This is a genomic window from Massilia sp. YIM B02769 (genome assembly GCF_030411995.1).
In the GTDB taxonomy this organism is placed as follows: Bacteria; Pseudomonadota; Gammaproteobacteria; order Burkholderiales; family Burkholderiaceae_D; genus Telluria.
In genome coordinates this window covers 1-115,343 of record NZ_JASNRC010000008.1, presented here as the reverse complement: position 1 = coordinate 115,343, position 115,343 = coordinate 1, and the positions used below count along the sequence as shown (strand labels likewise).

100 protein-coding genes, 1 tRNA gene and 1 riboswitch (1 of these 102 running past the window's edge) are annotated in these 115,343 nt (G+C 66.3%); of the genes, 81 read left to right on the top strand and 20 right to left on the bottom strand.

All coding sequences use genetic code 11. From position 1 onward, the window contains the following. The 11 genes from QPK31_RS14325 to cysM all read left to right on the top strand — a co-directional run. Nucleotides 1–152, top strand: the final stretch of a protein-coding gene (locus QPK31_RS14325) for a prephenate dehydrogenase/arogenate dehydrogenase family protein (RefSeq protein WP_290423604.1). Its footprint begins 763 nt before the window's first position; the window shows 152 of its 915 coding nt (coding positions 764–915); its start codon lies beyond the left edge, outside the window; its stop codon occupies nt 150–152. After that, on the top strand, nt 149–1,486 hold the full coding sequence (aroA, locus tag QPK31_RS14320; RefSeq protein ID WP_290423603.1) for a 3-phosphoshikimate 1-carboxyvinyltransferase: 1,338 nt from the start codon (nt 149–151) through the stop codon (nt 1,484–1,486). Before QPK31_RS14325 ends, aroA begins: the two co-directional genes overlap by 4 nt. An 18-nt stretch (nt 1,487–1,504) precedes the next feature. Continuing rightward, a complete protein-coding gene (gene cmk, locus QPK31_RS14315; protein WP_290423602.1) occupies nt 1,505–2,167 on the top strand; it encodes a (d)CMP kinase in 663 nt (220 codons plus the stop codon). Nucleotides 2,168–2,317: 150 nt separating this feature from the next. Then, the gene (gene rpsA / locus QPK31_RS14310; RefSeq protein WP_290423601.1) at nt 2,318–4,024 is read left to right on the top strand and encodes a 30S ribosomal protein S1; all 1,707 of its coding nucleotides are present in this window, start codon (nt 2,318–2,320) and stop codon (nt 4,022–4,024) included. 31 nt (nt 4,025–4,055) lie between these two features. Continuing rightward, nucleotides 4,056–4,361, top strand: a complete 306-nt coding sequence (locus tag QPK31_RS14305) for an integration host factor subunit beta (RefSeq protein ID WP_056344442.1) — start codon at nt 4,056–4,058, stop codon at nt 4,359–4,361. A 368-nt stretch (nt 4,362–4,729) separates the two neighbouring features. Further along, nucleotides 4,730–5,038, top strand: a complete 309-nt coding sequence (locus QPK31_RS14300; RefSeq protein WP_290423600.1) for a lipopolysaccharide assembly LapA domain-containing protein — start codon at nt 4,730–4,732, stop codon at nt 5,036–5,038. 81 nt (nt 5,039–5,119) lie between these two features. Next, nucleotides 5,120–6,295: a lipopolysaccharide assembly protein LapB gene (gene lapB, locus QPK31_RS14295; protein ID WP_290423599.1), complete on the top strand. Its 1,176-nt coding sequence runs from the start codon at nt 5,120–5,122 to the stop codon at nt 6,293–6,295. A gap of 2 nt (nt 6,296–6,297) precedes the next feature. Further along, nucleotides 6,298–7,275, top strand: a complete 978-nt coding sequence (gene rfaE1 / locus QPK31_RS14290; protein ID WP_290423598.1) for a D-glycero-beta-D-manno-heptose-7-phosphate kinase — start codon at nt 6,298–6,300, stop codon at nt 7,273–7,275. 223 nt (nt 7,276–7,498) lie between these two features. After that, complete coding sequence (locus QPK31_RS14285; protein ID WP_290423597.1) at nt 7,499–7,849, top strand: helix-hairpin-helix domain-containing protein; 351 nt, start codon at nt 7,499–7,501, stop codon at nt 7,847–7,849. A 151-nt stretch (nt 7,850–8,000) separates the two neighbouring features. Beyond that, nucleotides 8,001–9,374, top strand: a complete 1,374-nt coding sequence (locus QPK31_RS14280) for a M20/M25/M40 family metallo-hydrolase (RefSeq protein ID WP_290423596.1) — start codon at nt 8,001–8,003, stop codon at nt 9,372–9,374. A 249-nt stretch (nt 9,375–9,623) separates the two neighbouring features. After that, nucleotides 9,624–10,526 (top strand): cysteine synthase CysM, encoded by a 903-nt coding sequence (cysM, locus tag QPK31_RS14275; RefSeq protein ID WP_290423595.1) that lies wholly within the window; start codon nt 9,624–9,626, stop codon nt 10,524–10,526. 146 nt (nt 10,527–10,672) lie between these two features. On the opposite strand, the gene QPK31_RS14270 is transcribed toward cysM, so the two are convergent. The 5 genes from QPK31_RS14270 to QPK31_RS14250 all read right to left on the bottom strand — a co-directional run bounded on the left by QPK31_RS14270 (nt 10,673) and on the right by QPK31_RS14250 (nt 16,598). Further along, nucleotides 10,673–11,017 (bottom strand): hypothetical protein, encoded by a 345-nt coding sequence (locus tag QPK31_RS14270; RefSeq protein ID WP_290423594.1) that lies wholly within the window; start codon nt 11,015–11,017, stop codon nt 10,673–10,675. A gap of 439 nt (nt 11,018–11,456) precedes the next feature. After that, the gene (mltB, locus tag QPK31_RS14265; RefSeq protein ID WP_290423593.1) at nt 11,457–12,641 is read right to left on the bottom strand and encodes a lytic murein transglycosylase B; all 1,185 of its coding nucleotides are present in this window, start codon (nt 12,639–12,641) and stop codon (nt 11,457–11,459) included. Then, complete coding sequence (locus tag QPK31_RS14260; protein ID WP_290423592.1) at nt 12,638–14,659, bottom strand: DUF3488 and transglutaminase-like domain-containing protein; 2,022 nt, start codon at nt 14,657–14,659, stop codon at nt 12,638–12,640. Before QPK31_RS14260 ends, mltB begins: the two co-directional genes overlap by 4 nt. Further along, complete coding sequence (locus tag QPK31_RS14255; protein ID WP_290423591.1) at nt 14,656–15,672, bottom strand: DUF58 domain-containing protein; 1,017 nt, start codon at nt 15,670–15,672, stop codon at nt 14,656–14,658. The genes QPK31_RS14260 and QPK31_RS14255 overlap by 4 nt, the downstream gene beginning before the upstream one ends. Nucleotides 15,673–15,677: 5 nt before the next feature. Then, nucleotides 15,678–16,598: a MoxR family ATPase gene (locus QPK31_RS14250; protein ID WP_290423590.1), complete on the bottom strand. Its 921-nt coding sequence runs from the start codon at nt 16,596–16,598 to the stop codon at nt 15,678–15,680. Between the two features lie 170 nt (nt 16,599–16,768). Here QPK31_RS14250 and QPK31_RS14245 point away from each other — a divergent pair, with 170 nt between their 5' ends. The 5 genes from QPK31_RS14245 to QPK31_RS14225 all read left to right on the top strand — a co-directional run bounded on the left by QPK31_RS14245 (nt 16,769) and on the right by QPK31_RS14225 (nt 21,374). Continuing rightward, nucleotides 16,769–17,698 (top strand): histone deacetylase family protein, encoded by a 930-nt coding sequence (locus tag QPK31_RS14245; protein WP_290423589.1) that lies wholly within the window; start codon nt 16,769–16,771, stop codon nt 17,696–17,698. Between the two features lie 25 nt (nt 17,699–17,723). Further along, nucleotides 17,724–17,927, top strand: a complete 204-nt coding sequence (locus QPK31_RS14240; protein WP_290423588.1) for a hypothetical protein — start codon at nt 17,724–17,726, stop codon at nt 17,925–17,927. A gap of 270 nt (nt 17,928–18,197) precedes the next feature. Then, nucleotides 18,198–19,076, top strand: coding sequence for a hypothetical protein (locus QPK31_RS14235; protein ID WP_290423587.1), 879 nt, complete (start codon nt 18,198–18,200; stop codon nt 19,074–19,076). Further along, nucleotides 19,066–20,343 (top strand): hypothetical protein, encoded by a 1,278-nt coding sequence (locus QPK31_RS14230; RefSeq protein WP_290423586.1) that lies wholly within the window; start codon nt 19,066–19,068, stop codon nt 20,341–20,343. Before QPK31_RS14235 ends, QPK31_RS14230 begins: the two co-directional genes overlap by 11 nt. Before the next feature lie 137 nt (nt 20,344–20,480). Continuing rightward, nucleotides 20,481–21,374 carry a hypothetical protein gene (locus tag QPK31_RS14225; protein WP_290423585.1) on the top strand — a complete coding sequence of 298 codons (894 nt, stop codon included), beginning with the start codon at nt 20,481–20,483 and terminating at the stop codon, nt 21,372–21,374. A 244-nt stretch (nt 21,375–21,618) separates the two neighbouring features. Here QPK31_RS14225 and QPK31_RS14220 read toward each other — a convergent pair whose 3' ends face one another. Next, complete coding sequence (locus QPK31_RS14220) at nt 21,619–21,858, bottom strand: hypothetical protein (RefSeq protein ID WP_290423584.1); 240 nt, start codon at nt 21,856–21,858, stop codon at nt 21,619–21,621. Nucleotides 21,859–22,054: 196 nt separating this feature from the next. Between QPK31_RS14220 and ylqF the strand changes: the two genes are divergently transcribed. Then, nucleotides 22,055–23,002, top strand: coding sequence for a ribosome biogenesis GTPase YlqF (gene ylqF, locus QPK31_RS14215; protein WP_290423583.1), 948 nt, complete (start codon nt 22,055–22,057; stop codon nt 23,000–23,002). Between the two features lie 153 nt (nt 23,003–23,155). On the opposite strand, the gene QPK31_RS14210 is transcribed toward ylqF, so the two are convergent. Beyond that, the gene (locus QPK31_RS14210) at nt 23,156–23,965 is read right to left on the bottom strand and encodes a class III extradiol ring-cleavage dioxygenase (RefSeq protein WP_290423582.1); all 810 of its coding nucleotides are present in this window, start codon (nt 23,963–23,965) and stop codon (nt 23,156–23,158) included. 182 nt (nt 23,966–24,147) lie between these two features. After that, a riboswitch (cobalamin riboswitch) is annotated at nt 24,148–24,379 on the top strand. Nucleotides 24,380–24,550: 171 nt separating this feature from the next. On the opposite strand from QPK31_RS14210, the gene QPK31_RS14205 reads away from it, so the two are divergent. The 6 genes from QPK31_RS14205 (at nt 24,551) to QPK31_RS14180 (ending at nt 30,545) form a co-directional block, all read left to right on the top strand. Continuing rightward, a complete protein-coding gene (locus QPK31_RS14205) occupies nt 24,551–26,494 on the top strand; it encodes a TonB-dependent receptor (protein WP_290423581.1) in 1,944 nt (647 codons plus the stop codon). Nucleotides 26,495–26,506: 12 nt separating this feature from the next. Then, entirely contained in the window at nt 26,507–27,565 is a 1,059-nt protein-coding gene (locus tag QPK31_RS14200) for an iron ABC transporter permease (RefSeq protein WP_290423580.1), read from the top strand. A 20-nt stretch (nt 27,566–27,585) separates the two neighbouring features. Beyond that, entirely contained in the window at nt 27,586–28,389 is an 804-nt protein-coding gene (locus QPK31_RS14195; protein ID WP_290423579.1) for an ABC transporter ATP-binding protein, read from the top strand. Continuing rightward, the gene (locus QPK31_RS14190) at nt 28,386–29,261 is read left to right on the top strand and encodes a cobalamin-binding protein (protein ID WP_290423578.1); all 876 of its coding nucleotides are present in this window, start codon (nt 28,386–28,388) and stop codon (nt 29,259–29,261) included. The genes QPK31_RS14195 and QPK31_RS14190 overlap by 4 nt, the downstream gene beginning before the upstream one ends. A gap of 307 nt (nt 29,262–29,568) precedes the next feature. Continuing rightward, nucleotides 29,569–30,234, top strand: coding sequence for a thiol:disulfide interchange protein DsbA/DsbL (locus QPK31_RS14185; protein ID WP_290423577.1), 666 nt, complete (start codon nt 29,569–29,571; stop codon nt 30,232–30,234). Continuing rightward, a complete protein-coding gene (locus tag QPK31_RS14180) occupies nt 30,231–30,545 on the top strand; it encodes a hypothetical protein (RefSeq protein ID WP_229438744.1) in 315 nt (104 codons plus the stop codon). The genes QPK31_RS14185 and QPK31_RS14180 overlap by 4 nt, the downstream gene beginning before the upstream one ends. 39 nt (nt 30,546–30,584) lie before the next feature. Here QPK31_RS14180 and QPK31_RS14175 read toward each other — a convergent pair whose 3' ends face one another. Continuing rightward, nucleotides 30,585–31,886 carry an ATP-binding protein gene (locus QPK31_RS14175; RefSeq protein ID WP_290423576.1) on the bottom strand — a complete coding sequence of 434 codons (1,302 nt, stop codon included), beginning with the start codon at nt 31,884–31,886 and terminating at the stop codon, nt 30,585–30,587. 419 nt (nt 31,887–32,305) lie between these two features. Between QPK31_RS14175 and QPK31_RS14170 the strand changes: the two genes are divergently transcribed. Both QPK31_RS14170 and QPK31_RS14165 read left to right on the top strand, forming a co-directional pair. Further along, nucleotides 32,306–33,148 (top strand): MipA/OmpV family protein, encoded by an 843-nt coding sequence (locus tag QPK31_RS14170; protein ID WP_290423575.1) that lies wholly within the window; start codon nt 32,306–32,308, stop codon nt 33,146–33,148. 2 nt (nt 33,149–33,150) lie between these two features. Further along, nucleotides 33,151–33,840, top strand: a complete 690-nt coding sequence (locus QPK31_RS14165; RefSeq protein ID WP_290423574.1) for a hypothetical protein — start codon at nt 33,151–33,153, stop codon at nt 33,838–33,840. Between the two features lie 27 nt (nt 33,841–33,867). Here QPK31_RS14165 and QPK31_RS14160 read toward each other — a convergent pair whose 3' ends face one another. The 5 genes from QPK31_RS14160 to xseA all read right to left on the bottom strand — a co-directional run bounded on the left by QPK31_RS14160 (nt 33,868) and on the right by xseA (nt 38,693). Beyond that, the gene (locus QPK31_RS14160) at nt 33,868–34,554 is read right to left on the bottom strand and encodes a response regulator (RefSeq protein ID WP_290423573.1); all 687 of its coding nucleotides are present in this window, start codon (nt 34,552–34,554) and stop codon (nt 33,868–33,870) included. A 167-nt stretch (nt 34,555–34,721) separates the two neighbouring features. Then, entirely contained in the window at nt 34,722–34,877 is a 156-nt protein-coding gene (locus QPK31_RS14155) for a hypothetical protein (RefSeq protein ID WP_290423572.1), read from the bottom strand. A 25-nt stretch (nt 34,878–34,902) separates the two neighbouring features. Continuing rightward, the gene (locus QPK31_RS14150) at nt 34,903–36,489 is read right to left on the bottom strand and encodes a hypothetical protein (RefSeq protein WP_290423571.1); all 1,587 of its coding nucleotides are present in this window, start codon (nt 36,487–36,489) and stop codon (nt 34,903–34,905) included. 170 nt (nt 36,490–36,659) lie between these two features. After that, the gene (locus QPK31_RS14145; protein WP_290423570.1) at nt 36,660–37,238 is read right to left on the bottom strand and encodes a superoxide dismutase; all 579 of its coding nucleotides are present in this window, start codon (nt 37,236–37,238) and stop codon (nt 36,660–36,662) included. 93 nt (nt 37,239–37,331) lie between these two features. Then, nucleotides 37,332–38,693, bottom strand: coding sequence for an exodeoxyribonuclease VII large subunit (gene xseA, locus QPK31_RS14140; RefSeq protein WP_290423569.1), 1,362 nt, complete (start codon nt 38,691–38,693; stop codon nt 37,332–37,334). A gap of 1,290 nt (nt 38,694–39,983) precedes the next feature. Here xseA and QPK31_RS14135 point away from each other — a divergent pair. From QPK31_RS14135 to QPK31_RS14105, 7 genes are all read left to right on the top strand, one after another. Continuing rightward, nucleotides 39,984–40,589, top strand: a complete 606-nt coding sequence (locus QPK31_RS14135; protein WP_229438753.1) for a MotA/TolQ/ExbB proton channel family protein — start codon at nt 39,984–39,986, stop codon at nt 40,587–40,589. Next, nucleotides 40,589–41,029: a biopolymer transporter ExbD gene (locus tag QPK31_RS14130; protein WP_290423780.1), complete on the top strand. Its 441-nt coding sequence runs from the start codon at nt 40,589–40,591 to the stop codon at nt 41,027–41,029. The genes QPK31_RS14135 and QPK31_RS14130 overlap by 1 nt, the downstream gene beginning before the upstream one ends. Nucleotides 41,030–41,089: 60 nt before the next feature. Further along, nucleotides 41,090–42,124 carry a tetraacyldisaccharide 4'-kinase gene (gene lpxK / locus QPK31_RS14125; protein ID WP_290423568.1) on the top strand — a complete coding sequence of 345 codons (1,035 nt, stop codon included), beginning with the start codon at nt 41,090–41,092 and terminating at the stop codon, nt 42,122–42,124. After that, the gene (locus QPK31_RS14120) at nt 42,105–42,275 is read left to right on the top strand and encodes a Trm112 family protein (protein WP_290423567.1); all 171 of its coding nucleotides are present in this window, start codon (nt 42,105–42,107) and stop codon (nt 42,273–42,275) included. Before lpxK ends, QPK31_RS14120 begins: the two co-directional genes overlap by 20 nt. A 2-nt stretch (nt 42,276–42,277) precedes the next feature. Continuing rightward, on the top strand, nt 42,278–43,030 hold the full coding sequence (gene kdsB, locus QPK31_RS14115) for a 3-deoxy-manno-octulosonate cytidylyltransferase (protein WP_290423566.1): 753 nt from the start codon (nt 42,278–42,280) through the stop codon (nt 43,028–43,030). Between the two features lie 214 nt (nt 43,031–43,244). Next, complete coding sequence (adk, locus tag QPK31_RS14110; protein WP_290423565.1) at nt 43,245–43,901, top strand: adenylate kinase; 657 nt, start codon at nt 43,245–43,247, stop codon at nt 43,899–43,901. A gap of 286 nt (nt 43,902–44,187) precedes the next feature. Next, nucleotides 44,188–46,335, top strand: coding sequence for a sodium-translocating pyrophosphatase (locus QPK31_RS14105; RefSeq protein WP_290423564.1), 2,148 nt, complete (start codon nt 44,188–44,190; stop codon nt 46,333–46,335). Nucleotides 46,336–46,613: 278 nt separating this feature from the next. Here the strand turns inward: QPK31_RS14105 and QPK31_RS14100 are convergent, their stop codons facing one another. Both QPK31_RS14100 and QPK31_RS14095 read right to left on the bottom strand, forming a co-directional pair. Continuing rightward, nucleotides 46,614–47,141 carry a thioredoxin domain-containing protein gene (locus tag QPK31_RS14100; RefSeq protein ID WP_290423563.1) on the bottom strand — a complete coding sequence of 176 codons (528 nt, stop codon included), beginning with the start codon at nt 47,139–47,141 and terminating at the stop codon, nt 46,614–46,616. Nucleotides 47,142–47,235: 94 nt separating this feature from the next. Beyond that, the gene (locus tag QPK31_RS14095) at nt 47,236–48,534 is read right to left on the bottom strand and encodes an acetyl-CoA hydrolase/transferase family protein (RefSeq protein ID WP_290423562.1); all 1,299 of its coding nucleotides are present in this window, start codon (nt 48,532–48,534) and stop codon (nt 47,236–47,238) included. A 192-nt stretch (nt 48,535–48,726) separates the two neighbouring features. On the opposite strand from QPK31_RS14095, the gene QPK31_RS14090 reads away from it, so the two are divergent. From QPK31_RS14090 to QPK31_RS14070, 5 genes are all read left to right on the top strand, one after another. Then, entirely contained in the window at nt 48,727–49,368 is a 642-nt protein-coding gene (locus QPK31_RS14090) for a hypothetical protein (protein WP_290423561.1), read from the top strand. A gap of 103 nt (nt 49,369–49,471) precedes the next feature. After that, nucleotides 49,472–50,230: a 3-hydroxyacyl-CoA dehydrogenase gene (locus QPK31_RS14085; protein WP_290423560.1), complete on the top strand. Its 759-nt coding sequence runs from the start codon at nt 49,472–49,474 to the stop codon at nt 50,228–50,230. A gap of 126 nt (nt 50,231–50,356) precedes the next feature. Beyond that, complete coding sequence (gene ggt / locus QPK31_RS14080; RefSeq protein ID WP_290423559.1) at nt 50,357–52,186, top strand: gamma-glutamyltransferase; 1,830 nt, start codon at nt 50,357–50,359, stop codon at nt 52,184–52,186. A 199-nt stretch (nt 52,187–52,385) separates the two neighbouring features. Continuing rightward, a complete protein-coding gene (locus QPK31_RS14075) occupies nt 52,386–56,648 on the top strand; it encodes a hybrid sensor histidine kinase/response regulator (protein WP_290423558.1) in 4,263 nt (1,420 codons plus the stop codon). Nucleotides 56,649–56,665: 17 nt separating this feature from the next. Continuing rightward, nucleotides 56,666–57,397 carry a response regulator gene (locus QPK31_RS14070; protein WP_290423557.1) on the top strand — a complete coding sequence of 244 codons (732 nt, stop codon included), beginning with the start codon at nt 56,666–56,668 and terminating at the stop codon, nt 57,395–57,397. Nucleotides 57,398–57,466: 69 nt separating this feature from the next. Here QPK31_RS14070 and QPK31_RS14065 read toward each other — a convergent pair whose 3' ends face one another. Next, on the bottom strand, nt 57,467–58,105 hold the full coding sequence (locus tag QPK31_RS14065; RefSeq protein ID WP_290423556.1) for a DedA family protein: 639 nt from the start codon (nt 58,103–58,105) through the stop codon (nt 57,467–57,469). A 316-nt stretch (nt 58,106–58,421) separates the two neighbouring features. Between QPK31_RS14065 and QPK31_RS14060 the strand changes: the two genes are divergently transcribed. After that, a complete protein-coding gene (locus QPK31_RS14060; protein ID WP_290423555.1) occupies nt 58,422–59,555 on the top strand; it encodes a ScyD/ScyE family protein in 1,134 nt (377 codons plus the stop codon). Nucleotides 59,556–59,721: 166 nt separating this feature from the next. Here QPK31_RS14060 and QPK31_RS14055 read toward each other — a convergent pair. Then, a tRNA-Arg gene (locus QPK31_RS14055) sits at nt 59,722–59,796 on the bottom strand. 223 nt (nt 59,797–60,019) lie between these two features. Between QPK31_RS14055 and QPK31_RS14050 the strand changes: the two genes are divergently transcribed. From QPK31_RS14050 to QPK31_RS13915, 28 genes are all read left to right on the top strand, one after another. Continuing rightward, nucleotides 60,020–61,945 carry an ATP-binding cassette domain-containing protein gene (locus QPK31_RS14050; protein WP_290423554.1) on the top strand — a complete coding sequence of 642 codons (1,926 nt, stop codon included), beginning with the start codon at nt 60,020–60,022 and terminating at the stop codon, nt 61,943–61,945. Between the two features lie 227 nt (nt 61,946–62,172). Next, complete coding sequence (gene epsL, locus QPK31_RS14045) at nt 62,173–63,369, top strand: XrtB/PEP-CTERM-associated polysaccharide biosynthesis outer membrane protein EpsL (RefSeq protein ID WP_290423553.1); 1,197 nt, start codon at nt 62,173–62,175, stop codon at nt 63,367–63,369. Nucleotides 63,370–63,379: 10 nt separating this feature from the next. After that, on the top strand, nt 63,380–64,762 hold the full coding sequence (locus QPK31_RS14040; protein WP_290423552.1) for an undecaprenyl-phosphate glucose phosphotransferase: 1,383 nt from the start codon (nt 63,380–63,382) through the stop codon (nt 64,760–64,762). A 198-nt stretch (nt 64,763–64,960) separates the two neighbouring features. After that, on the top strand, nt 64,961–65,935 hold the full coding sequence (locus QPK31_RS14035; protein WP_290423551.1) for a GDP-L-fucose synthase: 975 nt from the start codon (nt 64,961–64,963) through the stop codon (nt 65,933–65,935). 59 nt (nt 65,936–65,994) lie between these two features. Further along, nucleotides 65,995–67,023, top strand: a complete 1,029-nt coding sequence (locus QPK31_RS14030; protein ID WP_290423550.1) for an EpsD family peptidyl-prolyl cis-trans isomerase — start codon at nt 65,995–65,997, stop codon at nt 67,021–67,023. A gap of 34 nt (nt 67,024–67,057) precedes the next feature. Next, nucleotides 67,058–67,846, top strand: a complete 789-nt coding sequence (gene epsE / locus QPK31_RS14025; protein WP_290423549.1) for a polysaccharide export protein EpsE — start codon at nt 67,058–67,060, stop codon at nt 67,844–67,846. Nucleotides 67,847–67,859: 13 nt separating this feature from the next. Beyond that, complete coding sequence (gene epsF, locus QPK31_RS14020; RefSeq protein WP_290423548.1) at nt 67,860–69,269, top strand: chain length determinant protein EpsF; 1,410 nt, start codon at nt 67,860–67,862, stop codon at nt 69,267–69,269. A 9-nt stretch (nt 69,270–69,278) separates the two neighbouring features. Next, nucleotides 69,279–70,157: a chain length determinant protein tyrosine kinase EpsG gene (gene epsG, locus QPK31_RS14015; RefSeq protein ID WP_290423547.1), complete on the top strand. Its 879-nt coding sequence runs from the start codon at nt 69,279–69,281 to the stop codon at nt 70,155–70,157. A gap of 63 nt (nt 70,158–70,220) precedes the next feature. Continuing rightward, a complete protein-coding gene (gene xrtB, locus QPK31_RS14010) occupies nt 70,221–71,075 on the top strand; it encodes an exosortase B (protein ID WP_290423779.1) in 855 nt (284 codons plus the stop codon). Beyond that, complete coding sequence (epsI, locus tag QPK31_RS14005; RefSeq protein ID WP_290423546.1) at nt 71,072–71,902, top strand: exosortase-associated protein EpsI, B-type; 831 nt, start codon at nt 71,072–71,074, stop codon at nt 71,900–71,902. The genes xrtB and epsI overlap by 4 nt, the downstream gene beginning before the upstream one ends. Beyond that, entirely contained in the window at nt 71,899–73,443 is a 1,545-nt protein-coding gene (locus QPK31_RS14000; RefSeq protein WP_290423545.1) for an O-antigen ligase, read from the top strand. Before epsI ends, QPK31_RS14000 begins: the two co-directional genes overlap by 4 nt. Before the next feature lies 1 nt (nt 73,444). Then, entirely contained in the window at nt 73,445–74,986 is a 1,542-nt protein-coding gene (locus QPK31_RS13995) for a lipopolysaccharide biosynthesis protein (RefSeq protein ID WP_290423544.1), read from the top strand. A 1-nt stretch (nt 74,987) separates the two neighbouring features. Next, nucleotides 74,988–76,232 (top strand): glycosyltransferase family 4 protein, encoded by a 1,245-nt coding sequence (locus tag QPK31_RS13990; protein WP_290423543.1) that lies wholly within the window; start codon nt 74,988–74,990, stop codon nt 76,230–76,232. Continuing rightward, nucleotides 76,222–76,989: a glycosyltransferase family 2 protein gene (locus tag QPK31_RS13985; RefSeq protein WP_290423542.1), complete on the top strand. Its 768-nt coding sequence runs from the start codon at nt 76,222–76,224 to the stop codon at nt 76,987–76,989. The genes QPK31_RS13990 and QPK31_RS13985 overlap by 11 nt, the downstream gene beginning before the upstream one ends. 288 nt (nt 76,990–77,277) lie before the next feature. After that, the gene (locus QPK31_RS13980; RefSeq protein ID WP_290423541.1) at nt 77,278–79,515 is read left to right on the top strand and encodes a heparinase II/III family protein; all 2,238 of its coding nucleotides are present in this window, start codon (nt 77,278–77,280) and stop codon (nt 79,513–79,515) included. 207 nt (nt 79,516–79,722) lie between these two features. Beyond that, the gene (locus tag QPK31_RS13975) at nt 79,723–80,952 is read left to right on the top strand and encodes a glycosyltransferase (protein WP_290423540.1); all 1,230 of its coding nucleotides are present in this window, start codon (nt 79,723–79,725) and stop codon (nt 80,950–80,952) included. Beyond that, entirely contained in the window at nt 80,934–82,217 is a 1,284-nt protein-coding gene (locus QPK31_RS13970; RefSeq protein ID WP_290423539.1) for a phenylacetate--CoA ligase family protein, read from the top strand. Before QPK31_RS13975 ends, QPK31_RS13970 begins: the two co-directional genes overlap by 19 nt. A 115-nt stretch (nt 82,218–82,332) precedes the next feature. Further along, a complete protein-coding gene (locus tag QPK31_RS13965; RefSeq protein ID WP_290423538.1) occupies nt 82,333–83,427 on the top strand; it encodes a glycosyltransferase family 4 protein in 1,095 nt (364 codons plus the stop codon). Continuing rightward, a complete protein-coding gene (locus QPK31_RS13960) occupies nt 83,424–85,385 on the top strand; it encodes an alginate lyase family protein (protein ID WP_290423537.1) in 1,962 nt (653 codons plus the stop codon). Before QPK31_RS13965 ends, QPK31_RS13960 begins: the two co-directional genes overlap by 4 nt. Before the next feature lie 86 nt (nt 85,386–85,471). Then, nucleotides 85,472–86,578 carry a non-hydrolyzing UDP-N-acetylglucosamine 2-epimerase gene (gene wecB / locus QPK31_RS13955; protein WP_290423536.1) on the top strand — a complete coding sequence of 369 codons (1,107 nt, stop codon included), beginning with the start codon at nt 85,472–85,474 and terminating at the stop codon, nt 86,576–86,578. 7 nt (nt 86,579–86,585) lie between these two features. Beyond that, nucleotides 86,586–87,332 (top strand): WecB/TagA/CpsF family glycosyltransferase, encoded by a 747-nt coding sequence (locus QPK31_RS13950; RefSeq protein ID WP_290423535.1) that lies wholly within the window; start codon nt 86,586–86,588, stop codon nt 87,330–87,332. Nucleotides 87,333–87,490: 158 nt separating this feature from the next. Then, nucleotides 87,491–88,495 (top strand): UDP-glucose 4-epimerase GalE, encoded by a 1,005-nt coding sequence (galE, locus tag QPK31_RS13945; protein WP_290423534.1) that lies wholly within the window; start codon nt 87,491–87,493, stop codon nt 88,493–88,495. A 111-nt stretch (nt 88,496–88,606) separates the two neighbouring features. Next, a complete protein-coding gene (locus QPK31_RS13940) occupies nt 88,607–89,776 on the top strand; it encodes an NDP-sugar synthase (protein WP_290423533.1) in 1,170 nt (389 codons plus the stop codon). Then, the gene (locus tag QPK31_RS13935) at nt 89,773–91,191 is read left to right on the top strand and encodes a mannose-1-phosphate guanylyltransferase/mannose-6-phosphate isomerase (protein WP_290423532.1); all 1,419 of its coding nucleotides are present in this window, start codon (nt 89,773–89,775) and stop codon (nt 91,189–91,191) included. The genes QPK31_RS13940 and QPK31_RS13935 overlap by 4 nt, the downstream gene beginning before the upstream one ends. Before the next feature lie 312 nt (nt 91,192–91,503). Continuing rightward, nucleotides 91,504–92,253: a PEP_CTERM-anchored TLD domain-containing protein gene (locus tag QPK31_RS13930; RefSeq protein WP_290423531.1), complete on the top strand. Its 750-nt coding sequence runs from the start codon at nt 91,504–91,506 to the stop codon at nt 92,251–92,253. 10 nt (nt 92,254–92,263) lie between these two features. Continuing rightward, complete coding sequence (locus QPK31_RS13925; RefSeq protein WP_290423530.1) at nt 92,264–93,289, top strand: TIGR03790 family protein; 1,026 nt, start codon at nt 92,264–92,266, stop codon at nt 93,287–93,289. A gap of 201 nt (nt 93,290–93,490) precedes the next feature. Further along, nucleotides 93,491–96,463 carry an ExeM/NucH family extracellular endonuclease gene (locus QPK31_RS13920; protein ID WP_290423529.1) on the top strand — a complete coding sequence of 991 codons (2,973 nt, stop codon included), beginning with the start codon at nt 93,491–93,493 and terminating at the stop codon, nt 96,461–96,463. A gap of 17 nt (nt 96,464–96,480) precedes the next feature. Next, entirely contained in the window at nt 96,481–97,065 is a 585-nt protein-coding gene (locus QPK31_RS13915; protein WP_290423528.1) for an NF038129 family PEP-CTERM protein, read from the top strand. 120 nt (nt 97,066–97,185) lie between these two features. On the opposite strand, the gene QPK31_RS13910 is transcribed toward QPK31_RS13915, so the two are convergent. Then, nucleotides 97,186–97,470 carry a hypothetical protein gene (locus QPK31_RS13910; RefSeq protein WP_290423527.1) on the bottom strand — a complete coding sequence of 95 codons (285 nt, stop codon included), beginning with the start codon at nt 97,468–97,470 and terminating at the stop codon, nt 97,186–97,188. A gap of 318 nt (nt 97,471–97,788) precedes the next feature. On the opposite strand from QPK31_RS13910, the gene QPK31_RS13905 reads away from it, so the two are divergent. The 13 genes from QPK31_RS13905 to QPK31_RS13845 all read left to right on the top strand — a co-directional run bounded on the left by QPK31_RS13905 (nt 97,789) and on the right by QPK31_RS13845 (nt 109,274). Beyond that, the gene (locus QPK31_RS13905) at nt 97,789–98,223 is read left to right on the top strand and encodes a hypothetical protein (protein WP_290423526.1); all 435 of its coding nucleotides are present in this window, start codon (nt 97,789–97,791) and stop codon (nt 98,221–98,223) included. 54 nt (nt 98,224–98,277) lie between these two features. Further along, the gene (locus QPK31_RS13900; RefSeq protein ID WP_290423525.1) at nt 98,278–99,297 is read left to right on the top strand and encodes a hypothetical protein; all 1,020 of its coding nucleotides are present in this window, start codon (nt 98,278–98,280) and stop codon (nt 99,295–99,297) included. Between the two features lie 436 nt (nt 99,298–99,733). Next, nucleotides 99,734–100,174 (top strand): type II secretion system major pseudopilin GspG, encoded by a 441-nt coding sequence (gene gspG / locus QPK31_RS13895; RefSeq protein ID WP_290423524.1) that lies wholly within the window; start codon nt 99,734–99,736, stop codon nt 100,172–100,174. 39 nt (nt 100,175–100,213) lie between these two features. Then, nucleotides 100,214–101,404 (top strand): type II secretion system F family protein, encoded by a 1,191-nt coding sequence (locus tag QPK31_RS13890; protein WP_290423523.1) that lies wholly within the window; start codon nt 100,214–100,216, stop codon nt 101,402–101,404. A 23-nt stretch (nt 101,405–101,427) separates the two neighbouring features. Beyond that, nucleotides 101,428–103,086, top strand: a complete 1,659-nt coding sequence (locus QPK31_RS13885; RefSeq protein ID WP_290423778.1) for a GspE/PulE family protein — start codon at nt 101,428–101,430, stop codon at nt 103,084–103,086. Beyond that, on the top strand, nt 103,079–103,891 hold the full coding sequence (locus QPK31_RS13880; protein WP_290423522.1) for a hypothetical protein: 813 nt from the start codon (nt 103,079–103,081) through the stop codon (nt 103,889–103,891). Before QPK31_RS13885 ends, QPK31_RS13880 begins: the two co-directional genes overlap by 8 nt. Beyond that, nucleotides 103,888–104,445, top strand: a complete 558-nt coding sequence (locus tag QPK31_RS13875; RefSeq protein WP_290423521.1) for a PilN domain-containing protein — start codon at nt 103,888–103,890, stop codon at nt 104,443–104,445. Before QPK31_RS13880 ends, QPK31_RS13875 begins: the two co-directional genes overlap by 4 nt. Next, nucleotides 104,442–105,011: a hypothetical protein gene (locus QPK31_RS13870; protein WP_290423520.1), complete on the top strand. Its 570-nt coding sequence runs from the start codon at nt 104,442–104,444 to the stop codon at nt 105,009–105,011. Before QPK31_RS13875 ends, QPK31_RS13870 begins: the two co-directional genes overlap by 4 nt. Then, entirely contained in the window at nt 105,008–105,532 is a 525-nt protein-coding gene (locus QPK31_RS13865) for a hypothetical protein (protein WP_290423519.1), read from the top strand. The genes QPK31_RS13870 and QPK31_RS13865 overlap by 4 nt, the downstream gene beginning before the upstream one ends. A 32-nt stretch (nt 105,533–105,564) precedes the next feature. After that, the gene (locus QPK31_RS13860) at nt 105,565–107,577 is read left to right on the top strand and encodes a secretin and TonB N-terminal domain-containing protein (protein ID WP_374045810.1); all 2,013 of its coding nucleotides are present in this window, start codon (nt 105,565–105,567) and stop codon (nt 107,575–107,577) included. Nucleotides 107,578–107,651: 74 nt separating this feature from the next. After that, entirely contained in the window at nt 107,652–108,143 is a 492-nt protein-coding gene (locus tag QPK31_RS13855; RefSeq protein ID WP_290423777.1) for a type II secretion system protein, read from the top strand. Between the two features lie 4 nt (nt 108,144–108,147). After that, complete coding sequence (locus tag QPK31_RS13850; protein ID WP_290423517.1) at nt 108,148–108,534, top strand: type II secretion system protein; 387 nt, start codon at nt 108,148–108,150, stop codon at nt 108,532–108,534. Then, nucleotides 108,528–109,274, top strand: coding sequence for a type II secretion system protein (locus QPK31_RS13845; protein ID WP_290423516.1), 747 nt, complete (start codon nt 108,528–108,530; stop codon nt 109,272–109,274). The genes QPK31_RS13850 and QPK31_RS13845 overlap by 7 nt, the downstream gene beginning before the upstream one ends. Here QPK31_RS13845 and murJ read toward each other — a convergent pair whose 3' ends face one another. Beyond that, nucleotides 109,275–110,825: a murein biosynthesis integral membrane protein MurJ gene (gene murJ / locus QPK31_RS13840; protein WP_290423515.1), complete on the bottom strand. Its 1,551-nt coding sequence runs from the start codon at nt 110,823–110,825 to the stop codon at nt 109,275–109,277. 209 nt (nt 110,826–111,034) lie between these two features. Here murJ and rpsT point away from each other — a divergent pair, with 209 nt between their 5' ends. Further along, nucleotides 111,035–111,301 carry a 30S ribosomal protein S20 gene (gene rpsT / locus QPK31_RS13835; protein ID WP_056339242.1) on the top strand — a complete coding sequence of 89 codons (267 nt, stop codon included), beginning with the start codon at nt 111,035–111,037 and terminating at the stop codon, nt 111,299–111,301. A 263-nt stretch (nt 111,302–111,564) separates the two neighbouring features. Here rpsT and QPK31_RS13830 read toward each other — a convergent pair whose 3' ends face one another. Continuing rightward, entirely contained in the window at nt 111,565–112,368 is an 804-nt protein-coding gene (locus QPK31_RS13830; RefSeq protein ID WP_290423514.1) for a DUF2243 domain-containing protein, read from the bottom strand. Nucleotides 112,369–112,734: 366 nt separating this feature from the next. Here QPK31_RS13830 and QPK31_RS13825 point away from each other — a divergent pair, with 366 nt between their 5' ends. Then, on the top strand, nt 112,735–114,966 hold the full coding sequence (locus tag QPK31_RS13825) for an NADP-dependent isocitrate dehydrogenase (protein WP_290423513.1): 2,232 nt from the start codon (nt 112,735–112,737) through the stop codon (nt 114,964–114,966). Nucleotides 114,967–115,343: the final 377 nt, after the last annotated feature.

The window sequence follows — 115,343 nt, the reverse complement described above, 5'->3', positions numbered from 1 at the left end:
CAGCATTGCGCGCACGCCTGGCCGCGAACGACGGTCCAGGGCTGGAAGCCATCTATACGAATGCGCAGCGCGCCCGCCGGGCCTGGAGCGAGGCCATCGAGACAGCCGAGCCTCCCGTCCCAGGATCAGCTTCAAATCAGGAACCTCAATGACGCAGCAAAAGCCGAAACACTACCCGCAGCACATCGACCTGGAACCCGTGATGCACGTGGAGGGCACGGTGCGCCTGCCGGGCTCGAAAAGCATCTCGAACCGCACGCTGCTCCTTAGCGCGCTGAGCGAAGGCACGACCACCATCCACGATCTGCTGGCCTCGGACGACACCCTGGTCATGCTGGGCGCGCTGCGCTCGCTCGGCATTCAGTGGGAAGAAGTCGACGAGCGCACGGTCATCGTGCATGGCAACGGCGGCGAACTGCCGAACCACGAGGCCGACCTCTTCATGGGCAATGCCGGCACCGCGATCCGCCCGCTCACCGCGGCCCTGGCCGTGATCGGCGGCAGCTACACCCTGCACGGCGTCTCGCGCATGCACGAGCGCCCGATCGGCGACCTGGTCGACGCGCTGAACGAAGTCGGCGCCCAGATCGAGTACACCGGCGAGCCGGGCTTCCCGCCGCTGCACATCAAGCGCGGCCATATCCACGCCAACCGCATGTCGGTGCGCGGCAACGTGTCGAGCCAGTTCCTGACCGCCTTGCTGATGGCCGCGCCCCTGATGACGCGCGGCCACGCGGTCACCATCGACGTGGTCGGCGAACTGATCTCGAAACCCTACATCGAGATCACCCTGAACCTGATGCGCCGCTTCGGCGTGGAAGTGAAGCAGGCCGGCTGGTCCTCGTTCACCGTGCAGCCGGGCCAGCGCTACCGCAGTCCCGGCAGCATCCACGTCGAGGGCGATGCGTCCTCGGCGTCCTACTTCCTGGCGGCCGGCGCCATCGGCGGCGGCCCGGTGCGGGTCGAGGGCGTGGGCGAGCAGAGTATCCAGGGCGACGTGCGCTTTGCCGACGCGCTCGAACGCATGGGCGCCACCATCACCCGTGGCGACAACTGGATCGAGGCGCGCTCGAACGGCGTGTTGAAAGCCATCGACGCCGACTTCAACCACATTCCCGACGCGGCGATGACGATTGCCGTGGCCGCGCTGTATGCCGACGGCACCAGCACCCTGCGCAACATCGCCAGCTGGCGCGTGAAGGAAACCGACCGCCTGGCGGCCATGGCGACCGAGCTGCGCAAGGTCGGCGCGATCGTAGAGGAGGGCGCCGACTACATCCGTGTGACGCCACCGCACGAACTGCTGCCGGCCACCATCGACACCTACGACGACCACCGCATGGCGATGTGCTTCTCGCTCGCCGCGCTGGACGGCAAGGCGCGCCGCGGCAACGCCATGCGCATCAACGACCCGAAGTGCGTCGCCAAGACTTTCCCCGACTATTTCGAAGCGTTTGCCGGCATCGCCCGCAACGAACTGTTTTAAGTAAAAAAGAAGAACACCATGCCCAACTCCCACATCCCCGTCATCACCATCGACGGCCCGACCGCCTCCGGCAAGGGCACCGTTGCCGCGCGCGTCGCCGACCGTCTCGGCTACCACCTTCTCGACTCGGGCGCGCTGTACCGCCTGACGGCCTTGTCCGCGATCCGTGCCGGCGTCGCCCTCGACGACGAACACGCGGTGGCGAAGCTGGGCGCCGAGCTGCCGGCCACCTTCGCCAACGGCGACATCTTCCTGGCCGGCGAGGAGGTGGGGGCGGCGATCCGCGCCGAGGAAGTGGGCAACAGCGCCTCGAAGATCGCGGCACTGCCGGCGGTGCGCCAGGCCCTGTACGGCCTGCAGCTGGGCTTCCGTAAAGCCCCCGGCCTGGTGGCCGACGGGCGCGACATGGGGACCGTCATCTTCCCCAACGCACGCCTCAAAGTGTTCCTGACGGCAAGTGTGGAAGCACGCGCGGAACGCCGATATAAGCAATTGATTGGCAAAGGAATTTCTGCTAATATGGAAGGTCTGCTGGCTGATTTGCAGGCGCGCGACGAACGCGATACCCATCGCAGCGTCGCCCCGCTGGTGCCGGCAGAGGGTGCGTATATCCTCGATACGTCGGACATGACGGTCGATGAAGCAGTGGAACAAGTGCTCCATTGGAACGCATTGTTGTAAATACCAGAAGTCTCCGGATGCTTTAATTCGGACCCGTTGTAAATGTTGTAAAGGCCGCCCGTGCAGGATTCCTGTCCGGGCTTTGTTTCAACCTGACCCAGTTCAGAACCACACCATCGCTGGTCCTGCTGGCTAACATGTAAATCACCTATGTCTACTGCAACCACCCAAGATACCGGTATGGAAAGCTTCGCAGCCCTCTTCGAGGAATCGCTGCAACGCCAGGATATGCGTTCGGGCGAAGTCATCTCGGCTGAAGTCGTCCGCCTGGATCACAACTTCGTCATCGTCAACGCTGGCCTGAAGTCGGAAGCCTTCATCCCGGTCGAAGAATTCAAGAACGACCAGGGCGAACTGGAAGTTCAAATCGGCGATTTCGTTTCCGTGGCTATCGAGTCGCTGGAAAACGGCTTCGGCGACACCATCCTGTCGCGCGACAAGGCCAAGCGCCTGGCGTCGTGGCTGGCACTGGAAAAAGCGATGGAATCGGGCGAAATCGTCACCGGTACCGTCAACGGTAAAGTCAAAGGCGGCCTGACCGTCCTGACCAACGGCATCCGTGCCTTCCTGCCGGGTTCGCTGGTCGACACCCGTCCAGTCAAGGACACCACCCCGTTCGAAGGCAAGACCCTGGAATTCAAGGTCATCAAGCTGGACCGCAAGCGTAACAACGTCGTCCTGTCGCGTCGCGCCGTCATCGAAGCATCGATGGGCGAAGAGCGCGCCAAGCTGATGGAAACCCTGAAAGAAGGCACCGTGGTCACCGGCGTCGTCAAGAACATCACCGACTACGGTGCGTTCGTCGACCTGGGCGGCATCGACGGCCTGCTGCACATCACCGACCTGGCATGGCGTCGCGTGCGTCACCCGTCGGAAGTCCTGTCGGTTGGCCAAGAGATCACCGCCAAGGTCCTCAAGTACGATCAGGAAAAGAACCGCGTCTCGCTGGGCGTCAAGCAGCTGGGCGACGATCCATGGACCGGTCTGTCGCGTCGTTACCCGCAAGGCACCCGCCTGTTCGGTAAAGTCACCAACCTGACCGACTACGGCGCGTTCGTCGAAGTGGAACAAGGCATCGAAGGCCTGGTTCACGTGTCGGAAATGGACTGGACCAACAAGAACGTGGCCCCGAACAAAGTCGTGCAGCTGGGCGACGAAGTCGAAGTCATGGTCCTGGAAATCGACGAAGAGCGTCGCCGTATCTCGCTGGGCATGAAGCAGTGCAAGGCGAATCCATGGGACGACTTCGGCATGACCCACAAGAAGGGCGACAAGGTCAAGGGTTCGATCAAGTCGATCACCGACTTCGGCGTCTTCATCGGCCTGCCAGGCAACATCGATGGTCTGGTGCACCTGTCCGACCTGTCGTGGACCGAAGCCGGCGAAGAAGCTGTCCGCCGCTTCAAGAAGGGCGACGAGCTGGAAGCCGTTGTTCTGGCCATCGACGTCGAGCGCGAGCGTGTCTCGCTGGGCGTCAAGCAGCTGGAAGGCGACCCGTTCAACAACTTCGCAGCCCTGAACGACAAGGGTTCGCTGGTCACCGGCACCGTGAAATCGGTTGAGCCAAAAGGCGCCGTGATCGCCCTGAACGAAGAAGTCGAAGGCTACCTGCGCGCTTCGGAAATCGCACGCGACCGCGTGGAAGATGCCGGCACCCACCTGAAAGTCGGCGACAAGGTCGAAGCACTGGTCATCAACATCGATCGCAAGGCTCGCAGCATCCAGCTGTCGATCAAGGCGAAAGACAGTGCCGACACCCAGGAAGCGATGAGCAAGCTGGCTTCGGACAGCAGCGCCGCATCGGGCACCACCAGCCTGGGCGCACTGCTGAAGGCCAAGTTCGATAATAAGAACTGAGCAAGAACTAATAGTTCTCTAAGGCGACCAGATGACCAAGTCCGAGCTGATTGCACGACTGGCTGAGCGTTACTCTCAGCTGGTCGCCAAGGATGCGGAGTACGCTGTCAAGACCATCCTCGATGCGATGACCAACGCCCTGGCGACCGGGCAGCGCATCGAGATCCGTGGTTTCGGCAGCTTCGCGTTGAACAGCCGTCCGCCCCGCATCGGACGCAACCCGAAGTCCGGCGACAAGGTGATGGTGCCCGAAAAACGGGTGCCCCACTTCAAGCCGGGCAAGCAGTTGCGCGAGCGGGTGGATGCGATGGTCGGGCAACCGATCATCGAAGACTGAATCGTCTGCCAGCCAACAAGAACGGCGTCCTTCGGGGCGCCGTTTTTTTATGTGTATCCGCCCGCCATATCGATGCCGTTTGATACGGCTCGCGGCTTGTACCGTAGGGTGGGCACCCCGGGCCCACGCGGAACGGTGAGCATTGTTGGCGTCGATTCGAGCGAACCCGTTGCGCCAAAATGGGGCCGCGGGCTGTGCGTTTGTGCGGCCAACACCATGCAGGCTTCCGCGTGGGCACGGGGTGCCTAGCGCGGCCCGGCCCACCCTACGGACCGTGGCTTCGGTCGAGTTCCGGCCACGCGACTTTGAAAGAATCCTGTAGATATGCGACACTGCGCCTTTGCAGACCGCCCCAGGCAAACCACCCGATGAAATTCGTCTCTACCATCGCAGGCTTCATCCTGTTCGTCCTGTTCTTCGGCTTCGCGCTGAAGAATACGCAGGCAGTCGACCTTCACTTTTTCCTCGGTTACGAACTGCGCGGCCCGCTGGTCCTGATGCTGCTCGCCTTCTTTGTGGCCGGCGCCGCCCTCGGCATCCTGGCCGTCACCCCCACCGTGTTCCGTCACCGCCGCGAAACCTCGCAGCACAAGAACACCATCCAGGCGCTGCAAAGCGCCGCCGGCACCGGCGCCGCCCAACCGGCTGCGGACGCCGTCACGCCGACCCCGCGCTGAGCGGCAAAAGCGGCAAGCGCGCAGCTTGCTGCCCTGCGTTACACTGCACCTGACTCGTCATACACACATAAAAAGAAACCCATGGAAGCTGAAATCTGGTGGCTGCTGGCCATTCCCGTTCTCTTTGGCCTCGGCTGGATCGCCGCCCGCGTCGATATCCGCCAACTCGTCTCCGAATCGCGCACCCTGCCGCGCGCCTATTTCAAGGGCCTGAACCACCTGCTGAACGACCAGCCCGACAAAGCCATCGACGCCTTCATCGAGATCGTCACGCTCGACCCGGAAACGGCCGACATGCACTTTGCCCTCGGCAACCTGTTCCGCCGCCGCGGCGAGATCGAGCGCGCCATCCGCGTCCACCAGAATTTGCTGGCGCGCCCGGACTTGCCGCTCGAGCAGCGCACCCACGCCCAGTACGAACTCGGCATGGACTACCTGAAAGCCGGCCTGCTGGACCGCGCCGAGGAAACCTTCAACGGCCTGGTCGAAGGCAGCTACAGCGTGCAGGCACGCAAAGCCTTGCTGGAAATCTACCAGCGCGAAAAGGAATGGAGCCGCGCCATCGACGCCGCCAGCGGCCTGCAATCCTCGGGCGCCGGCGCGCGCCAGAAGGAAATCGCCCAGTTCTATTGCGAGCTTGCCCAGGACGCCCTGGTGCGCAGCGATTTGCCGGATGCACTGTCGCTGCTGGACAAAGCCCTGCACGCCGACCGCAACAGCGTACGCGCCACCATGCTGCTGGGTGATGCCCTCCTGGCCCAGGGCGAGGTCGAAAGTGCGCTCACCGTGTGGAAGCGTGTGGAACAGCAAAGCGTGCCGCACGTGGCCCTGGTTGCCGGCCGCCTGATGGACGGCTATCGCCGCGTCGGCCGCCCGCAAGAGGGTGTGAACCTGCTGCGTTCCTACCTGGCCGAAGCGTCCTCGATCGATTTGCTGGACGTGGTGTTCAAGGCCGTCATCGAACTCGACGGCGTGGAGTCGGCCAAGGGGCTCGTCATCGATGAACTCCGACGTAACCCGACCCTGCTCGGCCTGGATAAACTGCTGGAGGCGCGACTCATGGATGCCCCGGCCCACATCTGGGAAGAGCTGTCGATGGTGAAGAACCTGATCCACGGCTATACCGCGAAGCTGGCGCGCTACCAGTGCAGCCACTGCGGCTTCAAGGCGCGCCAGTACTACTGGCAATGCCCGGGTTGCAGCAACTGGGAAACCTACCCGCCGCGCCGTACCGAAGAACTGAACGTGATGAACTGACCATGGACATCGTCATTCCATCCCGCCTGCTGGCGGCAGAAGACTATCTCGGCCCGGCGCCGGAAAAGCTCGACCAGGTGCGCATGCTGGTGGTCGGCGACGTCATGCTCGACCGCTACTGGTTCGGCGAGGTCTCGCGCATTTCGCCGGAAGCGCCGGTGCCGGTGGTGCGCATCGAACGGCGCGAGGAGCGCCTGGGCGGCGCCGCCAACGTGGCGCGCAATGCGGCCGCCCTGGGCGCCCACAGCGGCTTGCTGGGCGTGGTCGGCAAGGACGAAGCCGGGACGCAGGTGGAAACCCTGCTGCGCGACTCCAGCATCCACAGCTACCTGCAGCGCGATGAGGCGATCTCCACCATCATCAAGCTGCGCGTGATCGGCCGCCAGCAGCAGATGGTGCGCATCGACTTCGAGGACGCGCCGACCGAGACCGTGCTGCGCGACAAGCTCACCCAGTTCAAGGCGCTGCTGCCGAGCTACGACGTGCTGATCTTCTCGGACTACAACAAGGGCAGCCTGGTGAACGTGGCCGAGATGATCCGCGCCGCGCGCGAAGCGGGCAAGTTCGTGATGGTCGACCCGAAGGGCGACGATTTTTCGCCGTATGCCGGGGCCAGCATCTTGACGCCGAACAAGTCGGAACTGAAGCGGATTGTCGGCAGCTGGAAGAGCGAAGAGCAGCTGACGCACAAGGCCCAGGCGCTGCGCGAGGAGCTGGGGCTGGAAGCCTTGCTGCTGACGCGCTCGGAAGAGGGCATGAGCCTGTACACGGCGCGGGAAGTGCTGCACGTGCACGCCGATGCGCGCGAAGTGTTCGACGTCTCGGGCGCCGGGGATACCGTGATCGCAACCATGGCGGCGATGCTGGGTGCGGGCGTGCCGATGGATGTGGCGCTGGCGACAGCGAACCGGGCTGGCGGGATCGTGGTCGGCAAGCTCGGTACGGCCACCGTCACGCGCGAGGAATTGTTCGGCGCTTGAGGCGCCGGTCTTCACAGGTAGCAGCGGTGGGTTCGAGAACCCACCCTACCTCGCCACTGTAGGGTGGGTTCTCCAACCCACCATCTTCTCCGCTCGCCACTCGCAACGCCCCCATATCCCCTCGCTTGATCCCCCTCAACCGCAACAGGTCAACAGCGCCGCCGCTCGCCCGTTAAGCGCGCTGGACGGCAACCGCCGTTCCTGTCACGACTATGGAGACCACATGATCAAGAAATTAGTGCTCGCAATTGCCGCGCTGGCCGCCTCGACGGGCTTCGCCTTCGCCCAGGTAGACGTCAACAAGGCCGATGCCGCCGCCCTCGACGGCGTGAAGGGCGTCGGCCCGAGCATGTCGAAAGCCATCCTGGAAGAGCGCGGCAAGGGCGAGTTCAAGGACTGGGCCGATTTGCAGAAACGCGTCAAGGGCATGGGCGACAAGAAGGCCGCCAAGCTGTCCGAAGCCGGCCTGCAGGTGAATGGCAAGGCGAAAGAGGGCGCGGCAATGGCCGCGAAAACCGAGAAGCCGGCGAAAGGCGCGAAAGAAGCCAAGCCGGCCGAGACCAAGGCCATGTAATTGTCGAGATGACCGCCTGTACCAGAAACGGTATGGGCGGTTGGCATCTCACTCGACCAGGCAGGTTTTTTATCGTGTAAAGACTGCAGGCACGGGCATCCGCATGAGAAGATGTGTTGCTTGATTGAAGCGCAACGATAAGAAGGAAACCATGCCTCACGCCCGCATCATTGCCGGTCTCGTCGCCGGTCTGTTCGCCAGCGGCGCCGCCGTCGCCGCAACTGCCGCCATCTCCGGCCCCGACACCACCCGTCACCAGGCGCAGATCGACAAGATCGTCGCCGAGATCTCGCCGAAGCGCATCGAGACCTACATCAAGAAGCTGGCCAGCTTCGAAACGCGCCACACGATGTCCGATACCGTGTCGGACACGCGCGGCATCGGCGCGGCCCGCCGCTGGATCAAGAGCGAGCTCGAACGCTGCGGCGCGGGCAAGCTGCAGGTCGGCTTCGACAGCCACATCGCCCCGATCTCCGCACGCATTTCGCGCCCGACCGAGATCGTCAACGTGGTCGCCACCCTGCCGGGCACCCAGGACGCCTCGAAGGAGCGCCTGTACGTGGTCAGCGGCCACTACGACTCGCGCAATACCGACGTGATGGATGCCGAGGGCAAGGCGCCGGGCGCCAACGACGACGCCTCGGGCACCGCCGCCGTCATGGAAATGGCCTGCGTGATGGCCAAGTACAAGTTCGACGCGACCCTGGTCTTCATGGCCGTGGCCGCCGAAGAGCAAGGCCTGCTGGGCGCCGGCCACTGGGCCAAGCAAGCGCGCGCCAACAACCTGAACGTGGCCGGCATGTTCACCAACGACATCATCGGCAGCTCGCGCGCCGACGACGGCCGCGTCGACAACAAGCAGGTGCGCCTGTTCGCCCAGAGCATTCCGGCGACCAAGGAAATGAGCGACGCCGTGCGCCAGCTGGTGGCCACCGGCGGCGAGAACGATTCGATCTCGCGCCAGCTCGCGCGCCACGTGAAGGAGCAGGGCGAGCGCTATGTGAAGGGTTTCAAGGTCAGCGTGATCCAGCGCCACGACCGCTACCTGCGCGGCGGCGACCACATGCCATTCCTCGAGCAGGGGTATGCGGCGCTGCGCTTCACCGAACCGAACGAGGACTTCTCGCACCAGCACCAGAACCTGCGCACCGAAGACGGCAAGGTGTACGGCGACCTGGTCGAGTTCGTCGACTTCGACTACACGGCCAAGGTGGCCAAGGTGAACGCCGCGGCCCTGGCCTCGCTGGCCCTGGCACCAAGCGCGCCCAAGGACGTCAAGGTGCGCACCGACAAGCTGGTGAACGATTCGACCCTGGTCTGGGCCGCGAATCCGGAACCGGACGTCGCCGGCTACCGCATCGTGTGGCGCGATACCACGGCGGCGCAGTGGGAAGGGGCGCAGTATGTCGGTAACGTGACGGAAGCGACGGTCAAGCTGTCGAAGGACAACGTGTTCTTCGGCGTGCAGACGATCGACAAGGATGGCAACGTCAGCCCGGCGACCTACCCGGCACCGCTGCGCTGATTGTTTGACGTAGGGTGGGCTCTTGAGCCCACGCGGTATGGTACCGATGCGTTCCACAAAATTAAACATGATGCGAACGCTGGCGATCTTCGGTCTGTGTGCCGCTCGTCAAGCGATGAGACCGCGTGGGCTCGAGAGCCCACCCTACAACGTCCAACCCGTACGAGCCAAATCCACCCGGCCCATCAACGTACGTCCGTTCGCGTCCCGGTTTAAAATGGTGTTTTAAGGTACAGCAAGAGAGCAAACATGGCCTACAAGACCATCGAAGATACGATCGGACACACCCCATTGGTGCAGCTCGTGCGCCTGCCTGGCGCGGATGCCGCCGCCCGCAACAACATCATTCTCGGCAAGCTGGAGGGCAACAACCCGGCCGGTTCGGTGAAGGACCGCGCCGCGATGTCGATGCTCAAGCACGCCGAGGCGCGCGGCCAGATCAAGAAGGGCGACACCATCATTGAGGCCACCTCGGGCAACACCGGCATCGCGCTGGCGATGGCCGCGGCGATCAGCGGCTACAAGATGGTCTTGCTGATGCCCGACAATTTGTCGATCGAGCGCCGCCAGAGCATGGCGGCCTACGGCGCCCAGATCATCCTGACCCCGAAGACCGGCGGCATGGAATACGCGCGCGACATGGCCGAGCAGATGCAAAAGGACGGCAAGGGCATCATCCTCGACCAGTTCGGCAACCCCGACAATCCGCTGGCCCACTACGACACCACGGGTCCGGAAATCTGGCGCGATACCGAAGGCCGCATCACCCACTTCGTCAGCGCCATGGGCACCACCGGCACTATCATGGGCGTGTCGCGCTACCTGAAGGAACAGAACGAGAACGTGCGCATCGTCGGCGCCCAGCCGGAAGAAGGCTCGTCGATCCCCGGCATCCGCAAGTGGCCGCAAGCCTACCTGCCGAAGATCTTCGACAAGAACCGCGTCGACCAGGTGGAAAACGTGAGCCAGGCCGCGGCCGAGCAGATGGCGCGCCGGCTGGCGGCGGAAGAAGGCATCTTCTGCGGCATCTCGGCCGCCGGCGCCTGCGAAGTGGCGCTGCGCATCTCGCAGACCGTGGAGAACGCCACCATCGTGTTCATTGTCTGCGACCGCGGCGACCGCTACCTGTCAACCGGGGTATTTCCTGCCTGAACCGCTGATGGCGGCCTGCTTGTTTGAGACGGCAGTGCAGAAATAACAAAGGAGCCGCAAGGCTCCTTTTGTTTTTGGCACAAAATTCCGGTCACACGACCGCCGCGAATCCTGCGCAAGCTCCGGCACCCGGGCCGGAACCCCGATTACGACTGGTCGCCGCCGGCTGGCGATGCGCCTTCTTTCGGTTTGAATTGCTTGTCGCTGATGCGGAACTTGTTGCGGCGATCGCCCATCAGGTAGCGCAGGTCGCGGATCGACAGGTCGCTGACTTCGTGCATGCGGATCAGCAGCGAAGCCCCGACCGGCAGGCGGTGGTGACGGATTTTCGAGATCACCGGCGGCGCCACTTCCAGGGCGCGCGACAGGGCTGCGTCGTTCTTCAGGCGCAGGTTCTCGATCAGGGTGTCCAGCAGGCGGTTCGGGTTGTATTGCAGCAGTTCATCCGATTCCGCATCGCTGTTCATATCAATGCCGACTTGGTTTGTCATGATTTCAATAATTCCTATGTGGGTTACGGAAAGTCGCTAGCGGCGGTTCGATTCCGGAAGGTCTTTCGAAAAAATCTACTCAATTGTACAACTATTTTTGAGTCTAGTACTTATGAGCAATAGAATTCGGTAGTAAAGTCTCTGTTTGTTGTCTAGTCGCAACAATAGCCGCAATGCAATTCTCTCACAAACTCACCGAAAAAATAATTGTTTTTTCGTTAAACTTGAGTGTAAAGGAAACAGGTTTTGCCTGCCGCACGTTTCAAATTGATATGCTTGAATGACAAGAATATGGGGGGTATGCAACTCTACAGAAAGTTTCCATAGAGTATAGAAAAGAAAACACGAGGGTACCCCGGGGGAGTACCCGGAGTCAAAATGTGTTTATTAGAGCAAACTTAAGGGCAAGCCGTTACAGCCTGTTACAAACTTTCTTGCGTTACAAGACCGTATCCGCGCGTGCTTCGCGTACCGCACGCCCCAGGTCGAGCACCGACATCGCATAGAAATAGCTGCGGTTGTACTTGGTGATGGCAAAGAAGTTGCCGCTGGCGGCCCAGTATTCGGTCGGGTCGGCGCCATTCTGCAGGTCGACCAGGCCATACAGGCGGTCGGCTGGCAGCGGCACGTCGGGCGTGACGCCGGCGCCCAGCAATTCCTCGCCACGCAAGCTGGCGCTCAGGCCGCGCTCCAGCAGCGGCTCCCAGGCGCGGCTCGGCGCCACCGATACCTGGATCACGGCCGGACCCTTGTCGGCCGGGTTCCAGCCATGCTGGACCAGGAAGTTCGCCACGCTGCCGATCGCGTCGCTCGTGGAGCCGCGCAGATCGATGTGGCCATCGCCATCGAAATCGACGCCATACTTCAGGATATTCCCCGGCATGAACTGCGGCAGGCCGACCGCGCCGGCAAACGAGCCGAGCAGGGTAAAGGGATCGATCCTTTCGTGGCGCGCCAGCAGCAGGGCGTTTTCCAGCTCGCTGCGGAAGAAGGCGGCGCGGGCCGCCTGGTTCGGCGCTTCCGGGTAGGCAAAGGCGAGGGTGGTCAGGGTGTCGAGCACGCGGAAGCGGCCGGTATCGCGGCCGTACACGGTTTCCACGCCGATGATGCCGACCAGGATCTCGGCCGGCACGCCATAGGTGGCCTCGGCGCGCGCCAGGGCCTCGGCGTTTTCGTTCCAGAAGCGCACCCCGGCGTTGATGCGGATCGGCTCGATGAAGCGCTCGCTGTAGGCTTGCCAGTTCTTGGGTTTGCCCGGCGGCGCCGGTTTCACCAGCTGCACCGCCGATTCGACGAAGCGCACCTGGCGCAGCAGCGTATCCATTTCGCCCCGCTCGAAACCGTGCTTCGCTACCATCTCGTCGGCAAAGTCGCGCACCGCCTGCCACTCGGCGAAATTCACCTGCTCGCCGCTGTAGTCGATGGACTTGGCGACAGCGGCCGCGGCCACCGCCCTGGCTGCGGTCTTCCTGGCCTTGGTTTTAACGGGCTTGGCCTTGGCGGTCTTGGTTGCGCGCGCCTTGGCGGCCTGGCCGCCGTCGGCGGCGCCAGCCTGGTGGATCGGTGCTGCGGCAAGAAGGAGAGCGGCAAATACGGAGGCGAATGCGGGTGCGAACTGTTTCATCTGACCTGAGAAAGTAAACGCTTCAGTGTCGCGGCGAGCTGGGCATCGGCGCGGCGCGGTGCATAGCGCCAGGCGCTGTAGCGGCGCAGGAAGTCCTGCGCGGCGGCCTGTGCGCCCGGGGCCAGCTTGCCGGCCGCGCCTATGCGCTCGGCGTAGGCATGCGGACCTTCGTCTGGCGAGCGCGCCAGGCCCAGGCGGGACAGGCGCGTGCACAGGGCCGAGTATAGCGCATCGACCGGGTCGATCCCGCGCTGCTGGCGCCAGATGCGTACCAGCAGCAACACAATTGCCAGAGAGACTAGCCAAACCGGCAAGCGCCAGTCGAGCAGCGACGATTGCAGCTGCTCGACCATGCCGCGCTGGCGCTGCGGCGTGTAGTTCAGCACCCACTGGTTCCAGCCGTTGTTCATGGCGCCGACCGCATAACGCATCTGCACCAGCCAGGGATTGGCCTCGCCGTCGATATTGATGAAGCGCCCCAGGCCGTCGATGCCGAAGGGCGGACGCTGCGGCACGATGCCCTCCAGGCCGCGCTGTACGCGCTCGGGCGCCACCGCCGCCGTCGGGTCGATGCGCACCCAGCCGCGCCGCGCCAGCCAGACCTCGGCCCAGGCGTGGGCGTCGGACTGGCGCACGGTGAGATAACCGTCGAGGGGATTCAGCTCGCCGCCCTGGTAGCCGGTGACCACGCGCGCCGGAATGCCTGCGGCGCGCATCAGGAACACAAAGGCGCCGGAATAATGCTCGCAGAAGCCGGCGCGGCTGCCGTACAGGAAACCGTCGACGGCGTCGCGCCCCAGCAGCGGCGGGTTCAGGGTGTAGACGTAGTTCTCGCTGCGGAAACTGCGCAGCACCGACTCGATGCGCCGGCCCGGGTCGGGAATCGCCCGCAGCTGCAGCCCGGCCATCACGGCGCGCGGATTGCTGTCGGCGGGCAGCTGCAGCCACTGGTCGGCGTCCTGCGGCAAGGCGTCGGCCTGCAGGCGGTAGTGGATGAAGGAGGCCACCTGGTAGCGCAGGCGCGAGGCGATCGGCGCCAGGGTCGTCATTTCGACTTCGCCGCTGAGCTGGGCGGCGTTGCCGTACATCGCCGGCAGGCGCTCCGGCATCTCCAGCGCGAACAGCCAGCGGTTGTTGGCCGGCTCCAGCGTCACCTCGTAGCGCAGCGGTTCGCCCGCCACCGACAGCGGCAGGCGCCGGTTCGCGAGCGCCTCGCGCTCGGCCGGGCCGCGCTGTGCAGGACTGAGCCTGGTCCAGGTGCGGCCGTCGTAGTCGCCCAGCACCGGGCCGCGCCAGTACAGCTGCTCGCGTTCCGGCACCGGCCCGAAGAACTTCACGCGGAAGGCGGTTTCGGGCGACTGCGCCAGGTTCGCCAGCATGCCCGGCGCCATGGTCTCGGACAGGCCCGAGCGCGCGCCGTTGGCGTCGCCCGGCAAGCCCCACAGCGGGCCCTCGATGCGCGGAAACAGGAAGAACAGGACCAGCGCCACCGGCGCGGCCAGGCCCAGCATGCGCGCGCTCATCAGGAAGCGCTCGCGCAGCGGCGGCACCTTGCCGGTGAACTGGAAGCTCATCTGCGCCGTGAACAGCAGCAGCACCGAGAGCGACATCAACAGCGCCGTGACAATGCCCTGCTCGTAGAAGAAGTTGGTCAGCACCAGGAAGAAGCACAGGAACACCACCACGAAGAGGTCGCGCCGCGCGTGCATCTCCAGCATCTTGAAGGCCACCAGCAGCACCAGCATGGCAACGCCGGCATCGCGCCCGAGCAGGGTCTGGTAGGTGTGCATCACGCCCAGCATGGCGCCGGCGGCCAACGGAATCAGGATCAGGCTGGGCGGCATGCGCTTGCCGCGCAGGGTGATCGCGGCGCGCCAGGCCAGGGTGGCGCCGCACAGCAGCGAGACCCACAGCGGCAGGTGCAGGGTGTGCGGGGCCAGCACCAGCAGCGCGCTGGCGAGCAGCAGCAGGGTGTCGGCCTTGTCACGGGGCAGGTTGGCCAGGCGCGTCAGCTTCATGGCGCGCCTCCGTGTCCGTACAAGGCCAGCGCGCGCAGGCAGGCCGCCTGGTGGGCGGCGCCGTTGCCGGTGTTGTAGTGTTCGGCCCCGAGGCGGAAGGCATAGGGCAGGGCGCGGCTTTCCGCTTCCAGCACCCAGCGCGTCAGGCGCGACAGGCGCGCTTCCAGGTCGAGCTGCGTGGGCAGGCTGGCCAGGTCGAGCACCAGCTCGTCGCGTGCGCCGCCTTCGAAATGCTTGGTGGCGAGCTGGCCGCCGTCGTTCGGGTCGAGGCGCGCGATCTGGCGCCAGGCCAGGCGCCGCATCGAGTCGCCCGGCTGATAGGCGCGCACGCCGGCGAAATCGTCGCTGCCGGCCTGGCCGATGCCGTCGCTGCGGCCACCGGCTGCCTGCGGCAGCGGCGGCGCGCCTTCTTCGGGAAAGGGATACACCAGGCCGTTCACATCCGGATGCCAGTAGGCCCAGGCGCGGAACAGGCCGAGCGGGAAGCGCGTGCTGAGCGTCAGGCGCGGCGCCGCCAGCCAGCCGCGGGTGTCGGTCGGCACGGCGATGCGCACACTTGCACTGGAGCCGGCCGCCACGTCGGCCACATGGCGCGGTTCGGCCACGCCGGCGACGTCGACCCAGACCGCGTAGCGGTGGCGCGGCCCCGGGTTCGACAGCTGCAGTTCGAACAGCGCTTCCTGGCCGGAGAACACGTTCGTGGCGCGGCCCGGCGTGAGCGCCAGGTGCGCCAGGTTGCGCCAGGTGAGCACCATGTCGACCAGGGCGCAGGACAAGGCGACGAAGGTCAGGGCGTAGCCGAGGCCGAGGTTGTAGTTGATCGAGCCGATCAGCAGCACCAGGATCAGCGCGCCGAAGCCGAGGCCCGGACCGGTGGGCAGGATGTAGATGCGGCGCTGGCCGAGCAGCAGGGCGCCGCTGTCTCGCTGGCGTTCGCGCACCAGGCGGCTGCCCGCCTTGCGGCGCAGGCGGCCAAGGAAGGAACCCGCGGTTTCTGCCTGCGCCTGCGCCATGGCGTTTATACCGGCACCGATTTCTGCAGCTGCAGCACCAGGTCGCGGCTGGCCAGGGCCATGCCTTGCGCCGAGCGCAGCGGCCGCAGGCGGTGCGCGCAGACCGGCACCAGCACCGCCTGGATGTCTTCCGGCAGCACGTGGTCGCGGCCTTCGAGCGCGGCCCAGGCGCGTCCGGCCTGGAGCAGGGCCAGGGTGGCGCGCGGCGACAGGCCTTCGGCGAACAGCGTGCCCTGGCGCGAAGCCTGGGCCAGGGCCTGCACGTAGTCCACCAGCGAGGGCGAGGCGTGGATCCCGCGCAGCGCGGCCTGCGCATCCATCAGTTCAGCCGGGCTGGTGGCCGCCTGCAGGGTGCGCAGCATGGCGCGCCGGTCCTCGCCCAGCAGCAGGGCACGTTCGGCGGCCGGGTCGGGATAGCCGAGCGAGAGGCACATCAGGAAGCGGTCGAGCTGGGATTCGGGCAGCGGGAAGGTGCCGACCTGGTGCGCCGGGTTCTGGGTGGCGATGACGAAGAAGGGCTCCGGCAGGTCGCGCGTGACGCCGTCGAAGGTGACTTGCCGTTCTTCCATCGCCTCCAGCAGGCCGGATTGCGTTTTCGGGGTGGCGCGGTTGATCTCGTCGGCCAGCAGCACCTGGGTGAAGATCGGGCCGGGGTGGAACACGAAGCCGTTCTTTTCGCGCTCGTAGACCGAGATGCCGGCCACGTCGGCCGGCAGCAGGTCGCTGGTGAACTGGACGCGGTTGAACTTCAGGCCGAGCGAGAGGGCCAGCGCATGCGCCAGCGTGGTCTTGCCGACGCCGGGGACATCCTCGATCAGCAGGTGGCCGCCGGCCAGCAGGCAGGTAAAGGCCAGCCGCACCTGCTGGTCCTTGCCGACGACGATCTGGCCGACCTGGCGGGCGGCGGCGTGCAATTTGTTGAACATGCTTGGGTTCCCATGGTCGAATGGTGCGACGGCCCGGGCGGCATGGTAGATTAGCGATATTGGCAACTATTCTTCCACGCGGGGAGGGCCGTCCGGATGATTCTATGCGAGAACGGATATTTCCGGTGTATGGATGAGCAGGACTACCGGTTCCACGTGACGAGCGCATCATGAGTACAGCAATCTACAGCCACCCCGACTGCCTGCGTCACGACATGGGCGACTGGCACCCGGAGTCGCCCGACCGGCTCCAGGCTATCGAAGACCAGCTCATCCTGGCGCGGCTCGACGGCCTGGTCGAGCGCCGCCTGGCGCCGCTGGCCGAGGAAGCGTCCATCCTGCGCAACCACAGCGCCGGCGCGCTGGCGCTGGTGCGCGACCATGTGCCGCTTGAGGGCGAGTTCTATCCGCTCGATGCCGACACCATCCTGTGCCATGCCAGCTACCAGGCCGCCCTGCGCGCGGCCGGTGCGGCCGTTGCCGCCACCGACGAGGTGATCGCCGGCAGCATCGCGAATGCCTTCTGCTCGGTGCGCCCGCCTGGGCACCACGCGACCCCGAAGGAGCCGATGGGCTTTTGCCTGTTCAACAATGTGGCCATCGCGGCGCGCCATGCGCTCGAGGTGCATGGCCTGGAGCGGGTGGCGATCGTCGACTTCGACGTCCACCACGGCAACGGGACTGCCGACGCCTTCCGCAACGATCCGCGCGTGCTGATGGCGAGCTTCTTCCAGCATCCCTTCTATCCGTATTCCGAGCCGGAGCCGATCACGGCCACCAGCGTCAACGTGCCGGTGGCGGCGCGCAGCGGCGGCGACGTCGTGCGCGAGGTGGTTCGCGAACAGTGGCTGCCGGCGCTGCACGCGTTCCGGCCGCAGATGATCTTCATCTCGGCGGGCTTCGATGCCCACCGCGACGACGACATGGGCGGCATGAATCTGGTCGAGGCGGATTATGCGTGGATCACGCGCGAGGTGATGGCGGTAGCGAAGGAGCATGCGCAGGGGAGAATCGTGAGCTGCCTGGAGGGGGGGTATGAGTTGTCGTCGCTGGGGCGGAGTGTGGTGGCGCATTTGAAGGTGCTGGCCGAGCTGGACTAACGCCGATCCCAGTTGCTGGCGTCGCATGGACGACCGCCTCGACCGTACGGTGGGGTCATTGATGCCGGGGGCATCAATGACGTGCCCACGCGGTTACGTGCGTCACCTTGATGTGTTTGCCGTGATGACGCGCTCCGCGACAACGATCTTGGACGGCAACGTTGGCGATATGCTTTTTGATGCGTCGCGAGGCCGCATTCATTTTCGATATGGCGCATTCCAACAATGATCATCGTTCCGCGTGGGCACGTCATTGATGCCCCCGGCATCAATGACCCCACCGTACGGTCATGGCCAAAACCCACAATGACACAGCATCCATCTTGCACTGGCGTTAACACCACACATCCGCAAACCATTCTCGTCCTTTCGCGTGTGCAATTGACACTCATACATACGCGGAATACAGTCAGCCCAGCCGTAACAAGCGGCTGCGCCTGCGTCAGCCGGCAGCGATGGCGACCGGCACAGGCGTCCACCCAATAAGAAGGAGGAGATTGTGAAGAAAGCATTTCAAATGGCGCTGGCGCTGTGCCTGATGGCGGCGTCCGGCTTCGCGGCAGCGGCGAACTACACGCTGTGGATCAACGGGCGCACCGGCGGCGGGGCGATCGGCAACTACAACAGCTTCACCTACTGGGGACCCGGCACCACGGCCGCCGGCGTCAACAAGAAGTCGGTCAACTGGGACGGCCGCAGCAGCATCGCTTCGCAGAGCGGCAAGATCCGCGACGCGCTCGACTGCTTCTGCACCGGCGGCAACTGGTGCTACATCGCCACCCACAGCGCCGGCGACCTGATCCTCGGCTACACCCTGGCCAACTACGGCGGCTCGGCGCGCGTGAAGAAGAACGCCACGGCGAACGCGTCCGGCGTCTGCGGCAACACCGACGGCAGCTCGCAAACCGGCTGGAACATCAAGTGGGTGCGCGCGGCATCGGGCGCGGGCGGCGGCTCCGAGCTGTCCGACGTCGGCTCCTGGGCCGTGTCGGAAGACCTGGTCAAGGACCTGAAGACCACCACCGCGCGCGCCATGTACAACCACAACACCACGCGCAACATCTGGTTCTACATGTATGCCGGCGCCAAGGGCACGGCCTATTCCGGCATCCTGCCGGGCCAGGACGACGAAGCCGTGGCCTACCACAGTACCGGCGGCGTGGCCGGCGCCTCGGGCGGCTCCTACTGCAATCCGAGCGACTGGCTGTGCAACGACCTGACCCTGGGCACGGCGGCCAACGAGGGCGGCTCGGCCAAGTGGAGCTACCACTCGGTCAGCTTCCGCGACGACGCCGAGGCCTATAACCACTACGCGAACGGCAACTGGGGCGGCATCGTCGGTGTCGTGCGCAATGCCGTGGTGAACAGTGCCCTCTGATCGTCCAAGCGGTCGTCCAGCCGGCGGCGGGGAATCCTTCCTGCGCCGCTGGCTGCCGCTGGCGCTGCTGGCCGTGCTGGTGGCGGCGGTCGCCTGGCTTGCCCTGCGCGGATCGGGCGAGACGGCGGCGCCCGTCGCAGCTGCGCCGGCTTCTCCCTCACCGCAGGGGCCGCAGTTCTTCGGCCAGGTCGACGGCCAGCCGGCGGAACTGTCTCCAGCCGAACGCGCCGAGCGCCGCCAGCAATTGATCGAGCACGTACAGCTGACCGACCACACCTATTGCAGCTACCTCGAAGGCAGCAAGTATCCGGCCGGTTCGCGCCCGATGTCGCAGAATCCCGACCAGGCCTATCCGAACCAGCCGGTCACCGAAATGAACCCGATGCGCACCGGCGACCGTAGCAGCGACCCGAACATCCTGCTGCAAACCTCGCAGTCGCGCGTCTACATGGCGGCCAACGAATCGGTCGCCTTTTCGCTGCGCGCGGTGGCGCCCGACGGCAGCCTGGTGCCGCTGGTGGTCACGCGCGCGGTGGCGGCCGGCATCATGTCGACCGGCGCGCGCCCGACCACCCAGGTGGCGCTGGCCTTTGCCGACGATGGCGGCGGCGCCGATCCGGTGGCCGGCGACGGCGCCCATGCCGCCGTGCTCACGCCGGCCCAGACCGGGCTGGCGGGCTTCCACGGCACCATCCGCACCGAAGTGCGCTACACGGCGGGCGGCAAGAACGGGGCGCTGATCTTCGACGTCATTTATTCGCCGAAGCTGCCTGCGGTATGGGCCGGGCCGCCGCGCGAAACGGTGGACGACGGTTCGCTCGCCTTTGTGCTGCGCGCCGACGTGCGCACGCCGGGCCGGTATGTCGTGACCGGACGCGTCGACGACGCCAAGGGAAGGCCGTTCGCGCTGGCCACCTTCAACGAGGTGCTGGGGCCGGGGCCGAACGACATCAAGCTGGTCGTGTTCGGCAAGCTGATGCATGACGGCGCGCCGGCCTTGCCCTTGACCCTGCGCGACGTCGACGGCTACCTGCTGAAGGAAAACACCGACCCCGACCGTGAGCTGATGCCGCGCCTGGAAGGGCCGGTGATGAAGAGCCGCACGCAGTCGCTGAACGGCATTTCGGACGCGGAAGCGGGCGGCGAGGAGCGCGAGCGCTACCTGACCGAGTTTGCGAAAGACCGCAAGCTGGCGCGCGACAGCCTGGCGAAGTTCGATCCGGCCCAGCCCTTGCCGCCGAGCGAGTGCGGCACGCCAGGCCGGTGATCCACGGTGGCGGCGTTTCGATGCCGCCACCATTTTCTTCCTGCTGTTCGGTATCCTTCCCACGACGCCCACCCTGCGCGCGATTGACGCACCGCGCCGCATGTCCTTAGATGACCGTTACAACAACGGAGGAAGACATGGGACGTCCTGTACGCATTTCAGCACGACGCGCACTGGCGCTGTGCCTGCCCGGCATGCTTGCCGCCGGCGTGGCCAGCGCCACCAACTACACCCTGTGGATCCACGGCCGCACCGGCGGCGGGGTGATCGGCAACTACAATGATTTCGCCTATTTCGGGCCGAACGCCACGCCGGCCGGCGTCAACAAGAAGTCGGTCAACTGGGACGGCAGGAGCGGCATCGCCTCGCAAAGCGGCTACGTGCGCAATGCGCTGGACTGCTTCTGCACCGGCCAGAACTGGTGCACGGTCGCCGTGCACAGCGCCGGCGACATGCTGATCGGCTACACCCTGGCCAACTACGGCGGCTCGGCGCGGCCGGTGACGAATGCCCAGGCCAACGGGGCAGGGGTGTGCACCGGCAGCGGCGGGTCCCAGACCGGCTGGAACATCCGCTGGGTGCGGGCGGCGGCCGGTTCCGCCGGCGGCAGCGAGCTGGCCGACATCGGCGCCTGGGCCACGGGCGAACCGCTGGCCCAGCAGCACAAGGTGGCCACCGCACGCGCCCTCTACAACCACAACGACACGCGCAACATCTGGTTCTACATGTACGCGGGCGCGCGCGGCACCTTGTACTCGTTCGTGCTGCCGGGGCAGGACGACGAGGTGGTGGCCTACCACAGCTCGGGCGGGGCGGCGGGCAGTTCGGGGACCTCGCTGTGCAATCCGGGCGACTGGTTCTGCAACGACCTCACGCTAGGGGCGGGCAACAACCAGGGCGGGCGGGCGAAGTGGGCCTACCACTCGGTGGTGTTCCGTGACGATGGGGAGGATTACGGGCACTACACGGACCGCAACTGGGGTGGGATCACGTCGGTGCTGCGGCGGGATATGGAGAATTTGTCGCGCTGATCGCGGCGGGTAACACAGCCGGCGGTCTCGACCGTACGGTGGGCACGCCGTGCCCACGCGGAAGCTGGCGCTGTGTTTGCAAAGGAAGCAATCGAAACGCGCGAACGGTGCCGGCGTATCGGGAGCACATCGCTAGCTCTTCCATGCTGTACGCGTATCGAGCGATGCTCGTCCGCAGCCGACTGCGGACGAGCACGTAACCGCGTGGGCACGGAGTGCCCACCGTACGGGTTACTGCAGTAGTCTACCCGGCGCTGTCTTTGCTCATCCGCTGTTTCTCGGCGGCGCTGGGCCGCTTGCCCACCACATACACCGTGTACATCGGCTGGCGCGGATCGATCGGCAGCGCCATCTCGCCTTCGACCGCCGCATTCGCCAGCGGCGCGGGCGCCGCGCGTTCGGCCGGGCCGCCGAGGCAGGCCACCAGGCCCAGTACCAGGAATGCCCCGAAAATCCACACTTCCACGTTGCGACCGATCCCCATGATGTTCTCCTCGACCCGGCCACAGGCGGCCGGTCTCGTCATGGTGCCGGGGCGGCGGTGCGTCCCTATTGCAACAGATCAAGCCAATTTAATTCCTTGTGGAAACATTCCGACACCTGGCGACATGCGGGAGGCGACGCCACAGGGGTAAGCCGCGTAGAATACCGCCTCGTCAGAAAGAATTGGAAAGCACAGCATGTCGATACAATGGTTCCCGGGCCACATGAACTCCGCCAAGAAGCAGGCGGAGGAGCAGATGGAAAACATCGATCTCGTGATCGAGGTGCTCGACGCACGCCTGCCCGAAGCGAGCTGCAACCCGCTGGTCGACAAGATGCGCAAGTTCCGCCAGCGCCCCGTCCTGAAGATCCTGAACAAGATCGACCTGGCCGACCCGGTGGCAACCGCCGCCTGGAAAGCCTTCTACGACGCCCAGGATGGTGTGACCGCCTACCCGATGACGACCAAGAAGCCGCTCGACGTGGCGCGCATCCCGCAACTGGCGTTGTCCCTGGCGCCGCACCGCGGCGTGCCGACCAAGCCGCTGCGCATCATGATCATGGGGATTCCTAACGTTGGGAAATCGACGCTGATGAACGCGCTGCTGAAAAAGCGCGTGGCGAAGGTCGGCGACGAGCCGGCCGTGACCAAGACCCAGCAAAAGCTGTATCTCGACAAGCACACGGTGCTGGTCGATACGCCCGGCCTGATGTGGCCGAAGATCGAGATGGACAGCGACGGCATGATGCTGGCCGCCAGCCACGCGATCGGCACCAACGCCCTGATCGAGGAAGAAGTCGCCTTCTTCCTGGGCGACCTGCTGCTGGAACGCTACCCGCAGCTGCTGACTGCCCGCTACGGCTTCAAGACCGAGGGCATGGACGGCATCGCCGTGGTCGAGAACGTCGCGGCGCGCCGTGGCTTCCGCGTGCGCGGCGGCGAGTTCGACGTCGAAAAGGCGGCCCACGTGCTGCTGCACGACTACCGCAGCGGCGCCCTGGGCCGCATCAGCCTGGAAACCCCGGAAACCCGCGCCGCCCGCATTGCCGCCCACGACATCGCCATGGCCGAAAAAGCGCGCATCGCCGCCGAAAAAGCCGCCGCCAAGGCCGAAGAAGCCGCCCGCGGCAAGCGCGGCACGTAATGGCGGACGCCGGCTATCAGCCGGCATTACTGTTCATCGTTGGCTTCAACGTAGGGTGGGCACCCCGTGCCCACGCGGAACGATGATCCGCCTGCGGCCTGTCCGGCAGTCGCGCCACACGCCTACCGCCGCCGTCTCTAAGTGATCAGCCTATCACACCTCCCCAAACCTGAAACTCGACACCGCCAGACTCCCAAAGAACGCATCCTCGTGATACACGTTCTCGGCCCGTTCCTGCTGCGCCGCCCCCAGCGCCACCATCAGCGGCAGCAAATGCTCCTCCCTCGGATGCGCCGCCCTGGCTGACGGCGCCTCCTCCCAGCGCAGCAGCGCCGCCGTCCGCTCCCCCGGCGCCAATCCCAGCAAGACCCGGTTCAGCCACCCATCGAACCCGTGCGACGCCTCGCGCCCGCTGGCCCCGAACTGGCGCAAATTGTGAAACGACAGCCCGCTGCCGATGATCAGCACCCCCTCGCCGCGCAGTGGCGCCAGCGCCCGCCCCGCCTCGATGTGCGCCAGCGGATCGAGGTCGCGCCGCAGCGACAGCTGCACCACCGGCATGTCGGCCTCGGGATACACCGGATACAGCATCGAGAAGGTGCCGTGGTCGAAACCGCGTTCGGCGTCCAGCGCGGCAGGGTGGCCGGCCTCGTTCAGCAGGCCCGCAACGCGCGCCGCCAGTTGCGGGTCGCCCGGGGCGGGGTAGCGCACCTGGTAGGTGTGCGGCGGGAAGCCGCCGTAGTCGTAGATCATGCCGGGCGCCGGCGATGACGACACCATGAAGCGCGGCGCTTCCCAGTGGCTGGTCACGACCAGCACCGCCTTCGGGCGCAGCGTCAGCTGGCGCGGGATGGCGACCAGCGAGGCTTCGAGCTGGTCGTAGGCGCTGCCGAATTCCTTCTTCAGCCAGGGCCAGGGGCCGCCGCCGTGGGAGACGAAATAGGTGGGCAGGCGGGTGGTCATGGCGGGGCTCCTTCATGTGGCGACAGAGTTTGATGGTAGCCGATTCGGAAATGTCGCGTGGTGGCGGGTTCGAGACCCCGCCCTACAAGACCGCGCCGTTACAGGGTGGGTTCTCGAACCCACCGTGTTCCGATCATGCACCCCCGCGGCCCACGGCCATGAACGAAAGCCCTTGCCCGTTATATAATCCGCCCCGTTCTGGTGCCCGCGCGCGCAATCGGCGTGCGCAGTTAAACGGGAAACACGATGCCAGCTGCGCCTCCGGCGCACGGCCCAGGTGTGCTGCCCCCGCAACGGTCAACAAGCGTCGCCCCGGCGACAGGCCGCCTCGAATACCACTGTGCGACGACGCACAGGAAGGTGAGGCGGTTCGACTTGCCAGCCCGGATACCGGCCAGAACAGGTGGACGTCTGCGAGCGTCTAATAAAAGCCCCATGGCGGCGTTGCATCGTCTCGCCGTACGCGCGTACTGTCTTCGACGATGCGCTTTGCCCTGGGCCTTTTGTTAGGCGCTCTGCAATGTTCGTTGAATCCGGCCTGCGGGGACGCGGGCCGGGTGCACACTTATCGAATATAACAACATCATGACTTTTGCTGTTCCGACCAGCGCGCCGGCGATCAAGCCGCTCGTGCTTGCCTGTGCCTTTTCCCTGTTCGCCAATGCCGCCAGCGCCGAGCAGGCCGTTGCCACCGTCAACGTCACCGGCGCCCGCTTCGCCAGCGACGCGGCCTTGACGCCGATCGGCGCCACCGTGATCACCGCCGACGACATCCGCCGCGCCGGCGCCAATGACGTGAACGCCGCGATCCGCAAGATCGGCGGCGTGTTCGGCCGCCAGAGCCTGGACGGCTCGCCCGACTTCGGCCTCGATTTGCGCGGCTTCGGCTCGAACAGCAGCCAGAACATGGTGATCCTGGTCGACGGCGTGCGCCTGAACGAGAACGAACTGGCCGGTCCGATCCTGTCGTCGATCCCGGTCGACACCGTCGAGCGCATCGAGATCACGCGCGGCGGCAGCAGCGTGCTGTACGGCGAAGGCGCCACCGGCGGCGTCATCAACATCATCACCAGGCGCGGCGCCGACGCCGGCTACCACGGCTCGCTTAGCCTGGAAGGCGGCCGCTTCGACCAGTACGACGCGCGCGCCTCCGTGCGCCACGGCGAAGGCCCGCTGTCCTTCGACCTGGCCGCCGACAAGCAGGGCACCGACAACTACCGCGACAACAACGCCTTCCGCCAGAAGTCGATCAGCGGCGGCTTCCAGTGGGCCGTCGACGGTTCGCGCGTCGGCATGCGCGTGGAAAGCGCGCGCCAGCACGGGCGCCTCCCGGGCTCGCTGACCCAGGCGGAATTCGACGCCAACCCGCGCCAGACCAACACCCCGAACGACTTCGGCTCGCTCGACAGCGACCGCATCACCCTGTTCGGCGAACACCGCATCGGCAGCGTCGAACTGGCGGCCGAACTGTCGCACCGCGAACGCGAAGTGCAGTCGGCCTACGACTTCGGCAGCGGCCTGTCCGAGTCCACCTACCACAGCCGCCAGACCCAGTTCTCGCCGCGCCTGCGTCAGATTTCGCGCCGCGACGGCATGCTGAACGAGTTCGTGGCCGGCGTCGACCTGACGCGCTGGGAGCGCAGCACCAGCTTCGGTTCGGAGTCGAGCCAGGATGCGAAGGCGATCTACCTGCGCGACGAGATGCGCTTCGCCAGCGTCTACAACGCGCGCCTGGCCGTCGGCGCGCGCCACGAGCGCTTCGACAAGGAAGACGCCAGCGCCTTTGCCACCGAAAAGGGCGAGCAGTCGCAGAACGGCTGGAGCGTCGAGGGCAGCATCGATCCAATCGCCGGCATCACCGTGCATGCCAAGGCGGGCGAAAGCTACCGCATCCCGAACGCCGACGAAAACGGCTACCGTTCCTCGCTTGGCCTGCTCGACGTGCAAACCTCGCGCGACCTGGAACTGGGCGTGACCGCCGGCAGCGATGCGCGCCGCATCAGCGCGCGCGTGTTCCGCCACCGCCTGACGAACGAGATCTTCTTCGACCCGACCATCGACGGCTTCGGCGCGAATACCAACCTCGACCCGACCCGCCGCCAGGGCGCCGAAGTCGAAGGCCACCTGACGTTCGCTTCCGACTGGCGCATCACCGGCCAGCTGCAGCACGTGAAGGCCAAGTTCACCGACGGCCCGAACGCCGGCCGCGAAATGGTGCTGGTGCCGAAGAACGTCGTCACCGCGCGCCTGGCCTGGATGCCGAGCACCGGCCAGACCGCCGACATCGGCGCCCAGTACGTCTCGAGCCAGCGCTACGGCAACGACTTCGGCAACACCTGCAACGCGCGCATTCCGTCGTACACGACGATCGATGCCCGCTTTGCGCAAAAGGTCGGCAACTGGGAGTTCGCGGTGAATGGCCTGAACCTGGCCGACCGCCAGTACTACAGCAACGCCTTCAGCTGCCGCGGCGGCATCTACCCGAGCGACGGCCGCCAGCTGAAGCTCTCGGCGCGCTACGATTTTTAATAGCGTAAGCCGATGAGCGTCCTGCCGGCAGCGTCGAGGACCCAGCGTGTGCACAGCCAGCGTGGAACGCTGGCTGTGCTAAGCGCGCTCGCTTTCCTCGCGCTGCTGGTGTTCGCCGCTGCCGGCCTGGCCGGCTCGGTGCCGGTACCGCTCGCCGATGTGCCGCAGGCCTTATCGAGCCTGATCGTTGGAGACCCAAGCGGCATGTCCGCCACCTTGCTCGACCTGCGCCTGGGCCGCGCCAGCAGCGCCTTTGCCACCGGCGCCGCGCTGGCGCTGGCCGGCGTCATGATGCAGGCGCTGGTGCGCAATCCGCTGGCCGACCCTTACGTGCTGGGCGTCTCGGCCGGCGCCGCCGTCGGCGCCCTGGCCGCGCTGCTGTTCGGTGCGGCCTTGTGGATGGTCGATCTCGGCGCGCTCGCGGGCGCGGTCGGGATCTCGCTGCTGCTGTATCTGCTGGCGCGGCGTGATCTTGGCGGCGGACGCGGCGCGGTGCGCACCGGCGAGTCCGGCGTGCTGCTGCTCACCGGCGTGATGCTGGCCTCGGCCTGCATGGCGCTGGTGACCCTGATGCTGTCGGTGGCGCCCGAGTCGCGCCTGCGCGGCATGGTGTTCTGGATGATCGGCGACCTGGCCGGGTCGGGCTGGCGCCTGCTGCCCTGGATCGTGCTGCTTGCGGCCGTGCTGCTGGCGCTGCGCCGCGCGCGGGCGCTGAACGTGATGGCCCTGCATGCCGACGCCGCCGTGGCGCTCGGCGTCGACGTCGCCGCCCAGCGCCGTTTTCTTTTCCTGTGTTCGGGCCTGCTGACCGCCTGCGCCGTCACCAGCGGCGGCAGCATCGGCTTCGTCGGCCTGGTGGTGCCGCATGCCTGCCGTCATGCCTTCGGCCCCGACCACCGGATCCTGCTGCCCGCCGCCACCCTGGTTGGCGGCAGTTTCCTCCTTCTCGCCGACACGCTGGCGCGCACGGTACTGGCGCCGCAGCAGCTGCCGGTGGGCGTGCTGACCTCGCTGATCGGCGTGCCCGTGTTCCTGTTCCAGCTTCACCAACTTCACCTGCGCCGCCGCTGACTCTGCCGATGACCCAGCCGATGATCCTTATTCAAGACCTGACCCTGCGCGTCGATGGCCGCCTGCTCGTCGCGCACCTGGACTGGCGCGTCAACGCCGGCGAAAGCTGGTGCGTGATCGGCCCGAACGGCGCCGGCAAGAGCACGCTGTTGCGCACCGTGGCCGGCCTGCGCGCGCCCGACGGCGGACAGGTGGCCCTGGCCGGCAAGCCCATCGCCGACTGGCCGCTGCCGGCGCTGGCGCGCGAGCGCGCGTACCTGGCGCAAGCGCGCGGCGACGCCTTTGCCTATCGCGTCATCGAGACCGTGCTGATGGCGCGCCACCCCTACCACGCCGACCGCTACTGGGAAGGCAGCGACGACCACGCCGCCGCCGAAGCCGCGCTGCGCACGCTCGACGTGCTGCATCTGGCCGAGCGCGACGTGCGCACCCTGTCGGGCGGCGAGCGCCAGCGCGTGGCGATTGCCGCGCTGCTGGCGCAAGACACGCCGCTGCTGCTGCTCGACGAGCCGGCGAACGCCCTCGACCTGGCGCACCAGGTGGCCGTGACCGAGCTGATGGCGAAGCTGTGCCGCGAGGGCAGGGCGGTGGTCAGCGTCGGCCACGACCTGAACCTGGCCTGGAGCGGCGCCACCCACGCGCTGCTGCTGAACGGCGACGGCAGCTGGCATGCCGGCACCACGGCGCAGGTGATGCGCCCGGACCTGCTGAGCGCCTGCCTCGGCCACCCGATCGCGGCCATTGCCCACGGCGCGCGCACAGTGTTCCTGCCGGATGCGCCAGAATCGAACGCCGCCATCACGCCGATCCGGAACATCCCATGAAAGCGCTCTTTCTCGCCTTGTTCATGCTCGCCGCTTCGGCGCAGGCCGCCATCACCGTGGTCGACGACGCCGGCGCGCGCGTCACGCTGGCGCGCCCGGCCCAGCGCGTGATCTCGATGGCGCCGCACATCACCGAGTTGCTGTTCGCGGCCGGCGGCGGCGCGCGCATCGTCGGCGCCATGAACTACAGCGACTACCCGGCGGCGGCGCGCAGCATTCCCCCCATCGGCTCGAACAGCCAGATCGACATCGAGCGCGTGATCGCGACGAAACCGGACCTGCTGATCGTCTGGCAAAGCGGGAACACGGCGCGCCAGATCGCCCAGCTGCAGGGGCTCGGCATCCCGGTCTTCCACAGCGAGCCGCGCAAGCTCGACGAGGTGGCGACCAGCCTGCTGCGCTTCGGCCAGCTGCTCGGCACCGAGGCGACGGCACAGACGGCCGCCGGCGCCTATCGCGCCAAGCTCACGGCGCTGCGCACGCGCTACGCCAGCCGGCCGCCGGTGACCGTCTTTTATCAAGCCTGGGACAGCCCGCTGTACACCCTGAACGGCGAGCAGATCGCCAGCGACGCCATCCGCGCCTGCGGCGGGCGCAACATCTTCGGCGACCTGAAGACGGTGGCGCCGCAGGTGGGCGTGGAAGCCGTGGTGCAGCGGGACCCGGAGGCCATCGTCGGTGGCAAGCTGTACACCCCGCAGGATCGCGGCTTGTCGATCTGGCTGCCGTACAAGGGCATGACGGCCGTGCGCCGCAACAACCTGTTCACGCTGGACGAGGAATTGCTGACGCGGCCGGGGCCGCGCGTGGTGGATGGCGCCGCCGCCCTGTGCGCGCGCCTGGACGAGGCTCGTAGCCGTCGCGTTCGGTAGGGTGGGCACTCCGTGCCCACGCGGAAGCGTGCGTGGCGTTAGCTCGGGTCTCACCACGGAGGCAACATATTGTTAGCGCTGTCGAGTGATCATTCGAATATGTTTCGATGCATTTGCTGTACAGGATGAAACCCTGCCAACCCTGCTCATCGTTCCGCGTGGGCACGGGGTGCCCACCTTACATCCTCCGTATGCTCCTGTTACAGCCGTAACCAATTGCAAGAAATCGCGCCGCTCTTCTTGGCCGAGCCAAAAAAGTGGTAATCTCGCGATCGTTTTCTTCAACTTCCAAACAAGAAGGATATTTATGCGCCGCTCCCTGCGTTTCGCCATCGCCGCCGCCAGCCTGGTTGCCAGCACCGCTTTCGCTTCGCCCACCAATCCGCAGAACGGCGTCGAATACGTGACCCTGGCATCGCCGCAGCAAGTCCAGGCGACCGGCAAGAAAGTCGAAGTGGTCGAGTTCTTCGCTTACCACTGCCCGGCCTGCTACGCGCTGGAACCTGGCCTGAACGAATGGGTCAAAAAGCAGGGTGACAACATCGTGCTGCGCCGTATCCACCTTCCTTTCCAGGGCCCGACCGATCCGGAAGCACACCTGTTCCTGACGCTGGAAGCCATGGGCAAGCTGGCCGAATTCCATCCGAAGATCCTGCACGCCGTGCACGTCCAGCGCGTGCGCTTGATGAAGGACGAGCAGATCATCGACTGGGTATCGAAGAACGGCATCGACCGCGCCAAGTTCCTGGAAACCTGGAACTCGTTTAGTGTGACCACCAAGCTGCGCCGCCTGCCGCAAATCACGAATGCCTACCAGGTGAGCGGCACGCCAACCATCATCATCGACGGCAAGTACCAGACTTCGCCGGGCATGGTGTCGGAAAAGCTGAAGATCACCGACCGTAACCAACTGATGCAGGCGAGCTTCCAGGTGATGGATGCCCTTGTCGCGAAAGCTGCCAAGACGAAATGAGCGATACGGAAGGCAAGGTCCTGGCCATGTACGAGGGCGCCCGCCCTCGTGAAGAGGACCTGTTCGAGACCAGCAACGTCAACCACATCGCGTGGTCGCTGGTCGTGATCCTGCTCGGGCTGGTGATCTGGCTCTGCATCACGCTCGTGAATGCGGAAAACCAGCGCTACGCCCTGATCACCAACCAATGCCCGGACCCGGTGTTCAAGAGCGGCGTGGACAAAGCCTGCCTGTACACGGTGAAGTCGCGCGAACACTGGTGGGAACACCTGTGGTACGGCTTCACCCACGTCAAGCCCGAGCGCAAGTAAAGAGCAACGGAACCGGACTGTTTCTACTCCGGTTTCGGACTAGGCGGGGAGCGTTAGCGTGAAGCGGGCGCCGCCTAGCGCCGACTGTTCCACTGTCAAATTCCCCCCATGCAGCAGTACGGCTTTGCGCGCGATCGCCAGGCCGAGGCCGAAGCCGCCGGTGGCGCGGTCGCGGCTGCGGTCGAGCCGGTAGAAGGGCTCGAAGATGCGTTCGCGTTCTTCTTCCGGAATCCCCGGCCCATCGTCCTCGACGGCGATGATTAGCCTGCCCGCCTCGCGTGCGGCAGACAGGCGGATCGTGGCGGCGGCATACTTCTGTGCGTTCCTCAGCAGGTTCGACAAGGCCCGCGCCAGCAGGCGCGGATCGGCCTCGACCGTGCCGGCATCCGCGCCGGCGTCCACGCTCAGTGCCGGCGCACCCGGCGGCAGCGCAGCCGCGGTGCTGTCCAGCAAGGCCGCCACATCCACCGTGTCGCGCTGCAGCGCCTGTTCGCTGCCGAGGCGCGCCATGCTCAATAGTTCGTTGACCAGGTCGTTCAGCTCGCGCACGTCGCCCTCCATCGCGGCGATGCGCTTGCGCTGGGCCGGGTCCCCGGTTTTCGCATCCAGCAGTTCGAGCGCGAATTCGAGGCGGGCGATCGGCGTGCGCAGCTCGTGCGACACCGAATGCAGCAGGTTCTTCTGCGACACCAGCAATTCCTCGATGCGGTCGGCCATGTGGTCGATCCGCTCCGCCAGCGGATAGATGCTGGCCGAACGCGGCATGCGCGCCCGCGCCGACAGTTTGCCGGCGCCAAACTCGTCGGCCACACGCGACAGCTTCTGCAACCCCTGCCAGTGCGAGCGCGACCACAGCGCCACCGGCACCAGCAGGGCCAGGGCCACGATCACGTAGCGCACCGCTTCCATCTTGAGGGCCAGGTTGACGTCGATCGGCAAGTCCTGGGCGTGGATCACTTCGTCCTCGCTGCCGATATAGCGCTCGCCAGTCAGGTCGACGCGGCGGTAATAGGCCTTGTTGTCGATGTCGAGCACCACCTCGCCGCGCTCGAGGGCGCGCAGGCTGGCGGCGGGCAGGGCGGCGCGCGCGGCGGCCAGGGTGACCAGGTCGAAGCGCGTGTCCGACACTTCGCGCACCCGGTTCAGGCGCACCAGCCATTCATCAAGCGGGGCTTCGTCGACGTATTGCTCGATCAGGAAGATCTGGGCCGCGGCCTGGCGCCGGGCGATGTCGTCGAGCGGGTCGCCGAACAGGCGGCTCATCGCGAAATAAATCACGAAGGTCGCCGCCGTAATCGACAGCATCACCAGCAAGAAAAAGCGGAAGAAAATCCGGTTCACCCGTCTTTCCTCCAACATCGACCGATTTGTACGCCTACAAAGAACATTGTTTTTCTCCTAACGCCATTGTATAGGAGCAATGATGACAACGGTAAATTACAAATTAGCGACAAATAGGCGACATCTGCGGGGGGAATGCGGCATGCCAAACGGATAAGCTACGCAGGATTCAGGTTTTCCGTTTGCCCACTCGGTACGCGAGTGTCGGTGGGTTTTTTTATTCCGGTCGCCGCCCTTCGGCGCGTGGCCAGCCGAGGGAGGGCGGGATGGCTGGCTTGGCCCCGCGTTCTCCGGCACGCGCAGCATGCCACAGCGGCGCTTCCTGTGTACCTGACGTAGGCAGTGCAAATCATGCACTAAGGATATTTCGGACGGGCCTTGCTCAACGTAAAATACAGCACCCGTTACCTGAACCGACCATGAACAAGTTTTCCGCCCTGGCCCTGGCAGTCTTGACGAGCAGCGCAGCTGCCCAGACGCCGGCCACGAATCCGATGCCCGACGGCAGCCGCGACATGTATGTCGGGCTGGGCCTGGCCTCGGCCGCGCGCTACGAAGGGGCGGAGCACAGCGAGCGCAAGTTACTGCCGGTGTTGCAGGTGCAGTGGAGCAATGGCGTCTTCGTCTCGGGCATGAGCGCCGGCATGCACCTGTCGCACAATCCGCAATTCGAATACGGCCCCCTGGTCGAACTGCAGCCGCGCCGCGACGAGTCGGGCAAGGGCGGCGGCATCGACGGCATCGAGGCGCGCTATTCCCTGGTTGCCCTGACCGTTGCCGCCCTCGGGGAAAACCGCCTGTCCGGCATGACGCCGGTCTCGACCCGCCTGCTGGGCGGCGGCTTCCTCAACTATTACCTGACACCCGACTGGCGCCTCACCGGCAGCCTGCTGTACGGCGCCGGTAACGAGCGCGACGGCGCGCGCCTGGACCTGGGCCTGCAGCGCCTGGCGATCCAGGTCGGCGCCCACCACCGGATCTCGGCCGGGGCCGGCCTGAGCTTCGTCAACGCCAACTACAACACCGCCTTTTTCGGCGTCGACCGCATCGACTCCCTGCGCAGCGGCAACCCGATCTACCGCCCCGGCGGCGGCCTGAAGGATGGCCACGTCGGCCTGCGCTGGAACTGGGATGTGACGCCCTCGTGGATGCTGACCTCGAACCTGCAGGTCCAGCGCCTGGCGGGCGACGCGCGCCGCAGCCCGCTTGTCGAGCGGCCGACGAATGTGACGGTTTCCGCCGCCCTCGCTTACCGGTTCTGACGATGACGACGGCCCGCCACCTCATCGCCTCCTGCCTCGTGTCGCTGGGCGCCTGTACCAGTGCGCTCGCGGCCGACTGGGTCAGCTACCGCGACGCCTACCGGGCGATGGTCGTGTTCGAGAAGTACGGCGGCCCGAAGCACCAGCTGCAGAACCACCTGCAGGTGGTGCCGCTGGAAAAAGGCGCATCGCTCGATGGCCTGCAACTGACCCTGGCCGGCAAGGCCAACCAGGTCAACCTGGCGCTCGACCCGCTCGGCCGCACCGCCTTCCCGCTGCTGAAGGCCGCCTACGACGAAAACGCGGCGCTGCTGCTGGACCGCCGCATCGGCGCCTTCACGGTGCGCCCGCGCGTGTCGCTGACGCTGAAGGCCGACGGCATCTACGACGACGCCGAACTGCGCGCCGCCTGCGAACAGGCGCTCGGCTTCGCGCGCTATGCGGATGCCTCGCTGCGCGCGCGCGGCTGCGGCGGGGTGCGTTTCGTGTTTGCCCGGCGGGCAGGGGAAATCGGGGTGCGCCTGCACCGTGCCGAAGGGCAGGACCAGGCATTGCCGCTGGCCTCTGGCACGGCCTTCCAGGGCGAGCTCGGCGAGGGCTTCCCGAGCGTGGTCTACCGCTTCGCCGGCGCCGTGCGCGCCCAGGTGATCAGCGCGAATCCGCCGCTGGCGATCCTGCCGCTGTTCGAATAAGCGGGAATTGCCGCGCCGGCGGGACGCTCAGTTCCAGGCCGATGGCGAAAACAGGTAGCCTTCGCCCCACACCGTCTTGATCTTTTCCGAGCGCCCGTCGTCGAACTTGCGGCGCAGCTTGGAAATGCAGTTGTCGATGCTGCGGTCCAGCCCATCGAACTCGATCCCGCGCATTTTCTTGAGCAGCTCGTCGCGCGAGAGCACGCGCCCGGCCGCCTCGGCCAGCACCAGCAGCAGCTTGTATTCGGTATTGCTCAGCACGCAGAGCTTGTCGCGCCAGAACACGGTGCGGTCGGCGCCGACGATGCGCAGGGCGCCGAACACGAGTTCGCTGCTTTCCTGCGTGCCCTTCGGCTGGGTGCGGCGCAGCAGGGCGCGCAGGCGCGCCAGCAGCACGCGCGGCTGCACCGGCTTGTTGACGAAGTCGTCGGCGCCCTGTTCCAGGCCGGATACCTCGTCGTAGGAATCCTCGCGCGCCGTCAGGATCAGGATCGGCACATCGGACAGCTCGCGGATCTTGCGGCAGACCACCATCCCGTCCAGGCCGGGCAGCATCAGGTCGAGCACCACGATGTCGGGCGCAAACGCCCCGAAGCGCGCCAGCGCCTCGTCGCCGCGCGTGACCAGCTCGACGTGGAATTCATAAGCGGACAGGTATTCGGTGACGAGCTCGGCCAACCGGGCGTCGTCTTCCACCAGCAAAACTCGGTACATGCTTTTCTCCTTGTCCCGACATTGTATAGAAGCAATGGCATGTAATCACACTTACTACATTGTGGCGACAGTTGGAGACATTTTCGCGACAGTTCGGTCTCCTGGTCTGGCGTTTGCGGGCAACAAAAAAGCCGCACACGGCAGCTTTGCCTGTGCCACACGGAGCCTCAGCGCATCTTGCGGCCCGGGCTGTCGTCGCTCAGCATGCGCGTCACGAATTCGCCCGACTTGGCGCTGTTCATGGCGTCGGCCGGATTGGCGAACGGGCTTTTTACAGTAACTGTGAAATGAAAACGGCCCGCATCAGCGGGCCGTATCGTCAACACATCGGGTGCAGAGGCCTCGTGCTTACCTTGCCCAGTGGATGACGCCGCGCAAGGCTGCGGTGTCGCGGCCGCAATACTGCTCGAAACGCAGGTCGATGGCGGTAAGCTGGCCCATCGAATAGCTGACACGGTCGACCACGAACCAGCCCTCCAGGGTATTGCAGGCGCGTCCCGGGCTGTTCCAGGACAGACCGCCGCGCATGACGTTATGGAAGGGGTAGCCCTGCAGGTTGCCGTAGTAGCCAGGCTGCAGTTGAGATAGCGAACTCATCCCGACGAAATTACCTTCATGGCCGCCTACCCCGATGCGCAAGGCTGCCGTCAGGCTGCGATCGACCAGGAACGGTGTGGCATCCTGCGTCAGCAACTGGGTGAATCCGCCGCCGATGTAGTCGCCGGGTTCGCTGACGAGATACACGTAATTCCCGGCCGGCGGGACAAAGGACGCACCCGGCGACCAGAGTCCGGCTGGCACGGCTTGCGGGCCGGGCGCCGTCGTCGAATCGTCCGCGCGCCAGTGCAATTGACCGCGCAGGGGAGCCGCGTCGTTTTCGCAGAGTTGCTCGAAGCGCAGGTCGATGGCGGTGAGGGTGGAACCGCTGTAGCGCACACTGTCCACGGCAAACCAGCCGTCGAGCCGGTTGCAGCCGCGGCTTTCTCCGTCCCAGTCCATCCCGCCGAGCACAGGATTGTGGAAGGGGTAGCGCTTCAGGTCCGCGTAGTAGCCGACTGTCAGCTGAGGCATGCCGCCCATGCCCTGAAAATCGCCATTCCAGTTCTCGTTGCCGGCAATGCCGACGATCAGGTGGCTGCCGTCGGCGCGTATGCGGAAAGCTGCATTCGTCTGGTCATAGGAATAGGTGCGGCCGCCGGTAACAAAGTTGCCGAAACCGCCTTCCAAGTAAAAATAATTGCCCGCAGCCATGGCTGCGGACGGCATCACTTTCCACAAACCGGCAGGAATCGGCGCCGGTTGGGGCGGGGTCACGTTGTCGGCATTCGCACGGGTCCAGTGGACCTGGCCGCGCAGGGGCGGGCCGCCGCCTTCACAGTATTGTTCGAAGCGCATATCGAGTGCGCTCAGCATACCGCCGGTTTGCACAATGTTGTCGATGACCACCCAGCCCTTGATGGTGTTGCAGCCGCGTCCTTCGCCGCTCCAGTCGAGACCGCCCACCGCCGGATCGGAAAATGCCGCGCGGGTCAGCTCCTTGAAGTAGCCGGCCTGCAGCGCGCCCGCTGCCTTGGGCAAGCGGAACCTGCCGTTCCAGTTTTCATTGGCGGCAACCCTGGCTTCGACGCCGAGCGTGTCGATGTTGAAGGTCATGGCCGCATTGGCCTGGGTGTAGAGGTAGGTACGGCCCTGGCCGATGTAGTCGCCGCTGGTGCTTTGCAGGTAGATGTAATTCCCGCTGGTGGGCAGGTTGGCGACAGGCGCCGACCACAGGCTACCGGGGATAGGGTAAGCCAGGTTCGGCTGTGCCAGGTCTGGCTGGGCAGGGACGGTCGGGGCGACGACCGGTGGAACAGTCGCTACTGGCGGCGGGGCGGCACCGCCACCGCCTCCTCCGCAAGCCGCCAGCATAGCCGCCAGCAGGAATCCGGACACCCCTTTTGTTATCGAAATGAATTTCATCTTTGTTCATATAGTCATTGGCGGCTGGAATTTTAATTTCTTTTAATGCAATTGTCTGCGTGTTGACTTCACATTGTCTGCGTGCGGGCGAAAAAAAATCCGCCGAAGCGGATTTTTCATGCTGCCTGGGTAGTCGCCCTTGCTCAGCCCAGGTTCGCGTTCACGAATTCCCAGTTGACCAGGTTCCACCACGATTCCACGAACTTGGCGCGGGCGTTGCGGTAGTCGATGTAGTAGGCGTGTTCCCAGACGTCGCAGGTCAGCAGCGCCTTGTCGTCCGACGCCAGCGGGGTGTGGGCGTTCGAGGTGTTGACGATGTCGACGCCGCCGTCGGCCTTTTGCACCAGCCAGGTCCAGCCCGAACCGAAGTTGCCGACTGCCGACTTGGTGAACTCTTCCTTGAACTTGTCGAACGAGCCCCACTTTGCGTTGATGGCGTCAGCGACCTTGCCGGTCGGTGCGCCGCCGCCGCTCGGCGACATGCAGTTCCAGAAGAAGGTGTGGTTCCAGACTTGCGCCGCGTTGTTGAAGATGCCGCCCGAGGACTTCTTGACGATTTCTTCCAGCGACATGTTTTCGAACTCGGTGCCCTTGATCAGGTTGTTCAGGTTCGTCACATAGGTCGCGTGGTGCTTGCCGTAGTGGTATTCCAGGGTCTCGGCCGAGATATGCGGCTGCAGGGCGTCTTTGGCGTACGGCAGTGGCGGCAGGGTATGTTCCATGTCTTTGTCCTTGTTGGTTGGAAAGTTATTGTTCAGAAACGGCGCTTATTCTAAACCGGATGGACCGACGTTGCATGCTTGCCCAGATTGCCGTCATTCCAACTCGGTCTGCACGCTCGATACCCGCACTTGCGCGCTGCCTTCGGCCAGGCGCACCGTGAGCGCCGTGCGCGCCTTGATCGCATCCGGCGAACGCAGCGCCTCGCCCCTGGCATTGCTGACGATGGCATAGCCGCGCTCGAGCGTGCGCTGGGGATTCAGCAGTTCCAGCTGGGCCGCCAGCGCGCCCAGGCTGTCGCGCCGCTGTTTGACCAGCGTGCACACGCTGGCGTTCAGGTGACGCTGCTCGGACAGGATCTGGGCACGCAGGGTGCGCAGATCCGGCCGGTGGCGCGCCCAGCGCTGTTGCAGCTGGGCCAGGGTCACGCCGCCGCGTCCCAGCGGCGCGCGCACCGCATGGGTCAGCGATGCGGCCATGGCGCGCAGCTTCAGGCGCTGGTGGGCGATCTGGGCCGTCGGGCTGAGCAGGCGCCGGCTGAGGCTGTCGAGGCCCTGGCTGGCCTCGGACAGCTGGCGCGCCATGGCGCGGCGCAGGTCGAGGGCGTCGGCCGACAGCGAAGCCATCCAGTCGGCGCGCGGGGTGGCCGCCAGCTCGGCCGCGGCCGTCGGCGTGGCGGCGCGCACATCGGCGGCGAAGTCGGCGATCGTGACATCGGTCTCGTGGCCGACGCCGGCGATCACCGGAATACTGCAGGCGGCAATCGCGCGCGCCACGCATTCCTCGTTGAAGCTCCACAGGTCTTCGATCGAACCGCCGCCGCGGACCACCAGCAGCACGTCGACCTCGGCGCGCCGCGACGCCGTCATGATGGCTTCGGCAATCTTGTCGGCGGCAAACTGGCCCTGTACCGGGGCCGGGTAGAGCACGATATGCACGTGCGGGGCGCGGCGCCTGAGGGCGGTAAGCACGTCGCGCAGGGCCGCCGCCTGCGGGCTGGTGACGATGCCGATGCTCCGCGTGAACAGCGGCAGCGGACGCTTGCGCTCCGCGTCGAACAGGCCCTGGCTGCTCAACTTTTCCTTCAGGCGCAGGAACGCTTCGTAGAGCTGGCCGACGCCGGCGCGGCGGATCGTCTCGACATTGATCTGGTAGTCGCCGCGCGCACCGTACAGCGTGACCAGGGCGCGCACCTCGACCTTGTCGCCTTCGCGCGGATTGAACCCCGCGTACTGGGCGCGGCTGCGGAACATCACGGCGCGCACCTGGGCCGCGTCGTCCTTCAGCGTGAAATACCAGTGGCCGGAACTGGCGCGCGTGAAATTCGAGATCTCGCCGCCGATCCACACCAGCGGGAAGCTGCGTTCGAGCAGGCGTGCAACCTGCCCGTTCAGGGCGGTAACGGACAGGACCGGCGGAGCGGTATAGGCGGTGTCTGGATCGGTATCGTTGAGCATGGTGGCATCCTGGTGCATGAGCGGTGAAGCTTATGGCATATCCGGGGCGCCCAGACAAGGCTTATTTGAAGCGAACGCCTGCGCCTTTTTTGCGGGCATGGGAGGGTGACTCGTTTTAAATCAAGGACTTACTGGGCCGCGTATGCACTTGGGCACAATGTTATCCACAAAAATTGTGAGGAACTCAGCAGTAAGCCTGTGTCCCTGCCGAAAATGCAGGCATGCTCAACTATTCTTAATCGGATCAACCACTTAGCTTCAGAGCACCTGCCTTGCGCACATCTTTTTCCACAGTTTGTGTGCAAAGCTGTGGGCTCTTCGGTCTTGGCAGCGCCACCATCCCGTGCTTTATCCTGGCCTGTGTTGCCGGATTCGCCTGTCGGTTCGCTGTGCTAAAAATTGAAGCAGAAGAATTTTTTCCTTTGAAATCAAGGGGCTTGATCCGGCACAAGACGCTTCCTCACAATTTTGTCCACAGAAAATGTGAAGAAACGCACAGCGGTGTGGAAAGCGTCTGGCACGACGCAGACGGGCAAGTCGCTGGCAGACGATGTAGCACAGGGCAGGGCAGGCGGAAAACCGGCCGTTTGGCGGAAGCAGACTGGGCATTACACCATTTTCGGTTGATAACTTTTGAGCTTGCTCAAAAAGCAGGCGGTATCATTAATGCCTTATAAAACAAGGGCTTGGTATCTGAAGAGGCGCCTTGCTCACATTCTTTTCCACAGAAAGTGTGCATAGAGGTCAGCCTGCTTTCGGGCTGCTGTTCGCCTGCCCGGGATGCGGCCGGCGCCTGACGGGCGCATGGGGATCAGTCGGCCTGCCTACTTTCTTTGCAGCACAATTTTTCCCTTTGAAATCAACGGGCTTGCACCGCACTGGAAGCCTTGCTCACAATTTTGTCCACAAAAAATGTGGGGAAATACACGGGCAGTCGTGGCGCTTTCCGCAGACTGTCGCTGCCGTATTCTTCAGCACCAGAATATTGTTGAGCTAAATCAATGACTTGAGGTCATGCAAATGGTCTTGCGCACATTTTTATCCACAGAAAATGTTCAAAAGTCCCAGGATGGCAGGCCCAGTCGGACGGTCTCGACCCGGCACCGACGGCCCTCGCAAGCCTGCTTCTTTCTTGCGCACGAAGAAAATTCTCTTAAGAATCAAGGTACTTGGCATGCGAGCGTATCCTTGCGCACAATTTTATCCACAGAACTTGTGCAGAACTACTCTTGCTCAGGTGGCGGCAACTTGCTACATTGCCGGATCGTTTCCATTCTGTCAGGAGTTCACTTGCTCGCCATCTTACAAGCCGCAGGCTGGCCCATCTGGCCATTGCTGATTGCCTCGATCGTTGCCCTGGCATTGATCATCGAACGCCTGATTTACCTGCGCCGCGAAAAGATCCTCCCGAAAGCCCTGCTCGGTGAAGTCATCAACGTCTACCGCAACAACAAGGTCACCCCGGACATCATCAACACCCTGGAAACCAACTCGCCGCTCGGCACCGTTCTGGCCGCCGCCCTGCGCAATGTCGACGCCCCGCGCGACGTGATGAAGGAGTCGATCGAGGAAGCCGGCCGCGGCGTCGCCCACGTGCTCGAGCGTTTCCTGACCACGCTCGGCACCATCGCTTCGCTGGCCCCGCTGATGGGCCTGTTCGGTACGGTGGTCGGCATGATCGAGATCTTCGGTTCGCAGAATGCCTCGGGCGCGAATCCCGCGCAGCTGGCGCACGGTATTTCGATTGCGTTGTATAACACCGGTTTCGGCCTGGCGATTGCGATGCCGGCCCTGGTCTTCTACCGTCACTTCCGCGCCCTGGTCGACAGCTTCATCGTCGACATGGAACTGCAGGCGGTGAAATTTGTCGACGTCGTTCACGGTGCCCGCAAATGATGGACTTTCGCCGCGGCCGCAAGCGCGAGGATCCGGAAATCAACCTGATCCCGTTCATCGACGTGCTGCTGGTCGTGCTCATCTTCCTGATGGTGTCGACCACCTACAGCAAGTTCACCGAACTGCAGATCACACTGCCGACGGCCGACGCCGAGAAGGTGGTGGATAAACCTTTCGAGATCAATGTCACGATCGATGCCAAGGGTAATTACACGGTGAACAACACGCCGGTGTCCTTCCACGGCGTGAACGGCCTGGCCGACGACCTGAAGGCCGCCGCACGCTCGGGTCCGAACGGCCAGCCGGTGGCCGACCCGGTCATCATCGTCAATGCCGACCAGTTCGCGATGCACCAGATGGTCATCAACGTGCTGGAAGCGGCGCGCCTGGCCGGCTACGACAAGCTGACCTTTGCGGCCCAGACCGGCGGCAAGAAGTAAGGCCGGCGGTAACACCGTCCAGGCGGGCAGCGGTTGCCCACCTGGCGTTTCTTTCTTTTCATGTCCAAGAACCATTCCCTCGAAGCCACCCTGACCCGCGCCTGGCTGCGCCGCGGCCCGCTCGCCTGCGCGCTGTGGCCGGTCTCGCTGTTGTTTCGCGCGTTGGCCGCACTGCGTGCCGCGCTGTATCGTGCCGGCGTGCTGAAGTCCGGAAGGCTGCCGGTGCCGGTGGTCGTTGTCGGGAACATTTTTATTGGCGGCACCGGCAAGACCCCGCTGACCATCTGGCTGGCCGAAGCACTGGTGCAGGCCGGCATGCGTCCAGGCGTGATCTCGCGCGGCCACGGCAGCGAAGGCGCCGCGCCGCGCGCCGTGACCCTGGATGCCGATGCGGCCCTGGTCGGCGACGAGCCGCTGCTGATCGCGCGCCGCACCGGCGTCCCTGTCTTCGTCGGCCGCCAGCGCGTGGAAGCGGGCAGGGCGCTGCTGGCGGCGCATCCCGAGGTAAATGTCCTGCTCACCGACGACGGCCTGCAGCACTACGCCCTGGCGCGCGATGTCGAGGTGGTGCTGTTCGACGGGCGCGGCGTCGGCAATGGCTGGCTGTTGCCGGCCGGTCCCTTGCGCGATCCGCCCTCGCGCCGGCGCGATGTGACGGTGGTGAACGCGCCCGAGATGACGCCGGCGCTGGCGCGCGCCGTCGGCGGCCAGCCGTTTCGCATGGCGCTGGCCGGCGACACCGCCGAGCAATTGCTCGATGCGAAGCAACGGCTGCCGCTGGCCGCCTTCGCCGGCCGGCGCATCCTGGCCGCTGCCGGGATCGGCAACCCGGGGCGCTTCTTCGCCATGCTGCGCGGCGCCGGTTTGTCGTTCGAGGAACTGCCCTTGCCCGACCACCACGACTTCCGCGACAACCCGTTCGCGGGCGTGGATGCCGATGTCATCCTGATCACCGAGAAGGATGCAGTAAAATGTGGGCAACTTGAAAACCTGAAGCACGACCCGCGCCTGTGGGTGGTGCCGGTCAGCGCGCGCATCGATGCCGCGCTTGCCCAACAAATTGTGGAGAAATGTCGTGGACGCTCGACTGCTTGATATCCTGGTCTGCCCGCTGTGCAAGGGCCCGCTCGAATACGATAAAAAAGGCCAGGAACTGACCTGCCGCCCGGACCGCCTGGCCTACCCGATCCGCGACGGTATCCCGATCATGTGGGCCGACCAGGCGCGCAAGATCGAGCCGGTCTGACAATGGGCTTTACCGTCATCATCCCGGCACGCCTGGCCTCGACCCGGCTGCCGAACAAGCCGCTGGCCGACCTCGGCGGCAAGCCCATGGTCGTGCGCGTCGCCGAGCGCGCGCGCGCGTCCGGGGCGCAACGCATCATCGTCGCCACCGACCACGCGGACATTGCCGCCGCCTGCGCCGCGCATGGCGTGGAAGCCGTCATGACGCGCGCCGACCACCCGTCCGGCACCGACCGCATCGCCGAAGTGGCGCGCGCCCTGAACCTGCCGGACGATGAAGTCGTGGTCAACCTGCAGGGCGACGAGCCGCTGATCGACCCGGCCCTGCTGGCGGCCTGCGCCGCGCGCATCAGCCTTGAGGTGCCGATGGCCACCTGCGCCCATCCGCTGCACGACGTGGCCGACGTCTTCAACCCGAACGTGGTGAAAGTCGTGCTCGACAAGGCGGGCCGCGCCCTGTATTTCTCGCGCGCCAGCATTCCCTGGGCACGCGATGCCTTTGCCGCCAGCCGCGACGCCTTGCCGGCCGGGTATGTGCCGCTGCGCCACATCGGTCTCTATGCCTACAGCAACGCCTTCCTACAAGCCTATCCCGGCCTGGAAGCCTCGCCGCTCGAGCAAATCGAAGCCCTGGAACAATTGCGCGTCCTTTGGCACGGCGTGCCGATCGCTGTCCACGTGACCGACAGCGCACCTCCGGCCGGCGTCGACACCCCGGACGATTTAGCACGGGTGCAATTGCACTACGCTTCTTGAACTGCGTCTTGAGTTTGATTGCAATTGATTTGCGGTCAGCCTGCGGTACATCAAAAAGGCAAGAAATCGGGACCGAGGCCAGCCGCTGGAATTGGCGTTGACGCTGCCTTTTGTGGTAAGTTTCGTATCAAGCCAGCACGTAAGCATCATTTGCACTTCATTGGCAACACAATAACGATTATCAAGATTATCAACATCCGCTTAGGAATTTTTCATGCGTCTCATTCTGTTAGGAGCGCCTGGCGCCGGTAAGGGCACCCAGGCTAACTTCATCAAGGAAAAATATAATATTCCCCAGATCTCCACCGGCGACATGCTGCGTGCGGCGATCAAGGCCGGTACCGAACTTGGCCTGGCGGCGAAAAAAGTCATGGACGCAGGCGGCCTGGTTTCCGACGACATCATGATCGGCCTCGTGAAAAACCGCCTCCAGGAAGCCGATTGCGCCAACGGCTACCTGTTCGACGGCTTCCCGCGCACCATCGCCCAGGCCGACGCCATGAAGGACAACGGCATCAACGTCGACTACGTGCTGGAAATCGACGTGCCAGACGATTTGATCGTCGAGCGCATGAGCGGCCGCCGCACCCACCAGCCTTCGGGCCGCGTCTACCACACCAAGTTCAACCCGCCGAAGGTCGCCGACACCGACGACGTGACGGGCGAGCCGCTGGTCCAGCGCGACGATGACAAGGAAGATACCGTCAAGAAGCGCCTGTCGGTCTACCACAACCAGACCGAAGTGCTGCTTGGCTACTACAACAAGTGGGCCCAGTCGGGCCTGCCGGGTGCGCCGAAGTACCGCAAGATCACGGGCGTGGGTCCGGTCGAACAAGTACGCGACGCGGCGTTTGCCGCGCTGTCCGAGTAATCGGGAGCAAGATCGAAAGCGGACGGGAACGTCCGCTTTTTTTATACCCGGATGACGCGCTGTCATTTAGTGTTTGAAAATGGCTTCAGGTCAAGGCGCATCGTCGAAGACAGTACGCGAGTACGGCGAGACGGTGCAACGCCGCCATGGAGGCATTTTCGAACACGGTTAGTACCAATGGTTTGAATCAAATGTGTGCAGTACGCAGTGAGGCAGACTGCTTCGCCGAAGAGGTGGGCATCTTTCGTTGTGTGGTGTTGCTTGATTAAAAAACTAAGGGGACGACATGGCAGCAAACCTGATCACGTTTACCGTGGCCTGCGGCGTCATCGCGGTCATCTACGGACTGTGGGCCCGCGCCTGGATCTTGCGCCAGGACGCTGGCAACGCCCGCATGCAGGAAATCTCGCAGGCCATCCAGGAAGGCGCCGCCGCCTACCTCGGGCGCCAGTACCGCACCATCGGCATCGTCGGCCTGGTGCTCCTGGTTGCCATCTATTTCCTGCTCGGCGGCTGGACCGCGGGCGGCTTCCTGGCCGGCGCGGTGCTGTCCGGCGCCTGCGGCTTCATCGGCATGAACGTTTCGGTGCGCGCCAATGTGCGTACCGCCCAGGCCGCCAGCCGTGGCATGAACGAGGCGCTCGACGTCGCCTTCAAGGGCGGGGCGATCACCGGCATGCTGGTGGTCGGCCTGGGCCTGCTGGGCGTCACCTTGTTCTACTGGGCGCTCTCCGCCAACGGCGACAGTGCGCTGTCGCGTCATGACGTGATCAAGCCGCTGATCGGCCTGGCCTTTGGCGCCTCGCTCATCTCGATCTTCGCGCGTCTGGGCGGCGGCATCTTCACCAAGGGCGCGGACGTCGGCGCCGACCTGGTCGGCAAGGTCGAGGCCGGCATTCCGGAAGACGACCCGCGCAACCCGGCGGTGATCGCCGACAACGTGGGCGACAATGTCGGCGACTGTGCCGGCATGGCGGCCGACCTGTTCGAAACCTATGTCGTGACCCTGATCGCCACCATGCTGCTCGGCGCGCTGATGATCGTCGACGGCGCCGGCGAGGCGATCATCTATCCGCTGGCGCTGGGCGCGGTGTCGATCCTCGGCTCGATCGTCGGCTGCGCCATGGTGCGCCACAAACCGGGGCGCAAGATCATGTCGGCCCTGTACACCGGGCTGTGGTGGGCGGCCGGGCTGTCGCTGATCGGCTTCGCGGTCGTCACCTGGCTGGTCTGGGGCGACGAAGCCATGCGCGGCAGCATGCTCGGCTGCGCCGTCGTCGGCATCGTGCTGACCGGGCTGATGGTCTACATCACCGAATACTACACCGGCACCGACTTCAAGCCGGTGCGCCACATCGCCGAAGCCTCGACCACCGGCCACGGCACCAACATCATCGCCGGCCTGGGCGTGTCGATGAAGTCCACCGCCTATCCGGTGATCGTGGTCTGCATCGCGATCCTGGTCGCCTTCCAGCTGGGCGGCTTGTACGGCATCGCGATTGCCGCGACCTCGATGCTCTCGATGGCCGGCATCATCGTGGCGCTCGACGCCTATGGCCCGATCACCGACAACGCCGGCGGCATCGCCGAAATGAGCGGCATGCCCGATTCGGTACGCGCCATCACCGACCCGCTCGATGCGGTCGGCAACACCACCAAGGCCGTGACCAAGGGCTATGCCATCGGCTCGGCCGGCCTGGCGGCGCTGGTGCTGTTCGCCGACTACACCCATGCGCTCGATTCCGTGGGTAAATCGATCGTCTTCGAGCTGTCGAATCCGATGGTGATCGTCGGCCTGTTCATCGGCGGCCTGATTCCCTACCTGTTCGGGGCAATGGCGATGGAAGCGGTGGGGCGGGCAGCGGGCGCCGTGGTGGTCGAGGTGCGGCGCCAGTTCCGCGACATCGCCGGCATCATGGCCGGCACCGGCAAGCCGGAGTACGACAAGGCGGTCGACATGCTCACGGCGTCAGCGATCCGCGAGATGGTGATTCCCTCGCTGCTGCCGGTGATCGTGCCGATCGCGGTCGGCATGCTGCTGGGGCCGGCGGCGCTCGGCGGGCTGCTGATGGGCACCATCATCACCGGCCTGTTCGTGGCGATCTCGATGACCACCGGCGGCGGCGCCTGGGACAACGCCAAGAAATACATCGAGGACGGCAACTACGGCGGCAAGGGCTCCGACACGCACAAGGCGGCCGTGACCGGCGACACCGTGGGCGACCCCTACAAGGACACAGCCGGCCCGGCGGTGAACCCGCTGATCAAGATCATCAACATCGTGGCATTGCTGCTGGTGCCGCTGCTGCCGGCAGCGGGGTGGATCGCGGTCTCGGAGCCCTCGCTGGCGCAGATGCGCAAGCCTGCGCACGCGACCACGGCGCCGGCGCCGGCGACGCGGGTCGCCGCCGAGCAGCCGCACGGCCGGCCTTGAACCCGGTTTTGAAACCAGCCCGAAACCAGCCCGAAACCAGCCTTGAGACCAGCCTTGAAGCCCGCCTTGAACAGGGCTGCATGAAACCGCGGTAGGGTGGACGGCTTTGCCGTCCACGCGTCCAACCCGGGCTTGCAACCCTGGCAGCCTCGCCCAGCACTCAGCATCAGAAAAACGTAACTAACCAACAATTCTTCCGCTGGCACCTACCTTGGCCGCCAGGCTCGACCACACCTGCGTCAACGCAAAGCCCGTGTCAACGCAGATTCCGCCCTGCGTCAACGCCCCTTCAAGGCATCCGCAATCGCCGCCGCCAGCGAAGCGTGGTCCGAATCCCCATGGTAGCGCTCGCCATTGATGAAGAAGCTCGGCGTCCCACTGGCGCCAGCAGCGCGTCCCTGTTCCGCCTGCGCCAGTACCTTGTCGCGGTAGCGCCCGGCCTCGAACGCGTCTCGGAAGCGTCCCGCATCGATCTGCAGGCTGCTTGCCAGCGCCGGCAGGGCATCCTCATCCAGCATGCCCTGGTTCTCGAACAGCGCGTCGTGCATCTCCCAGAACTTGCCCTGGGCGCCGGCCGCTTCGGCCGCTTCCGCCAGCGGCTGGGCGTCGGGATGCAGCTCCGACAAAGGCAGGTGCCGGTACACCAGCCGCAGCCGGTCGCCATGCTCGCGCTGCAATTCGCCCAGCGCCGCATGCGCCCGCGCGCAATACGGGCACTGGAAGTCGCCATATTCGATCAGCGTCACCGCGGCATCGCTGCCGCCGCGCACATGATCGTCCTCTGTAATACGCAGTTCCTCGCTCATCCTGCCTCCATGATGGTGCCGGCCAATGCGGCGTCGAACCCATCATGGCACGGCCGGGCAGCCCGGCGGCGCAGGTTTCCGGGCAGCAGGCTCGTCAGAACACGCACATCTTGTTGGCTTCCTCGCGCAGCCAGCCGCGGAAGTCCGGGTGCGCGATCGCGATCAGTTCCTGTGCCCTTTGCTTGGCCGACTTGCCGCGCAACTGGGCCACGCCGTACTCGGTGACGACGTAGTTCACGTCGTTCTTGCTGGTGGTGGCGTGGGTGCCGGGCGTCAGCGTCGGCACGATGCGCGAAATGCTGCCTTCCTTGGCGGTCGAAGGCAGCACGATGAAGGACTTGCCGCCGCGCGAACGGTTCGCGGCGCGCACGAAGTCGACCTGGCCGCCGGTGCCGGAATAGGGCAGATGAGCGATGCTTTCGCTGCCGCACTGGCCGAGCAAATCGACCTGCAGGCTGGCGTTGATCGACACCAGCTTGTCGTTCTGCCCGGCGATGTACGGGTCGTTGGTGAAGTTCGACGGGTGCATTTCCAGCATCGGGTTCTGGTGCATGAAGTCGTAGAGTTTGCGCGAGCCGAGCGCGAAGGTCGCCACCATCTTGCCGGGAAGGAGGGTCTTGCGGCGATTGGTCACCGCACCGCACTCGACCAGCTTCAGGATGCCATCGCCGATCATCTCGGTATGGATGCCGAGGTCGCGCTTGTGCGTCAGCTGCATCACCACCGCGTCGGGAATGCCGCCGTAGCCGATCTGCAGGGTCGAGCCGTCGTCGATCATGTCGGCCACGTGCTTGCCGATGGCTTCCTGCACCGCGCCGATCGCGGGCAATCCCACCTCCAGGATCGGCGTCTCATCCTCGACCAGCGCCGTCACCTGCGAAATGTGCACGTGACACTGGCCGTGGGCAAAGGGCACATGCGGATTCACCTCCAGCACCACCACCCGCGCCTTGGCCACTGCCGCCATCGTGTAGTCCGTGCCCAGGCTGAGCGAAAAGAAACCCTGGGCATTCATGCTGGACGCCATGGCGAAGACCACGTCGGCCGGCATCAGGCCGCGCTCGATCAGGGTCGGAATCTCGGAGAAATAGTTCGGGATGAAGTCGCACCAGCCGCCCTGGCCGCCCCCGCGCGAGGCGCCGCCGAAGAACAGCGCGGCGTGGCGCACGTGGCGCGCCGTGTCCGGCTCGAAGTAGCCGTATTTGCGCATCGCCAGGATCTGGGCCACGCGGATGCCTTGCCAGCGCGTGCGCCCCTCCGACAGCGCGCCCAGCAGGGCAGGCGGCTCGCCGACGCCGGTCGGCACGATGATCATGTCCTTGTCTTGCAGGTGCGCCAGCGCGCTGGCGGCGTCGGTACGCTTCGCCGCGTAGAGTTCCTGAACTGTCTGCATTGCCGTCTCCATCGTTGTGTGTGCGTCGCGGCGCTTGTTGGTAAAAAGCTCGTCAAAACACGGCCGGATCGTCCCGCCAGCGTAACCTGTAAAACTGACACGGAGTTGACGACGCAAACCGCATGGCGCGCGCCGCCCCATGCAGGGGCGGCCGATAATTCCCTATCGGCCCAGCGCCGCATGGAGGACAGCATGAAACCCGTCAAGCACTCGAAGCCCTACCGGGCAACCTGGATCGCCCTGGCCCTGGTCGCTGCGCTGGCCGCCGCCGCTGCGGCGCAGCCGGGCCATGCCCAGGCGCAAGCCCAGACCGGGCAGGCATCCCAGGCCCCACGCCAGCCGGCGCCCGCCACCGGCCCCAGCTACGGTCCGGTGCTGCACCCGCAAACGACGAAATCCGAGCCCGGCGCCCAGCCCGAGCAAACCCCGCAGGCCCAGGAAGAAAAGGCCGGCGGCATGCCGCAAGCGCAGCCGCACAAGGAGCCCGATCCGTCGGCGCGTCCGGCGCCCCGACAGAACGATCCCGCCAGGACCAACGGCACGGGCGCGAAGAAGCAGACCAACGCCGCACCGCGCCGCCCGGTCCAGTCATCTATCGCGCGCATGCCCGCAGGGCAGCCGAACCCGACGCCGAATACGGTCGTGACGCCGCCCGTGCCGACAGTGGGTGCGCCGGCCGTGCCGCGTCCCGGCTCTTCTCAGCTTAACAGCTGCATCGGCAACACCTGCACCGACACTGCGGGCACGACTTACCAGACGAATGTCGGCAACGCCGGCGTCAGCAGCGAAGGACGCCTCTGCACGCGCAACGGCAACAACGTGCAATGCTTTTAAGCCAGGGCATGGTTTTTCCCATGAAAAGTTCGCTACAATCCTGCGGGTTGACGTTAACGTAAACGTCAAAACGAGAACGCGAACAGGGAGATAAGGAAAAACCATGCAAATTCAAGACAATGTGTTCATCGTCACCGGCGGCGCGTCGGGCCTGGGCGCGGCCACCGCGCGCATGATCACCGAGGCCGGCGGCAAGGTCGTCATCGCCGACGTGCAGGCCGAGGCCGGCGCGGCCCTGGCGGCCGAACTGAACGGCCAGTTCGTCAAGTGCGACGTGACGTCCGAAGCGGACGGCCAGGCGGTCGTGGCGGCGGCGGTCGCCCTCGGCACCCTGCGCGGCCTGGTCAACTGCGCCGGCGTGGCGCCGGCCGTCAAGACCGTCGGCAAGGACGGCCCGCACCCGCTGGATGTGTTCCAGCGCGCCGTGAACATCAACCTGGTCGGCACCTTCAACATGTCGCGCCTGGCGGCCGAAGCGATGGGCAATCTTGAGGCGGGCGAGTACGGCGAGCGCGGCATCATCATCAACACCGCCTCGGTGGCGGCCTTCGACGGCCAGATCGGCCAGGCGGCCTACGGTTCCTCGAAAGCGGCCGTGGCCGGCATGACGCTGCCGATGGCGCGCGACCTGGCGCGCAGCGGCATCCGCGTGATGACCATCGCCCCGGGCATCTTCGAGACCCCGATGTTGATGGGCATGCCGCAGGAAGTGCGCGATTCGCTGGGCAAGATGGTGCCGTTCCCGCCGCGCCTCGGCATGCCGAAGGAATACGCGCACCTGGCGAAAGCCATCATCGAGAACGTGATGCTGAACGGCGAAACCATCCGCCTGGACGGCGCGATCCGCATGCAGCCGAAGTAACAGCAAGGAAACGGTTCCTGCACAATTTACAGGTGCCATGAGCCGTTTGACAATTTGATGTAGGATGCCAGACGGTATCGGGCGTGCGGCCCTGGTCGCACGCCCGTTTTGCTTTTTGGAGAATCCATGATCACCTTGCAGATGCGCGCCAGCGCTGTCCTGCTGGCCGCCCTGGCTGGCCTCACCTTGCCGGCGACGCCGGCGTTTGCGCAAAAAACGGCCGAGGCCTCGGGGACCGCCACCCAGGACACCGCCCAGCGCGCCCCCGAAATCGCCACCGGCTACGAAGAAAAGGCCGGCTGGGCCGCGAAGAAATACATGGTCGCCGCCGCCAACCCGCTCGCGGTCGAGGCCGGCTACGAGATGCTGAAGAAGGGCGGCAGCGCCATCGACGCCGCCATCGCCACGCAAATGGTGCTGACCCTGGTCGAACCGCAGAGCTCGGGCATCGGCGGCGGGGCCTTCCTGGTCCACTACGACGGCAAGCATACGCAAGCCTTCGACGGCCGCGAAACCGCACCGATGGCCGCCGACGAACACCTGTTCGAAAAGCCCGACGGCACGCCGCTCTCGCGCACCGCCGGCGTGGTCGGCGGACGTTCGGTCGGCGCGCCGGGCGTGCTGCGCATGCTGGAACTGGCCCACAAGCAGCACGGCAAGCTGCCCTGGAAAACCCTGTTCGGCCCGGCGATCCGCCTGTCCGAGCGCGGCTTCCCGGTCAGCGCGCGCCTGAACGGCATGCTGATGTGGGACGCCCATATCCGCAAGGACCCGGCGGCGGCTGCCTACTTCTACGACAAGGAGGGCAACCCGCGCCCGGTCGGCTACCTGCTGAAGAACCCGGCGCTGGCCAAGACCTTCCACGAGATCGCCAGCGGCGGCGCCGACGCCTTCTACAAGGGCCACATCGCGCGCGACATCGCGAACAAGGTGAAGTCGCACCCGACCAACCCGGGCCTGCTCACCGCGAAGGACATCGCCGACTACCGCCCGAAAGTGCGCGAGCCGGTCTGCAGCGACTACCGCGTGTACACCGTCTGCGGCATGCCGCCGCCATCCTCGGGCGGCATCGCCGTGGCCCAGATGCTGGCCATGTTCGAGACGCGCGACATGCGCGCGCTGGCGCCGTCGAACGGCGTGCCGAGCGCCGACGCCGTGCACCTGTTCTCGGAAGTCGGCCGCCTGGCCTACGCCGACCGCAACCGCTACGCCGCCGACACCGACTTCGTGCCGCTGCCGGGCCGTGGCCTGCCCGGCCTGATCGACAAGGCCTACATGGCCAGGCGCGCCGCCCTGATCGGCGAAAAATCCATGGGCGAAGCCCCAGCCGGGAATCCGCCGGGTATGGAAACGGCCTGGCTCTGGGGCAAGGACAACGCCATCGAAACCCCGTCGACCTCGCACATGGTGGTGGTCGACAGCCATGGCGCCGGCCTCTCGATGACCACCACGGTGGAAGACGCCTTCGGCTCGCGCCAGATGGTCGACGGTTTTATCCTGAACAACCAGCTCACCGATTTCAGCTTCTCGGCGCGCGACAAGGATGGCCCGGTGGCGAACCGCGTCGAGCCGGGCAAGCGTCCGAGGAGCGCGATGTCGCCGACGATCGTCTTCGAGAAGGGCACCGGCAAGCTGGTGCTGGCGGTCGGCTCGCCCGGCGGCCCGGCGATCATCAACTACGTGGCCAAGACCCTGGTCGGCACCCTCGACTGGGGGCTGAACATGCAGCAGGCGATCGCGCTGCCGAACTTCGGCAGCCGCAACGGTCCGACCGAGATCGAAGCCGGGCGCTTCCCGCAAGCCACCGTCGACGCCCTCAAGGCGCGCGGCCACCAGGTGCGCCAGACCGAGCAGAACTCGGGCCTGCACGGCATCATGCGCATGTCCATCCACGGCGAGCCCTGGTGGTTCGGCGGCGCCGATCCACGCCGCGAAGGCGTTGCAAAAGGGGACTAAAGTGAAGAGAAAGGCTTGATTGAAGGGTAATTATTTCCCTCCAGCTTCACTTTGTTTGCTAATCTTGCGGGGTGGATAGGGAACAGACAAGCCAGACGTTACTGAACAGGACAGGTGTGCGGACCAAAGTGCCGGCCGCCTGCCTGGCTCGCCCCTGTCCGATCCGCGTGCGCCCCACGCTGACGGCGCCGCTGTCCGCATGAAGACGCTGCTGTTCGTCCTGCTGCTGGCGCTGGCCGGCGGGTTTGCCGCGCCGGCTTGCGCCGCACCGGACCCGACCTTGCGCTTCGAGCACCTGAGCGTCGAGGATGGCCTGGCCCAGGAATCGGTGCTGGCCATGGCCCAGGACAGCGACGGCTTCATGTGGTTCGGCACCCAGAACGGGCTGTCGCGCTTCGACGGCTACCGTTTCGTCAACTTCCGCAACGTCGTCGGCGACCCCAGCACCCTGGCCAGCAACTGGATCCGCGTGCTGCACGTCGACCCGCAAGGCCGCCTGTGGATCGGCACCGATGGCGGCCTGGCGCGCTACGACGCCGCCACCCAAAGCTTCCAGCAATTCCTGCCCGAGGAGCCGGCGCGGCGCGGCAACGGCAACCGCCACGTGCGCGCTGTCATCGACGACGGCAAGGGCGGCCTCTGGCTCGGCACCGGCGACGGCCTGCAGCACTTCGACATCGCCAGCGGCCGCTTCACCACCTGGCACCACGCGCCCGGGGACCCGGACGGCCTGGCCAGCGACGACATCAACGCGCTCGTGCTCGACCGCAGCGGCCTGCTGTGGATCGGCAGCAGCGCCGGCGTCGACAGCTTCGACCCCAGCTTGCGCCGTTTCACGCACCATGCCGGCGGCAAGTCGGCGCCGGACAACGTGGTCAACGCGCTGCTGGTCGATGCCGCGAATACCCTGTGGATCGGCTCCCTGGGCGGCGTCGACCGCATGGCGCTGGCCGGGCCGGAAGTCGGGCGGCGCCAGCGCCTGGGGCCGGAGCAGGGCATCCCACGCGCCTGGATCACGGCGCTGTACCAGGACGTGCAAGGCCAGGTCTGGGTCGGCGCCCACGACGAAGGCCTGTACCGCTGGGACGCGCAGCGTGCGCGCTTCGAGGTGCACCGCCAAGTGGTGGCCGACAGCCACAGCCTGGCCGACAACCACATCGCCGCGCTCTACCGCGACCGCGTCGGCACTTTCTGGGTCGGCACCTGGTATGCCGGCGTCTCGCGCGTGGACCTCGGCAGCGGCGGCTTCGCCCGCATCGTGCGCGAGCGCGACGGCGCCGGCACCGCCGACAACCGCGTGAAAGGCATCGAGAACGACGGCGGCGGCAAGCTGTGGCTGGCCTCTACCTCCAGCCTGCAGCTGTACGACCCGGCCGCGCCCGGCCAGGCCAACCGCATCTGGCGCCATGAGCCGCACAACCCGAACAGCCTGATCGACACCTCCGTGAACGCGGTGGTGCGCGACCGCCAGGGCCTGCTCTGGGTCGGCGGACGCACCGGCATCACCAGTTTCGATCCGAAGAGCGGGCGCTTCGTGCGCCAGGTGCTGGCGACCAGCGACAGCAACGCCTCGAACGCCAACAACGTGCGCGCCATGAGCCTGGGGCGCGACGGCATGGTGTGGATCGCCACCAAGGGCGGCCTGCACATGCTCGACCCGGCCACGCGCCAGGTGACCAGCTACCGCCACGATCCGGCGCGCCAGGCCAGCCTGGCCGACAACATGGTGCGCCCGGTGCTGGAAGACCGGCGCGGGCGGCTCTGGGTCGGCACCTTCAACGGCCTCGACCTGCTGGACCGCGCCAGCGGGCGCTTCCGCCACTTCCGCCACGACGGGTACGACCCCACCAGCCTGAGCCACGACGAGATCCACTACCTGATGGAAGACCGCGCCGGCAACATCTGGGTCGGCACCGCGGTCGGCCTGAACAAGATGGTGACGGCCGCCGACGGCTCGGTCAGTTTTGTCCGCTACACCATGCGCGACGGCCTGGTCGACGACGCCGTGGCCGCAATGCTGGAAGACGCCGACGGCGCGATCTGGATCAGCACCACCAACGGCCTGTCGCGCTTCGAGCCGGCCACCAACACCTGGCGCAGCTACACGGCTGCCGACGGCACGGTCGACGGCGCCTACTTCGACGCGGCGGCGGCGCGCGCGCCCGACGGCAGCCTGTATTTCGGCGGCTTCAACGGCATCACCGCCTTCGATCCGCGCGCGCTGCGCTACAACCGCATCGCGCCGCGCGCCGTGATCACCGGCTTCCAGATCTTCAACCGCCCGGTGCAGCAGTCCTGGCCGGAACTGCTCGACGGCCCGATCGAGAACGCGCGCACGATCACGCTGTCCGCGAAGCACTCGGTGTTCTCGCTCGAGTTCTCGGCCCTGCATTACGCGGCGCCGAAGCGCAACCGCTTCGCCTATAAGCTCGAGGGCTTCGACCAGGCCTGGGTGAATGCCGACGCCGGCAAGCGCTTCGCCACCTACACCAATCTCGACCCCGGCCGCTACGTCTTCCACGTGCGCGCGGCGAACAAGGACGGGGTCTGGAGCGAGACCCCGGCCACGCTGGAAATCGTCATCGAGCCGCCGGCCTGGGGTACCTGGTGGTTCCGCATCGCCAGCATCCTGATGCTGCTGAGCGCCTGCTATGCCGGCTACCGCCTGCGCACGCGCAGCCTGCGCCGCCAGCAGCTGCGCCTGGAGCGCCAGGTCGGCGCGCGCACCGAGGAAATCGGCTTGCAGAACCGCCTGCTCGAACGCCAGACCGCCGAGCTGCGCGAACGCGAGCAGCAGGTGCGCCAGAACACCATCGAACTCGGCGAAGCCAACTGCGCCCTGCACGAGAACGAACGGCGCCTGCAGCTGGCCGCGCGCCGCGCGGAGGATGCGGCGCGCCAGAAGTCCGAATTCCTGGCCAACATGAGCCACGAGATGCGCACCCCGCTGGCCGGCGTGATCGGCATGCTCGGCTTTGCCCTGCGCGACGGCCAATTGAAGGAGAGCACGCGCGAACAGATCGCGCGCGGCCAGGCGAATGCCGAGGCGCTGCTGGCGATCATCAACGACCTGCTCGACTTTTCCAAGATCGAGGCCGGCAAGCTGACGGTCGAGACCATCGACTTCGCGCTCGACGCGGCGATCGGCAACGTGGCCGCCCTGTTCGAGGAGCAGGCCGCCGCCCTCAGCATCGACTTCGCGATCGAGCTGGCGCCCGACCTGCCGCGCTTCGTGCAGGGCGACCCGACCCGCCTGCGCCAGGTGCTGGTCAACCTGGTCGGGAACGCCTTCAAGTTCACGCCGGCCGGGCAGGTGCTGCTGCGCGTCGAGCGCCGGCCCGAGGACCAGCCGGACGCGGCGCAGCAAGAGGCGCCGCATTTCATCCGCTTCTCGGTGCAGGACACCGGCATCGGCATCGCCGCCGAGGCCTTGCCGCGCCTGTTCCAGAAATTCGAGCAGGCCGACGCCACCACCACGCGCCGCTATGGCGGCACCGGCCTGGGCCTGGCCATCTGCCGCCAGCTGGTCGAACTCATGAACGGCAGCATCGAGGCCCACAGCGCGCCGGGGGAGGGCAGCACCTTCAGCTTCGTGCTGCCGATGCACGACGGCGCCGAACCCGTGCGCGTCGAAGCCGCGCCGCGCCTGCCCCACACCCACCGCCTGCGCGTGCTGTGCGCCGAGGACTTCGCCACCAACCAGATCATCGCGCGCATGATGGTCGAGGACATGGGCCACAGCATCGACGTGGTCGAGAACGGCGCGCTGGCGGTGGCGGCCTGCGCCCGCGCGGCCTACGACATCGTGCTGATGGACGGTCGCATGCCGGAAATCGACGGCGCCACCGCCACGCGCCTGATCCGCGCCGGCGGCACGCTCGATGCACCGGTGCTCGACCCGCGCATCATGATCGTGGCGCTTACCGCCAACGCCAGCGACGAAGACCGCGACCGCTACCTGGCCTGCGGCATGGATGCCTTCCTCGCCAAGCCGATCGACGAGGCGGCCCTGCACCGTCAGTTCGGGCTGGCGATCGAACGCCAGCTGGCGCGCGGCATCGCGCTGGCGCCGATGGATGCGCCGCCGCCATCATCCGTGGCTGCCGCCTCGCCCAGCACGGCCGAACTGGACGCCTTGTTCGGCATCGCGCCGGAAGAGGCGGCGCCAGCCCAGGAAGACCGCGCCGCCGAACTCCAGGCGCGCCTGCACGCCGCCTTTGCCGCCGACCTGCCGCGCCGCCGCCGCGAACTGCGCGCCGCCGTCGACAGCGGCGACGACGAAGGCTGCGCGCGCGTGCTGCATGGCCTGCGCGGCAGTGCCGGCCACCTCGGCGCGGGCGAACTGGCGGTGCTCTGCGCGCGCCTGGAAAAGGCGGCCGACAGCGGCCGCCGCGACGAGCTGCTGGCCGGCCTGGCGCGCCTGGACGCGCTGCTCGATGCCTTCGCTACCTCTCTCACCTGAACCTGCAATCCGATTCGATGTCTTCAACACCCTATAACACGCCGGCGGCGCCGGTCCAGGTACTGGTCGTCGACGACGACGTGGTCTCGCGCATGATGCTGATGCACCTGGTCGATACCTGCGGCCGCTTCGAGATCCTCGAGGCCGAGGACGGCGCCGACGCCTGGCGCCAGCTGGAAGGCGGCCTGCGCCCGTCCCTGGTGTTCTGCGACCTGCGCATGCCGCACCTGTCGGGCACCGACCTGCTGGTGCGCGTCAAGGCGCATCCGCAACTGGCCGGCATGCCCTTCGTGCTGGTCTCGGCCGCCAACGACGGCGCCACCATGAGCGAGGCCGCCGCCCTGGGCGCCGACGGCTACGTGGTCAAGCCCTTCCGCGTCGAGTCGCTGCGGCCCTGGCTGGCGGGCTTGGGCCCGGCCGAGGCGCCGCGCGACAGCGCGCGCCGGCTCGGCATCGACCTGGCGCGCCTGGCGCTGTATCTCGGCGGCCTGGCGCGCCAGCTGGACGAAGCGGTGGCCGGCCTGGACGCGCTGCTGCGCGACACGCCGTCGGCACGTGCGCGCCTGGCGCGTTTGCAGGAAGGCTGCGCCACGCTCGGCCTGTACACGGCGGCGGCGCGCCTGGCCCAGGCCGGGGAAGCGCTGGTGCAGGCGGATGCGGAGGTGGATATGACGGCGCAGGTGGCCGCGGCCCTGGCCGAGGCCCGTGGCGCCGTCAAGCGCCAGACCGCGTGGCTGGAAGCGGGCTGAAGGCAGGCGGATTGCGCCGCCGATCCGCATGCGCTCGTGCTTGCCATCATGTTCCGGCTGTGCGCCGGCTCAGGTCCGTTCGTGCTGCTTCTGCTGCTTGGACGTGTCCTTCGCCGCCGGCTTGTAGGTGACCACGCGATACAGGTACCAGGCCAGCATCGCGCCGAGGATGGTTTTCGATACCGGATCGACGTACTTCGCCACGTCCTTGTAATTGTCTTCGAGCAAGAACCCGGCGGCCGTCAGCAGGCCGGTCCAGGCCAGCGAACCGATGGTGGAATACAGCAGGAACTGGCCCAGGTTCATGTTGCCGAGGCCCGCCGGCACCGAGATCAGGGTGCGGACAGCCGGCACCAGGCGTCCGAACAGGACCGCCTTTTTCCCGTGCTTATGGAAGGCATCGAGTGCCTTGTCGATGTCGTCGGGCGTGATCGTGAGCCAGCGTGCGTGGCTCCTGGCCAGCTTCTTCAGGCGCTCGCAGCCATACACCTTGGCCGCGTAATACCAGGGCAGGGCGCCCACCACCGAGCCGGCGGTGCCGGCAAGCAGCACCCCCGCCACGTTCAGGTCGCCGCGCGCGGCAACGAAGCCGGCGAAAGGCATGATCATCTCGGACGGGATCGGCGGGAAGATATTTTCCAGCGCCATCAGCGCGAAGACGCCGAGGTAGCCGCTTTTTTCCAGGAAATTGGTGATGAAGTCGAACATGGGCGCCGTCCTGTGAGCCGGTGGAGTGACTGCATCCTAACCCGGGCGGTGGCATTTTTATGTTCGGCAGGGCACGCTTGGGCGCGTTGCGCGTACCGATAAACGGTTTATATCAGTGCGGGCCACGATGGTCCCCGCGTCGGGCATGCCGACTGGTTGCCGGGCTCCTGCTGGCTGGCATCGTCATGATCATCTGGTCGGTCGTCTAGCGCAGGAGAACAATCATTGATCGGTATCAAACACTACCCATCCGCCATGGTTTTCCGTGACATGAACAGTATGCTGGTCTCCGCACGCAACTCACCAAGAGCTTCTCATGGCACGCCTTTCCTTCATGCTTGCTGCCCTGCTGGCCACATCCGCCCTGCACGCGGCGCCGCAGGTCGAGGTCATCGCCACAGGACTGAATAACCCGCGTGGCCTGGCATTTGCACCGAATGGTCAACTGTATGTCACCGAGGCCGGCAGTGGCGGAAACGGACGCTGTCTCGTGCTGGCCGACCAGCGGACCGCATGTTATGGCGAAACGGGGGCCATCACCCGCGTCGATCCGCGAGGAAAGTTGCCGCCCAAGCGCATCGTCAGGGGGCTGCCGTCGCTGGCCGCGCAACCGGATGGCTTTGGCGGGACCGGGCCGCAACATATCGCGTTTTCCCGTGACGGACGCGCCAGCGTCGTGATGGGATTCGGCGCGGAAGCACCGGCACGGGAGGGTGTCGGCCGCAAAGCCTGGCTTCTCGGCAAAGTGCTGCAGGTAAGAATAGATGGCAGGCTCCTATCAGTGGCGGATATCGCCACCTACGAGTTCATCCACAATCCGGTGCCCGGCGGCGCGGATAGCAACCCGAACGGTGTCGCCATGGTCCCCGGCCGGACCGTCGTTGCCGATGCCGGCGCCAACGCGATTTTCAGCATCGCGGCCGATCGCACGATCACCACCCTGGCCGCTTTCCCCGCGCGGATGGTCCCGGCGCCGCCGCCCCTGTCGCTGCCGCCCGGCGCGACCATTCCCATGCAATCGGTGCCGACCACGGTCGTCGACGGCAAGGACGGCTGGCTCTACGTTGGCGAACTGACCGGCTTTCCCTTCCCGGCCGGCGGCGCCAACGTGTATCGGGTGGCGCCGGACGGCAGCCTGTTGGAAACGTATGCGCGCGGCTTTACCAACATTGTCGCGCTTGCTTTTGACGACTGGCACCGCTTGTATGTGCTGGAAATCGGCAACGGCCCGTCCTTCGGCTCTCCTCCGCTGAGGCCGCCTGGCCGCCTGGTGCGCTTGAATCCCGACGGGAGCCGGACGGTGCTCCATGACCAGCTGTTCTACCCCGGCGGCCTGGCGATAGGAAAGGACGGTGCGGCCTATGTGACGAACAACGGCGTGGTACCGGGACCCATCCCCGGCGGCCAGTTTGCAGCAGGGGGCACCGTGCTGCGTATCGGCCTGGACTAGCTGGGTGTACGCATCACGGCGCGCCGGTGTGGCGTCGATTCATTGCCAGAGCCGGCAATGGTCTGCATCGTCGCGCCCGTTTCTGCGCCTGTATCGCCTCGTACCACAGGAAGCAGGTCAGGCTTGGTCCAAGCCTTTGAATAGCAAGGGAATTTTTTTGGAGATTTGGTCCCCCCGACTGGAATCGAACCAGTATCCCACGCTTAGGAGGCATGTGCACTATCCATTGTGCTACGGGGAGGACGCGCGTGACGCCAGGTGCGCCACGAAAGCAGGACAGGCCTGCGGTTCGGCGAGCGGGCCCTGCAGGGCAGGCCGGTATCGTGAACCGAGTGCAATTATAGCCGAGGAAAGCGGATTGTTTGGAAGTGAGGGCACTGTAATCGGTACAATGTCCGCTTCTCTCAATTTATTCCGCTACATCGCGCTTCTTTGAGGCGCGTCAGGTGGCTTGCACACAGATTATGGCTGTTATTTCCCTCACGTCCGCGCAATTGGCATTCGGCCACGTCGCACTGCTCGACCACGCGGATTTTTCTCTCGAAACCGGCGAGCGCGTCGGCCTGATCGGCCGCAACGGCACCGGCAAGTCGTCGCTGCTGAAAACCATCGCTGGCCGCTTCAAGCTCGACGATGGCCTGCTGGTCATGCAGCAAGGCTTGAAAATCGCTTATGTTGAACAGGAACCTGTTTTCGATCCCGAATCCACCGTCTTCGACGCCGTGGCCGCCGGCATGGGCGAACTGCAGGGCATGCTGGCCGAATACGAAGCGCTGACCGGCCAGTTCGGCCAGGGCAACGACGAGGCGCTGATGGAGCGCATGCATGTGATCCAGGTGAAACTCGACGCCACCGACGGCTGGAACCTCGGCAACAAGGTCGACACCACCCTCGACCGCCTGGGCCTGGCGCGCGAAGCGAAGATGGGTACGCTCTCGGGCGGGATGCAAAAGCGCGTGGCGCTGGCCGTCGCCCTGGTCTCGGCGCCGGACGTGCTGCTTCTCGACGAACCGACCAACCACCTCGACTTCAAGTCCATCATGTGGCTGGAAGGCTTGCTGCGCGAATTCCGCGGTTCCGTCCTGTTCATTACCCACGACCGCAGCTTCCTCGACAACGTCGCCACGCGCATCATCGAGCTCGACCGCGGCCGTCTGCTTTCGTTCCCAGGCAATTTCTCCACTTACCAGGAACGCAAGCGCGAACTGCTGGCGAACGAGGAAGTGGAAAACGCCAAGTTCGATAAATTCCTGGCCCAGGAAGAAGTGTGGATCCGCAAGGGCGTGCAGGCACGCCGCACCCGCGACGAAGGCCGCGTACGCCGCCTGGAAGCCCTGCGCCTGCAGCGCTCGGCACGGCGCGAGCAACAAGGCCAGATCAAGCTCGACGTCGGCACCGGCGAACGTTCGGGCAAGATCGTGGCGGAACTGGAAAACATCTCCAAGTCCTACGGTGAGAAAGTCATCGTGTCGAACTTCACCGGCACCATCCTGCGCGGCGACAAGGTCGGCCTGATCGGCCCGAACGGCGCCGGCAAGACCACGCTGCTGAAGATGATCCTCGGTGAGGAAAGCGCCGACAGCGGCACCACGCGCCTGGGCACCAAGCTGAACGTGGCCTACTTCGACCAGATGCGCAGCCAGCTGAACGAGGAAGCCAGCCTGGCCGATACGATTTCGCCGGGCAGCGACTGGGTCGAAGTCAATGGCCAGCGCAAGCACGTCATGACTTACCTGAACGATTTCCTGTTCGCACCCGAGCGTTCGCGTTCGCCGGTGAAGTCGCTCTCCGGCGGCGAGCGCAACCGCCTGCTGCTGGCGCGCCTGTTCGCCAAGCCGGCCAATTGCCTGGTGCTGGACGAACCGACCAACGACCTCGACATCGAGACCCTGGAATTGCTGGAAGAATTGCTGGAAGAGTACACCGGCACCGTGTTCCTGGTCAGCCACGACCGCACCTTCCTCGACAACGTCGTGACCCAGGTGATCGTGGCCGAAGGGCAGGGCCAGTGGCGCGAATACGTCGGCGGCTACAGCGACTGGGAGCGCGTCAAGGCAATCGAACCGAAGGCGGCCACCCCGGCCCCGGCGGCGCCGAAAGCCGCGCCGGCGCCGGTGGCCGAGGCGCCCGCCGCCACGGCCTCGTCTGCCAAGAAAGTGAAGCTGAGCTACAAGGAGCAGCGCGAGCTGGAAGAGCTGCCCAAGCTGATCGCTTCGCTCGAAGACGAGCAGGCCCTCATCACGGCCCAGCTGAACGCGCCGGACTTCTATAAAACCAATCCGGCCGATGCACGCCGCATCAATGCCCGCTACAGCGAGATCGACGAACAGTTGATGGAAGCGCTGGAGCGCTGGGAACAGATCGAAGCGCGCGCCCGCGGCGACGCCTGATTCCTCCCTTCCACGCAACCGGGGCCGCTAGCGCGCAACCCCGGTCGCGTTGATCCAGCACAGATCGGATTCCGGGGTTTTCGTCAGTATCGGCTTTGGCGTTTCGGATCGCCGCTGCCCCGGTCCGCGCCGGAACCGTTGCGCCCGTCTGCCGGCTTCGTCTCTCGTGCCGCTGGAAGCCTACGCCGGTTCTCCGCCCGACGCAGCGCTTTCACCAGACGAACACCATGTCGCGATTTTGCCTGCGCCCGCCCATGCTACTGGCCGGGGCACTCGCTTGCGGTCCCGCGCTCGCCGTTCCCGGCACCGGGCTCGACCTGTACGGCCGCATCGGCTGGGCCTACGACGACAATTTGCTGCGCATTCCCGGCGACGCGCCGGCCTTCGATAACCAGCGCTCCGATTCCTGGCGCACGCTGGAAGCCGGCGCCGTCTACGACCGCACGATCAGCCGCCAGCGCCTGGTGGCCCACGCCAAGCTGTCGAAGGTCAAGTTCGACCACTTCCGCCAGCTCGACTACGACGGGCGCGATGTCCAGGGCACCTGGTACTGGCAACTCGGCAACCGTTTCGAAGGCGAGCTGGGCGTCGTCTACGCGCAAACGCTGGCGCCCTACACCGACTTCCGCAGCGACCAGCGCAACCTGCGCAAGCAGCGGCGCGGTTTTTTCGAGGGCGGCTGGAAATTGCACCCGCGCTGGGAAGCACATGCGGCCGTTTCGCGCGACAAGTACGACTACGAACTGGCGGCCCAGGCCTTCAACGACCGCACCGAAGACGTGGTCGAGGTGGAAGGGCGCTACCTGGCGCGCAGCGGCAGCGCGGTCGGCCTGGTGCTGCGCCGCATCGAGGGCAGCTACCCGAACCGGCGCCCGTTTTCCGCCAGCCTGCTCACCGACGACTTCACCCAGGACGAACTCAAGGCCCGCGTCGACTGGAAGGCCAGCGGCGCCACCACGCTGCAGGCGCTGGCCGGCTATGCGCGCCGCAAGCAGCCTTCGTTCGGCAGCGGACGCACGAGCGGCGTCAACGGCCGGGTCACGCTGCTGCACGACCGGAGCGGGAAGCTGCATTACCGCGCCTCGCTGTGGCGCGACTTCGCGCCGATCGAAAGCACAGTCGTCAGCTATACCCTGAACAAGGGCGCCAGCGCCGGCCTGACCTGGGATGCCAGGGCCAAGCTGCGCGTCGAGGCCGACCTCGCCTACGAGCAGCGCGACTACAGCCCGCGCGTGACGCTTCCCGTGCCTGGCGGACTCGAGGACTCGCTGCGGACCGCCAGCCTGAAGGCAACCTGGGCGCCGCGGCAGAGCATCTCGCTGTCGGCGGCATATTTCCACCAGGCCCGCAGCGGTTCGCAGTTGCTGGGCATCGGCAAATTCAAGTCGAACGGCTTCGCCATCAACGCCAGCGGACAGTTCTGAAGACCATGCAATGACGGTCAACGACATTCCGATCATTTCGTTTTTCCAGCGCGTGCTTGATCCCCTGATCATCATGGGGTCGCTGTACGTGTCGTCGATGGCCTTCCACGAACCCTTTTCCGGCTATCTGCTGGTGCTGATGATCCTGGCCTTTTTCATTTCCTCGGCCGTCTACCAGCATGTCGACCCCTACCGCACCTGGCGCAGCGGGCGCATGCTGGCGTATGCGCGCGACACCGTGTTCGGCTGGTGCCTGACCATCGGCGTGCTGTACTTCCTTGGCTCGGCCAGCGGCCTGAAATATTATTACGATCAGCGCGTGCTGCTGGCCTGGGCCATCGCCGCGCCCAGCACCCTGCTGGTCTGCCACATCGCGGTCCGGCTCGCGGCCGGCCGCCCCAGCCGCAGCCGCGAAGTGCGTTCGGTGGTGGTGGTCGGGGCCAACGAAGTCGGCCTGAAATTCGCCGCCATCTGCGACCGCCACCCGAATCTGTTCATGCAGGTGCACGGCTTCTTCGACGACCGTGCCGGCGAGCGCCATCCACCCACGCTGCGCCATCCGATGCTGGGCAAGATGTCCGAGCTGAGCCAGTACGTGCGCCTGCATAACATCAAGCTGATCTTCATCAGCCAGCCGGTCTCGGCCCAGCCGCGCATCCGGCGCCTGATCGACGAACTCCAGGACACCACGGCCTCGGTGTATTTTTTGCCCGACGTCTACGTGTTCGACCTGATGCAGGCCCGCTTCGACAACGTCGGTGGCATGCCGGTGATCGCCATCCGCGAAACTCCCTTCATGGGCCTGAACAGCCTGGTCAAGCGCATCAGCGACCTGGTGCTGGCCAGCCTGATCCTGGTCGGCCTGGCGCCGCTGATGCTGGTGGTGGCGATTGCCGTGAAGTGGACGTCGCCCGGGCCGGTGATTTTCAAGCAGCGCCGCTACGGATTGTATGGCGAGGAAATCTGGGTCTACAAGTTCCGCTCGATGACCACGCTCGACGACGGCAAGGACGTGGCCCAGGCGCGCCGCAACGACGGCCGGGTCACGCCGATCGGCCGCTTCCTGCGCCGTACCTCGCTCGACGAACTGCCGCAATTCGTCAACGTGCTGCAAGGTCGCATGAGCATCGTCGGGCCGCGGCCACATGCCGTCGCCCACAACGAGCAGTACAGGAAACTGATCAAGGGCTACATGCTGCGCCACAAGGTGAAACCGGGCATCACCGGCTGGGCCCAGGTGAACGGCCTGCGCGGCGAAACCGCCACGCTCGACAAGATGGAAGCGCGCATCCAGCACGATCTCGACTACCTGCGCAACTGGTCCCTGTGGCTGGACCTGTGGATCATTTTAAAGACAGTGAAGGTCGTTTTGACGCGTGAGAACGCGTACTAAGACGAAACGCAGCAGCGCGACACTCAGGAAGGGTTGGTAGTTCGCTCTACGGCCCCTGCGCGCTTCGATCCGTGTCAAGGATTGCGCTGCGTTCGACAGGTAGGCTTGCAACGGTATTGTGCCCAACCGTACACGTCTGCGGATGAGCTTGCTGCTTCGCATTTCTTGCACCCGTTTCCATTCCACCAGGAGGGCAGCTTGAATCACTTGGAACCCCGCATCTATGTTGCCGGCCACCGCGGCCTGGTCGGCTCGGCCATCGTGCGCGCCCTGCACGCGCGCGGCCACCGCAACCTCGTCACGCGCAGCCACGACGAACTCGAACTCACCGACCAGGCCCAGGTACGGGCTTTCTTCCGCAGCGAACGCATCGACCAGGTCTACCTGGCGGCGGCGAAAGTCGGCGGCATTCATGCCAACAATACCTATCCCGCCGAATTCATCTACGACAACCTGCTGGTGGAAACGAACGTCGTGCACGAAGCCTGGCGCGCCGGGGTGCAGAAGCTGCTGTTCCTCGGTTCCTCCTGCATCTACCCGCGCCTGGCGCAGCAGCCGATCCGCGAAGACTACCTGATGGGCGGTGCACTGGAGCCGACCAACGAGCCGTACGCGATTGCCAAGATCGCCGGCATCAAGCTGTGCGAAAGCTACAACCGCCAGTACGGCACCGACTACCGCAGCGTCATGCCCACCAATTTGTACGGACCGGGCGACAACTACCACCCGGAAAACAGCCACGTCATCCCAGCCATGATCCGGCGCTTCCACGAGGCCCGTGTGAGCGGCTTGCCCGAGGTCGTGATCTGGGGCAGCGGCAAGCCGATGCGCGAATTCCTGTACGTCGACGACATGGCCGCCGCCAGCGTCCATGTGATGAACCTCGCGCCTGAGGTGTACCGAAGCAGCACCGACGCCATGCACTCGCACCTGAACGTGGGTGCCGGCGTCGACGTCAGCATCGCCGAGCTGGCCCACCTGGTGGGCGAGGTGGTCGGTTACGCGGGGCGCATCGTATTCGACACCACGCGCCCCGACGGCACGCCGCGCAAGCTGCTCGACGTCGCCAGGCTGCACGCACTGGGCTGGCATGCCAGCACGTCCCTGCGCGAGGGCCTGGGTCGCGCGTATGCCGCCTTTCTCGAGACCGAGGTGGTGGAGGCGGCGGCCTGAATCCCGCCGTGCCGCTTCCTGTTCCGGATCGCTGCAAGCATCATTCACGAGGAGTCATCTTGAAGAATTGTCATCAGGCCCATGTTCATCCGCTCCCAGGTCGGACGCGTGTGGCGGCGCTGTCGAGCGTCATCCTGCTTGCGGCCACGCTGGCCGCCTGCGGCGACCGGGAAAAGGAATCCAGGCCGGGCCAGGCGCTCGCCAGCGTGAATGGCGAGGAAATCACCGTCCTCCAGCTGAACGAGGAAATCCAGCGCGCCGGCGTGCCGGCGGCGCGCCATCAGGAAGCCAGCAAACAATTGCTGCAAGCCTTGATCGACCGCCAGCTGCTCGCGAGCGCGGCCGCCCAGGAAAAGCTCGACCGCGATCCGAAGGTGGTGCAGGCGATCGAGCGGGCGCGCGCGCTCATCGTGGCCCAGGCCTACATGCAGAAGCGACTGGCGAACATCGCGCGGCCCACAGCGGCCGAGGTCGAGGAATACTTCAACAAGCATCCCGAATTCTTCAGCAAGCGCAAGCAACTGCAGATGGACCAGCTGGTGCTGGCCGCCAGGGACCTGACGCCCGAGACCCGCGCCGCCGCCGATGGCGCCAAGTCGCTGGAAGAGGTCGCCGTCTGGCTCGATGCGCACAAGGTGAAGTATGGCCGCGCCCAGGTCACGCGCAGCACTTCCGACCTGAATCCGCAACTGTCGCAGAAATTGCTCGGCATGCCGAAAAACCAGCTGTTCAGCGTGCGCGAAGGCGAGCGCGCCATGTTGCTGACCGTGGCCGAGGTGCGCGATGCGCCGGTGCCGCTGGAAGTGGCCGCGCCCCAGATCGAGAAATTCCTGATGACCAACAAGAACAAGGAACTCGCCGCCGCCGAAGTCGAACGCCTGCGCCAGCACGCGAAGATCGAATACCTGAACAAGGAATTGGCGGCCGGACCCAAGGCGGCGCCGGCCAGCATGGCGGCGCCGGGCGTACCCGCCGCCGCGCCGCCCGCTACGGAGTCGCCCGCCACGGAGTCGCCCGCCATCGAGTCGTCCGCTGCCGCCGGACCCGACCATGCCGCCGTCGACCGCGGCGTGGCCGGTCTGAAATGACACCGGCCGGCCTACGCAAACAGGAGGAAGAACCATGAAACCACTTGCACACTGGATGGCGGCAGCCGTGCTGGCGCTGGGCGCCGGCGTGGCCTGCGCCGCCGAAGTCCTGCTCGGCCCCGGCGACGTGGTGCGCCTGTCGGTCTACGGCAGCCCGGACCTGTCGATCGAAACGCGCGTCAGCGAAAGCGGGGCGATCACCTTCCCGCTGCTGGGGCAGGTCGGCATCGGCGGCCTGTCGGTGGCGGCAGCCGAACGCAAGATCGGCAATCTGCTGGAAAAGGGTGGCTACCTGAAGAAGGCCGAGGTGAACATGATCATCACCACCCTGGCCAGCCAGCAGGTATCGGTGCTGGGCCAGGTCAACCGGCCCGGGCGCTATCCGGTCGAGGGGCGGCGCAAGGTACTCGACCTGCTGGCCATGGCGGGCGGCGTCAGCGGCGATGGCGGCGACCTGATCAGCCTGGTGCGCACGCGCGACGGCAAGACCACGCGCGAAACCATCGACGTGGTCGACATGGTGCGCAAGGGCGAACTCGACAAGGACTACGAGGTAGCCGGCGGCGACATCATTTTCGTGGAGCGGGCGCCGCGCGCCTATGTCACCGGCGAGGTGCAGCGGCCCGGCGCCTTCCGCATCGAGCGCGGCATGACGGTGCAGCAGGCGATTTCCGCCGGCGGCGGCCTGACCCCGCGCGGCAGCGACAGCCGCCTGCGCATCACCCGGCGCGACGCGGCCGGCAACCCGGTGACCATCGAAGCGCGCGCGAGCGACCCGGTGCAGGTCGACGACGTGATCACGGTGCGCGAAAGCTGGTTTTGAGCGGAGGCACGCCATGCACTTCTACCAATTCCTCCTGCTGCTGCGCGCGCGCAGGAAGCTGATCCTGGCGACCTTGCTCGCCACCATCCTGCTGGCGCTGGGCTGGAGCCTGGTCCAGGGCAAGACCTATACCGCCACCACCTCGGTGCTGCTGAACTACAAGGGCGTCGACCCGCTCACTGGGCTGACCATGCCCGGCCAGCTGCTGCCCGGCTACATGGCGACCCAGATCGACATCATCAGCAGCAAGAACGTGGCGCTGCGCGTGGTCGACCGCCTGCGCATGGCGACCAATCCGGCCGTCATCGCCCAGTTCCAGGAAGCGACCGAGGGACGCGGCACGGTGCGCGACTGGCTGGCCGACCTGCTGCTGCGCAAGCTCGACATCAAGCCCTCACGCGAGTCGAGCGTGGTCGAGATCAGCTTCAAGGGCGCCGATCCCGGCTTTGCGGCGGCGGTGGCGAATGCCTTTGCCGAGGAATACCAGAACGTCAGCGTGCGCCTGAAAACCGAGCCGATGAAAATGGCCTCGAGTTATTTCAATGAGCAGACCAGGCAATTGCGCGACAACGTGGAAACCGCGCAGGCACGGCTGTCGAAATACCAGCAGGACAAGGGCATCGTCAGCCTCGACAACAACCGCGTCGACATCGAACTCTCGCGCCTGAGCGACTTGTCCTCGCAACTGGTGGCGGCCCAGACGCTGGCATTGGAAGCGACCTCGCGCGAACGCATGGCCGGCGCCGGTAACGCCCAGTCGCCGGACGTGGCCAACAATCCGCTGATCCAGAACCTGCGGGTGTCGCTGTCGGCGGCCGAGGCCAAGCTGGCCGAGAGCGCCTCGCGCTACGGGCGCAACCACCCGGCCTGGCAGGCCGCCAACGCGGAGGTGGAGAAGATGCGCGCCGACCTGAACGCGGCGCTGGCCACGGTGTCGCGCAGCGTCGGCGGCAACGCCCAGGTGCTGCGCCAGCGCGAGGAAGACCTGCGCAATGCACTGGCCGCGCAAAAGGCGCGCGTGCTGGAACTGAACCGCACGCGCGACGAACTCGGCGTCCTGCTGAAGGACCTCGACAGCGCCCAGCGCGCCTTCGACGCCGCGGCCGGACGCTTCTCGCAAACCCGCATCGAGGCCCAGTCCGAACAGTCCGACATCGCCGTGCTGAACCCTGCCGTGGCCCCGGCCGAACCGTCCGGTCCGCGCATCCTGCTCAACACCCTGGTGGCGGTGCTGCTCGGCACCGTGCTCGGGGTCGGCATGGCGCTGCTGCTCGAACTGCTGAACCGCCCGGTACGCTCGAACGGCGATGTCCAGGAACTGCTCGGCATCCCGGTGCTGGGCACCGTCACCTGGCAGCCGGCGCGCCCGCGCAGCGGACTGCGCGCCCTGATGGCGCCGCGCCGCCTGTTGCGCCTGAACTAGGAGGCCTCGATGAATTCCCCTATCCTGTCGCCGCTGCCGGTCGACCCGCTCGACTCCAGCATGGGCGCCTTGCTGGTCGACGCCGGCAAGCTCACGATCGAAGGCGCCGAGCGCGCCTTGCGCATGCAGAAAGACCTCGGCATCCGCTTCGGCGAGGCGGCCGTGCGCCTGGGCCTGGTGAGCGAAGACGACGTCCAGGAAGCACTGGCGCGCCAGTTCGCCTATCCCTACCTGCCGAAAGGGCAGGCGAATCTGTCGCCGCGCCTGGTTGCCGCCTACGAGCCGTTCTCGCCACAGGTCGAATCCCTGCGCGCGATCCGCAGCCAGTTGATGCTGCGCTGGTTCGCCCGAGGGCACCGCGCGCTGGCCGTGCTCGGCGCAGGCACAGAGAACGGCGCCGAGGACGGCGCGGCCCTGTTCGCGGCCAACCTGGCCGTGGTGTTTTCCCAGCTTGGCGAGCAGACCTTGCTGGTGGACGCCAACCTGCGTGCGCCGCGCCAGCACGATGTCTTCGGCCTGCGCCCGCGCCAGGGCCTGTCGGACCTGCTGGCAGGGCGCGCCGACCTCGACGTCGTGCTGCGCGTGGGCGGCTTCGTCGATTTGTCGGTGCTGCCGGCCGGTACCCTGCCGCCGAATCCGCAGGAACTGCTCAGCCGCGACGCCTTCCGCACCCTCGACACCTCGCTTGCCAGCCGCTACGACGTGGTGCTGTACGACCTCGCGCCTTTCGGCGCCGGCGCCGATGCGCTGGCGGTGGCGGCGCGCGCCGGTGGCGTGCTGCTGGCGGTACGCAAGGACCATACCCGCGTGGTCCAGCTGGCGCGCATGGCCGAGCAGCTGGCCGAGGCCGGCGCCGAGGTCGTGGGCGCGGTCGTGATGGAGTTCTGAATGACGACCCAGGTGCGCCCCGATCCGGCGGCACAGGCGGCGCCAGCGGTGGCGAACCCGCCGATGGGGGCGCAACTGAGCGCCGCGCTCCCCGAGTGGTGGCCGGTGCTGGCCGGACTGGCCGCGCTGTTCCTGCCGACGATGTTTTCATTGTTCACCGGGGCCTGGATCGGCGAAGAGCAAGCCCACGGGCCGATGATCTTCGCGCTGGCGCTGTGGCTGGCCTGGCGCAAGTGGCCGGGCGTCCTGGCGCAGCCGGCGGCGCCGTCCTGGCTCGGCTGGCCGCTGCTGACGGTCGGCCTGGCGCTGCACTTGCTGGGGCGCTCGCAGCACATCCTGATGTTCGAGATCGGGTCCATCATCCTGGTCCTGGCGGCCATCGTGCTGGCCAAGCTCGGTGCGCCTGCCTTGCGCGTGCTGTGGTTTCCCTTCTTCTTCATGCTGTTCATGGTGCCGCTGCCAAGCGAATTCGTGGCCGCCGTCACCATGCCCATGAAGATGGCGGTGTCCTGGGCTACCGAACACCTGCTGTTTGCCGCCGGCTACCCGATCGCGCGCTCCGGCGTGATCCTGCAGATCGGCCAGTACCAGCTGCTGGTGGCCGATGCCTGCGCCGGCCTGCAAACCCTGCTCACGCTCGAGGCGCTCGGCCTGTTCTACCTGAACCTGATGCGCCACCCTTCGGCCTTCCGTAACATCGGCCTGGCGATCCTGATCATCCCGATTTCGTTTTCCGCGAACGTGATCCGCGTGATCACCCTGACCCTGGTGACGTATTACCTGGGCGACGCCGCCGGCCAGGGCTTCCTGCATGGCTTTGCCGGCATGGTGCTGTTCCTTACCGCCCTGGTGCTGATCCTCGCGGTCGACTCGAGCCTGCAATGGTATGTCGCGCAGCGCAGGGGAGGGGACCGATGAAGCGCCGTTTCCTGGCCAGCCTGGTGCTCGGCCTGGCCATGGCCGGCACTTCCGCGCTCACCGGCGCGCTCACGCCCGGCCTCAAGCTGGCCCAGGGCCAGGCGCCGTTCCAGCTCGAGACCATGATCCCGCAGCGCTTCGGCGCCTGGCAGCTCGACCCCAGCGTGGTGCCGCTCACGCCCGACCCCGAGCAGCAGGGCATGCTGAAAAAGCTCTACGACCAGACCCTCTCGCGCACCTATATCGACGCGGCAGGGCGGCGCGTGATGCTGTCGATCGCCTACGGCGGCGACCAGAGCAAGGCGCTGCAATTGCACCTGCCCGAAGTCTGTTACGTGGCCCAGGGCTTCCAGCTGGTGCGCGACGGCGCCGGCAGCCTGGCCACCGCATACGGCGCGCTGCCCGTGAAACGCCTGGTGGCGCGCCAGCAGCGGCGCAACGAGCCGATCACCTATTGGATCACCATCGGCGACAAGGCCACGCGCTCGGGCATCGAGCAGAAACTGCGGCGCCTGGCCTATGGCTTGTCGGGCGAGATTCCGGACGGGATGCTGGTGCGGGTCTCCAGCATTGCCATTGACGAAGCCGGCGCCTACGCGCTGCAGGACCGCTTCGTGGCCGAGATGCTGGCCAGCCTGGACGCACCCAGCCGCGCACGCCTGATCGGTACCCAGGAGGCGGCACCGCAGGCCGGGCAGCGGACAAGGCCGCGGACAGGGCAGCAAACCGTGCACCAGGCAGGACAGCAAGCCGTGTATCAGGCAAGACAGCAAGCCGTGCAGCAGGCAAACCAGCAGGCGGCGCCAACGGAGCCAGGCGCGCGATGAGCGAAACCCTGCTCCAGTACCTGTTCACCTCGCTGCCCTTCATCGTGGTGGTACTGCTGGCCCTGCTCGCCGTGCTCGGCATCGGCCTCGGCCTGGTGTGGCCGCGCCTGCTGGTCTATCCCTACCTGTGCATCTTCTTCTGGATGAATTCGACGAGCTACGGCAACCTGTCCGTGTTCGCCTCCCCCGGCGTCTACAGCCGCGGCTCGGGCATGCTGCTGTACCCGGTGGTGCTGTGGTACGTGCTCGGCGCCTGGTGCTGCGCGCGCATCGCAGCCGGGTTCGGCCAGGGCCTGGCGCCGGGCGGCGGCCTTGCGGGAGTACAGGGTGGAAGCTACCGCGGAATGCAAGGCAGGGCGCATGCCGGCATCACGAACGCTGCGCCGTTTGGTGCAGCCTGCAACCTGCTCCCCTGGTTCTGGGGCTGGGCCGTGCTGCTGGCCTGCCACACCGGCGCCGCCTTCATCGCCGGCGTGCCCGTCAAGGATGCGCTGGCGCCGTCGGGCTTCTCGAACATCGTCTGGATGGGGCCGCTGGTTGCCTTGATGCTGCTGTCTTTCCGTACGCGCGCGCAGGCCCTGGAACTGGCCCGCTTCGTCATGCTCGCCGGACTCGGCCGCGCCCTGTTCGGCCTGGGGCGCTGGGCCGCCTTTGGTGGCGACCCGAACAATGTGTACGCGAACATGAACGCGATCCACATCCGCCTGACCTTCTTCGACATCAACGACAGCCTGCTGTGCATGCTCGCATTCGCCATCGCTGCCGTCGGCCTGTTCGGGGCCGCGCAGGTGCGCCGCGCCACGCCCTGGCGCCTGCTCGAATGGCTGACCCTGGGCGCCACCGCCGCCTGCATCGTGCTGTCCTACCGGCGCAGCGCCTGGATCGGCTTCATGCTCGGCTTCGCGGTCGTGATGCTGCGCTTTCCGCTGCGCCGGCGCGTGCAACTGGCCCTGGCGGCCTTGCCCCTGGTCGGCGCCGCGCTCGGCTATGCGGCCCTGCGCCGCCTTGGCCAGACCCGCGGCGGGGGCGGCCTGTTCTACGACATGCAGTCGCGCCGCTTCGGTCCTGAAAGCGAACGCGTGCTGGAACTCAAGCTGGTGCTGGGCGACATCCTGGCCAAGCCCTTTACCGGGATCGGTTCCTGGGGCCGCTACTCCGGCTATGAACAGATTTCCTGGCAAGCCAATCCGGACGGCGGCCTGTTCCTGCACAGCGGGGTGCTGCACGTGGCCCTGAAGAGCGGCTTGCCCGGCATCGCCCTGCTGGCGGGCACCGTGTGCGCCTTTGTCCTGGCCGCGCGCCGCGCCCTGCGCACGCTGCCGCCCGAGCTGCTGCCGCTGGGCGCGGCCGGCGTGGCGGCGCTGGCCTTCATGATTCCCGACGTGCTGGTCGGCACGCCTTTCCCCCAGGTGCGCACCACCCAGATGCTGGCCATTGCGCTGGCGCTGCCGTATGTGGCGCTGGCCGCCGCCGCGCCGGCCGTCCTGGCGCCGCACCGGGCGGCACAAGGGCGCAGGCGTGTGCATCCGCTGCCGGCCTGATATGGAACTGCGCCTGTTCCGCAACGCCTGGTCGAACCTGCTGGGCGCCGCCGTCCCTGCGCTGGCGGCGCTGGCCACCGTGCCCCTGGTGGTCGCCGGCCTGGGCGAGGCCAACTATGGGGTATATGCGCTGGTTACGGCCATCGTCGGCTATTTCGCCGTGATCGACATCAACGTCACCGCCGGTTCGGTCAAGTACATCGCCGCCCAGCATGCGCGTGCCGAACCCGAGCGCATTGCCGAGACCCTGTGCTTCGGCAGCGCCGTGTATGCGCTGATCGGCGCCGTCGGCGGACTCGGCCTGTTCTTCGGCGCCGGGCAACTGGTGACCGAGGTCTTCACCGTGCCGCCGCACCTCGGCACCGAGGCCATCGCCAGCCTGCAACTGGCGGGGCTCGGCTTTTTCCTCAGACAGCTGCAAAGCTACCTGCACAGCGTGCCCCAGGCGCTGATGCGCTTCGATGTGTCGGGCCGGCTGGAGATGGTGTTCGGCGTCCTGGTGCCGCTGTTCACGGTGGCGGTGCTGATGCTCGGGTACGGCCTGTTCGCGCTCATCGCGCTGCGGGTGGCCGCCAGCGCCATCCACTGCCTGCTGCTGTGGCGCGGCATCCATGGCCTGCTGCCCGGCCTGCGCTGGCGCTGGCCGGGCCGCGCGCTGCGCAGCGGCATCCTCGGCTTTTCCGCCTATTCCTTCCTGTCGCGCTTTGCCGCCTTGTCGTATGCGCATGCCGACAAATTGATCATCGGCGCTCTGGTCGGGGTCACGGGCCTGGCGTATTTCACGGTGGCGGCCACGCTGGCCAACCGGGTGCTGGGACTGACGTTTCGCCTGTCCGGCGTGTTCTTCCCGGCCGCGAGCATGCTGGCCGCCGGCGGCGAGCTGGCGCGCCTCGACCATGCCTACCTGAAGGCGACCCGCTACGTGGTCTACCTGAACGCGGCGATGCTGGTGCTGCTGGCGGTGTTCGCCGAGCCCTTGCTGCGCTACTGGATGAACCCGGATTTCGCCGCCAGCGGCGACACCGTCCTGGCCGTGATGGCGCTGGCGCAGTTCGTCGATTCGCTGACCAGCCTGCCTTCCCTGGTGAACGACGGCATGGGCCACCCGCGCGTGTCCGGCCTGTTCGCGGTGGCGCGGGCGCTGGCCGGACTCGTCATCGTCTACCTGGGCGTGGCGGGGTGGGGCATCCTCGGTGCCGCCTGGGGCCACCTGCTGGCCTCGCTGCTGTTCACGGGCGCCTTCCTGGTGCATGTGCACGGCCGCACGGTGCCGACCTCGCTCGCGCGCCTGTGCGCGCACGGCTTCCTGCCCGGCATGGCGGGCACGGCCGGCGTGGCGCTGGCGGCCGGCCTGGCCGAACGCTGGTTTCACCGCAATGCGCTCGACTTCGTGCTGGTCGCGCTGGCGACTTTGGTGCTGCTGGGGCTGGCCGGCATGCTGCTGGTGCTCGAAGGCGAGGACCGGCGCCGGTCCCGGGCATGGTTCCGGATGCAGGTCTGGCCCCACATCCGGGCGCGCATCCGCGCATGGGCGGGAGGCTAGGGTGCGCATCCTGCTGGTGTCCGAAGACTTGCCGGGCGAGCAGATCGGCGGCCTGGGCAAGCACGTGGTCACGCTGGGAAATGCCTTATTGGCGCACGGACATGCGGTGCGCATCCTCGGCCGCAGCGACCGCAGCGACCGAGGATGCGCGGGCGGCAAGGGCGGCGCCGGCACGGACCCAGCGCGCCAGATCGGCTTCCTCGGCAGCTTCGTGCCCGGCTTCGACTATGCCCATCCCGGCTGGAAGGAAAGCCAGCTCGGCATCTTCAATCCCCTGAAGCGTCCCTATTTCGCGCGCAAGATCGGTACCGCCATCAACCGCCATGCCGCCGATGCCGACGTCGTGCATTACCACGGCCACCTGCCGATGGTCGGGCTGCACGTGGCGCCCGGCATGAACTATGTACAGACCCGCCACGACCAGGGCAGCGAATGCCTGACCCACCTGCGCTTTCGCGACGACACGCCCTGCATCACGCTGGCGCCGCGCGACTGTTCGGCCTGCATCTGCGCGCATGCCGGTCCGCTGCGCAAGTCTGTCACGGCCATCGCCGTCAACCGTTACCGTGAAGACAATGCACGCGCCTTTGCCATGCACAAGACCGTGTTCGTGTCCCACTTCCTGCGCCGGCAATTCCTGCGCGTCGTACCGCATGCCGACCTGGCGCGCTGCCGCGTCATCCCGAATTTCGTCGATTACCCGCGCCTGGCCGCCATCCTGGACACCGCGCTGGCGCCGGTGGCGGGCAGGGTGGTGCTGGTCGGGCGTGTCGATGCCGGCAAGGGCTTCGGCGAATTCCTGGCCGCCGCCCACGCACGCTTGCCCGAGCTGGCCCAGGTGCTGGTGGCGGGCGACGGCCCCGAGCGCGCCGCCCTGGAAGTCCGCCATGCCGGTGCGCAGGTGCGCTTTCTCGGCTGGCAGGATTACCCGGCGGCCCTGTCCCTGGCCGCCAGCGCCCACGTCTGCGTCGTGCCCTCGGTGTGCGAGGAAGCCTGCAGCACCACCGTGCTGGAAGCGCTGGCGCTGGGCCGCCCCTGCATCGCACTGGCGCGCGGCGGCACGCCCGAGCTGAGCGGCTTCCAGCGCTACCCCGGCCAGTTGCAGCTGGCGCGCAGCATGCCGGAGCTGGTCGAGCGCCTGCGCAGCCAGCTGGCCGCCGCACCCACCCGGCTGCCGCCCGCGGCCAGCTTCGGCGCCGACGCCGCCCACATCCTTCCCCGCCTGCTGGAGCTGTATGCCGACTGAACCCGACCGCCCACGCTTCTCGATCGTCACCTGCACTTGGAACAGCGCCGCCACCCTGGCCGACACCCTGGCCTCGGTGCGCAGCCAGACCTGCCAGGACCTCGAACACCTCTTCGTCGACGCCGGCTCGACAGACACGACCCTCGACCTGGTCGATGCCCACCCGTTACCCAAGCGCGTCCTGCACAACGTGGGCGGCGGCATCAGCCGCGCCATGAATGCCGGCATCCTGGCCGCGCGCGGCGAATTCGTCGCCCACCTGCATTCCGACGATTACTACGCCGATCCCGGGGTGCTGGCGCAGGTCGCGCGCCGTTTCGACGACAGCGGCGCCGCCTGGGTGGTCGGCCAGATCCGCGTGCTGCGCGACGGCGTGCTCGCCGAACCCTACCCGATGCGCCCCTTCAGCTACCGCGCCTATGCCTCGGGGCACGCGGCGATCGCGCATCCGGCCGTGTTCGTACGCCGCAGCCTGTTCGAGCAGGCCGGCCTGTTCGACGAGGGCCTGCGCTATGCGATGGACATCGACCTGTGGCTGCGCCTGGCCGCGCGCACGCCGCCGGCGCTGATCGCGCAGCCGTTGACGGTGTTCCGCGAGCATGCCGGCAGCGTCTCGTCCGCCAACAAGCTGCGCGCGCGCCAGGAAGAGTTCATGGTGCGGCGCCGCTACCTGCACATGGCGCCGCTGGCCTTTGCGCTGTATTGCCTGCGCTACCTGAAACGGACCCGCGTCTTGCGCCTCGACAGCGAAGCTTGACTGTGCAAAAACGGAAGTTGTCGCGCCGTCTTTGTGAACACAACACAGCTATTACCAGAGTGAAAATGATGCTGAAACAAGCTTAATCTTCTTGCGTTGGATTTCTGCGATGCACGCAAAACAGAGTGATTTCGGGAAAAAGTTGCCGCTGTTCAATTTCTTACTGCGGTAATATCAGTTCGTATCGGTCGACAAATGTTCAGTAAAAGCGTCGATCACCCGAAATCCAGGCTATTCCCGCCGGATGGCCTTACCCGATTGTCATCGCATCGTCCGGAGCATCATTCAATGAAATTCACCCGACAAGGCCTGTTGCAGGCCCTTGCCCTGGCGTCCCTGTATGCACTGTCGCTGAACGCGCGTGCCGATTGGGCGCAGTCGACCGACCCGCTGATCGTCCAGCCGGGTCCGACCAACAATGCCGTACAGGCGCAAAACCCGCCAGGCTTCACCTGGGCGCGCCACCCGAACGGTCCGGCCGCCTACGAAATCGAGATCACCCCGGTCGGCGGCGCGCCGACCAAGGCCATCGTCGAGCGCAACTGGTACCTGCCATCCAAGGCACTGCCGCTGGGGAACTACACCTGGCGCGTGCGCCCGAACGGCAGCAACGACTGGTCGACCGCGCGCAGCTTCCAGCTGACCAGCCGCTCGACCGTGTTCGAGGTGCCGGATAACGCCACGCTGCGCAAGCGCATCGCCGCGAAAGCGCGTCCGCGCGCGCTGCCGCCGTCGTTCACCCTGTATGCGAGCTGGAACGCCGCCAGGAAGGCCGAGCTCGACCCTTACGTCAGCCGCATGACCAACGAGATCAAGCTGCAGATCAATGCGCTGCCGGCACTGAACGATGCGCGCTGGCCGATCGCCATCACCACCCCGCTGACGGCGGCGCTGGCCTCGCAGCAGACCGACATCCGCCAGCGCATCAACGAAGCCAGCCGCCAGCTGGAAGCGGCCGCCATCATGTGGCGCATGAAGCGCGATCCGCTGTTCCTGAACGAGGCGCTGCGCAAGGGCGATCAATTGGCCAGCCTGAATCCGGCCGGCCCGACCAGCTATGCCAACCAGGACCAGGCCACGCGCCAGATTTCCGTTTCCCTGATCAAGGCGGTCGACAGCCTGGCCGGCGACCTCGACGCCACGCGCAAGGCGCGCTGGCTGGAAACCGTGCGCGTGCGCACCGAGGAGATCTACGGCAACCTGGCCGGCGACAACGGCCGCCTCGACCAGTACCCCTTCGATTCGCACGGCAACACCAGCCTGGTATTCCTGGTGCTGATTTCCTCGCTGTCGCTGGGCGACATCCCGGAAGCGCAGAAGTGGTTCGACTTCTCGTTCCGCGCCTACGCGAATGCGCCGTCGCCCTGGGCCGGCCCGGAAGGCGGCTTCGCCAACGGCACCGCCTACGCCGAATACGCGGCCGGCTACCTGGTGCAGCTGTGGGACCCGATCACCCAGGCCACCGGCGTGAACTTCTACGCCAAGCCCTGGGCCCTCGGCTTCCTCGACTTCGCCACCCAGTTCACGCCGCCGGGCTCGAAGATCCACGCCTTCGGCGACGGCTCCGAGACCAAGCCCGACACCCGCGTGTTCCACGCCTTCGGTTCGCGCATGGTGTCGCCGCGCGCGGCCTGGTACGTCGACAAGCTGGGCGGCACCGAGGACACCTTGTCGCTGTTGCAGGCGCCGTACCCGATGCCGGTGGCCGACACCAAGACCCAGGCGCCGCCGTCGAGCAGCGCCTATTACCCGAGCATCGGCTGGGTGGCGATGCACAGCGACATCGGCTCGACCGCGCGCAGCTCGCTCTACTTCAAGTCCAGCCCGTATGGCTCGTTCAACCATAGCCACGGCGACCAGAACGGCCTCCTGCTGTCGGTGGCCGGCCAGCCGCTGCTCGTCAAAGCCGGCTGGTACGACTGGTACGGCTCGCCTTACTGGACCGACTGGTACCACCAGAGCCGCTCGCAGAACGCCATCACCTTCGACGGCGGCAAGGGGCAGCTGGTGAACGGCTACCGCGAACAACTGCAGCGCAACGGCAAGATCACGGCCTTCTCGGCCCAGCCGGGCTACGACTATGCCGAGGGCGACGCCACCGCGGCCTACGGCGGCCAGTTGACCATGGCCAAGCGCCAGGTCTGGCACCTGCGCGATGCCGGCAACGCCATCCTGGTGCGCGACAAGCTGGGCGCCAGCGTGCCGCACACCTACGAGTTCAACCTGCATGCCCCGGTGGCGATGACGGTCGAGAACACGAGCGCGGTGAAGATCGCGGCGAACGGCCAGTCGGTCTGCGTGCGCAGCCTGAACGGCAACGCCAGCTTCGCCAAGTGGGCCGGTCCGGCGCCGAAGGCCGGCGTCACCGAAGACCACGGCGCCTTCTACCTGCCGAACGACGGCAAGTCGGCCGCCGAATTCCTGGTGCTGCTCGACGTCGGCTGCAAGCGTCCGGCGGTGCAGGTGACCACGACCGGCGCGGTGCGCACGGTCACGGTGGCGGGGCAGACGGTCACGCTGAACTGATCGCACGGCAAGCCGTTCACACAGCAAGCAATCCCCACGGCTTCCATGCCGTGGGGATTTTTTTTCGCCTGGGATTCGTGGCTTTCGGTCTCCAATTCATTCCCGCGCTTGACCGGTCGCAAAGGCGCCGTGCGCGCGCTTGCCGCGGCCGGGTCTCAAGCATGGCGCTGCGCTAGTATCGACCGGTCTCCACCAGCCGGCCATCCCATGCGCTCCAGTCCGCTATCGATTGCCTACATCGTCCGCGACCCCTTGCCGCCGCGCCGCGCCGACGTGCTGACCCTGTTCGGCGCCGAACTGCCGCGCCATGGCGTGCATGCCGAGCTGGTGGGGCAGGCCGATGCCGATGGGGCGGGGCGGCACGACACCGGCAGCATGCACGTGGTCGGCAGCCTGGGCAGCCGCTTCGCCGCCTTGCTGTCGCCGCTCTGGGACCTGCTCGGCCTGCTGCGCGCCTGGCGCCGTACGCGTCCGGGCTGCATCCAGGTGCGCGACAAGATCGCCAGTGCTTGCCTGGCCTGGCTGGCCGCGCGCCTGCTGGGCCTGCCGTTCGTGTACTGGATGTCCTTTCCCATCGTCGAAGGCTTCGAGGTGCGCCGCGACGCCATCGGCAGGCGCGGCAGGGGCGCCTTGTGGCTGGCCCATGCGCTGCGCGCCGCCGCCTCGCGCCTGCTGCTGTACCGCCTGGTGCTGCCGCGCGCCGACCACGTCTTCGTGCAAAGCGAGGCGATGCGCGCCTGGCTGGCCGGGCGCGGCATCGACGCGGCGCGCATGACGGCCGTACCGATGGGCGTCGACAGCGCCCTGTTCGAGCGCAGCGCGATTCCCCCCAGCGCCGACCCGCGCCTGGACGGCAGGCGCGTGCTCGTCTACCTGGGCAGCGTGGCCCAGTCGCGCCAGTCCGGCTTCCTGCTCGACGTCGCCCTGCTGCTGCGCGCGCGCATGCCGGAGGTCTTGCTGGTGATCGCCGGCGACGCGCCTTCGCCCGACGAAATGGCCTGGATGCGGCGCGAGATCGCCAGCCTGCAGCTCGGCGAGCACGTGCTGCTGACCGGCTGGCTGCCGCAGCGCGAGGCGCTCGGCTATGCGCTGCGCGCCGAAGTCGGGCTGTCGCCGATCCCGCGCGGCACCCTGTTCGACGTGTCCTCGCCGACCAAGCTGGTCGAGTACCTGGCGCTGGGCATCCCCAGCGTCGCCAACGACATCCCCGACCAGGCCCTGGTGCTGGAGGAAAGCGGGGCCGGGCTGTGTGTCCCGATGCAGGCCGAGGCCTTTGCCGACGCCACCCTGCGCCTGCTGGGCGACCCGGCACTGGCGGCGCGGCTGGCCGCGCGCGGGCCGCCCTGGGTGCGCACCAACCGAAGCTACGACATCCTCGGCCGCAAGGTCGCGCAGGCCTACAGCGCCATCTGTCCGCCATGTGGACCTACTCATTGAAGTTCACGCTGCGCGCGATCGTGCGCGAACTGCTGCGCGGCTTCTGGGGACGCTACCTGGTCTACCCGCGCCTGGCGGCGGTGGAACGGTCGGCGGCGCTGCTGAACGCCGCCATCGCCCGCCGTGCGCGCCGCATCGGCGTGGCGGTGGCGCCGGACGGCACCCGCCTGCGGCGCATCGATCCGCGCACCCGGCTGCTGGCCAAGACCGAGGTCGGGCGCCATCCGGAGCGCTTCCTGCGTCCGCGCACCCTGGCCACGCTGCTGCGCAGTACGATCCGCACCAGCGGCACCTCGGGCTCGCCGCTGGCGCTGGTCCAGACCCTGGGCGCCGTGATCCGCGAAGAAGGCTTCATCCAGCGCCAGCTGGCCTGGATCGGCTTTCGCCATGGCCAGCGCCGCGCCTGGATCCGCGGCGAGATCGTTTGCCCGAAGCAGCCGCCGGACGGGCGCTACTGGTGCCACGACTGGTTCGGCAAGATCCTGATGCTGTCCTCCTACCACCTGTCGAACGCCACCATCGGCGCCTACATCGGCGCGCTCGAGCGCCACGACCCGGTGGTCATCCACGCCTATCCATCCTCGGTCGCCGCCCTGGCGGCCTGGCTGAACGCGGCCGGACAGCGCTACCGGGGCCGCGCGCTGCGCGGCGTGATGACTTCCTCGGAAACCCTGGAGCCCGGCGTGCGCAGCGCCGTCGAAAGCGCCTTCGGCGTGCCCGTCTACGACTGGTATGGCCAGGCCGAGCGGGTGGCGGCGATCGGCAGTTGCGAGCGCGGCAATTACCACGTGCTTACCGACTACGGTGGCGTCGAGCTGCTCGAGCTGGCCGATGGCAGCTGCGAGCTGGTCGGCACCACGCTGAACAACCCGGCCATGCCGCTGTCGCGCTACCGCACCGGCGACCGCGTGATTCCGGGAAATGGCACGCCCTGCGCCTGCGGCCGCGTCTTCCCCACGGTGAAAGCGGTAATCGGGCGCCAGGAAAAGACCGTCACCTTGCCCGACGGGCGCATCGTGGCGCGGCTCGACCGCGTGTTCCAGGGCCATGAGCGCGGCCTGCTCGAAGGCCAGGTGTTGTATCGGGGCGACGCCCGCTTCGTGTTGCGGGTGGTCACCACCGATGCCTTCGACGCCGCCGACGAAGCTGCGCTGCGCAGCAAGTTTCTCCTGCGCGTGCCCGGCGTCGAGGTAGGCGTGGAGCGGGTTGCGGCGATTCCACGTGGTCCGAACGGCAAGTATGAATTTATTGCATTTGAAATGTGAACCGTGCGCGGGAGGAGAAATACTTGATGTATGATCGAAATATTGTACCTTTATCAAGAAACGTGAACCCCTTCCTTTCCATCAGAGTTGCGCGAATGCTGTCCGGAGTCCGTGCATGAAAGCGCGCGCGCCGCGCATCCTGATGGTCGGCACGGCCCTCGACGGGCGGGGTGGGGTGGCTGCGGTCTTGTCGGTGCTGCGCGCGAGCGGCCTGTTCGAGCGCGAGGCGGTCCGCTACGTCAGCACCCACCGCGAAGGCGGAACGCTGGCCAAGCTGGTCCATGCCGGCGCCGGCCTCTGGGCCACGCTGCGTACCTGCCTGCTGCAGCGTCCCGCCATCGTCCATGCCCACGCCTCGACCGGCGCGAGTTTCGTGCGCAAGTCGCTGGTCCTGCTGCTGGCGCGCGCCATTGGCTGCAAAACCATTTTCCACCTGCATGGCGGCACCTTCCGCCAGTACGCGCTGGAGCGCTCCGGCGTCCTGATGCGGCGCTGGATCCGCCACACCCTGGAGCGCAGCTCGCTCGTCATCGCCCTGTCCGACAGCTGGGCCGCCTTCCTGCGCAACTTCGCGCCGAAGGCACGCGTGGCGGTGGTGCCGAACGCGGTGCCCCTGCCGGCCGTAACGGCGGGCGCGGCCGGCGAGGCAGGCGGGGCGGGCATCCCGGGCCGCGTCCTCTTCCTCGGCCGCCTGGAGCCGGCCAAGGGCACGGCCGAACTGCTGGACGCCGTGGCGCTGCTGGCGCCGCGCTTTCCGCAGCTGCGCCTGGTCATGGGCGGCAATGGCGACCTGGATGGCTTCCGGCGCGGCGCCGCCGCACGCGGCATCGCCGACCGCATCGCCTTGCCGGGCTGGCTGGACGGCGCCGCGCGCGACGCCGAGCTGGCGCGCGCCAGCGTGTTCTGCCTGCCTTCGCATGCCGAGGGCTTGCCGATGGCCGTACTGGAAGCGATGGCGGCCGGCAAGGCGGTGGCGGCCAGCAGCGTGGGCGGTATTCCGGAGCTGGTGCGGGATGGCGTGAACGGTGTGCTGGTGCCGCCGCACGATGCCGCCGCCCTGGCCGCGGCCCTGGCGCGCCTGCTCGGCGACGACGGCCTGCGCGCCCGGCTCGGGGCGCAGGCGCGGGCCACGGTGGAAGCGCAGTATTCGACGCAGGCAGTCTGCGGCCGCCTGGCCGCGATCTACAACGATTTGGCGGGGACGCGATGAACGCAACAGTACGCATGGTTTGGCTGGTCAACCGTTTGCGCTGCATGTCGGTGGCCGAGATCGGCTACCGTGTGCGCCAGGCAGCGCGCACGCGAATGAGCCGGGGCGCGGCCCACCGCGCCGCGCCAGCCCCCTTGCCGCGTGCCCGTACCTTCGACGTCCATGGCGCTCCCGCGCTCGACCCGATCCAGGTCGATGCCCTGCTGGCCGAAGCCGACCGCGTCTGCGCCGGCCACGTGGTGCTGTTCGCCGACCGCAGCTTCGACGTCGGCGTGCCCACCGTCTGGAACCGCGACCCCGACAGCGGCATCACCGGCCCGGCCGTGTTCTCGGGCGACATCGCCATCGACAGGCAGGAACTGGTCGGCGACATCAAGCACGTCTGGGAACTGAACCGCCACCTGCACCTGGTGCGCCTGGCGCAAGCCTGGAGCGTGTCGGGCGAAGTGCGCTGGCTGCACGCGCTGGAGCAGCAGCTGCGCAGCTGGCTCGACCAGTGTCCGCCACTCACCGGCCCTAACTGGACCAGTCCGCTGGAAATGGGCATCCGCCTGGTCAACTGGGCGCTGCTGTGGCAACTGGTGGGCGGCGAGACGAGCAGCCTGTTCGCCGGCGAATCCGGGCAGCGCCTGCGCGCCGACTGGCTGGATAGCATCCACGCCCATTGCCGCACGATTGCCCGCAACCTGTCGCGCCACTCCTCGGCCAACAACCACCTGATCGGCGAACTCACCGGCCTGTTTGTCGGCGCCTCGGTCTGGCCCTGCTGGAAGGAGTCCGGCGCCTGGATGGAGCAGGCGCGGCGCGAGCTCGAGCAGCAAGCGCGCCTGCAGTATTCGCTCGACGGCGTGAACCGCGAGCAAGCCTTTGCCTACCACGTGTTCTCGGCCGAATTCCTGTTCGTGGCCGGCCTGGTGGGGCAGGCGACCGGCGTGCCGTTCTCGCGCAACTACTGGGGCGTGCTGCAGCGCGCGCTGCGCTTCCTGCGCTCGGTGCGCGACGTCGGCGGCCACGTGCCGATGGTGGGCGACGCCGACGACGGCATCGTGTTCCGCCTCGACGCCGCCGGCAGCGACCGCGCCGCGCAACTGCTGGCGCTGGGCGACACCGTGTTCGGCGCCGCCCCCGACAAGCATCCCGGCGTGCGCTGGCTGCTGCACGCGCTGCCCGGGCGCCGTCCCGACGCCGACGCCCACGAACCCGACACCGGCTGGGCCTTTCCCGACGGCGGCTATTTCCTGTTCGGTTCCCACTTCGGCGCCCCCGACGAAATCAAGGGCATGCTCGACTGCGGCCCGCTCGGCTACCTCGGCATCGCCGCCCACGGCCACGCCGATGCCTTGTCGATGACGCTGTCGGTGGCCGGCGAGGAAGTCCTGGTCGACCCCGGCACCTATTCCTACTGGCAAGACCAAAAGTGGCGCGACTACTTCCGCGGCACGTCAAGCCACAACACGGTGCGCATCGACGGCCGCGACCAGTCGGTCTCGGGCGGGCGCTTCCTGTGGCTGAGAAAAGCGCGCGCCAGCATCGAACGGATGCCGACCTCGCCCCACGAATTCGATTTCCGCGGCTCGCACGACGGCTACGCGCGCCTGTCCGACCCGGTGCGCCACGTGCGCAGCGTGCGCTTCGACGCCACCAGCTCGACGCTGACGGTGCGCGACGAGGTAGCCGGCAAGCGCCCGCATCCGCTGGAACTGTTCTGGCATTTCGCACCGGAACTGAACGTGCGCCTGACCAGCACCGGCCTGCACGTGCGCGGCAAGCGCTTCGCCCTGCAGATGCAGGCCAGCGGCGCCGACCTGAAGCTGGAACTGGTGCGCGGCGCCGAGAATCCGCCGCTGGGCTGGTACTCGCGCTGCTACGAATCGAAGGAGCCCTGCGATGTGCTGCGCATCAGCACCGTATCGTCCGCCGTTCCTGTCGAGTGCAGGTTTACAATAACGTTTTTCTAATTAGTTTCAACTCTGTTAAGTTGTGCGGGTTGTAAGTTCTCTTCAAGACCGTTTCTATAATTACTACAGTGCAGGATCGTCCAAACATGCTTATTTATCTGGTCGCGGGCGCACGCCCGAATTTCATGAAAATCGCGCCGATCGTGCGCGCATTGCAGGCGCAGGACAAGCTGAGCTTCAAGATCATCCATACCGGCCAGCACTATGACCGCGACATGAACGACGTCTTCTTCGAGGAACTCGGCATTCCCCAGCCCGACGTGTTCATGGCCGCCGGCGGCGGCAGCCACGCCCAGCAGACCGCGAAGATCATGGTCGGCTTCGAGGAACTCTGCGTGGCCGAGCGCCCGGCCGCCGTGCTGGTGGTGGGCGATGTGAATTCCACGCTGGCCTGCTCGATCGTCGCCAAGAAACTCAACATACCGGTGGCCCACGTCGAGGCTGGCCTGCGCAGCGGCGACATGACCATGCCCGAGGAAATCAACCGCCTCGTCACCGACAGCATCTCGGACTGGTTCTTCGCCACCGAGCCGGCTGCCGTCGAGCACCTGCGCCGCGAAGGCAAAGCCGACTCCGCCGTGCACTACGTCGGCCACGTGATGGTCGACAACGTGCTGTACCAGGCCGACAAGCTCACGCGCGCAGACACCTCGGGCTTCGAGACCGCCGCCTTCAAGGCCGCGGCGCAGGAAAACGGCGGCCGCTACGGCGTGGTCACCATGCACCGCCCGAGCAATGTCGACGAGCCGGAAACCTTTGCCCGCATCGCCGGCGCCCTGAAGGAAATCGCGACGGAACTGCCGCTGATCTTCCCGGTGCACCCGCGCACCCGCGCCAACATCGCCAAGTTCGGGATCGACCTCGGCCCGAACATCACCCTGGCCGGCCCGCAAGCCTACATGGCCTTCCTGAACCTCTGGAAAGACGCCGCCGTCGTGCTCACCGACTCCGGCGGCCTGCAGGAAGAAACCACGGCCCTGGGCGTGCCTTGCGTGACCATCCGCGACAACACCGAGCGTCCGGTGACGGTGGAAGAGGGCTCGAACGTGCTGGCCGGCACCGACCCGGAAAAAATCCTGCTGGAAGCGCGCAAGGTCTTGCGCGGCGAAGGCAAGCAGGGCCGCCGCCCGCACCTGTGGGACGGCAAGGCCGCCGAACGCATCGTCGCCATCCTCGCGGGCGAACTGGGGTGAGACGGCCATGACATCCGCCATCACGATGATGGGCTGCAGGATCGACAACCTGTCGATGGAGGAAACCCTCGTGCGTATCGAGGAATTCATCCGCTCCGGCCAGCCCCATCAGCACGTGGTGGTGAATGTCGACAAGCTGGTAAAGGCCAGCCGCGATCCGGACCTGCGCCGCATCGTCAACGACTGCGCGCTGGTGAATGCCGACGGCATGCCGGTGGTGTGGGCCTCGCGCCTGCTCGGCAAGCCGCTCAAGGAACGCGTCGCCGGCATCGACCTGTTCGAGGCGCTGATGCGGCGCGCCGGCGAAAAGGGCTGGCGCGTGTTCCTGCTCGGCGCGCGCGAGGAAGTGGTGGCCGCGGTGGCCGATACCTACCGCCGCCGTTATCCCGAGCTGACGATCGCCGGCTGGCGCAACGGCTACTGGACGGATGCGGAAGAAGCGCAAGTCGCCGAACAGGTGCGCGCCAGCGGCGCCGACCTGCTGTTCGTGGCGATCAGCTCGCCCAAGAAAGAACAATTTCTCGGCCGCTGGCAGGGCGAGATGAAGATCCCCTTCGCCATGGGCGTGGGCGGGACCTTCGACGTGGCGATCGGGCGGGTAAGGCGCGCGCCGCGCTGGATGCAGCGTGCCGGCCTGGAGTGGTTCTACCGCTTCCTGCAAGAGCCGCGCCGCATGTTCCGGCGTTACTTCATCGATGACATGGCCTTTGTCTGGCTGTTCATCAAGGAAGCGGCCGGACAGAAAAGAACATAGTTGAAAAGAACATAGGGAAAGGCGGCCGGCAAGAGCCGCAAGCGAAAGAACAAACGGGGGGATGGCAGTGTGCCGTCCTTGAGCGCCGATACAGGCGCGTATCGACTGATCGACAAGCTTTTTGACAAGCTCATCGACAAGAATAGAGAGTGACGACAATGAAGATTCTGGTTACGGGCGGCGTGGGCTACATCGGTTCCCACACCGTCGTCGAGTTGCAGCAGGCCGGGTACGACGTGGTCGTGGTCGACAATCTCTCGAATGCCCAGCGCTCCGTGCAAGAGCGCGTGCAACAGATCACCGGCAAAACCTTCGAGCTGATCGAAGCCGACATCCGCGACCGCGCGGCCATGGAAGCGGCCTTTGCCGCCCACAAGGTCGATGCCGTGGTCCACTTCGCCGGCCTGAAGGCCGTCGGCGAATCGGTGGCGCAGCCGCTGCGCTACTACGACAACAACGTCTCGGGCAGCGTGGTGCTGTTCGAAACCATGGCCAAGTTCGGCGTCAAGACCCTGGTGTTTTCCAGCTCGGCCACCGTGTACGGCGATCCGGCCTCGGTGCCGATCCTGGAAGACTTCCCGCTCTCGGCCACCAATCCCTATGGCCGCAGCAAGCTGATGATCGAAGACATCCTGCGCGATTTGATCAAGGCCCAGCCCGACTGGCGCATCGCGCTGCTGCGCTACTTCAACCCGGTCGGCGCCCACGAAAGCGGCCTGATCGGCGAAGAGCCTTCCGGCATCCCGAACAACCTGGTGCCCTACATCGCCCAGGTGGCGACCGGCCAGCGCGACAAGCTGTCGGTGTATGGCGGCGACTACCCGACCCCGGACGGCACCGGCATGCGCGACTACATCCACGTGGTGGACCTGTCGATCGGCCACGTGAAGACCCTGGAAAAGCTGGCCAAGGCGCCGGGCCTGCTGACCTATAACCTCGGCACCGGCCGCGGCAACAGCGTGCTGGAAATGGTGGCGGCATTCGAAAAGGCCTGCGGCCGCCCGATTCCCTACCAGATCGTCGACCGCCGCCCTGGCGACATCGCCAAGTGCTACGCCGACCCGGCCCGCGCACGCGACGAACTCGGCTGGGAAGCCACGCGCGACGTGGCGCAGATGTGCGCCGACACCTGGCACTACCAGACCGTGAACGGCAAGGCCTGAGATATTCACTACCTAGGGAAACACGGATAGCCAGGCGACAAAACGGCAGAAGAAAACGGACAAAGTTTTACAGCCTGGCAGCTCAACAGCAAACACAATGAGGACGGTTCAATGAAAGCAATGATTCTCGCGGCAGGCAAGGGCACGCGCGTTCGCCCGCTCACGTACGACCTTCCGAAACCGATGATTCCCCTGCTCGGCAAACCGGTGATGGCTTACCTGGTCGAGCATCTGAAGAAGCACGGCATCACGGAAATCATGGTCAACGTCAGCTGGCTGCATGAAAAGATCGAGGAGTATTTCGGCGAAGGCGAGCAGTTCGGTGTGCAGATCGGCTATTCCTTCGAAGGCTACATGACCGACGACGGCACGGTCGTGCCCGAGCCGATCGGCTCGGCCGGCGGCATGAAGAAGATCCAGGAATTCGGCGGCTTCTTCGACGACACCACCATCGTGCTGTGCGGCGACGCCCTGATCGACCTCGACCTGAAGGCGGCCCTGCTGGAACACCGCCGCAAAGGCGCGATGGCCTCGGTCATCACCAAGGAAGTCCCGTGGGACAAGGTGTCCTCGTACGGCGTGGTGGTCACCGACGAGGATGGCCGCATCAAGCAGTTCCAGGAAAAGCCGAGCCAGGAAGAGGCGCTGTCGAACTACATCAGTACCGGCATCTACATCTTCGAGCCGGAAGTGATCGACCTGATCCCGGCCGGCGTGCCCTTCGACATCGGCTCCGAGCTGTTCCCGCTGCTGGCCGAGCGCGGCCTGCCGTTCTATGCCCAGACGCGTCCGTTCAACTGGCTCGACATCGGCACCATGAGCGATTATTGGGAAGTGCTGCAGACCGTGCTGACCGGCGAAGTCAACCACATGGACGTGCCGGGCATCCAGATCGAACCGGGCATCTGGACCGGCCTGAACACCAGCATCGACTGGAGCGGCGGCACCAAGATCGAAGGTCCGGTCTACATCGGCTCGGGCGTGCGCATCGAGGCGGGCGCCCACATCGTCGGTCCGACCTGGATCGGCCACGGCAGCCACATCTGCGAAGGCGCGGAAATCGTGCGCAGCGTGTTGTTTGAATATACTCGCGTGTTGCATGATGTAACATTGCATGAAATGATAGTTTTCAAGGAATACAGTGTCGACCGCGCCGGTGAGATGAAGCACGCCTCGGAATACGGTTCCGAGGAATGGCTGAACGCGCGCGACCGCCGTCGCAGCAGCCGCAAGGAAATCGCAAGTCAGAAAAGTAACAACCTAGAGAAAGCGAACGCATGAAGATTTACCCAGTGATCCTCTCCGGCGGCGCCGGTACCCGTCTGTGGCCCCTGTCGCGCGCCGTGCTGCCCAAGCAGCTGCTGCCGCTGGTCGCGGACAAGACCATGCTGCAGGAGACCGCCTTGCGCGTCGACGGCCTGCCTGGTCTGATGGCGCCGCTTGTCGTGTGTGGCAACGACCACCGCTTCATGGTGGCCGAGCAGCTGCGCGCGGCGGGCATCAAGCCGCTGGGGATCCTGCTCGAGCCGGTCGGCCGGAATACCGCGCCGGCCGTGGCTGCGGCGGCGCACTACCTGAAGGGTATCGATCCGGAAGCGGTCATGCTGGTGCTGCCGGCCGACCACGTGATCGAGAACCGTGAAGCATTCAAGGAAGCCGTGCTGCGCGCCGCCACCATGGTGCAGGGCGGCGGCCTGGCCACCTTCGGCATCGTGCCGAAGTCGCCGGAAACCGGCTACGGCTACATCCGCCGCGGCGCCGCCCTGGCCGCGTGCACCGATTGCTACGAGGTCGAGCGCTTCGTCGAGAAGCCCGACCTGGCCACGGCCCAGGCCTTCGTGGCCGACGGCGGCTATTACTGGAACAGCGGCATGTTCATGTTCGCCGCCGAGCGCTACCTGGCTGAACTGGCCAAGTTCGCACCGGCAATCGCCGACGCCGCCGACAAGGCGGTGCACAGCGGTTACCGCGACCTCGATTTCTGTCGCCTCGACGAAGCCGCCTTCACGGCCTGCCCGTCGGACTCGATCGACTACGCCGTCATGGAGCACACCCAGGACGCGGTGGTGGTGCCGGCCGATATCGGCTGGAGCGACGTCGGTTCCTGGTCGGCCCTGTGGGAAGTGCAGCCGCACGACGAGAACGGCAACGCCCAGCGCGGCGACGTCTATCTCGACGGCGTCAAGAACTCCCTGGTGCGCGCCGAAAGCCGCATCGTGGCCGTGGTCGGTGTCGAGGACATCGTTGTCGTCGAGACCCAGGACGCGGTGCTGGTCGCGCACAAGGATCAAGTGCAGCGCGTCAAGCAGGTGGTCGACCACCTGAAGTCCAAGGAGCGCACCGAGCACCTGCACCATACCCGCGTCTACCGGCCCTGGGGCCACTACGAGGGCATCGATGCGGGCGACCGTTTCCAGGTCAAGCGCATCACGGTGAAGCCGGGCGAGAAGCTGTCGCTGCAGATGCACCACCACCGCGCCGAGCACTGGGTCGTGGTGTCGGGCACCGCGCGCGTGACTTGCGGCGACAAGGTCAGTTTGCTGTCGGAAAACGAATCGACCTACATCCCGATCGGCATGAACCACCGCCTGGAAAACCCGGGCAAGCTGCCGCTGCACATCATCGAGGTGCAGTCGGGCAGCTACCTCGGCGAGGACGATATTGTCCGCTTCGAGGATATCTACAAGCGTTCGTAAGCGCGTCTTGCTGATACGGGAACGGGCCGCGAGGCCCGTTTTTTATTGGACTGGCGACGGGAGGCGTAGGGTGGGTTCTCGAACCCACCACAACGGCGCGTGCAAACCACCTGCCCGGGCCGTTGGATTGTCGGCAACTGCCGAGGCCGGTGGTTTGTCGGCAACTGCCTAGGCCGGTGGTCTGCCGGCACCCTCATGGTGGGTTCGAGAACCCACCCTACACCAGCACAACATCCCTAAGTCAACAGTGTGAGACCCTCCCACAGTCAGGCATACAATGCCCCGGTCAGTGAACCCCGTGAGGAGGTGATCATGAAGACGTTTCTTGCCGCCGGCGCGCTCGCGCTGGCCGCCCTGGCCTCGGCCGCGCCGCAGGCCGCCGCGCAAACCGGTGCGCCGCCGCTCGACCCGCTGCTCGAAGGCCAGCTCGAACGCTGGCTCGGCGCGGGCGACCAGGTCTTTTCCAATCTCTACACCCGCCAGCCAGGCGACGACTCGCTGGCCTTCCACGCCGCCGCCGACGGCCGCGGCGATACCTTCACGCTGCTGCGCGTGAGCGACCCCGCCAACAACAGCTGGCTGGTGGGCGGCTACAATCCGCAGAGCTGGGAATTCGACGGCGGCTGGAACATCACCCAGCGCGACTTCCAGCGCACCGCCTTCATCTTCAACGTCACGGACCCGGCCGTCTACCGCCAGGTGCCCACCAGCTTCGAGCTGCCCAGCCAGGGCTCGTTCCAGACCTTCAACGCGCCCGACCAGGGGCCGACCTTCGGCGCCGGACCAGACCTCTTCGTCAACGACCGGCTCGACACCGCCTTTTCCTGGCGCCTGAGCTATGGCGATCCCGACGGGGAAGGGCAGAGCATCGTCGACGGCAGCGTGGGCGGCCGCTTCCTGCGCATCGACGCGCTCGAGATCTATGCGGTGTCGCCGATTCGCGAACCGGCGCAGGCGGCGATGCTGGCGGCGGGCCTGGGCCTGCTCGCAACGGGGCTGCTCCGGACCGGGCTGCGCCTTAGGCAACAGGAGGGCGCGCGCCCCCGATCGCGCTTCGCCTGACGGCCGGCCCATGGTCCGGCTCCTGCGCGCGGCGCTCCTGCTCCTGCTCCTGCATGGCGCCGCGCCGGCGCTGGCCCAGCCCGTCGGCACGGGCGGGCTGGGGCCGGAACAACTGGCCATCGTCGTCAACGACGCCGACCCGGCCAGCATCGCCGTGGCCGCCTACTACCGCGAGCGGCGCGGCATCCCGGCGGCAAACGTGGTCCACGTGCGCATTCCGGGTAAACCGCACAGCCTGGAGCCGGCGCGCTTTCGCCTGCTCAAGGCGGAGATCGACAGCCAGCTCGGCCCCGGTATCCAGGCCGTGCTGATGGTCTGGACCGCGCCATATGCCGTGGCCTGCAACAGCATCACCGCCGCCTACACCCTCGGCTTCGACGCCGCCCTGTGCCGCGACACCTGCGCCGCCGGCCAGCCCAGCGCCTATTTCAATGCGCGCAGCCGGCTGCCCTTCGCCAGCCACGGCATGCGCCTGTCGATGCTGCTGCCGACCGAATCCGTGGCGGCGGCGAAAGCGCTGATCGACCGCGGCGTGACGGGCGGCTTCCGCCCGGTGCCGGCCAGCGCCTATTACCTCACCACGAGCGAGGCCACGCGCAACAGCCGCGCCGCCTTCTTCCCGCCGGCCGGACGCATCGAGGCGAAAAAGCTCGACATCCGGCGCCGCCAGGCCGAGGCCCTGGAAAACGCCGGCGACATCATGGTCTACCAGCTCGGCAAGGCCAGCGTCGACAAGCTCGACACCCTGCGTTTTTTACCGGGCGCCCTGGCCGATCATCTCACCTCGTATGGCGGCGATCTGCTGGGAAGCAACCAGATGAGCAGCCTGCGCTGGCTGGAGGCGGGCGCCACCGCCAGCTACGGCACCGTCAGCGAACCCTGCAGCCACTGGCAGAAATTCCCGAATCCGACCGTGCTGCTGCGCCATTACCTGCAAGGCGACAGCGCCATCGAAGCCTACTGGAAAAGCGTGGCCTGGCCGGCCCAGGGCCTGTTCATCGGTGAGCCGCTGGCCGCGCCTTACCGGCGGCGCTGACGTGCTCCGCCATGGCCCGCGCGCACGCTGATGCTGCGCAAAATCCGTGCATATGTTGTCGGCATACCTCATCCATTGCACCAGCGTGGAGATTGCTTGTCATTATCTTGTCAAATTGTGGATTTATTATCGTTTCTGATAATAAAATGCCTAGCCGTAACGACAAGACTGCTTTGCTTCCCTACCACACTCAGGATGCCCATGAAAATGCACGTTGCAACGAATAACCCAGCCGGCCGGCTGACTGTCCTGGCCGCCCTGTTGGCCAGTCTGTCGGCCCCTGCCTTTGCGGCCCCGGCCGATGTGGTCATCAGCCAGTACTACGGCGGCGCCGGCAGCGGCGGCGCGCTCTGGAACAAGGACTTCGTCGAACTGTTCAACCGCAGCAGCGCGCCCGTCACCATGAACGGCTGGAGCGTGCAATACCAGTCGGCCGCGGGCACGACCTGGCAAGCGATCGCGCTGCCGAATGCCACGCTGCAGCCGGGCCAGTACTTCCTGGTCACGGCAATGAGCGCCAGCACCGGCACCGATGTCGGCCAGGGCGACGCATCGGGCGGCCTGAGTTTGTCGGCTACCACCGGCAAGGTGGCGCTGGCGAGCGTGGCCAAGGCCATGACCACCGCCGAAGGCGAAGCCGTGATCGACCTGGTCGGCTTCGGCACCGCGAACCGCTTCGAAGGCAGCGTGGCGCCGGCGCCGTCGATCGCGAATTCGATCCAGCGCGGCGAACTCGGCTGCCTCGATACCGACAACAACGGCAGCGACTTCACGGCCGCACCGGTGGTCGGCCCGCGCCGCGCCAGCTCGCCGCTGAACGCCTGCGCAGGGGGCGGTCCGGTCGCCTACCCGATCGTCCTGAGCTGCCCGGCCGGCGTGCAAGTGGAATTCGGCCGCGGCACCAGCGCCGCCCTCGCGGCCAGCGACCGCGACAGCATCGTCAACAATGCCTTCATCGCCTCGGGCGCCGTGCCCGGCATCAGCATCACCGGCTTCACCCCGGCCGGCGCGGTCGGCGGCAGCGCGAACGCCACCCTCAGCATCGACCCATCCCTCGCTGCCGGCAACTACCCGCTGACGATCACCTTCGCCAACAACGACGGCCAGGATGCCAGCTGCAACGTGGCCGTGAGCGTGGCCGGCCAGTTGACCATCCCGCAGATCCAGGGCCCGAACCCGAAGAGCGCCTACAACAACACGATCCAGACCACGCAAGGCGTCGTGACCCACAAAGTGGGCAGTGGCTACTTTATCCAGGACGTGAACGGCGATGGCGACCCGGCCACCTCGGACGGCATCTTCGTCTTTGCCAACAATGCCAGCGTGAACGTCGGCGACCTGGTGCGCATCACCGGCACCGTCACCGAATACACGCCAAGTGGCGCAGCGCGTTCCTACACCGAATTCAAGGACCTGACCGCGACCACCAGGCTGGGTGCCGGCTACAGCGTCGCCCCGACCAACATCGAACTGCCGACCGACCTGGCGCGCGTGGAAGGCATGCTGGTGCGCTTCACGAATGCCCTGACGGTGAACGGCAACGCCTACCTGGGCGACCGTGGCGAACTGGTGCTGTCGAACGGCCGCCGCGAAATCCCGACCAACCGCTACCCGGCCGGTTCGCCGGAAGCGATTGCGCTGGCCCAGGCAAATGCGGCGAACGTGATCGTCCTCGACGACAACATCTTTACCACCCCGGCCACGATTCCCTACCTGGCGGCGGACGGCACCGTGCGCAGCGGCGACACCGTCACCGACCTGACGGGCGTGATCGACTTCGGCGCCCAGGGCGGCGGCGGCGCGGCCTTCAAGCTGCAGCCGACCGTGGCCCCGACCTTCTCGCGCACCAACGAGCGCACCCCGGCGCCGGTCGTCGCGGCAGGCAATGTGAAAGTCGCCAGCGCCAACGTGCTGAACTTCTTCACCACCTTCACCAACGGCAGCGATGCCTGGGGCCGCAGCGGCCAGGGCTGCACGGTCGGCGGCAGCACGCGCGCCTCGAACTGCCGCGGCGCCGACAACATGGCCGAGTTCATCCGCCAGCGCGACAAGATCGTCGATTCGCTGGGCGCCATCAATGCCGACGTCGTCGGCCTGATGGAAATCGAGAACAATGGCGATACCACCACGTCTTACCTGGTGGAGCAGCTGAACGCGAAACTGGGCGCCGGCACCTATGCCGTGGTACCGAAGCCGGCCACCACCGGCACCGACGCGATTCGCGTGGCGATGATCTACAAGCCGGGCGCGGTCAGCCTGGTGGGCAATGCGCTGTCGGATGGCGACGCCATCAACAACCGTCCGCCGATGGCCCAGACCTTCAAGGCTGCGAACGGCGGCAAGTTCTCGCTGGTCGTGAACCACCTGAAATCGAAGGGCAGCTGCGGCGGTGGCGCCGGCAACACCGACAGCGGCGACGGCCAGGGCTGCTGGAACGCCACCCGCGTCGAGCAGGCCGCGCGCCTGCGCGACTACTTCCTGCCGCAGGTGGCAAACGCCGCCAACGACAGCGACATCCTGGTGGTGGGCGACATGAATGCCTACGGCCATGAAGACCCGATCCGCCTGCTGAACGCGGCCGGCTACGTCAACGAGATCGAGCGCTTCGTGCGTCCGCAAGGCATTCCTTACTCGTACGTGTTCGGCGCCGAAAGCGGCTACCTGGACCATGCGCTGGCCAGCACCAGCTTATCGAGCCAGGTGGCCGGCGTGACCGAATGGCACAACAACGCCGATGAACCGGAAGCGATCGACTACAACCTGAACGATACCGCCGAGGACCCGTACGTGCGTAATCCTTACCGCGCCTCGGACCACGACCCGGTGGTGGTCAGCCTGAACCTGGCGCCGACCTATGCCGACGTCACGGCAGCGGTGGCGATCACCAAGTCGGGCATCACCCTGGGCCGCGTCGGCGGCAAGTACACGGGCACCGTGACGATCAAGAACACGAGCGGCGCGGCAATCAACGGCCCGTTGCACCTGGTATTGCAGGGCTTGCCAAGCGGCGTCACGCTCGACAACAAGAGCGGCATGGTCGACGGCGCGCCTTACCTGACGCTGGCGAACACCACGCTGGCCCCGGGCGCCTCGGTCACCGTCACCACCACCTTCACCAACCCATCGAAAGTCAGCGTCGGCTACAGCGCCAAACTGCTCTCGGGCTCTTTCTAAGCTTAAGGAATTGAACCATGTTTAATCTGAAAAACCTGTTCGCCCGCGCCATGCTGGCCCTGATGCTCGTGACCGGCGCCGGCGCCGCCTCGGCCGGCCCGACCTACCAGGTCACGATCGACACCCAGGGCCTGAGCGGCGTCGGCCAGCTCGACTTCGCCTTCCTCGGCCTGGAATCGGCCGGCGCCGCCACCGCCTACCTGAGCAACTTCAGCGGCGACTTCGGCGACTTCGTCCTCGAAGGCGACGCCAGCGGCGATCGCGAGACCGGCATCACCCTCGGCAACTCGGTGTTCTTCAACGACTACCTGCAGGCCGTGAACCTGGGCGGCGTGTTCCGCTTCAACGTCATGTTCGACTTCGCCGGCGAAGGCGACGGCATGACCCTGGGCGTGGCGCTGTACGACGAGCTCATCACGACCTACCTGGGCGCGGAAGGCAACCTGGTGCAGTTCGACCTGATGCCGGGCAGCGGCGTGACGGTGTCGGCTGTCGATGGCCTGAGCCGCGTGGCCGAAGTGCCGGAACCGGCCTCGATGGCCATGCTGCTGGCCGGCCTGATGCTGCTGGGCTGGACGATGCGCCAGCGCCGCATGCGCTAAGGCTTGGCGCCGGCGCATGGCGCCGGCGTAAATAAAAAGGCCCACCCGGCTTTGCCTGGGTGGGCCTTTTTCGTTTCTGGCTGAATCGATCTTGTTGCGAGCTTACGCTCGCCGAATCGTTCAGGCGCCGTTTTCCTGGGCGGCGCGGCGCATGGCGTCGATACGGAAGGCTTCGGCATTGCCGTCGATGATGCGCAGGCCGGCGCAATTGTCGGCCGCGCAGTCGGGGGCGGGGGTCTGGCCGACGGATGTCCGGTCGACCGACAGGTCGACGGCGTGGGTCGCAACGGCGGCCGCGGTCTGGAGCGGGGCGCTGGAGGTATCGACGACGCTGCCGCCACAGGCGCTCAGGACGACGGCGAAGAAGGAAGCGGCGATGATGGTGCGGATGTGTTGGGCGTTCATGGTGGTAGAGACAGGCTCGTCAGTGAATGAAACGATTGTAGCCTCAAATTTTTCCGCCAATCAATTTATTTTCGTAAAAATGAGCGAAGATAAAAGATAATGAACGCGAGAAGGCGTCAAGATGGATGCAGATGAATGGTGATTGTGGGAAATATCCTACGAGAAATAATGAATGTGCCAGAGCATCATCATCGAGGCGGCGTCGCATTCGTGCGACATTTGCCGGGAGACTGGCGGGAGGAAGAGACCGGCCATTGCGCGTCTTGCCAGACGATCTTGCCGACTTGACCTCGAATAGGACAAGCGTATGATGAGCCCATGCGAAAACTTGTCCTTCTTTCATTGCTGGCCTGCGCGGCCTGCACGACCCAGGCCGACGAAGCGGCTAAGTCCGCCGCCACGCCGCGCGCCGCCCAGCCCGCGACGCCCGTGACCGCGCCTGCGCCCGCCACGGCAGGTACGTTGGGCCAGATCACCAGCCTGATCGGCAAGGCCGAATGCAGCGCCGACCAGCAATGCCAGGTCTTGCCGGTCGGTTCACGTCCCTGCGGCGGCCCGGCCAGCTACCTGGCCTGGTCGAGCGCGAAAACGTCCGGCAGCCAGTTGCAGGCGCTGGCCGAGCGCCACCGCAGCGAGCAGCAGGCCAGCAATACGCGCTCGGGCATGGTCTCCGACTGCCGCGCCATCGCTCCGCCGGCAGCGGCTTGCCGGGCAGGGACGTGCCAGTTGATCGATGCCCTCTCGGCGCAATAGACGCTTGTTCATCATCTTCACTCTTGAACCTGCCGGACAACTGCGCGAGGCGGCATGCTAACGCGCCTGCGCAATCTGTTCGGCGGGCATACCGAACGCGCTCCGGCGACGGAGCCGGTCGTGCGGCATGCGGTGGCCGCCCCGCTTGAAGTCGCCAGCGGCAGCGCGCCCGCGTTTCGCATTGCCGAACATTGCTGGGGACAGCAAGGCTATCCCATCATGGATTGGACCGCGGCCGGCCGCTGGGTCGACGCGCTTGCAAGCAGCGATCAAGCGTCTGTCTGGATCGCCATCGAGCGCGCCTGGTTGCTGCACCTGCGCGATGCGCTCGGCGCCGGCTTCCAATTGGTGGAGTCCGAGAACTGCCTGTTGCTGGCTGCGCTGGAAGACAATGTCGCGAACGCCACGCTCGGCTTCATGGAGCGCACGCTCAAGCGCGTCGTCCGCACGCTCGACGGCATCGCCCAGGTGACGCCTGAAGGCAAGGACATCCTGATCGTGTTCGACGACGAGGACGCCTATTATCGCTATGTGTCGCATGCCTACCCGGACGGCGGCGAGTTCGCCAACAGCGGCGGCATGTACATCAATGGCGGTTGCGGCCATTTCGTCACCGTCAGGCGCGACCTGAGCGCGATCGAACCCGTCATCGCCCACGAAATGACGCACGCCTGTCCCGCGCACCTGCCGATCCCGCTCTGGCTGAACGAGGGGCTGGCCGTGAATACTGAACAGCGGCTGACCGGCGTGCAGGGCTCGATGTATACGCCGCAGGAAATGCGCGGCATGCACCTCGCATTCTGGGGCGAGGCCGAAATCCAGGAATTCTGGAGCGGCTATTCGTTTCAGCGCCTTGACGACGGCAATTTGCTGTCGTACGACCTGGCACGGATCCTGGTTGCCTACATGGCCAAGGATTGGGCGGCGTTTCGGCCTTTCGTGCTGGCGGCGCATCATGCTGACGGTGGCGCGCAGGCGGCGCATGCCTATCTCCACGCCGATCTGGGAGAACTGGTCTGCGCCATACTGGGGCAAGCATATGCACCGGAGTGGAGTCCGGCCTCATCTGCGTAGCATCTGATCAGCCCAAAAACCGATGTGCAATAAACTATGGAAAACAAGACTAGCAAGGTAAAGAAGTCGCAGGAAACGTTGCTCAAAGAAACATTCACGAAGAGCTTCGACGAGCGTTACGCGGAAATGTCCAAGGGCGAGAAAACCGGCCATTGGATATTCGTTGGATTTATCTTTTTGTTTATCTTGCTCATGCTGTGGTTGCGTAAGTGGTGACCCGGAGACATCACCCGTTACAGACGCGCACGAGACAGTACCGCGCTTGCATTGCTGTCAGCTTGCCTGCCCGAAAACAATGACCAGCGTATGACAGACTGACAAGTCTTCTGAAATTGTCGCGTCGGCAGCATCCGGCGCGCTTTTGCGTTGCCTCGCAGACACCGCCATGATAGTCTGCACGGATGCGGCCGCCCCGGCCGAATCAGGAGTGTGTTGGATGTCTGAAGCAATGTTCGTCGGTTCCCGTGGCAAGCGCGCACAGGGTTTCACCTTGCTCGAACTGCTGGTGGTCATCGTGATCATCGGCCTGCTCGCGGCCTACGTCGGCCCCAAGTATTTCAGCCAGCTCGGCAAGTCGGAAGTGACGATCGCGAAAGCCCAGATCGACGCTTTCGAAAAATCGCTCGACACCTACCGTCTCGACGTCGGCCGTTACCCGACCGGCGAAGAAGGCCTGGCCGCCCTGATGACGGCCCCGGCCAGCGCCGGCGCCAAGTGGAACGGCCCCTACCTGAAGAAGGGCGTGCCGCCCGACCCATGGGGCCACGCATATCAATACCGTTCGCCGGGCAGCAAGGGAGAATACGAGATTGTCTCGTTCGGCAAGGACGGCCAGCCAGGCGGTAGCGGCGACAACGCCGACATCTCCTCGCTCTGATCCGCCACGTTCTCACTTCACCTATCCGGGCACGTCTTCATGCAGTTCGCAGTACGCACCCTCGCGCCCGACCTGTCGATCGCCAGCGTCGTCATCGACGCGCTCGATGAAGCCGACGCGCGCCGCCAGGTCGAGTCGCGCGGCCTGTATGTCAGCGCGGTCGAACCGGCCGGCGGCGCTGCGCGTTTGCAGCGCCAGCGTGGCGGCAAGCTTTCCATCGTCCTGTTCAGCCAGGAGCTGCTGGCGCTGCTGAACGCGGGCCTCGGCATCGTCGAGGGCCTGGAAGCCTTGCTGGAAAAGGAAGCCAATCCGGCCTCGCGCGTGGTGCTCGAACGCCTGCTCGCCGGCCTGCGCGAGGGCAAGCGCTTTTCCAGCGTACTGGCTGCGCAACCGTCGCTGTTCCCGCCGCTGTACGTCGGCATCGTGCGCGCCGCCGAAGGCACCAGCGACCTGCCGCGTGCACTCTCGCGTTACATCGACTACCAGCAGCGCATCGACACCGTGCGGTCGAAAATCGTCAGCGCCTCGATCTACCCGGTGATCCTGCTGTGCGTCGGCGGCGGCGTCAGCGCCTTTTTGATCGGCTACGTAGTGCCGCGCTTCGCCGAGGTGTATCAAGGGGCAGGGCGCAACCTGCCGTGGATGTCGCAGCTGCTGCTCGAATGGGGCCAGTTCGCGTCCAGCCATGGCATGCCGATTCTCTTTACCGCGCTGGCGCTGGTCGCGCTGACGGTGACGGGTGTGCGCCGCATGCTCAGGAGCGGCGGCATCGCGCGCCTGCTGGCGCGCCTGCCCGGCATCGGCGAACGCGCGCGCATCTACGAACTCTCGCGCCTGTATCTCACGCTCGGCATGCTGACCGAAGGCGGCATCACCATCGTCAACGCCATCGACACCGTGCAGTCCATGGTGTCGCCGACGTTGCGCCAGTCGCTGGCGAATGCGCGCGCCGCCATCGAATCGGGGCGGCCGCTGTCGGATGCCTTCGAGGCCAATCAACTCACTACGCCGATCTCGCTGCGCATGCTGCGGGTCGGCGAACGTACCGGCGACATGGGCCCGATGCTGACGCAATCGGCTGCCTTCTATGACGGCGAAATCAGCCGCTGGATCGACCGCTTCACGCGCACCTTCGAGCCGCTGCTGATGGCGGCCATCGGCCTGGTGGTCGGCGCCATCGTGGTGCTGCTGTATATGCCGATCTTCGACCTGGCGGGAGACATGTCGTGAGTGCGGTATTACTCGATGCGGCCATGCTGGCGCGCGCACGCACGCAAAGCCGCCAGTCGCACCGTTCATTGGTGGCCGAACTCGAAGCCCTGAGCGGTCTGGAGCCGCGCCAGCTCGTGAGCGCTTTGGCCGAACCTTTCGGCCTGAGCGTGATGGAAACGGCCGAGATGCTGAGCCAGGAGCCGGCCTTCGATCTGCTGCCGCTGGCGCAGGCCATGTCGCGCCACTGCGTGCTGCTGCGCGGCGCCGGCGGCCAGGTCACCGGCGTCATCGCCGACCCCTTCGACCTCGACCAGCAAACCTGGTTATCGAGCATGGCCGGCGCCACCCCGCGCACGCCGCTGCACCTGCGCCTGGCGCTGCAATCCGATATCCAGGCCTATCTGTCGCGCCAGGAAGCATCGGCGCGCGCGGTCGACACGCTGGCGCCCACCGGCAACGACGCCCGGCGCGACGGCAAGACCGCCGCCATACTCTCCTTTGCGTCGGTCTCGGAAGCGGGCAGCCCGGCCGTCAAGCTGGTCAATTCGACGCTCTACGATGCGCTGAAGGCGGGCGCCTCCGACATCCACCTGGAAAGCACCGCCACCGGCATCGCGGTGAAGTACCGCGTCGATGGCGTGCTCGATCATGCGGCTTCGGTCGGGGGCATCGAGCTGGCCGAGCACATCATCTCGCGCCTGAAAGTGCTGGCCGAACTCGATATCGCCGAGCGCCGCATTCCGCAGGATGGCAGCTTCCGCGTCGAGGCGAACGGGCGCGAGATCGATTTGCGCGTGTCGATCATGCCGAGCATCCACGGCGAGGACGCGGTGATCCGTATCCTCGACAAGCGCGCGATGATCGAGGCGTATGGCGCGCTGACCCTGGAAGCCCTCGGCTTCGATGCGCCGTCGCTGTCGACGCTGCGCATGCTGGCCCAGGAAGCCTACGGCATGCTGCTGGTGACCGGCCCCACCGGCTCGGGCAAGACCACGACGCTGTATGCGGCGCTCACCGAAATCCACAACGGCCGCGAAAAGATCATCACCATCGAGGACCCGGTCGAGTACCAGCTGCCCGGCATCCTGCAGATTCCGGTAAACGAGAAGAAGGGTCTCACTTTCGCGAAGGGCCTGCGCTCGATCCTGCGCCACGACCCCGACAAGATCATGGTCGGCGAGATCCGCGACCGCGAGACCGCCGAGATCGCGGTGCAGTCCGCGCTCACCGGCCACCTGGTGCTGACCACGGTCCACGCCAACAACGTGTTCGACGTGTTCGGCCGCTTTACCCACATGGGCATCGACCCGTATGCCTTCGTCTCGGCCCTGAACGGCATCTGGGCCCAGCGCCTGGTGCGCATGAATTGCCCGCACTGCGCGGCCCAGTACACGCCGACGGACCAGGAATTGACCAGCGCACGGCTGGAGCGCGACGCCGTCGAGGACTACGTCTTCATGCGCGGGAAGGGCTGCGGCGATTGCCGCGGCACCGGCTACAAGGGGCGCCGTTCGATCGCCGAGATCCTGACCCTGAACGACGAGATCCGCGAGCTGATCGTCGACAAGCAGCCGATCCGCCGCATCAAGGCCGCGGCCCACGCCAACGGCACGCGCAGCCTGCGCCTGGCCGCGCTCGACCTGGTGCGGCGCGGCGCCACCACCCTCGACGAAATCAAGCGGGTGACCCAGCATGCGTAGATTGCCCGGACAATCCCTGCGCCTGGGGCTGGGCCACGACAGCCTGAGCCTGGTTCGCGTCGGCCGCGTGTTCGGCCGTGGCGCGACCGTGCTGGCCGAAGCGCGCCTCGACGACGCGCGCGATCCGCAGGCGCTGGCCGAGGCCCTGCGCACGCTGCTCGCCGACCGCAAGCTGGCCGGCTGGCCGCTCAGCGTGGTGCTGGCCGATGAACTGGTGCGCATGTGGCAGGTGGCGCCGCCGCCCGGCGCGGCCCAGCCGGCCGACCTGGAGGCGGCCGCTGTCCTGCGCTACCAGGCCTTGTTCGGCGCGCTGCCGGCGGGCTGGAAGATCGCCGCCGACTGGCAGGCCACGCGGCCTTTCCTGGCGGCCGCACTGCCGATGGCGCTGCTCGATGTGCTGGAACAGACCGCACGCGAGGCGCGCTGCCACCTGGTCGAGATCGTGCCGCAGTTCGTCGCCGCGATGAACGCCTGGCGCCGCCTGCACCGTCCCGGCGCCTGGTTCGGCCTGATGCACGGCCAGGTGCTGACCCTGGCCGCCTACGACGGCCGCACGCTGGCAGCCTTGCGCACGACGGTGGTGCCGCCGGGCGCCGACCGCGACTGGCTGGAAAGCCACGTGGCGCGCGAAGCGCTGCGCGTGGGCGTGGGGCGGCCCGAGCGGGTGCAGGTTTGCGGACCGGCGCCGCGCAACTGGGCCAGCCACGAAGGGCGCCTGAAGTTCGGCTGCACCCTGCTGGATGACGAGGGCGCCGGCGGACAGTCGGCTGCCGTGCGCCTGGCCTGCACCGGGAGCCCGGCATGAAGCGCGTGCGTCTCGATTTCGCGCGGCCGGGTGTGCGCCGCGCCCTGTTCCTGGCGCCGCCCGGCGTCTGGGGGCCGCTGTTCGCCGCCCTGGTCGTGTGCGGCGTGGCGCTGGTGCATGCGCTCGACTACCGCGAGGCGCGCGAGGAAGTCGACGCGCTGCAATCAGCCCTGCGCGCACGCGCCGGCGCGCCGCCCATGCAGCCGGCGGCCCAGCGCGCCGGGAGAACGAATACACCCGTCAGCGAGCAGCAGGCCACGGCCGTGAATGCCGCCGTGATGCAGCTGAACCTGCCCTGGCGCGCGCTGCACGACGCCGTGCGCGAGGCGACGCCGGCCACGGTGGCGCTGCTGGCGCTGGAGCCCGATGCGCGCAAGCGCGTGCTGCGCATCACGGCCGAAGCGCGGAGCAGCGACGACATGATCGCCTACGTGGAACAACTGCAAACGCAGAAATGGTTCGGCGCCGTTACCCTGGTGCGCCACGAGATCGGCGAACAGGACCCGAGCCGGCCGATCCGCTTCCAGGTCGATGCCCAGTGGGGAGCGCCATGAAGCCCCTGAACCTGCCCGCGCTGGCGCTGCGCCTGCGCCTGGCCCTGCGCGCCACCAGCCCGGTGCTGCTGGCGGCGCTGCTGCTGGGTGCAAGCGGCATTGCGGCGCTGGCCTGGCTGGTGCCGGCGCGCGCTGCGTTGGAGGCGGAACGCGAACTGGCGCGCCGCGCCGCCGCCGCGCCGCCGCCAGCGCCGCGTGTCGAACCAATCGCCAGCGCAGACGCCAACCTGGCCCTGTTCTACGCCTCGCTGGGCGAGAAGCGCGTCGCCGAGCGGCAGGTCAGGACGCTGTTCGACATCGCCGCCAAGACCGGGTTGACCCTGCGCCAGGGCGAGTACAAGAGCGGCTACGACCGCAATGGCAAGCTGCACACTTACCAGATCAACCTGCCGGTGCAGGGCAGCTATGGCCAGGTGTGGCGCTTCGCGCTGCTGGCCTTGCGTGCGATTCCCTTTGCCTCGCTGGACGACATCAGCTTCAAGCGCGACAGCATCGGCCAGGCCAGCGTGGATGCGCGCCTGCGCCTGACCCTCTACCTGGCGGATGCGCCCGAGGTGCAGCCATGAAGCCGCGCCACATCCTGATGGGCGCGGCGCTGGCGATCGCAGCGGGCCTGGCCGCCTTCGGCGACAAGACACCCGACGAAGAAGTCGCCGAAGCGGTCGAACGCCCGGCGCAGGCAGCGCGCACCCCGGCCGCGCAGCGCACATCGGCGGCATTGGCGGCATCGGCCACCATCCTGCGCCTGCAGCCGCGCGCGGAGCTGATCGGCGACGTGGGCGGCAGCGGCGACGATCTGTTCGGCAGCCAGGACTGGACCCCGCCGCCGCCGCCGCCGCCCACGGCAAGCGCCGGTCCGCCACCGCCGCCGATGGCGCCGCCCCTGCCTTTCACCTTCATCGGCAAGTCGCTGCAGGACGGGAAGTGGGAGGTCTACCTGGCCACGGGCGAACGCACCCACATCGCGGTCGAAGGCGGCACGCTCGATGGCGCCTGGCGCATCGAGCGCATCGCGCCGCCGATGATGACCCTGACTTACCTGCCGCTGAACCAGGTTCAGCAGCTCAATATTGGAGCATTCGACTAATGGTTCGTTCCCGCTTACGTTCTGCCGCGGCCGTGAGCCTGGCGTGCGCGCTGCTCGCGGGCTGCGCGGCCCAGCGCGCCTACCAGGAAGGCAATGCGCTGGTGGCCCAGGAGCAGGTTGGCGCCGGCCTGGCCAAGTACCGCGAGGCGGTGGCGGCCGATCCCGGCAACCCCCTGTACCGCGCCGCCTACCTGCGTGCGCGCGATGGCGCCACCGTGCGCCTGATCGACGGCGCCGAGCGCGACCTGGCCGCCGGCCGCGCCGAGGAAGCGCGCACCGGCTTTGCGCGCGTGCTCGAGATCGACCCGGCCAACGAGCGTGGCCGCGCCGGCATGCGCCAGCTGGAAGCCGATGCCCGCCACAGCGCCCTGATCGATGCCGCCACGGCCGACGTGGCGAAAAAGGACTACGAGGCCGCGCGCCAGAAGCTGTCGGCCATCCTCACCGAACGCCCGGCGCACGAGCGCGCGCGCGTGATGCTCAACGAAGTGAACGAGGCAGCGACGGTGCCGACCTCCGAGGCCACGCTGGCCGCCGCTTTCAGGAAGCCCATCAGCCTGGAGTTCCGCGACGCGCCGCTGCGCCAGGTCTTCGAGATCATCGCACGCCACTCGGGCCTGAACTTCGTGTTCGACAAGGACGTGCGCGCCGACCAGCGCACCTCGATCTTCCTGAAGAACAGCACGGTGGAAGCGGCCGTGCACTTCCTGCTGGTGACCAACCAGCTCGAGCGCCAGGTCATGGACGGCAATACCATCCTGGTCTACCCGAACGTGGCGGTCAAGCTGAAGGAATACCAGGAGATGACGGTGAAGACCTTCTACCTGGCGAACGCCGAGGCCAAGACCATCGCCAACACCTTCAAGACCATCCTGAAGTCGCGCGACGTCGTCATCGACGAGAAGCTGAACCTGGTGATCCTGCGCGACAGCCCGGAAGCGATCAAGCTGGCCACGCAACTGGTGGCCCTGCAGGACGTGCCCGAGCCGGAAGTCATGCTCGACGTCGAGGTCCTGGAGATCAAGCGCAGCCGCCTGATGGACCTGGGCCTGGCCTGGCCGCAGAGCCTGGGCTTCACGCCGCTGATCGCCGCGCAAGGCGCACCGATCACGATCAACGAACTGCGCGGCCTGAACAGCGACACCATCGGCGTGACCGGCATCGGCGCCACCCTGAACGCGAACAAGACCGACACCGATTCGAACACCCTGGCCAACCCGCGCATCCGCGTGCGCAACAAGGAAAAGGCCAAGGTCGTGATCGGCGATCGTGTGCCGAACATCACCACCACCGTCTCGACCGGCGTGGGCGGCTTCGCTTCCCAGTCGATCACCTACGTCGACGTCGGCCTGACCCTGAACGTCGAGCCGACCATCTACCTGAACAACGAAGTCGGCATCCGCATCTCGCTCGAAGTGAGCAACCTGATCGACTCGATGACGACCAACGACGGCTCGGTGGCCTACCGCATCGGCACCCGTTCGGCCCAGACCATGCTGCAGCTGAAGGATGGCGAGAACCAGGTGCTGGCGGGCCTGATCAGCAGCGAAGACCGCACCAGCGGCAGCAAGGTGCCGGGCGTCGGCAGCCTGCCGGTGCTGGGCCGCCTGTTCGGCAGCACGCGCGACTCGAACGACAAGACGGAAATCGTGCTGTCGATCACGCCGCACCTGGTGCGCACCATCCAGCGTCCGCCGGCCGGGGCCTCGGAGTTCGGCGCCGGCACCGAAGCCAGCTTCCGCCGCCGTCCGGACACCACGGTGCGCCTGCCGGCCGTGGCGCCTGTTCCCGGCACGCGCGCGCTGCCGCCCGCACAGCCGGCAAACGGCCAACCTGTCGCGCCACCGCTCGGCCAGCCGGTCACGGCGCCAAGCCTGCCGCCGCCCGTTACCGGCATCCCGCTGTCGCAACCGATCGGCACCACGCCGGCCACGCCATCCCCGGCGCCTTACGTGCCGCCGGCGAACGCACCGAACGTACCGCCGCCCGGCACGCCGTACACCGCACCGTCGGGTGTGCAGGTCACCCCGATCCCGAACCAATGACCGCATGCCGTAGGGTAGACGGCTTTTGTAATCCAGTCCCCCGGACTGGATTACTCCACGCGTCCAGTCCCCGTCTGCGATTACGCGGCCGGTGTACGCACGCACGCGGCTTCACCCTGATCGAACTCCTGGTCACCCTCACCATCCTGGCCTTGCTCGCCACGCTGGTGATCCCGGTCAGCCAGACCGTCATCCAGCGCCGCAACGAAGGCCAGTTGCGCCAGTCCCTGCGCGAGATCCGCTCCGCCATCGACGCCTACAAACGCGCCAGCGACGAAGGCCGCGTCAAGAAGAACGCCGGCGCCACCGGCTACCCGGCGAAACTGGAGCTGCTGGTGGAAGGCGTGACCGACCTGCGCAGCCCCAAGCAGGCGAAGATCTACTTCCTGCGCCGCCTGCCGCGCGACCCGTTCAACCCCGATCCCGAACTGGGCGACGCCCAGACCTGGGGCAAGCGCAGCTACGCCAGCGAAGCCGAGGAACCGAAGGAGGGCGACGACGTCTACGACGTGTATTCCACCTCGGGCAAGACCGGCTTGAACGGCATTCCCTACAAGCGCTGGTGAATCCATGACGAGAACGCACCGCAAGCGCGGCTTTACCCTGATCGAACTGCTGGTGGTGCTCGGCATCGTCGCCTTGCTGTTGACGCTGGCCGTGCCGCGCTTCTTCCCGAGCGTCGACAAGACCAAAGAGACCATCCTGCTCGACAACCTGCGCAACACGCGCGCCGTGATCGACCAGTACCACGCCGACACCGGCCGCTATCCGGATTCGCTGGAACAGCTGGTCGAGAAAAAATACCTGGCGCGGGTGCCGGTCGATCCGGTCACCGAGAGCGAGAGCACCTGGGTCGTCGTGCCGCCCGAGGCCGACGGCGAACCGGGCGCGGTGTACGACATCCGCAGCGGCGCGCCCGGCAATGGCCGCGACGGCCGGCCCTACGCGGAATGGTAGCGCGGCCCTCACCGAACGAGGCCGGCTTCACCTACGTCGGCCTGGTGTTCTTCGTGGCGATCCTGGGGCTGGTCGGCGCGGCGACATTGAAGGTCGATTCGCTGCTGCGCCGCGCCGCCGCCGAGCAAGACTTGCTGGAAATCGGCGCGGAATTTTCCGAAGCCTTGCGCAGCTATGCCGCCGCCACGCCGCGCGGCTATCCGACCGCGCCGCCGACCCTGCAGGATCTGTTGAAGGACCCGCGTTTTCCCGGCACGCGCCGGCACCTGCGCAAGATCTTCATCGACCCGATCACCGGCAAGGACGAGTGGGGCATCGTCTACCAGGGCGACAAGGTGGGCGTGCTGGCGGTGTACAGTTTGTCGCGGGCGCAGCCGCTGAAGGTGGCGAACTTCGACGCGCGCTTCCTGAATTTCGAGAACAAGGAGCACCTGTCGGAGTGGAAGTTCACGGCGACCGGGCAGGGCGTGAGCGTGACGGCGCCGAACAACGTGACGCCGCCGGGCACGCCGGGCGCGCCTGCGCCCTTGTTCCCGGCGCCGGGCACGGCGCCCGCACCCGGTGCGCCGCCGGCAGCGCCGCCCGAGCAGCCGGCCCAGCCGGAACCCGAGGCCGAACCGCCTGCCGAGCCAGAAGAGCCGCCGGCGCAGCCCGAGCCGTCCGAAGAGGCGAAGCCGGAACCGAACCCGCCGCCCGCCGACCCGACGCCGGTGGAGCCGCCGCAGCCGGTCGAGCGCTGATTACTTGGCGCGGCGCTTGAAGTCGCGCGGACGGAAGCCCAGCACGCCCAGCACACCGAAGTAAGTGACGCCGCACAGGGCGATGATGCCGAGCAGGAGGCCGCCGCGCAGCAGCGGATGGGCGCGCAGCGCGATCCAGTCGAACTGGACCTGGCTGAACCAGGCCACGGCCCCCATCGCCGACACCGCCACCACCAGTTTGAGGAAGAAGGCGCCCCAGCCCGGCAGCGGCACATAGATGCCGCGCTTGCGCAGGCCGCGGTAGAGCAGGGCGGCGTTCAGGCAGGCGGCGACGCCGATCGACAGCGCCAGTCCTGCCACGCCCAGCAGCGGCACGAAGACCAGGTTCATCAGCTGGGTGGCGACCAGCGTGCCGACCGCGATGTACACCGGCGTGCGCACTTCCTGGCGCGCGAAAAAGGCCGGCGCCAGCGTCTTGACCAGGATGAAGCCGAGCAGGCCGGCGCTATAGGCCATCAGCGGCAGCGAGGAGGCATTCACGTCGGCGGCATCGAAAGCGCCGTAGTGGAACAGGGTCGAGATCATCGGCGTGGCCATGGTGGCCAGGCCCACCGCCGCCGGAATCGACAGCAGGAAGGTCAGGCGCAGGCCCCAGTCGAGCAGCGAAGAGTATTCCTGGGTATCGCCTTCGGTATTCGCCTTGGCCAGGCCCGGCAGCAGGATGGTGCCCAGGGCCACGCCGAGCAGGGCGGTCGGCAGCTCCATCAGGCGGTCGGCGTACTGCAGCGCGGTGACGGCGCCGGCGGCCAGGCTGGCGGCAATCGTCGTGTTGATCAGGAGGCTGATCTGGGCCGCGGCGACGGCGAACACGGCCGGTCCCATCTTGCCGAGCATGCGGCGCACACCGGCGTCGCGCAGGCCTGTGAGCGGATTGATGGAAAGGCGCGGCAGCATGCCGAGCTTGATCAGCGGCGGCAGCTGGAGCGCCACCTGCAGGATGCCGCCGATGCACACGCCGACCGCCATCGCGTAGATTGGCTGCTCGAAATAATCGGACAGCACGACGGCGGCGAAGATGAAGGAGAGGTTCAGCAGCACCGGCGTGAACGCGGGAATCTTGAACTGGCGCCAGGTGTTCAGCACGCCGCTGGCCATGGCAACGAAGGCCATGCAGGCGATGTAGGGGAACATCATGCGCGTCATGACCACGGCGGCATCGAAGGCGGCCGGCTCGCGCTGCAGGCCGCCGCCGATCCACAGGATCAGGACCGGGGCGGCGATGATGCCGACGATGCTGGTGGCCACCGTTGCCCAGATCAGCACCGTGGCGACGTGATCGACCAGGGTCTTGGTGGCTTCCTGGCCGTGTTTCGTCTTGTATTCGGTCAGGATGGGCACGAAGGCCTGGGAGAAGGCGCCCTCGGCGAACAGGCGCCGCAGCAGGTTGGGCAGGCGGAACGCGATGTTGAAGGCATCGGTGAAATTCGAGGCGCCGAAGGCGGCGGCAAACAGGCTTTCACGCAACAGTCCGGTGATGCGCGACACCATGGTCATGCTGGAGATGGCGGCGAGGGTCTTGAGCAGATTCATGGGCCGAGATTATAACTGTGCAACACCCGGCGCGGCCCTGCTTCAGTGGCTTTTGTGAATAATGAATTGCCGGGAAGGGATTCCTTCGCTATAATCGTGGGCTGTACTGAATTCTGTTAGCAGACACTTATGTTTGGCAGGCACTGGAATGGGCCAGTTTGACTCGCTAATGTTTGCAAACGCAACTTGACCCCGATTTAGGAAATTCCATGGCAAATACCGCACAAGCACGCAAGCGCGCTCGTCAAGCAGTTAAGCAAAACGCACACAACAGCGCCCAGCGCTCGACCCTGCGTACCGCAATCAAGGCCGTTCGCAAAGCCATCCAGGCTGGCGACAAAGCCGCTGCGACCAGCATCTTCCAGTCGTCCGTGTCGACCATCGACAGCATCGCCGACAAGAAGATCATCCACAAGAACAAGGCCGCTCGCCACAAGAGCCGCCTGGCTGCTGCTCTGAAAGCCCTGTCGGCCTAATAGACCGGTTGGCGCGCGGCCCCAGGCCGCGCAGGCAGTACAGTGGAAGAAAGACCCGCCCGATGAGAGTCCGGCGGGTTTTTCCGCTTTGTGATTCTGCGTGTTCATCCGATTGCTCCTTCCGGACAGGTGCTCATGCAGGGGCGTAGGGTGGGCTCTTGAGCCCACGCGGTCGTACCCATGCGCGCCGCAAGGTTTCGCGGAGCTCCGCGACAGTTCGCCTCCGATCGTGTGATGATACCGCGTGGGCACAAGTGCCCACCCTACGAACCCTTTGCCGAGGTCCACGCCAGACACCCGGCCACCCAGGCCGAATTGCTCACCACCCAGGCCCCATGCCGATAGAGCTGGCCAGTCCTGCTCTTGTCCCGCACATCCAGCGCCCACACATCCCCCGACGGCGCCGACCACAAGATCCGTCCATCCACCGCCTCGATCCCCGCGAACACTTGCGCCGGCGTCGTCCCTGGTTTGAAGAACACCATCACCGTATTCACGTTCGGCGGCGGCAAGGCCGCGACCGGTCCGCCCACCAGCACCGCCGCCACCAGCATCGCAACACTTGCCTTGCCGCCCAGCGCGCCGCCATCCCCACGCCGCAGCCACCAGCCCAGCGCCGCCACCGCCACACCGAATACCAGGAACCACAGCGCATCCCAGAACAGCACGTTCTCGCTGTCGAGCCGAATCCGGTGAATGCCCAGCACCCAATGCGACAGCACCCCGTCGAGCATGTGCCAGGCCCCAAACCCGATCAGCGCATTCGCCAGCAGCAGCCGGTCGCCGCCAACGGCCGCCAGGCTGTGCCGCCCCCTCCACAACTTCCACAGCCCGGCAAACGCGATCACGTACATCAGCAAATGGAAGAACCCGTCGGCCATGATTTGCAGCCGGATGTCCTGGAAGGGCGGGCGCGTGACCAGCGACAGCAGATGGTGCCACTGCAGGATCTGGTGCAGCAGGATGCCGTCGAAGAAGCCGCCCAGCCCGAAGCCCAGCAGGTAGCCGGCCCAGCCCAGCGAACGCAATGCGGGAATGGCGAAAGCATCGGACTGGCGCACGCCCATGGCAGCTCCTGTAAGTGAGAAGGATGGAAAAACCTGGGCCCATGCTAGCGCGTTCGCGCGCTGCCGAGCGCCCGGCAGGCGGTGCGGGGGAGGGCTGTTGGGATGCTAAAGCTATAGCGTCTAGTAAAATACTGGTGCATAATGTGAAACGCGCGTCTTATGTCTTATAGAAGAGTTGACGCGGTGCTCCAGGAGAGCCGAGCAGCGGACAGGCCCAGCAGTGTCGTCCATCGCGCGCTGTCCATCGCGCGCCAAGCGGAGTAGTATCGGCGCGTGGATGGCGTGCCGCCCGACAGCGGGCGCAGACAGGCCTTATTTATTAGTTAGACATTCGCGATACCGTCGCGAGAACCGAGGAAATAGTGCATGAGCAGTGATCCGACCATCATCTACACCCTGACCGACGAGGCGCCGCTGCTGGCGACCCACGCCTTCCTGCCTGTCGTCAGCACCTTCACCAAGGCTGCGGGTATCCGCGTCGAGCAGGCCGATATCTCGGTCGCCGCCCGTATCCTCGCGCAATTCCCGGAAGCCCTGACCCCGGAGCAACGCGTCCCTGACGTGCTGGCCGAGCTGGGCAAGAAGACCCTGGAACCGGACGCGAACATCATCAAGCTGCCGAACATCTCGGCATCGGTGGGCCAGCTGACGGCCGCGATCAAGGAACTGCAGGGCAAGGGCTACAACATCCCCGACTACCCGGCCGATCCGAAGACCGACGAAGAGAAAGCCATCAAGGCCAAGTACGGCAAGTGCGTCGGTTCCGCCGTGAACCCGGTCCTGCGCGAAGGTAACTCGGACCGCCGCGCCCCGCGCGCCGTCAAGGAATACGCACGCAAGAACCCGCACTCGATGCAGCCATGGTCGCAGGCTTCGCGCACCCACGTCTCGCACATGACCCACGGCGACTTCTACCACGGCGAAAAGTCGATGACGGTGAACGGCGCGCGTGAAGTCAAGATGGAACTGGTCACCAAGAGCGGCCAGACCGTGGTGCTCAAACCAAAAGTCGCGCTGCAGGATGGCGAGATCATCGATTCGATGTTCATGAGCCGCAAGGCCCTGCTCGAATTCTATGAACAGCAGATCGAAGATGCGAAGGAAACCGGCATCCTGTTCTCGCTGCACGTGAAGGCAACGATGATGAAGGTCTCGCACCCGATCGTCTTCGGCCACGCCGTGCGCATGTTCTACAAGGACGCGTTCGCCAAGCACGGCGCGCTGTTCGACAGCCTGGGCATCAACGTCAACAACGGCATGGCCGATCTGTACAACAAGATCGCCGACCTGCCGGCCTCGCAGCGCGAAGAAATCGAACGCGACCTGCACGCCTGCCAGGAACACCGTCCGGCGCTGGCCATGGTCGACTCGGCCAAGGGCATCACCAACTTCCACTCGCCGAACGACGTGATCGTCGACGCGTCGATGCCTGCGATGATCCGCGCCGGCGGCAAGATGTACGACGCCAACGGCCGCCTGAAGGAAGTCAAGGCCGTCATCCCTGAATCGACCTTCGCCCGTATCTACCAGGAGATCATCAACTTCTGCAAATGGCACGGCGCTTTCGATCCGAAGACCATGGGCACCGTCCCGAACGTCGGCCTGATGGCCCAGCAGGCCGAGGAATACGGCTCGCACGACAAGACCTTCGAGATCGCCGAAGACGGCGTGGCCAACATCACCGACCTCGCCACCGGCGAAGTGCTGATGAGCCAAAACGTCGAGCAGGGTGACATCTGGCGCATGTGCCAGGTGAAGGATGCACCGATCCGCGACTGGGTCAAGCTGGCGGTCACCCGCGCACGCAACTCGGGCATGCCGGCCGTGTTCTGGCTCGACCCTTACCGTCCGCACGAGAATGAACTGATCAAGAAGGTCAAGACCTACCTGAAGGATCACGACACGACCGGCCTGGACATCCAGATCATGTCGCAAGTGCGCGCCATGCGCTACACCCTGGAGCGCGTCAAGCGCGGCCTGGACACCATCTCGGTGACCGGCAACATCCTGCGCGACTACCTGACCGACCTGTTCCCGATCATGGAACTGGGCACCTCGGCCAAGATGCTGTCGATCGTCCCGCTGATGGCCGGCGGCGGCATGTACGAAACCGGCGCCGGCGGTTCGGCTCCGAAGCACGTGCAGCAGCTGACCGAGGAAAACCACCTGCGCTGGGATTCGCTGGGCGAGTTCCTGGCCCTGGCGGTGTCGCTGGAAGACCTGGGCATCAAGACCGGCAACGCCAAGGCGAAAGTCCTGGCCAAGACCCTGGACGCCGCCACCGGCAAGCTGCTGGACAACCGCAAGTCGCCTTCGCCGAAGACCGGCGAGCTCGACAACCGCGGCAGCCAGTTCTACCTGTCGCTGTACTGGGCCCAGGAACTGGCCGCGCAGAGCGAGGATGCCGAGCTGGCAGCCCAGTTCGCGCCGCTGGCCAAGAGCCTGGCCGAGAACGAGTCGAAGATCGTTGCCGAGCTGCTGGAAGTGCAGGGCAAGCCGGCCGATATCGGCGGCTACTACAAGCTCGACGAAGCCAAGGTGACGGCTGTGATGCGTCCGAGCGCGACCTTCAATGCGGCGCTGGAAACGGTTGCTTGATCGATGTGATGGCGCGGCCTTGCCGCGTAGCATGAAGTAAGAGAAACCCCGCCTGTGCTGCTAGCCTGGCGGGGTTTTTATTTTTGCGCGGCGGCTTGGACCGTACGGTGGGGTCGTTGATGCTGGGAGCATCAACGACGAAGTGCCCACGCGGATGCGTGCGTCTTGTTGGCGTGTAAACGCGGCGATGAGGTCCGTGGATGTTGTTGGCGTTCGCGGAGCATCCCGGGTGGCGCCGGCGGCTTGCAGCTCGTCGGGTGCAAACGTGGCCAACGCCGCGCCGGCTTCCGCGTGGGCACAGCGTGCCCACCGTAATGTGATGGACTCCACCCTCCTGACAACGGCATCATTGTGCCAAGCGCGCCAGATTGGGCTGA

Excerpts from the sequence above, each read along its gene's own strand:
- aroA (WP_290423603.1), top strand. The coding sequence starts at position 149 with ATGACGCAGCAAAAGCCGAAACACTACCCGCAGCACATCGACCTGGAA.
- cmk (WP_290423602.1), top strand. The coding sequence starts at position 1,505 with ATGCCCAACTCCCACATCCCCGTCATCACCATCGACGGCCCGACCGCC.
- rpsA (WP_290423601.1), top strand. The coding sequence starts at position 2,318 with ATGTCTACTGCAACCACCCAAGATACCGGTATGGAAAGCTTCGCAGCC.
- QPK31_RS14305 (WP_056344442.1), top strand. The coding sequence starts at position 4,056 with ATGACCAAGTCCGAGCTGATTGCACGACTGGCTGAGCGTTACTCTCAG.
- QPK31_RS14300 (WP_290423600.1), top strand. The coding sequence starts at position 4,730 with ATGAAATTCGTCTCTACCATCGCAGGCTTCATCCTGTTCGTCCTGTTC.
- lapB (WP_290423599.1), top strand. The coding sequence starts at position 5,120 with ATGGAAGCTGAAATCTGGTGGCTGCTGGCCATTCCCGTTCTCTTTGGC.
- rfaE1 (WP_290423598.1), top strand. The coding sequence starts at position 6,298 with ATGGACATCGTCATTCCATCCCGCCTGCTGGCGGCAGAAGACTATCTC.
- QPK31_RS14285 (WP_290423597.1), top strand. The coding sequence starts at position 7,499 with ATGATCAAGAAATTAGTGCTCGCAATTGCCGCGCTGGCCGCCTCGACG.
- QPK31_RS14280 (WP_290423596.1), top strand. The coding sequence starts at position 8,001 with ATGCCTCACGCCCGCATCATTGCCGGTCTCGTCGCCGGTCTGTTCGCC.
- cysM (WP_290423595.1), top strand. The coding sequence starts at position 9,624 with ATGGCCTACAAGACCATCGAAGATACGATCGGACACACCCCATTGGTG.
- QPK31_RS14270 (WP_290423594.1), bottom strand. The coding sequence starts at position 11,017 with ATGACAAACCAAGTCGGCATTGATATGAACAGCGATGCGGAATCGGAT.
- mltB (WP_290423593.1), bottom strand. The coding sequence starts at position 12,641 with ATGAAACAGTTCGCACCCGCATTCGCCTCCGTATTTGCCGCTCTCCTT.
- QPK31_RS14260 (WP_290423592.1), bottom strand. The coding sequence starts at position 14,659 with ATGAAGCTGACGCGCCTGGCCAACCTGCCCCGTGACAAGGCCGACACC.
- QPK31_RS14255 (WP_290423591.1), bottom strand. The coding sequence starts at position 15,672 with ATGGCGCAGGCGCAGGCAGAAACCGCGGGTTCCTTCCTTGGCCGCCTG.
- QPK31_RS14250 (WP_290423590.1), bottom strand. The coding sequence starts at position 16,598 with ATGTTCAACAAATTGCACGCCGCCGCCCGCCAGGTCGGCCAGATCGTC.
- QPK31_RS14245 (WP_290423589.1), top strand. The coding sequence starts at position 16,769 with ATGAGTACAGCAATCTACAGCCACCCCGACTGCCTGCGTCACGACATG.
- QPK31_RS14240 (WP_290423588.1), top strand. The coding sequence starts at position 17,724 with ATGGACGACCGCCTCGACCGTACGGTGGGGTCATTGATGCCGGGGGCA.
- QPK31_RS14225 (WP_290423585.1), top strand. The coding sequence starts at position 20,481 with ATGGGACGTCCTGTACGCATTTCAGCACGACGCGCACTGGCGCTGTGC.
- QPK31_RS14220 (WP_290423584.1), bottom strand. The coding sequence starts at position 21,858 with ATGGGGATCGGTCGCAACGTGGAAGTGTGGATTTTCGGGGCATTCCTG.
- ylqF (WP_290423583.1), top strand. The coding sequence starts at position 22,055 with ATGTCGATACAATGGTTCCCGGGCCACATGAACTCCGCCAAGAAGCAG.
- QPK31_RS14210 (WP_290423582.1), bottom strand. The coding sequence starts at position 23,965 with ATGACCACCCGCCTGCCCACCTATTTCGTCTCCCACGGCGGCGGCCCC.
- QPK31_RS14205 (WP_290423581.1), top strand. The coding sequence starts at position 24,551 with ATGACTTTTGCTGTTCCGACCAGCGCGCCGGCGATCAAGCCGCTCGTG.
- QPK31_RS14200 (WP_290423580.1), top strand. The coding sequence starts at position 26,507 with ATGAGCGTCCTGCCGGCAGCGTCGAGGACCCAGCGTGTGCACAGCCAG.
- QPK31_RS14195 (WP_290423579.1), top strand. The coding sequence starts at position 27,586 with ATGATCCTTATTCAAGACCTGACCCTGCGCGTCGATGGCCGCCTGCTC.
- QPK31_RS14190 (WP_290423578.1), top strand. The coding sequence starts at position 28,386 with ATGAAAGCGCTCTTTCTCGCCTTGTTCATGCTCGCCGCTTCGGCGCAG.
- QPK31_RS14185 (WP_290423577.1), top strand. The coding sequence starts at position 29,569 with ATGCGCCGCTCCCTGCGTTTCGCCATCGCCGCCGCCAGCCTGGTTGCC.
- QPK31_RS14180 (WP_229438744.1), top strand. The coding sequence starts at position 30,231 with ATGAGCGATACGGAAGGCAAGGTCCTGGCCATGTACGAGGGCGCCCGC.
- QPK31_RS14170 (WP_290423575.1), top strand. The coding sequence starts at position 32,306 with ATGAACAAGTTTTCCGCCCTGGCCCTGGCAGTCTTGACGAGCAGCGCA.
- QPK31_RS14165 (WP_290423574.1), top strand. The coding sequence starts at position 33,151 with ATGACGACGGCCCGCCACCTCATCGCCTCCTGCCTCGTGTCGCTGGGC.
- QPK31_RS14160 (WP_290423573.1), bottom strand. The coding sequence starts at position 34,554 with ATGTACCGAGTTTTGCTGGTGGAAGACGACGCCCGGTTGGCCGAGCTC.
- QPK31_RS14145 (WP_290423570.1), bottom strand. The coding sequence starts at position 37,238 with ATGGAACATACCCTGCCGCCACTGCCGTACGCCAAAGACGCCCTGCAG.
- xseA (WP_290423569.1), bottom strand. The coding sequence starts at position 38,693 with ATGCTCAACGATACCGATCCAGACACCGCCTATACCGCTCCGCCGGTC.
- QPK31_RS14130 (WP_290423780.1), top strand. The coding sequence starts at position 40,589 with ATGGACTTTCGCCGCGGCCGCAAGCGCGAGGATCCGGAAATCAACCTG.
- lpxK (WP_290423568.1), top strand. The coding sequence starts at position 41,090 with ATGTCCAAGAACCATTCCCTCGAAGCCACCCTGACCCGCGCCTGGCTG.
- kdsB (WP_290423566.1), top strand. The coding sequence starts at position 42,278 with ATGGGCTTTACCGTCATCATCCCGGCACGCCTGGCCTCGACCCGGCTG.
- adk (WP_290423565.1), top strand. The coding sequence starts at position 43,245 with ATGCGTCTCATTCTGTTAGGAGCGCCTGGCGCCGGTAAGGGCACCCAG.
- QPK31_RS14105 (WP_290423564.1), top strand. The coding sequence starts at position 44,188 with ATGGCAGCAAACCTGATCACGTTTACCGTGGCCTGCGGCGTCATCGCG.
- QPK31_RS14100 (WP_290423563.1), bottom strand. The coding sequence starts at position 47,141 with ATGAGCGAGGAACTGCGTATTACAGAGGACGATCATGTGCGCGGCGGC.
- QPK31_RS14095 (WP_290423562.1), bottom strand. The coding sequence starts at position 48,534 with ATGCAGACAGTTCAGGAACTCTACGCGGCGAAGCGTACCGACGCCGCC.
- QPK31_RS14090 (WP_290423561.1), top strand. The coding sequence starts at position 48,727 with ATGAAACCCGTCAAGCACTCGAAGCCCTACCGGGCAACCTGGATCGCC.
- QPK31_RS14085 (WP_290423560.1), top strand. The coding sequence starts at position 49,472 with ATGCAAATTCAAGACAATGTGTTCATCGTCACCGGCGGCGCGTCGGGC.
- ggt (WP_290423559.1), top strand. The coding sequence starts at position 50,357 with ATGATCACCTTGCAGATGCGCGCCAGCGCTGTCCTGCTGGCCGCCCTG.
- QPK31_RS14075 (WP_290423558.1), top strand. The coding sequence starts at position 52,386 with ATGAAGACGCTGCTGTTCGTCCTGCTGCTGGCGCTGGCCGGCGGGTTT.
- QPK31_RS14070 (WP_290423557.1), top strand. The coding sequence starts at position 56,666 with ATGTCTTCAACACCCTATAACACGCCGGCGGCGCCGGTCCAGGTACTG.
- QPK31_RS14065 (WP_290423556.1), bottom strand. The coding sequence starts at position 58,105 with ATGTTCGACTTCATCACCAATTTCCTGGAAAAAAGCGGCTACCTCGGC.
- QPK31_RS14060 (WP_290423555.1), top strand. The coding sequence starts at position 58,422 with ATGGCACGCCTTTCCTTCATGCTTGCTGCCCTGCTGGCCACATCCGCC.
- QPK31_RS14050 (WP_290423554.1), top strand. The coding sequence starts at position 60,020 with ATGGCTGTTATTTCCCTCACGTCCGCGCAATTGGCATTCGGCCACGTC.
- epsL (WP_290423553.1), top strand. The coding sequence starts at position 62,173 with ATGTCGCGATTTTGCCTGCGCCCGCCCATGCTACTGGCCGGGGCACTC.
- QPK31_RS14040 (WP_290423552.1), top strand. The coding sequence starts at position 63,380 with ATGACGGTCAACGACATTCCGATCATTTCGTTTTTCCAGCGCGTGCTT.
- epsE (WP_290423549.1), top strand. The coding sequence starts at position 67,058 with ATGAAACCACTTGCACACTGGATGGCGGCAGCCGTGCTGGCGCTGGGC.
- epsF (WP_290423548.1), top strand. The coding sequence starts at position 67,860 with ATGCACTTCTACCAATTCCTCCTGCTGCTGCGCGCGCGCAGGAAGCTG.
- epsG (WP_290423547.1), top strand. The coding sequence starts at position 69,279 with ATGAATTCCCCTATCCTGTCGCCGCTGCCGGTCGACCCGCTCGACTCC.
- xrtB (WP_290423779.1), top strand. The coding sequence starts at position 70,221 with ATGGGGGCGCAACTGAGCGCCGCGCTCCCCGAGTGGTGGCCGGTGCTG.
- epsI (WP_290423546.1), top strand. The coding sequence starts at position 71,072 with ATGAAGCGCCGTTTCCTGGCCAGCCTGGTGCTCGGCCTGGCCATGGCC.
- QPK31_RS14000 (WP_290423545.1), top strand. The coding sequence starts at position 71,899 with ATGAGCGAAACCCTGCTCCAGTACCTGTTCACCTCGCTGCCCTTCATC.
- QPK31_RS13995 (WP_290423544.1), top strand. The coding sequence starts at position 73,445 with ATGGAACTGCGCCTGTTCCGCAACGCCTGGTCGAACCTGCTGGGCGCC.
- QPK31_RS13985 (WP_290423542.1), top strand. The coding sequence starts at position 76,222 with ATGCCGACTGAACCCGACCGCCCACGCTTCTCGATCGTCACCTGCACT.
- QPK31_RS13980 (WP_290423541.1), top strand. The coding sequence starts at position 77,278 with ATGAAATTCACCCGACAAGGCCTGTTGCAGGCCCTTGCCCTGGCGTCC.
- QPK31_RS13975 (WP_290423540.1), top strand. The coding sequence starts at position 79,723 with ATGCGCTCCAGTCCGCTATCGATTGCCTACATCGTCCGCGACCCCTTG.
- QPK31_RS13970 (WP_290423539.1), top strand. The coding sequence starts at position 80,934 with ATGTGGACCTACTCATTGAAGTTCACGCTGCGCGCGATCGTGCGCGAA.
- QPK31_RS13965 (WP_290423538.1), top strand. The coding sequence starts at position 82,333 with ATGAAAGCGCGCGCGCCGCGCATCCTGATGGTCGGCACGGCCCTCGAC.
- QPK31_RS13960 (WP_290423537.1), top strand. The coding sequence starts at position 83,424 with ATGAACGCAACAGTACGCATGGTTTGGCTGGTCAACCGTTTGCGCTGC.
- wecB (WP_290423536.1), top strand. The coding sequence starts at position 85,472 with ATGCTTATTTATCTGGTCGCGGGCGCACGCCCGAATTTCATGAAAATC.
- QPK31_RS13950 (WP_290423535.1), top strand. The coding sequence starts at position 86,586 with ATGACATCCGCCATCACGATGATGGGCTGCAGGATCGACAACCTGTCG.
- galE (WP_290423534.1), top strand. The coding sequence starts at position 87,491 with ATGAAGATTCTGGTTACGGGCGGCGTGGGCTACATCGGTTCCCACACC.
- QPK31_RS13940 (WP_290423533.1), top strand. The coding sequence starts at position 88,607 with ATGAAAGCAATGATTCTCGCGGCAGGCAAGGGCACGCGCGTTCGCCCG.
- QPK31_RS13935 (WP_290423532.1), top strand. The coding sequence starts at position 89,773 with ATGAAGATTTACCCAGTGATCCTCTCCGGCGGCGCCGGTACCCGTCTG.
- QPK31_RS13930 (WP_290423531.1), top strand. The coding sequence starts at position 91,504 with ATGAAGACGTTTCTTGCCGCCGGCGCGCTCGCGCTGGCCGCCCTGGCC.
- QPK31_RS13925 (WP_290423530.1), top strand. The coding sequence starts at position 92,264 with ATGGTCCGGCTCCTGCGCGCGGCGCTCCTGCTCCTGCTCCTGCATGGC.
- QPK31_RS13920 (WP_290423529.1), top strand. The coding sequence starts at position 93,491 with ATGAAAATGCACGTTGCAACGAATAACCCAGCCGGCCGGCTGACTGTC.
- QPK31_RS13915 (WP_290423528.1), top strand. The coding sequence starts at position 96,481 with ATGTTTAATCTGAAAAACCTGTTCGCCCGCGCCATGCTGGCCCTGATG.
- QPK31_RS13910 (WP_290423527.1), bottom strand. The coding sequence starts at position 97,470 with ATGAACGCCCAACACATCCGCACCATCATCGCCGCTTCCTTCTTCGCC.
- QPK31_RS13905 (WP_290423526.1), top strand. The coding sequence starts at position 97,789 with ATGCGAAAACTTGTCCTTCTTTCATTGCTGGCCTGCGCGGCCTGCACG.
- QPK31_RS13900 (WP_290423525.1), top strand. The coding sequence starts at position 98,278 with ATGCTAACGCGCCTGCGCAATCTGTTCGGCGGGCATACCGAACGCGCT.
- gspG (WP_290423524.1), top strand. The coding sequence starts at position 99,734 with ATGTCTGAAGCAATGTTCGTCGGTTCCCGTGGCAAGCGCGCACAGGGT.
- QPK31_RS13890 (WP_290423523.1), top strand. The coding sequence starts at position 100,214 with ATGCAGTTCGCAGTACGCACCCTCGCGCCCGACCTGTCGATCGCCAGC.
- QPK31_RS13885 (WP_290423778.1), top strand. The coding sequence starts at position 101,428 with ATGCTGGCGCGCGCACGCACGCAAAGCCGCCAGTCGCACCGTTCATTG.
- QPK31_RS13880 (WP_290423522.1), top strand. The coding sequence starts at position 103,079 with ATGCGTAGATTGCCCGGACAATCCCTGCGCCTGGGGCTGGGCCACGAC.
- QPK31_RS13875 (WP_290423521.1), top strand. The coding sequence starts at position 103,888 with ATGAAGCGCGTGCGTCTCGATTTCGCGCGGCCGGGTGTGCGCCGCGCC.
- QPK31_RS13870 (WP_290423520.1), top strand. The coding sequence starts at position 104,442 with ATGAAGCCCCTGAACCTGCCCGCGCTGGCGCTGCGCCTGCGCCTGGCC.
- QPK31_RS13865 (WP_290423519.1), top strand. The coding sequence starts at position 105,008 with ATGAAGCCGCGCCACATCCTGATGGGCGCGGCGCTGGCGATCGCAGCG.
- QPK31_RS13850 (WP_290423517.1), top strand. The coding sequence starts at position 108,148 with ATGACGAGAACGCACCGCAAGCGCGGCTTTACCCTGATCGAACTGCTG.
- QPK31_RS13845 (WP_290423516.1), top strand. The coding sequence starts at position 108,528 with ATGGTAGCGCGGCCCTCACCGAACGAGGCCGGCTTCACCTACGTCGGC.
- murJ (WP_290423515.1), bottom strand. The coding sequence starts at position 110,825 with ATGAATCTGCTCAAGACCCTCGCCGCCATCTCCAGCATGACCATGGTG.
- rpsT (WP_056339242.1), top strand. The coding sequence starts at position 111,035 with ATGGCAAATACCGCACAAGCACGCAAGCGCGCTCGTCAAGCAGTTAAG.
- QPK31_RS13830 (WP_290423514.1), bottom strand. The coding sequence starts at position 112,368 with ATGGGCGTGCGCCAGTCCGATGCTTTCGCCATTCCCGCATTGCGTTCG.
- QPK31_RS13825 (WP_290423513.1), top strand. The coding sequence starts at position 112,735 with ATGAGCAGTGATCCGACCATCATCTACACCCTGACCGACGAGGCGCCG.